109 protein-coding genes and 1 tRNA gene (1 of these 110 running past the window's edge) are annotated in these 115,343 nt (G+C 43.6%); 31 read left to right on the top strand and 79 right to left on the bottom strand.

Annotated elements, in window-relative coordinates; all coding sequences use genetic code 11:
- The 13 genes from OC538_RS00550 to OC538_RS00490 all read right to left on the bottom strand — a co-directional run.
- On the bottom strand, positions 1-1,348 hold the 5' portion of the coding sequence (locus OC538_RS00550) for a penicillin-binding protein (protein WP_251694890.1). The gene continues 863 nt to the left of window position 1, outside the view; only the first 1,348 of its 2,211 coding nucleotides appear in the window; the start codon lies at positions 1,346-1,348; the stop codon falls past the left edge of the window.
- 35 nt (positions 1,349-1,383) lie between these two features.
- On the bottom strand, positions 1,384-1,764 hold the full coding sequence (gene ftsL, locus OC538_RS00545; RefSeq protein ID WP_262172863.1) for a cell division protein FtsL: 381 nt from the start codon (positions 1,762-1,764) through the stop codon (positions 1,384-1,386).
- A 15-nt stretch (positions 1,765-1,779) separates the two neighbouring features.
- Complete coding sequence (rsmH, locus tag OC538_RS00540; protein ID WP_262172862.1) at positions 1,780-2,712, bottom strand: 16S rRNA (cytosine(1402)-N(4))-methyltransferase RsmH; 933 nt, start codon at positions 2,710-2,712, stop codon at positions 1,780-1,782.
- 35 nt (positions 2,713-2,747) lie between these two features.
- Positions 2,748-3,179, bottom strand: a complete 432-nt coding sequence (gene mraZ / locus OC538_RS00535; protein ID WP_251694893.1) for a division/cell wall cluster transcriptional repressor MraZ — start codon at positions 3,177-3,179, stop codon at positions 2,748-2,750.
- A 202-nt stretch (positions 3,180-3,381) separates the two neighbouring features.
- On the bottom strand, positions 3,382-4,989 hold the full coding sequence (bshC, locus tag OC538_RS00530; protein WP_262172861.1) for a bacillithiol biosynthesis cysteine-adding enzyme BshC: 1,608 nt from the start codon (positions 4,987-4,989) through the stop codon (positions 3,382-3,384).
- Between the two features lie 93 nt (positions 4,990-5,082).
- Entirely contained in the window at positions 5,083-5,475 is a 393-nt protein-coding gene (locus OC538_RS00525; RefSeq protein WP_251694895.1) for a DUF3397 family protein, read from the bottom strand.
- Between the two features lie 6 nt (positions 5,476-5,481).
- Positions 5,482-6,372, bottom strand: a complete 891-nt coding sequence (locus OC538_RS00520; protein ID WP_251694896.1) for a 2-dehydropantoate 2-reductase — start codon at positions 6,370-6,372, stop codon at positions 5,482-5,484.
- Positions 6,373-6,437: 65 nt separating this feature from the next.
- The gene (locus tag OC538_RS00515; protein ID WP_262175032.1) at positions 6,438-7,979 is read right to left on the bottom strand and encodes an acyl-CoA carboxylase subunit beta; all 1,542 of its coding nucleotides are present in this window, start codon (positions 7,977-7,979) and stop codon (positions 6,438-6,440) included.
- 70 nt (positions 7,980-8,049) lie between these two features.
- Positions 8,050-8,265 carry a biotin/lipoyl-binding carrier protein gene (locus OC538_RS00510; protein WP_251694897.1) on the bottom strand — a complete coding sequence of 72 codons (216 nt, stop codon included), beginning with the start codon at positions 8,263-8,265 and terminating at the stop codon, positions 8,050-8,052.
- Positions 8,262-9,623, bottom strand: a complete 1,362-nt coding sequence (locus tag OC538_RS00505) for an acetyl/propionyl/methylcrotonyl-CoA carboxylase subunit alpha (protein ID WP_251694898.1) — start codon at positions 9,621-9,623, stop codon at positions 8,262-8,264. The genes OC538_RS00510 and OC538_RS00505 overlap by 4 nt, the downstream gene beginning before the upstream one ends.
- Positions 9,624-9,777: 154 nt before the next feature.
- Positions 9,778-10,536, bottom strand: a complete 759-nt coding sequence (locus OC538_RS00500) for an enoyl-CoA hydratase/isomerase family protein (protein ID WP_262172855.1) — start codon at positions 10,534-10,536, stop codon at positions 9,778-9,780.
- Positions 10,537-10,761: 225 nt separating this feature from the next.
- On the bottom strand, positions 10,762-10,935 hold the full coding sequence (gene rpmF, locus OC538_RS00495) for a 50S ribosomal protein L32 (RefSeq protein ID WP_251694900.1): 174 nt from the start codon (positions 10,933-10,935) through the stop codon (positions 10,762-10,764).
- 23 nt (positions 10,936-10,958) lie between these two features.
- The gene (locus OC538_RS00490) at positions 10,959-11,489 is read right to left on the bottom strand and encodes a YceD family protein (RefSeq protein ID WP_251694901.1); all 531 of its coding nucleotides are present in this window, start codon (positions 11,487-11,489) and stop codon (positions 10,959-10,961) included.
- 127 nt (positions 11,490-11,616) lie between these two features.
- Between OC538_RS00490 and OC538_RS00485 the strand changes: the two genes are divergently transcribed.
- Positions 11,617-12,858 carry a nucleotidyltransferase gene (locus OC538_RS00485; protein WP_262172851.1) on the top strand — a complete coding sequence of 414 codons (1,242 nt, stop codon included), beginning with the start codon at positions 11,617-11,619 and terminating at the stop codon, positions 12,856-12,858.
- On the opposite strand, the gene OC538_RS00480 is transcribed toward OC538_RS00485, so the two are convergent.
- Positions 12,831-13,877, bottom strand: a complete 1,047-nt coding sequence (locus OC538_RS00480; RefSeq protein WP_262172850.1) for a SepM family pheromone-processing serine protease — start codon at positions 13,875-13,877, stop codon at positions 12,831-12,833. The genes OC538_RS00485 and OC538_RS00480 overlap by 28 nt on opposite strands.
- Positions 13,878-14,077: 200 nt before the next feature.
- On the opposite strand from OC538_RS00480, the gene OC538_RS00475 reads away from it, so the two are divergent.
- Positions 14,078-15,010: a hypothetical protein gene (locus OC538_RS00475; RefSeq protein ID WP_262172848.1), complete on the top strand. Its 933-nt coding sequence runs from the start codon at positions 14,078-14,080 to the stop codon at positions 15,008-15,010.
- A 47-nt stretch (positions 15,011-15,057) separates the two neighbouring features.
- On the opposite strand, the gene coaD is transcribed toward OC538_RS00475, so the two are convergent.
- The 3 genes from coaD to OC538_RS00460 are packed head-to-tail and all read right to left on the bottom strand — an operon-like array spanning position 15,058 to position 17,511.
- Positions 15,058-15,540, bottom strand: coding sequence for a pantetheine-phosphate adenylyltransferase (gene coaD / locus OC538_RS00470; protein ID WP_251694905.1), 483 nt, complete (start codon positions 15,538-15,540; stop codon positions 15,058-15,060).
- A 10-nt stretch (positions 15,541-15,550) separates the two neighbouring features.
- Positions 15,551-16,096: a 16S rRNA (guanine(966)-N(2))-methyltransferase RsmD gene (rsmD, locus tag OC538_RS00465; RefSeq protein ID WP_251694906.1), complete on the bottom strand. Its 546-nt coding sequence runs from the start codon at positions 16,094-16,096 to the stop codon at positions 15,551-15,553.
- Entirely contained in the window at positions 16,093-17,511 is a 1,419-nt protein-coding gene (locus tag OC538_RS00460; RefSeq protein ID WP_262172846.1) for a hypothetical protein, read from the bottom strand. The genes rsmD and OC538_RS00460 overlap by 4 nt, the downstream gene beginning before the upstream one ends.
- A gap of 89 nt (positions 17,512-17,600) precedes the next feature.
- Here OC538_RS00460 and OC538_RS00455 point away from each other — a divergent pair, with 89 nt between their 5' ends.
- The gene (locus OC538_RS00455) at positions 17,601-17,993 is read left to right on the top strand and encodes a methylthioribose kinase (protein ID WP_262172845.1); all 393 of its coding nucleotides are present in this window, start codon (positions 17,601-17,603) and stop codon (positions 17,991-17,993) included.
- Positions 17,994-18,008: 15 nt separating this feature from the next.
- Here OC538_RS00455 and OC538_RS00450 read toward each other — a convergent pair whose 3' ends face one another.
- Positions 18,009-18,281 (bottom strand): YlbG family protein, encoded by a 273-nt coding sequence (locus tag OC538_RS00450; RefSeq protein ID WP_251694909.1) that lies wholly within the window; start codon positions 18,279-18,281, stop codon positions 18,009-18,011.
- A 136-nt stretch (positions 18,282-18,417) separates the two neighbouring features.
- Here OC538_RS00450 and OC538_RS00445 point away from each other — a divergent pair, with 136 nt between their 5' ends.
- A complete protein-coding gene (locus tag OC538_RS00445) occupies positions 18,418-19,323 on the top strand; it encodes a glycerophosphodiester phosphodiesterase family protein (protein ID WP_262172843.1) in 906 nt (301 codons plus the stop codon).
- A gap of 61 nt (positions 19,324-19,384) precedes the next feature.
- On the opposite strand, the gene OC538_RS00440 is transcribed toward OC538_RS00445, so the two are convergent.
- Both OC538_RS00440 and OC538_RS00435 read right to left on the bottom strand, forming a co-directional pair.
- Positions 19,385-19,828: a YlbF family regulator gene (locus OC538_RS00440; RefSeq protein WP_251694911.1), complete on the bottom strand. Its 444-nt coding sequence runs from the start codon at positions 19,826-19,828 to the stop codon at positions 19,385-19,387.
- Between the two features lie 72 nt (positions 19,829-19,900).
- Positions 19,901-21,274, bottom strand: a complete 1,374-nt coding sequence (locus tag OC538_RS00435) for a Mur ligase family protein (protein WP_262172842.1) — start codon at positions 21,272-21,274, stop codon at positions 19,901-19,903.
- Positions 21,275-21,380: 106 nt separating this feature from the next.
- Here OC538_RS00435 and OC538_RS00430 point away from each other — a divergent pair, with 106 nt between their 5' ends.
- Complete coding sequence (locus OC538_RS00430; protein WP_316044258.1) at positions 21,381-22,157, top strand: aspartate kinase; 777 nt, start codon at positions 21,381-21,383, stop codon at positions 22,155-22,157.
- Position 22,158: 1 nt separating this feature from the next.
- On the opposite strand, the gene OC538_RS00425 is transcribed toward OC538_RS00430, so the two are convergent.
- Positions 22,159-23,244, bottom strand: a complete 1,086-nt coding sequence (locus OC538_RS00425) for a CAP domain-containing protein (protein WP_262172839.1) — start codon at positions 23,242-23,244, stop codon at positions 22,159-22,161.
- Between the two features lie 275 nt (positions 23,245-23,519).
- Here OC538_RS00425 and OC538_RS00420 point away from each other — a divergent pair, with 275 nt between their 5' ends.
- The gene (locus tag OC538_RS00420) at positions 23,520-23,885 is read left to right on the top strand and encodes a YugN family protein (RefSeq protein WP_251694915.1); all 366 of its coding nucleotides are present in this window, start codon (positions 23,520-23,522) and stop codon (positions 23,883-23,885) included.
- A gap of 111 nt (positions 23,886-23,996) precedes the next feature.
- The gene (gene ytvI / locus OC538_RS00415; RefSeq protein ID WP_251694916.1) at positions 23,997-25,055 is read left to right on the top strand and encodes a sporulation integral membrane protein YtvI; all 1,059 of its coding nucleotides are present in this window, start codon (positions 23,997-23,999) and stop codon (positions 25,053-25,055) included.
- A 46-nt stretch (positions 25,056-25,101) separates the two neighbouring features.
- Here ytvI and OC538_RS00410 read toward each other — a convergent pair whose 3' ends face one another.
- The 7 genes from OC538_RS00410 to cyoE form a co-directional block, all read right to left on the bottom strand.
- Positions 25,102-25,563, bottom strand: coding sequence for a DUF420 domain-containing protein (locus OC538_RS00410; RefSeq protein ID WP_262172835.1), 462 nt, complete (start codon positions 25,561-25,563; stop codon positions 25,102-25,104).
- A 31-nt stretch (positions 25,564-25,594) separates the two neighbouring features.
- Positions 25,595-26,509 (bottom strand): cytochrome c oxidase assembly factor CtaG, encoded by a 915-nt coding sequence (gene ctaG, locus OC538_RS00405; RefSeq protein WP_262175028.1) that lies wholly within the window; start codon positions 26,507-26,509, stop codon positions 25,595-25,597.
- Positions 26,510-26,684: 175 nt separating this feature from the next.
- Entirely contained in the window at positions 26,685-27,032 is a 348-nt protein-coding gene (locus OC538_RS00400) for a cytochrome C oxidase subunit IV family protein (RefSeq protein ID WP_251694918.1), read from the bottom strand.
- Position 27,033: 1 nt separating this feature from the next.
- Entirely contained in the window at positions 27,034-27,660 is a 627-nt protein-coding gene (locus tag OC538_RS00395) for a cytochrome (ubi)quinol oxidase subunit III (RefSeq protein WP_251694919.1), read from the bottom strand.
- Positions 27,660-29,534, bottom strand: a complete 1,875-nt coding sequence (locus tag OC538_RS00390; protein WP_251694920.1) for a cytochrome c oxidase subunit I — start codon at positions 29,532-29,534, stop codon at positions 27,660-27,662. Before OC538_RS00390 ends, OC538_RS00395 begins: the two co-directional genes overlap by 1 nt.
- Positions 29,535-29,566: 32 nt before the next feature.
- Positions 29,567-30,631 (bottom strand): cytochrome c oxidase subunit II, encoded by a 1,065-nt coding sequence (coxB, locus tag OC538_RS00385; RefSeq protein ID WP_251694921.1) that lies wholly within the window; start codon positions 30,629-30,631, stop codon positions 29,567-29,569.
- A 98-nt stretch (positions 30,632-30,729) separates the two neighbouring features.
- Complete coding sequence (gene cyoE, locus OC538_RS00380; protein WP_262172833.1) at positions 30,730-31,647, bottom strand: heme o synthase; 918 nt, start codon at positions 31,645-31,647, stop codon at positions 30,730-30,732.
- A 324-nt stretch (positions 31,648-31,971) separates the two neighbouring features.
- Between cyoE and OC538_RS00375 the strand changes: the two genes are divergently transcribed.
- The gene (locus OC538_RS00375) at positions 31,972-32,883 is read left to right on the top strand and encodes a COX15/CtaA family protein (protein ID WP_262172831.1); all 912 of its coding nucleotides are present in this window, start codon (positions 31,972-31,974) and stop codon (positions 32,881-32,883) included.
- Between the two features lie 237 nt (positions 32,884-33,120).
- Here OC538_RS00375 and pyc read toward each other — a convergent pair whose 3' ends face one another.
- From pyc to OC538_RS00360, 3 genes are all read right to left on the bottom strand, one after another.
- Positions 33,121-36,558, bottom strand: a complete 3,438-nt coding sequence (gene pyc / locus OC538_RS00370) for a pyruvate carboxylase (RefSeq protein ID WP_262175025.1) — start codon at positions 36,556-36,558, stop codon at positions 33,121-33,123.
- 25 nt (positions 36,559-36,583) lie between these two features.
- A complete protein-coding gene (locus tag OC538_RS00365; RefSeq protein WP_251694923.1) occupies positions 36,584-37,750 on the bottom strand; it encodes an FtsW/RodA/SpoVE family cell cycle protein in 1,167 nt (388 codons plus the stop codon).
- A gap of 245 nt (positions 37,751-37,995) precedes the next feature.
- Entirely contained in the window at positions 37,996-38,277 is a 282-nt protein-coding gene (locus OC538_RS00360) for a YlaN family protein (RefSeq protein ID WP_060205154.1), read from the bottom strand.
- 191 nt (positions 38,278-38,468) lie between these two features.
- Here OC538_RS00360 and OC538_RS00355 point away from each other — a divergent pair, with 191 nt between their 5' ends.
- Both OC538_RS00355 and OC538_RS00350 read left to right on the top strand, forming a co-directional pair.
- The gene (locus OC538_RS00355; RefSeq protein WP_251694924.1) at positions 38,469-38,969 is read left to right on the top strand and encodes a peptidyl-prolyl cis-trans isomerase; all 501 of its coding nucleotides are present in this window, start codon (positions 38,469-38,471) and stop codon (positions 38,967-38,969) included.
- 32 nt (positions 38,970-39,001) lie between these two features.
- Positions 39,002-39,205, top strand: coding sequence for a YlaI family protein (locus tag OC538_RS00350; protein WP_251694925.1), 204 nt, complete (start codon positions 39,002-39,004; stop codon positions 39,203-39,205).
- A gap of 346 nt (positions 39,206-39,551) precedes the next feature.
- On the opposite strand, the gene OC538_RS00345 is transcribed toward OC538_RS00350, so the two are convergent.
- The 3 genes from OC538_RS00345 to typA all read right to left on the bottom strand — a co-directional run bounded on the left by OC538_RS00345 (position 39,552) and on the right by typA (position 42,803).
- Entirely contained in the window at positions 39,552-40,184 is a 633-nt protein-coding gene (locus tag OC538_RS00345) for a CPBP family intramembrane glutamic endopeptidase (protein WP_262172828.1), read from the bottom strand.
- 377 nt (positions 40,185-40,561) lie between these two features.
- Entirely contained in the window at positions 40,562-40,894 is a 333-nt protein-coding gene (locus OC538_RS00340; protein WP_251694926.1) for a YlaH-like family protein, read from the bottom strand.
- A 67-nt stretch (positions 40,895-40,961) separates the two neighbouring features.
- The gene (gene typA, locus OC538_RS00335; protein ID WP_251694927.1) at positions 40,962-42,803 is read right to left on the bottom strand and encodes a translational GTPase TypA; all 1,842 of its coding nucleotides are present in this window, start codon (positions 42,801-42,803) and stop codon (positions 40,962-40,964) included.
- A 97-nt stretch (positions 42,804-42,900) separates the two neighbouring features.
- Between typA and OC538_RS00330 the strand changes: the two genes are divergently transcribed.
- Positions 42,901-43,086, top strand: a complete 186-nt coding sequence (locus tag OC538_RS00330) for a YlaF family protein (RefSeq protein WP_251695309.1) — start codon at positions 42,901-42,903, stop codon at positions 43,084-43,086.
- A 41-nt stretch (positions 43,087-43,127) separates the two neighbouring features.
- On the opposite strand, the gene OC538_RS00325 is transcribed toward OC538_RS00330, so the two are convergent.
- Together OC538_RS00325 and OC538_RS00320 are read right to left on the bottom strand one after the other, a co-directional pair.
- On the bottom strand, positions 43,128-43,919 hold the full coding sequence (locus OC538_RS00325; protein ID WP_262172825.1) for an inositol monophosphatase family protein: 792 nt from the start codon (positions 43,917-43,919) through the stop codon (positions 43,128-43,130).
- 138 nt (positions 43,920-44,057) lie between these two features.
- Positions 44,058-44,255 carry a hypothetical protein gene (locus tag OC538_RS00320; protein WP_060205169.1) on the bottom strand — a complete coding sequence of 66 codons (198 nt, stop codon included), beginning with the start codon at positions 44,253-44,255 and terminating at the stop codon, positions 44,058-44,060.
- Between the two features lie 159 nt (positions 44,256-44,414).
- Here OC538_RS00320 and OC538_RS00315 point away from each other — a divergent pair, with 159 nt between their 5' ends.
- Entirely contained in the window at positions 44,415-45,041 is a 627-nt protein-coding gene (locus OC538_RS00315) for a YktB family protein (protein ID WP_262172823.1), read from the top strand.
- Between the two features lie 36 nt (positions 45,042-45,077).
- On the opposite strand, the gene OC538_RS00310 is transcribed toward OC538_RS00315, so the two are convergent.
- The 8 genes from OC538_RS00310 to OC538_RS00275 all read right to left on the bottom strand — a co-directional run bounded on the left by OC538_RS00310 (position 45,078) and on the right by OC538_RS00275 (position 53,135).
- Positions 45,078-45,350: a UPF0223 family protein gene (locus tag OC538_RS00310; RefSeq protein WP_251694930.1), complete on the bottom strand. Its 273-nt coding sequence runs from the start codon at positions 45,348-45,350 to the stop codon at positions 45,078-45,080.
- Between the two features lie 18 nt (positions 45,351-45,368).
- Positions 45,369-46,325 (bottom strand): NAD(P)H-dependent flavin oxidoreductase, encoded by a 957-nt coding sequence (locus tag OC538_RS00305; RefSeq protein ID WP_262172819.1) that lies wholly within the window; start codon positions 46,323-46,325, stop codon positions 45,369-45,371.
- 16 nt (positions 46,326-46,341) lie between these two features.
- Complete coding sequence (locus tag OC538_RS00300; RefSeq protein WP_262172818.1) at positions 46,342-47,196, bottom strand: polysaccharide deacetylase family protein; 855 nt, start codon at positions 47,194-47,196, stop codon at positions 46,342-46,344.
- Between the two features lie 148 nt (positions 47,197-47,344).
- Entirely contained in the window at positions 47,345-48,757 is a 1,413-nt protein-coding gene (lpdA, locus tag OC538_RS00295; protein WP_262172817.1) for a dihydrolipoyl dehydrogenase, read from the bottom strand.
- A gap of 4 nt (positions 48,758-48,761) precedes the next feature.
- Positions 48,762-50,108: a dihydrolipoamide acetyltransferase family protein gene (locus OC538_RS00290; RefSeq protein WP_262172816.1), complete on the bottom strand. Its 1,347-nt coding sequence runs from the start codon at positions 50,106-50,108 to the stop codon at positions 48,762-48,764.
- A gap of 39 nt (positions 50,109-50,147) precedes the next feature.
- Positions 50,148-51,125, bottom strand: a complete 978-nt coding sequence (locus OC538_RS00285; protein ID WP_251694935.1) for an alpha-ketoacid dehydrogenase subunit beta — start codon at positions 51,123-51,125, stop codon at positions 50,148-50,150.
- A 3-nt stretch (positions 51,126-51,128) separates the two neighbouring features.
- Positions 51,129-52,244 carry a pyruvate dehydrogenase (acetyl-transferring) E1 component subunit alpha gene (pdhA, locus tag OC538_RS00280; RefSeq protein WP_251694936.1) on the bottom strand — a complete coding sequence of 372 codons (1,116 nt, stop codon included), beginning with the start codon at positions 52,242-52,244 and terminating at the stop codon, positions 51,129-51,131.
- A gap of 249 nt (positions 52,245-52,493) precedes the next feature.
- On the bottom strand, positions 52,494-53,135 hold the full coding sequence (locus OC538_RS00275; protein WP_262172812.1) for a YkyA family protein: 642 nt from the start codon (positions 53,133-53,135) through the stop codon (positions 52,494-52,496).
- A gap of 136 nt (positions 53,136-53,271) precedes the next feature.
- Here OC538_RS00275 and def point away from each other — a divergent pair, with 136 nt between their 5' ends.
- The 3 genes from def (at position 53,272) to rnjA (ending at position 56,005) form a co-directional block, all read left to right on the top strand.
- Positions 53,272-53,829: a peptide deformylase gene (gene def, locus OC538_RS00270; protein ID WP_262172811.1), complete on the top strand. Its 558-nt coding sequence runs from the start codon at positions 53,272-53,274 to the stop codon at positions 53,827-53,829.
- Positions 53,830-54,122: 293 nt separating this feature from the next.
- Positions 54,123-54,332, top strand: a complete 210-nt coding sequence (locus tag OC538_RS00265; RefSeq protein WP_251694939.1) for a DNA-dependent RNA polymerase subunit epsilon — start codon at positions 54,123-54,125, stop codon at positions 54,330-54,332.
- Positions 54,333-54,337: 5 nt separating this feature from the next.
- Positions 54,338-56,005, top strand: a complete 1,668-nt coding sequence (gene rnjA, locus OC538_RS00260; protein WP_251694940.1) for a ribonuclease J1 — start codon at positions 54,338-54,340, stop codon at positions 56,003-56,005.
- 221 nt (positions 56,006-56,226) lie between these two features.
- On the opposite strand, the gene OC538_RS00255 is transcribed toward rnjA, so the two are convergent.
- A complete protein-coding gene (locus OC538_RS00255) occupies positions 56,227-56,886 on the bottom strand; it encodes a potassium channel family protein (protein WP_251694941.1) in 660 nt (219 codons plus the stop codon).
- Between the two features lie 91 nt (positions 56,887-56,977).
- Complete coding sequence (locus tag OC538_RS00250) at positions 56,978-57,427, bottom strand: TlpA family protein disulfide reductase (RefSeq protein ID WP_262172809.1); 450 nt, start codon at positions 57,425-57,427, stop codon at positions 56,978-56,980.
- A gap of 147 nt (positions 57,428-57,574) precedes the next feature.
- On the opposite strand from OC538_RS00250, the gene OC538_RS00245 reads away from it, so the two are divergent.
- From OC538_RS00245 to OC538_RS00215, 7 genes are all read left to right on the top strand, one after another.
- On the top strand, positions 57,575-59,035 hold the full coding sequence (locus OC538_RS00245) for a hypothetical protein (RefSeq protein WP_262172808.1): 1,461 nt from the start codon (positions 57,575-57,577) through the stop codon (positions 59,033-59,035).
- Between the two features lie 154 nt (positions 59,036-59,189).
- Positions 59,190-59,732 carry a helix-turn-helix domain-containing protein gene (locus OC538_RS00240; RefSeq protein ID WP_262172806.1) on the top strand — a complete coding sequence of 181 codons (543 nt, stop codon included), beginning with the start codon at positions 59,190-59,192 and terminating at the stop codon, positions 59,730-59,732.
- Between the two features lie 16 nt (positions 59,733-59,748).
- Positions 59,749-60,852 (top strand): ABC transporter ATP-binding protein, encoded by a 1,104-nt coding sequence (locus OC538_RS00235; protein ID WP_262172805.1) that lies wholly within the window; start codon positions 59,749-59,751, stop codon positions 60,850-60,852.
- Positions 60,845-61,669, top strand: coding sequence for an ABC transporter permease (locus tag OC538_RS00230; RefSeq protein WP_262172804.1), 825 nt, complete (start codon positions 60,845-60,847; stop codon positions 61,667-61,669). The genes OC538_RS00235 and OC538_RS00230 overlap by 8 nt, the downstream gene beginning before the upstream one ends.
- Positions 61,653-62,453, top strand: coding sequence for an ABC transporter permease (locus OC538_RS00225; RefSeq protein WP_251694947.1), 801 nt, complete (start codon positions 61,653-61,655; stop codon positions 62,451-62,453). Before OC538_RS00230 ends, OC538_RS00225 begins: the two co-directional genes overlap by 17 nt.
- Positions 62,450-63,520: a PotD/PotF family extracellular solute-binding protein gene (locus tag OC538_RS00220; protein WP_251694948.1), complete on the top strand. Its 1,071-nt coding sequence runs from the start codon at positions 62,450-62,452 to the stop codon at positions 63,518-63,520. Before OC538_RS00225 ends, OC538_RS00220 begins: the two co-directional genes overlap by 4 nt.
- A gap of 180 nt (positions 63,521-63,700) precedes the next feature.
- Positions 63,701-64,858, top strand: a complete 1,158-nt coding sequence (locus OC538_RS00215; protein WP_251695310.1) for an MFS transporter — start codon at positions 63,701-63,703, stop codon at positions 64,856-64,858.
- A gap of 452 nt (positions 64,859-65,310) precedes the next feature.
- Here the strand turns inward: OC538_RS00215 and OC538_RS00210 are convergent, their stop codons facing one another.
- The 14 genes from OC538_RS00210 to OC538_RS00145 all read right to left on the bottom strand — a co-directional run bounded on the left by OC538_RS00210 (position 65,311) and on the right by OC538_RS00145 (position 83,959).
- Positions 65,311-67,908: a VWA domain-containing protein gene (locus OC538_RS00210; protein WP_262172801.1), complete on the bottom strand. Its 2,598-nt coding sequence runs from the start codon at positions 67,906-67,908 to the stop codon at positions 65,311-65,313.
- Positions 67,892-69,658, bottom strand: coding sequence for a vWA domain-containing protein (locus tag OC538_RS00205; RefSeq protein WP_262172800.1), 1,767 nt, complete (start codon positions 69,656-69,658; stop codon positions 67,892-67,894). Before OC538_RS00205 ends, OC538_RS00210 begins: the two co-directional genes overlap by 17 nt.
- A 14-nt stretch (positions 69,659-69,672) precedes the next feature.
- Complete coding sequence (locus OC538_RS00200; RefSeq protein WP_262172799.1) at positions 69,673-70,545, bottom strand: DUF58 domain-containing protein; 873 nt, start codon at positions 70,543-70,545, stop codon at positions 69,673-69,675.
- The gene (locus tag OC538_RS00195; protein ID WP_262172798.1) at positions 70,545-71,537 is read right to left on the bottom strand and encodes an AAA family ATPase; all 993 of its coding nucleotides are present in this window, start codon (positions 71,535-71,537) and stop codon (positions 70,545-70,547) included. Before OC538_RS00195 ends, OC538_RS00200 begins: the two co-directional genes overlap by 1 nt.
- 22 nt (positions 71,538-71,559) lie before the next feature.
- Positions 71,560-73,008, bottom strand: coding sequence for a hypothetical protein (locus OC538_RS00190; protein ID WP_262172796.1), 1,449 nt, complete (start codon positions 73,006-73,008; stop codon positions 71,560-71,562).
- Between the two features lie 13 nt (positions 73,009-73,021).
- Positions 73,022-73,873: an ABC transporter permease gene (locus OC538_RS00185; protein ID WP_251695311.1), complete on the bottom strand. Its 852-nt coding sequence runs from the start codon at positions 73,871-73,873 to the stop codon at positions 73,022-73,024.
- Positions 73,870-74,799, bottom strand: a complete 930-nt coding sequence (locus OC538_RS00180; RefSeq protein WP_262172794.1) for an ATP-binding cassette domain-containing protein — start codon at positions 74,797-74,799, stop codon at positions 73,870-73,872. Before OC538_RS00180 ends, OC538_RS00185 begins: the two co-directional genes overlap by 4 nt.
- Positions 74,796-77,213: a hypothetical protein gene (locus tag OC538_RS00175; RefSeq protein ID WP_251694955.1), complete on the bottom strand. Its 2,418-nt coding sequence runs from the start codon at positions 77,211-77,213 to the stop codon at positions 74,796-74,798. Before OC538_RS00175 ends, OC538_RS00180 begins: the two co-directional genes overlap by 4 nt.
- An 80-nt stretch (positions 77,214-77,293) precedes the next feature.
- A complete protein-coding gene (locus OC538_RS00170; RefSeq protein WP_251694956.1) occupies positions 77,294-78,184 on the bottom strand; it encodes a LysR family transcriptional regulator in 891 nt (296 codons plus the stop codon).
- Entirely contained in the window at positions 78,171-79,658 is a 1,488-nt protein-coding gene (locus OC538_RS00165) for an MDR family MFS transporter (protein ID WP_251694957.1), read from the bottom strand. The genes OC538_RS00170 and OC538_RS00165 overlap by 14 nt, the downstream gene beginning before the upstream one ends.
- 88 nt (positions 79,659-79,746) lie before the next feature.
- Positions 79,747-80,184: a cyclic-di-AMP-binding protein CbpB gene (gene cbpB / locus OC538_RS00160; RefSeq protein WP_251694958.1), complete on the bottom strand. Its 438-nt coding sequence runs from the start codon at positions 80,182-80,184 to the stop codon at positions 79,747-79,749.
- 117 nt (positions 80,185-80,301) lie between these two features.
- Entirely contained in the window at positions 80,302-80,538 is a 237-nt protein-coding gene (locus tag OC538_RS00155; protein ID WP_262172792.1) for a dolichyl-diphosphooligosaccharide--protein glycosyltransferase subunit 2, read from the bottom strand.
- Between the two features lie 821 nt (positions 80,539-81,359).
- A complete protein-coding gene (gene fadH / locus OC538_RS00150; RefSeq protein WP_251694960.1) occupies positions 81,360-82,118 on the bottom strand; it encodes a 2,4-dienoyl-CoA reductase in 759 nt (252 codons plus the stop codon).
- Positions 82,119-82,252: 134 nt separating this feature from the next.
- Entirely contained in the window at positions 82,253-83,959 is a 1,707-nt protein-coding gene (locus tag OC538_RS00145) for a putative bifunctional diguanylate cyclase/phosphodiesterase (protein WP_262172791.1), read from the bottom strand.
- 220 nt (positions 83,960-84,179) lie between these two features.
- Here OC538_RS00145 and OC538_RS00140 point away from each other — a divergent pair, with 220 nt between their 5' ends.
- On the top strand, positions 84,180-84,641 hold the full coding sequence (locus OC538_RS00140) for a YkyB family protein (protein WP_262172790.1): 462 nt from the start codon (positions 84,180-84,182) through the stop codon (positions 84,639-84,641).
- A gap of 82 nt (positions 84,642-84,723) precedes the next feature.
- On the opposite strand, the gene OC538_RS00135 is transcribed toward OC538_RS00140, so the two are convergent.
- The 5 genes from OC538_RS00135 to OC538_RS00115 form a co-directional block, all read right to left on the bottom strand.
- Positions 84,724-85,629, bottom strand: coding sequence for an NAD(P)-dependent oxidoreductase (locus tag OC538_RS00135; protein WP_262175021.1), 906 nt, complete (start codon positions 85,627-85,629; stop codon positions 84,724-84,726).
- 114 nt (positions 85,630-85,743) lie between these two features.
- Entirely contained in the window at positions 85,744-86,988 is a 1,245-nt protein-coding gene (locus tag OC538_RS00130) for a hypothetical protein (protein ID WP_262172789.1), read from the bottom strand.
- Positions 86,931-88,139, bottom strand: coding sequence for a DUF58 domain-containing protein (locus OC538_RS00125; protein ID WP_262172788.1), 1,209 nt, complete (start codon positions 88,137-88,139; stop codon positions 86,931-86,933). Before OC538_RS00125 ends, OC538_RS00130 begins: the two co-directional genes overlap by 58 nt.
- The gene (locus tag OC538_RS00120; protein ID WP_262172787.1) at positions 88,139-89,074 is read right to left on the bottom strand and encodes an AAA family ATPase; all 936 of its coding nucleotides are present in this window, start codon (positions 89,072-89,074) and stop codon (positions 88,139-88,141) included. The genes OC538_RS00125 and OC538_RS00120 overlap by 1 nt, the downstream gene beginning before the upstream one ends.
- A gap of 24 nt (positions 89,075-89,098) precedes the next feature.
- Entirely contained in the window at positions 89,099-89,269 is a 171-nt protein-coding gene (locus OC538_RS00115) for an aspartyl-phosphate phosphatase Spo0E family protein (protein WP_251694967.1), read from the bottom strand.
- A 237-nt stretch (positions 89,270-89,506) separates the two neighbouring features.
- Between OC538_RS00115 and OC538_RS00110 the strand changes: the two genes are divergently transcribed.
- The gene (locus OC538_RS00110; protein ID WP_251694968.1) at positions 89,507-89,695 is read left to right on the top strand and encodes a YkvS family protein; all 189 of its coding nucleotides are present in this window, start codon (positions 89,507-89,509) and stop codon (positions 89,693-89,695) included.
- 171 nt (positions 89,696-89,866) lie between these two features.
- Positions 89,867-90,505 carry a hypothetical protein gene (locus tag OC538_RS00105; protein ID WP_262172786.1) on the top strand — a complete coding sequence of 213 codons (639 nt, stop codon included), beginning with the start codon at positions 89,867-89,869 and terminating at the stop codon, positions 90,503-90,505.
- 64 nt (positions 90,506-90,569) lie between these two features.
- On the opposite strand, the gene OC538_RS00100 is transcribed toward OC538_RS00105, so the two are convergent.
- Positions 90,570-91,010 (bottom strand): MarR family winged helix-turn-helix transcriptional regulator, encoded by a 441-nt coding sequence (locus OC538_RS00100; RefSeq protein ID WP_251694970.1) that lies wholly within the window; start codon positions 91,008-91,010, stop codon positions 90,570-90,572.
- Between the two features lie 84 nt (positions 91,011-91,094).
- Complete coding sequence (locus tag OC538_RS00095; RefSeq protein WP_251694971.1) at positions 91,095-92,525, bottom strand: ATP-binding protein; 1,431 nt, start codon at positions 92,523-92,525, stop codon at positions 91,095-91,097.
- Between the two features lie 203 nt (positions 92,526-92,728).
- Between OC538_RS00095 and OC538_RS00090 the strand changes: the two genes are divergently transcribed.
- A complete protein-coding gene (locus OC538_RS00090) occupies positions 92,729-94,486 on the top strand; it encodes a B12-binding domain-containing radical SAM protein (protein WP_262172785.1) in 1,758 nt (585 codons plus the stop codon).
- Positions 94,487-94,535: 49 nt separating this feature from the next.
- On the opposite strand, the gene OC538_RS00085 is transcribed toward OC538_RS00090, so the two are convergent.
- From OC538_RS00085 to OC538_RS00060, 6 genes are all read right to left on the bottom strand, one after another.
- Entirely contained in the window at positions 94,536-95,885 is a 1,350-nt protein-coding gene (locus OC538_RS00085; RefSeq protein WP_251694973.1) for a TrkH family potassium uptake protein, read from the bottom strand.
- A gap of 127 nt (positions 95,886-96,012) precedes the next feature.
- Complete coding sequence (locus tag OC538_RS00080; RefSeq protein ID WP_251694974.1) at positions 96,013-96,765, bottom strand: TerC family protein; 753 nt, start codon at positions 96,763-96,765, stop codon at positions 96,013-96,015.
- Positions 96,766-97,063: 298 nt separating this feature from the next.
- Positions 97,064-100,129: an efflux RND transporter permease subunit gene (locus OC538_RS00075; RefSeq protein WP_262175017.1), complete on the bottom strand. Its 3,066-nt coding sequence runs from the start codon at positions 100,127-100,129 to the stop codon at positions 97,064-97,066.
- Between the two features lie 305 nt (positions 100,130-100,434).
- A complete protein-coding gene (locus tag OC538_RS00070) occupies positions 100,435-102,009 on the bottom strand; it encodes a peptide chain release factor 3 (protein ID WP_251694975.1) in 1,575 nt (524 codons plus the stop codon).
- A gap of 135 nt (positions 102,010-102,144) precedes the next feature.
- Positions 102,145-103,635, bottom strand: coding sequence for a UDP-N-acetylmuramoyl-L-alanyl-D-glutamate--2,6-diaminopimelate ligase (locus tag OC538_RS00065; protein ID WP_262172783.1), 1,491 nt, complete (start codon positions 103,633-103,635; stop codon positions 102,145-102,147).
- 205 nt (positions 103,636-103,840) lie between these two features.
- A complete protein-coding gene (locus tag OC538_RS00060; RefSeq protein WP_251694977.1) occupies positions 103,841-104,890 on the bottom strand; it encodes a M42 family metallopeptidase in 1,050 nt (349 codons plus the stop codon).
- Between the two features lie 96 nt (positions 104,891-104,986).
- Between OC538_RS00060 and OC538_RS00055 the strand changes: the two genes are divergently transcribed.
- Positions 104,987-106,597 carry a two-component system sensor histidine kinase NtrB gene (locus OC538_RS00055; RefSeq protein ID WP_251694978.1) on the top strand — a complete coding sequence of 537 codons (1,611 nt, stop codon included), beginning with the start codon at positions 104,987-104,989 and terminating at the stop codon, positions 106,595-106,597.
- Between the two features lie 80 nt (positions 106,598-106,677).
- Here OC538_RS00055 and OC538_RS00050 read toward each other — a convergent pair whose 3' ends face one another.
- The gene (locus OC538_RS00050) at positions 106,678-108,063 is read right to left on the bottom strand and encodes an aldehyde dehydrogenase (RefSeq protein ID WP_410055837.1); all 1,386 of its coding nucleotides are present in this window, start codon (positions 108,061-108,063) and stop codon (positions 106,678-106,680) included.
- Between the two features lie 318 nt (positions 108,064-108,381).
- Between OC538_RS00050 and OC538_RS00045 the strand changes: the two genes are divergently transcribed.
- Positions 108,382-108,540 carry a hypothetical protein gene (locus OC538_RS00045; RefSeq protein ID WP_251694979.1) on the top strand — a complete coding sequence of 53 codons (159 nt, stop codon included), beginning with the start codon at positions 108,382-108,384 and terminating at the stop codon, positions 108,538-108,540.
- A 65-nt stretch (positions 108,541-108,605) separates the two neighbouring features.
- Here the strand turns inward: OC538_RS00045 and OC538_RS00040 are convergent, their stop codons facing one another.
- A complete protein-coding gene (locus OC538_RS00040; RefSeq protein WP_251694980.1) occupies positions 108,606-109,457 on the bottom strand; it encodes a DNA-3-methyladenine glycosylase family protein in 852 nt (283 codons plus the stop codon).
- Between the two features lie 124 nt (positions 109,458-109,581).
- Between OC538_RS00040 and OC538_RS00035 the strand changes: the two genes are divergently transcribed.
- The 3 genes from OC538_RS00035 (at position 109,582) to OC538_RS00025 (ending at position 110,958) form a co-directional block, all read left to right on the top strand.
- Positions 109,582-109,654: transfer RNA gene (locus tag OC538_RS00035), tRNA-Val, on the top strand.
- Between the two features lie 119 nt (positions 109,655-109,773).
- On the top strand, positions 109,774-110,685 hold the full coding sequence (locus tag OC538_RS00030; protein ID WP_262172782.1) for a tyrosine-type recombinase/integrase: 912 nt from the start codon (positions 109,774-109,776) through the stop codon (positions 110,683-110,685).
- A gap of 12 nt (positions 110,686-110,697) precedes the next feature.
- Complete coding sequence (locus OC538_RS00025; RefSeq protein ID WP_262172781.1) at positions 110,698-110,958, top strand: hypothetical protein; 261 nt, start codon at positions 110,698-110,700, stop codon at positions 110,956-110,958.
- A gap of 806 nt (positions 110,959-111,764) precedes the next feature.
- On the opposite strand, the gene OC538_RS00020 is transcribed toward OC538_RS00025, so the two are convergent.
- The 4 genes from OC538_RS00020 to OC538_RS00005 all read right to left on the bottom strand — a co-directional run bounded on the left by OC538_RS00020 (position 111,765) and on the right by OC538_RS00005 (position 115,141).
- Positions 111,765-112,430, bottom strand: coding sequence for a zf-HC2 domain-containing protein (locus OC538_RS00020; RefSeq protein ID WP_251693419.1), 666 nt, complete (start codon positions 112,428-112,430; stop codon positions 111,765-111,767).
- A complete protein-coding gene (locus OC538_RS00015) occupies positions 112,417-112,908 on the bottom strand; it encodes an RNA polymerase sigma factor (protein WP_251693418.1) in 492 nt (163 codons plus the stop codon). The genes OC538_RS00020 and OC538_RS00015 overlap by 14 nt, the downstream gene beginning before the upstream one ends.
- A gap of 638 nt (positions 112,909-113,546) precedes the next feature.
- Positions 113,547-114,824, bottom strand: a complete 1,278-nt coding sequence (locus tag OC538_RS00010) for an IS110 family transposase (protein WP_251695186.1) — start codon at positions 114,822-114,824, stop codon at positions 113,547-113,549.
- 134 nt (positions 114,825-114,958) lie between these two features.
- On the bottom strand, positions 114,959-115,141 hold the full coding sequence (locus OC538_RS00005; RefSeq protein WP_262172779.1) for a hypothetical protein: 183 nt from the start codon (positions 115,139-115,141) through the stop codon (positions 114,959-114,961).
- Positions 115,142-115,343 lie beyond the last annotated feature (202 nt).

Below are 115,343 nucleotides of genomic sequence, written 5' to 3'. Positions count from 1 at the left end.
GTTTCATCATTTTACCGTCATTTGCAATGGCTGTCGCAGCCTGGATCATCTGGATTGGAGTGACTGTGGACCCTTGTCCATATGAAGTCGTCAGCCTTTCACTAGGATTTATGTCCAAAATGATGCCCGGAACTTCGTGCGGTAAATCGATTCCCACCTTTTCACCGAACCCGAATCCACGTAGGTATTCGATGAATGTCCGGTCGCCCATTCTTTCTAACAAATAAGCCATTGAAACGTTCGAGGATCTTTGGAATCCTTCCAAGAAAGTGATTCTCCCCCAGCCGGTCCGATTGACGTCTCGAATTGTTTTATCGTAGATCTTATATTGTCCAGACTGATACTCAGCGGAAGGGGCCCATTTATTTTCCTCAATCGCCGCGGCTAATGTAAAGATCTTCATCGTTGAGCCAGGTTCAATTGTGTTCTGGATGGCATCGTTCAGCCAGTTTTCCGTCAATCCCTCACGAGTGGATGGATGGAAGGATGGGCGCTGACTCATTGCATAAATTTCTCCAGTTTTCGGGTTTGTGACGATGACAAGCATTTTTTTAGGTGAATATTTCTCTTCAACTTTATTCATCGCATCTTCGACGAAGTTCTGAATTGTTTTATCAATTGTTAATTGAATGGTCAGTCCATCTTTAGCAGCGACGACCTTCTTCTCAGATTTCGGTAAGATGAATCCCCAAATATCAGTTTTATAATCCACTTTTCCGTCTATACCGGTAAGCTCCTTGTTATAGGTCTGTTCTAGTCCCATTTTACCGATCGTTGAAACTTTCTTGTTCTCATCTTCTTCTCTCATCGCAAATCCGATCAAATACGATGCGAAATTCCCGTTTGGATAAAAACGCTTCTTATCTTCGATGAACTGTAGACCTGTAACACCTTCTTTATCAGCAGCCTCTTTAATGGCCAGCATTGTTTCATGGCTAATATCCCGGCCCGCTTTTCCAAATTCGATTTGATACGTCTCGTACGTATCCGTATTCCTTTTCACTGCTGCATCCCTGATTTCAATCATCTTTTCTTTTTCCATCGGGATGAATCTGCTTAACAATTCGGCAGCCTTGTCAAAATCAGTGACATGCCTTTTCTTTTTCGCACCTTTTTCAGTCGCTTTTTCACTTAAAATTGCAATCAACCGGTAGCTCAGCGTATCGGAAGCGATCACTTCACCGTTCCGGTCGATGATTTTACCTCGTTCGGCTTTTAGAATCGACTCGCGCGCATATTTAGCTTCCGCCATTGCTGCCATTTGTCTTCCTTCGGCCTGTCCCGTAATTTGGATGCTTAACAATCTTCCAAACAAAAGAAAAAAGAGCCCTCCAAAAACCAGAAACATCAGGAAGGCTCCCCATTGAAATCGAAATTTCTTTTTCATCGTCCAGGCACGACCTTTACGTTTTTCTCATTCAGGTTCAAGCCGAGCTCCTTCGCTTTATTCCAAATAACTTCGTATGTAGATTTCTCGCTCACTTGTATGGACAATTCTGTATTTTGTTTTGCCGTTTCGTCGATTTCCTTGTTGATTAATTGCACTTCCTTGTTCGTATCATTGATTTTGGCTTGAGTATGCAAAATCATTGTAGAGAAAAGTACGAGAACTGCCGCGAACAGCACGAACAGAAATTTTTCTCCTGTAGAGAAAAGTTTTCGTGAACGCCTCGCCGGCTGTTGTGTTTCATTTGTCTTTGGTGATTGTGGTGCATGTACCTCATGGACCGTATTCATTTGAAAGCTTCTCTGTTCCAATGCCATTTACAAGTTCCCCCTTTATTTTTTCTCTATGATCCGCAGTTTTGCAGACCTGGATCTTTTATTCACTTCAATTTCATCTGTACTTGGAAGGATCGGTTTTCTCGTAACCAGTTTGAATTCGGGATCCATCCCTTCTGGAACAATCGGCAAATTCGGCGGTAGTTCCGGCATGGAAGACGCTTCTTTGAAGATTGTCTTGCAAAGTCTGTCTTCCAGTGAATGGAATGTGATGACACAAATGCGTCCACCGGGATTCAAGACAGTTAAAGCGTCGGTTAATGAATCCTCCGCTGCCCCTAGCTCATCATTCACCGCTATCCGTATTGCTTGGAAAACCCTTTTCGCCGGATGTCCACCGGTTCTGCGAGCGGCAGCTGGGATTCCTTCTTTGATTAACTCTGCAAGCTCGCCTGTCGTCTTGATCGGTGCATTATTCCGCGCTTCTTCGATCTTGCGGGCGACCCCTTTGGAAAACTTCTCTTCACCATACCTGAAAAAGATGCGCACCAGATCTTCATATCGCCATTCATTGACCACTTCATAAGCAGTCAATGCCGCCTCTGTATTCATGCGCATGTCAAGTAAGGCATCGTGATTGTAACTGAATCCACGTTCCGGCGTATCCAACTGCGGTGAGGAAACACCGAGGTCGTATAGAATTCCGTCCACTTTATGCACGTCTATCTTTGCCAGTTCGTCTTTCAAATACCGGAAGTTGGAGTGGATGAATGTGACTTGCTCCAAATAATCGTTTAACTTCAATTTGGCAGCATCAATTGCTGTCGTATCTTGATCAAAGCAGATGAGTCTGCCATTTGCCGACAACTTCTTCACGATTTCTAAACTGTGTCCCGCTCCGCCAAGTGTGCAATCGACATAAATGCCATCCGGTTTAATGTTGAGCCCATTGACGGCTTCATGAAGTAAAACTGTTATATGATCGAACATCGAAACCGCCTACTTTCCAATTGATAATTATCGTATTAAAAGTCAAAGTCGATGATGTTTTCCGCGATTTCATTGAATGATTGCTCTGACTCGTCGTAATAGGAATCCCAAGAAGATTTAGACCAGATTTCAATTCGGCTTGAAACGCCAATGACGACACAATCCTTTTCAACTTTCGCGTAGTCGAGTAATGAGGTTGGAATATTGACACGGCCCTGCTTGTCTATTTCAACTTCAGTGGCCCCTGAGAAGAAGAACCGGGCAAATGCGCGGGCATCTTTCTTCGTAACCGGCAGCGCCTTCAATTTTTCCTCCAGCCGTTTCCATTCCTCCATAGGGTAACCGAAGAGGCAGTTATCCAATCCACGAGTCAGCACAAAGCCATCCATCAGATATTCCCTGAATTTTGACGGGACTATCAAACGGCCTTTTGCATCTACAGTGTGCTGATATTCGCCCATGAACATACTCTTCACCCCACTATATGTTTTTAATGTACCACATCCCTCCACATTCCTCCACTCAAAAACTATTTTCATTGTAAAATATGTATATAGTACTTGTTTCATTGAGATATAGATTGCATTCAATCATAGTTTCCGAACGTCATAAACCCATAAAAAACGCCGATGCAGTCTGTAAATGCCTGCATCGGCGTTGTTTCATCATTTATAAATAGATGATCTGATGGGTTCCATCCATTTTGATCTGTTGGCGAAGCAAACCTTGAACCAAATCTGGGCCATATTGATTCATGAAGAGATAAGGCGTGAAAATCCGCTCTTGCAGTGATCCATCCGGCAACAGCTCATTCTCAAGGATGCTATATTTACGGAGAGCCGTTTGGTGTTGGATCAATAACTCCTCTTCTGCCTTCTTCCTTAGGTAATCCAATTGTTTTTCATGGAATTTCAAATTCTTCTCAAGCAACTGACGCATCGATGCACTTGAACCTTCTGTCAGTTCTTCATACTTTCCTTTCAGTTGCATCTCTGTTTCTGCAAGCAGTCTCTCAAACCGTTCATTTTGCAATGAATCGATGAACCGCTCCCGAACTTCGAAGACTTTTCCGGCAAGTACATCTTCCATCGTCAATGAAATTGACTCCATTGCCTGTTTCGCGCGCTTGGATACCAATGTCATTGAAACACGTGGAACAACGATCGGCATACGGATTCCGAAAAGCTGGAAAGCCTCTTTCAATAAAGCCCAGTAGGCAATTTCACCCGGCCCGCCAACGAAAGCGAGAACCGGGAAGACTAGGTCTTGCATGACAGGACGTGTTACGACATTGTTGCTCAACAGCCAGGGCTGTTCAACAGCGATCCTCATCATTTCCTCACTTGTGAACCGGATGCCTGTACTGTCATTTACAAAATGTCCATCCTTTTTCGATAAAAGGACTCGTCCAGTTTCATGCACATAAAACAGGTGCGCAGCATCCTCTTCAGCTTCAATCGGCTTACCGAGTCCCAGCTCTGCAAACTGCGCTTCTTTCTTAACGACCAATTTAGCGAGCTCATCGGATTCAGAAATGAATTGAGCGAAATAGCTTTTTTCGATTTCACGCAATGGTTTATACGCCGAGTCAATGAACAAAAGTCCTTGTTCATGGAAAAGTCCGTTCATCAGTCTGACGAAAAACCCGGTGAATGTCTCTTCCTTTTCGACCGCGGTCAAAACTTCCTCCATCAAAGTCCTCGTATGCTCCGTTTCACCGAACTGACGAAAAACATCTTCCACAAATGCCATCATTTCCTTTTGGGAATAAGTTGCGTCGGATGCCATCAATTTCAGGATGAATTTCTCGGGATACTTATGTTTCATAATCCCATAAGGATTTTCCGTATAGACGTGATTAATTTCATTCAGATCATGATCCTCGCCAGCAACCCAAAACACAGGTATGACCGGAACGGAAAGCTCTTTCCTTTTTTGCTCCGCGAGCAGGATGACCGTAATCGCTTTATGGACAGAGTAGAGAGGCCCTGTCAAAATGCCCGCTTGCTGGCCGCCGACGACAACAACTCCGTTTTCGGAAAGTTCATCTAGATATGTTGAAGCTTTCTTTGAAATTCCAAATGGTTCCATGAAGGAACGGATGACAGAAGAAAGTTCTTTCCTTAAGAATGGACGGCCGGATAGCTCCTTCAGCCTGTCAGGGTATGAACGGTTTTCATTTCTATAGTCAAAAAAATTATGTATGAATTGTTCGTCATGATTGTAAAACTGCATTACCTTGTTTTCATTATCCAATGCCATTGACTTGATTTCCATCATTGATGCCCCTTTTTACTGGTTTGAACAGAGTATATCATTCTCATTCATCGGAATGAAAAATATACGCTTGTCACCTGAATGAAATCCCTGTCATTTTACATATTCCAGTATGTTAAAGGTAATACCGATTACAAGAAGAATGATATAGGAAAGTGAGAGCAATAAAAAAAACAATCTCCATGTTTTCTGCATAACACGTCCTATTTTAAACTCTTTCTCCTTCACCCTTTCAACAACAGTAAGGATAATTGCGATGAGAATGGCGATCGAAGTAATATAAAAACCCATACCTTTACCAAAAATGGTCATTGATGTGATATATACTGACAAAAATAAAAAAGGGGTTGTAAAATCCGCAGCTTTCCCAATGACCGCAGCAGGAGCTTTCCCCATCCTCCTCATAAATATCAGGAATACGATTGTAATGACAAATGGAAATACAACAATGATCCCCGTAAGGATCGACAGGAGAACATTCACCATCGCCAATCAACTCCTATCTATCGCAAGCAGTAATTTCTCAAGCGTTGCCAATAGCGGCAAGCGGACGCCGCGGCGTTCACCCATTTGAAGGACAGATGATACCACTGTCTCTATCTCCATAGAATTCCTGTTCTCACGATCTGTCAACATGGAAGATCTGTTGTTCTCTGTTCTCCTACATATTCCTTCAACAGCGGTTTTCGGCAAATCATTTTTCATTTCCGGAAATGCAGCCATAAGTTCATCATATAACTGATCAAAAAGTAGTTTGGCATTAGGATTCCGGACTAATTCACCGTTCCTCACTTGCAAAATCGCTGTCAACGGATTGATCATGCAATTGATCAGCACTTTCCGGAAAATGATATGGTGGGCATCCTTCGTATATGCCACAGGAAATACAGCTGAGCTAACAGCTTGCATGAAATCAAAACTTGTCTCATCGCCCCGATAAGGAGCAATGTTTATCGTACCTACGCCGTTATGGGAAACAGTCCGGTCATCCAATCGGCCTGCGCCATGCTCGACAGTCGCAAAAAACACGTCCGACATTGAAGTTCCACGGATAAACTCGAAATGACCATACCCATTTTGAACGAACATTACCGGATTCATTATATTTCTATCGAGAATCACCTCAACGACTGGCGCTACCCCTTCATACTTCGTCGAGATTATCCAAGAGGCATTCTCCGGCAGTTTCCCGACATCTGTTTGTGCATCCACTTCTAATACTGTTTCTGACCGATCACCATTAATGCGACTGATTCCCTTTTGCCGAATGAGAGTTGCCTGCTCTTCCCTTCTTACAAAAAACACGACCTTCAAACCCGCTTCCGCCAAATAAGAGCCTATTAACAAACCGATAGAACCCGCTCCAGCGATCACAACATCCATGCAAATCCCCCTTTTTAAAAAGGGCGACCTTCGGAAAAGGCGCCCTTATTCTACCTTATATTCGATTATACAGGATACACGGGATGTTTTTTAGGTGGCAACGGAAGTTCTTTTGTCGAATAAAAACGGAATCGGTCGGCAAGCACACTCCGCAAGTCTGAAGGCGCGATGATTTCATCAATTATCAGCTCGGAAGCCATCTTGTAAATATCGATTTCCTCTTTATATTCTTTATGTTTCGCCTGCACAAAAGCAATTTTCTCTTTCGGATCCTCAATCGCTTCGATTTTATTCGAATATACCGCATTGACCGCAGCTTCCGGTCCCATCACTGCAATTTGCGCTGTCGGCAACGCAATACAAACATCTGGTTCAAATGCGGGACCCGCCATTGCATAAAGTCCAGCACCATAAGCTTTCCGGACAACAACGGATATTTTAGGGACCGTAGCCGAGCTCATTGCCATGATCAATTTAGCACCGTGACGGATAATGCCATCTCGTTCTACTTTGGTACCGATCATGAAGCCGGGGACATCCGCTAAAAACAGAAGCGGAATTGAGAATGCATCGCATAAAGTAATGAACTTGGCCGCCTTATCCGCCGAGTCGACGAACAGGACGCCCCCTTTCACTTTCGGTTGGTTTGCAATGATTCCAACAGGTTGACCCTCAATACGCGCAAGTCCGGTAATAAGTTCCGGAGCGAATAGTTTCTTAATATCAAAGAAACTGTCCTCATCGATCAACGCATTGATTGCTTCGTACATATCGAACGGCGCATTTTGGTTCTCGGGAATGATTTCTTCGAGTGATCTTCCCGTCTTGGCCGCGACTGCATCTATGACGGAAGGTTTCTCGGTGAAATTAGCCGGGAAAAAGCCTAGATAGCGACGTGCTTCACTGATTGCTTGCTCTTCGCTTTCAACAAGGACATCACCGCATCCACTGACGGAACAATGCATTCTCGCTCCGCCCATCTCCTCCAACGTCACTTTCTCGCCGATCACTTTTTCCGCCATCCGCGGGGATCCCAAATACATGGAAGCATTCCCCTCCACCATGATGACAATATCGCAAAATGCAGGGATGTACGCCCCCCCAGCCGCCGAAGGCCCGAACAATAGACAGATTTGAGGGATGAAGCCTGATAGCCTCACTTGGTTATGGAAGATCCTTCCCGCACCCCTACGATTCGGGAACATTTCAAGTTGATCCGTAATACGAGCCCCTGCAGAATCGACAAGATACAACATCGGCACTCTATTCTTTTCGGCAATCTCTTGGATGCGGATAATCTTCTCAACCGTTCTTGATCCCCATGAGCCGGCTTTCACTGTTGAATCATTCGCCATGACACAAACAGTTTGCCCATTCACTTGCCCCATGGCGGTAACGACGCCGTCCGCTGGCAAATCGTCAGCTTCACAGTTTGCGAAGCGGCCATCCTCCATATACTTACCTTCGTCGAAAAGGAGCTTGAGTCGATCACGCACGAACAGCTTATTCTGCTCCATCAATTTTTCGTGATATTTCGGATGACCTCCCGACAACACCTTCTCAAGTCTTTCATTCAGTTTTTCATTATAACCCGTCTGCTCTGTCATGTTCGTCATTGTTCTTCCCCTCCCGATCACATTCACCCTTCAGGCTGCCGATTTGTAGAACCAGCTGTCCTTATTCCCCGATAACCGCAAGTACATCTTCTTCATTCACGAAATCGCCGACTTGGACATTGATCGATGTCACTTTGCCTCCAATTTCTGTTTCTACTGGAATCTCCATTTTCATCGATTCAAGGACGATGATCACTTGGCCCGCCTGTACTTCATCACCTTCAGCAACGTTCACTGTAAATACTGTACCTGCCATTGCAGCTTTTACTTGTGTCATTTTTCCACTTCCTCCTTTTTGGTTTTCAACCATTCCGCTAAAACGTTTGTAGTATAATCGCCATGGTCGAATTCTTTTGATCCTATGAACTTCTGAAAGAGTGGAATATTTGTTTTAACTCCTTCAATCGTAAAGGAAGTGAAGAATTCTTCCGCTTTGTTTATTGCTTCTTGTCGACCTTCTGCATGGACGATCACTTTAGCAATCATCGGATCATAGAACGGCGTAACGCTTCCGCCCTCCTCGTAACCTGAATCGATGCGCACATTGGCTGAATCATTCCAGTCCATTTTGCGGATTATTCCTGGCGAGGGCATGAATGTTGCGGGATCTTCCGCATAAATACGGAATTCAATCGCATGGCCTGAACTTTTGATCTGTTGCTGATCCTTGACCGGCAATTCATTGCCGCTTGCCACTTCGATCTGCCATTCAACAAGGTCATAGCCGGTCACTTCTTCAGTAACTGGATGTTCCACTTGTAATCGGGTATTCATTTCAAGAAAATAAAAATCATCGTTTTCGGATAAAATAAATTCCACAGTTCCCGCGTTCCGATAGTTGACGGCTTTCCCAGCAGCAACAGCAGCTTCATACAGCCTCTCTGCCACTTCTTCTGACAATGATGGGGAAGGAGATTCTTCGATCACCTTCTGGTTGCGTCTTTGCACGGAACAATTCCGTTCAAACAGATGGACGATGTTCCCTTTATCATCACCGAATATCTGTACTTCGATATGACGAGCATTCTCGACGAACTTTTCGAGAAAAACAACATCATCTCCGAAATAGGATTTTGCACGGGTTTTGACGGATTGAAAATGTTGACTGAGCGCTTGCTCACTTTCACAACGCACCATTCCAATACCGCCACCGCCGGCACTCGCTTTCAACATGATTGGATAGCCGATCATATTTGCCGCATGTATCGCATCCTCCAAAGAGGCGACCCCTTCGTCGGTTCCCGGAACAACCGGTACACTAGCGGCTTTCATCTTCATTCGTGAAGCGATTTTATCACCCATCAATTCAATCGTTTCAGCGTCGGGGCCGATGAATGTCAAGCCTGCATCGCTTACTTTGCGGGCGAATGCAGCGTTTTCGGACATTAGCCCATAGCCTGGATGAATGGCATCCGCTCCCACCTTCAATGCGATTTCGATAATGTCATCCGCTTTCAAATAGGACTGGAGTACAGGACCAGGTCCGATAACATAGGCTTCGTCTGCGTATTTCACAAACGGCATATGTTCATCGGCTTCCGAATGCACAGCTACAGTCTTGATGCCGAGCCGCTTGCATGTCTTCATGATCCTCAATGCGATTTCCCCACGATTCGCAATAAGTATCTTATTCATATAGGCATCCCCCTTAGTTGCATTGTTTTAATTTCTCCCCATTACTAGTTTATACGATGAATGAAACCGTTTTCAACTATTTATCTGAATTCCTATCATTATCTGACCTTAAATGCCCGATATATTTGATTCCGGCTTCATTGCACTAGCTAAATCATTTTTTCTTCAGGAAGTTTGCGACGGCTTCGTGATGTGCATCGCTTTCCCATAGTTGAGCGCATTGGGCGGCTTCTTCGAGCATGCGTTCCTTGATTCCGGATTGATTCCAGTTTGCAATCGCTATCTTCTTATATGCTCTGTGTACGGATGGATGTATATTTTTCATATTGTAAATGAAATTGTCTAAACCATCTTGTGGATTTCCATCATAAACTTCCGTTGCCCATCCGATTGTTTGCAACTGTTGTGCTGTATGTACTTTCGCTTCAGACAATAATTTCAGCGTGGCAGCATGATTGTTCATTTTAGCAAACAGTTGCGACGCGCCTCCCCATCCGCTTGTTATAGCGAGTGTTCCTTGGATGAATCCTGCCTTTGCGTATGCAGAGACGAGTCTGTAATCGCATGCAGTCGCAATTTCACAACCTCCGCCAACAGCTGCTCCGTTGACGATTGCTATAACGGGAACCGGCAATGTCGACAGTCTATATAATAATCCTGCCATCCTGCTCAGCATCGGATAAGCTTCGTCTGCCGTGCGGAAACCGTGGAATTCCGACAGGTCGCCGCCTGAACAGAATGCTCGGTCGCCTTCTCCTGTTATGACTGCGTACGCTATGCTGTTATCAGTTTCTATTTTTGTTAAAAAGGTTTCGAGACCGTCCATGACTGCACCGTTAATTGCATTTCTCATTTCCGGACGATTGATAATGAAAGTGGCGATTCCATCAGTGATTTCAATTTTATAGGACATGCAAATCCCTCCTTTGGTAGTTGGATGAAAGATATCGATCACTTCCTGACGGATATCGGTCATTTCCCGAGAGTTTTCAATCAAGATCATCGAGTTATCGGTCACTTCTCAAAAGTTATCGTCCTTTCGGGACCTTTGACGCATCTGATTGCGGCCACCCTCCATTTTATAATATAAAAAGACCACCGGAGCCATGGCCTCACGGTGGTCTTTAAGCAGAGAATATTATTCCCCTACTACTTCTTTACCTTTGTAATGACCGCAAGATTTACAAATGCGGTGCGCAAGTTTCATATCGCCGCAATTGTCACAAGTTGTCATGCCTGGAACTTGTAGCTTAATATGCGTACGACGAAGTCTTTTAGATGTTTTTGAAGTTCTTCTTTTTGGTACTGCCATTTGAGGCACCTCCTTAGTATCGTCTATTCCTTGTCCGTGTTGAAAAAATCAGCTAAGCCCGCCAAACGCGGATCAACTTTCTTCTTCTCTTCACGGAGCCGCTCTTCATGTTCTTCATTGGTCGTGTAAGACCACCCTTTACCCTCAGCGCTTTTCATCTCATCAGCATTTTCGCTGAAAATCTGCAAAGGCACTTCCAGAAGTATCAACTCTTCAAAGATGGGGGTCGGATCAATAATTTCCCCGATTACCGGGTGTATATTATCATCCGTGGCAAGTGTGGCTTCGTCCCAACTGAACTGCTCGTCTGTTTCCACCGAAAATGGAAATTCGACATCTTCCCATGTTCGTGAACAGGGTAATGTCATTACACCTTCGAGGTGGAAATGGCAAGTCAGTTTTTTTGAACCGATTATACAGCTTCCCGTTACGTGGACAGGCTTAATATCCCGGATTTCCGGATTCCGTTTTTTGACGGAGTCAAGGTTGACCGCTTCGTCAAGCGGCAATGCTCCTTGTCTGTATTTCTGTAGTTGATGAATTGACCATTTCACGTCTATATCACCTCAAGACAACACTGTTGATTATATAATGGATAAAAAGGGATGTCAAGATATTTTCTTGTCACCTAAATCTCAACAACGTATAATTCAATTAGATTATATCGAAGGGGTGGACAAATTGAAAGCTACAGGCATCGTCGTTGAATATAATCCTTTGCATAATGGACATGTCTACCATGTTAAGGAGGCCAAATCAGAAACTGGCGTCGATGTCATCATCGCAGTTATGAGCGGCAATTTCCTGCAAAGGGGCGAACCGGCTTTTGTCGATAAATGGACACGTACGAAGATGGCGTTGGCTTCAGGCGTGGACATTGTATTCGAACTTCCTTACCGATTTGCAACAGGAAACGCGCAAGCATTTGCTCAAGGGGCCATCGAGTTGCTCGACGCGGCAGGATGCAGCGCTTTTTGTTTCGGAAGTGAAGACGGTACTATAGAGCCTTTTCAAAATAGCTTACAGTTGATTGAACGCCATACGGATGAATATGAAACAGCAGTAAAAGCTGCTGTTGTGGAAGGCGTAAGCTATCCAATGGCGTTGAATCAAGCGTACAAAACAATTCTCGCGGGACAATCTTCTATTCCCGTTGCCGACTTGACTATGCCGAATAACATTTTAGGGTTCCATTACATGGAAGCCGCGAAGTCGATCGGTTCATCAATGAAAGCCGTGACAATCAAACGGATGGGAGCCGGCTACCATGATGACTCATTGGATAGTCAAAAAATCGCAAGTGCGACAGGCATCCGGAAATCGTTCTTCGGCTCGGAAAGGCTAGATGAAGTTTCCAATTTCATTCCGCCTGTGACAAAACAATTGTTGCAAGAATGGCAATCGGAAAGAGCAGTATTCGGCAACTGGGAGAGCTTTTATCCATTCCTTCGTTTCATGATTTTACGGGATGGACCTGACCGGTTACGTACAATTGCAGATGTTTCGGAAGGAATTGAAAATCTCATCTTCCGTGCGGCGCAATCACAGGATTCCTTTCAATCATTCATGGATGCAGTGAAATCAAAGCGCTATACTTGGACTAGGATACAACGGATGCTAACACATATACTGACCGGCTTCACGAAAATTAGGCGGGCTGAAATGGAAAAGCCTACTTATTTGCGATTACTCGGGATGACCAATGAAGGACGTACCTACTTAAACGGCCGGAAAAAGGAATTATCTTTGCCCCTTATAAGCAAAGTCGCATCATTTTCCGATCCTTCATTGGCTATGGACATCACCGCATCCGATATTTATGCTTTAGCTCTAGGAAAAGGGACGAGTGCCTCCAAAATCGGCTTGGATTATCAAATATCGCCGATTATGGAAGATCACTTCTCTTTTAAGTCCTTCAAATAATCCAAGGCGTCATCTATCGTTGTTACAGGTACGATTTTCATTTTCGTACCTATTTTTTCTGCTGTTTTTACGGCTTCCTCATAGTTGGTCATAATGCCTGGATTCTTCTGCCGAACTTCATCCGGCAAATAATCGTTTGGGGCGAAAAAGATCTCCACTCCTTCACGATCAGCTGCCATGATTTTGAAATCTGCTCCGCCTATCCGGCCGACTGTTCCATCAGATAACATCTCACCGGTACCAGCGATGTTGTATCCTTTCGTTATGTCCTCGTCAAGCAGCTGATTCATAATTTCCAAAGTGAACATAAGCCCCGCAGACGGTCCGCCGATATCGGCTGTGTGGATATCCACTTTAGGATCAGTTGACAGCTCACGGTCCTCCTGGAATTCGATACCTAGACCGATACGACCTTCGGATTTGGGTATCGGGCGTAAAATGATTTCAACATCTATGAGCTTCTCATCCCGTTCTATGGTGACCATCACTTTATCGCCTTTGCTTTTTCCGGAAATCGACGATGCAAACTGTCCGGCCTCATTCAACTGCCTACCATCAACAAAGCGAATTTTATCTCCAGTTTGAAGCTTGCCATCAGACGCTCCGCCTTTCAGGACAGATACGACGAAGACACCATCATACGTAATATCGACTGGTATATTGGCTTTGCTGAATGCGATCGTAATTGCGTTGAATTGGGAATCTGACATGAGTTTTTTCTGACGTATGTTATATTCCTTGTCATTCTCCCCTTCCCTTCTCACTTTGTTGATGGGCAATACCTTCATCCGGTCGGAAAATTTAGAGGCAACGTAGGAAAATGGTGTTGCTTTCCCTATCGAAATTGTCATTAGGCTGAATGTGCCCACATCATCCTTGTCACCGCCCTCGACTTCTACAATTGGCTCCAAATCATAAGCTCCACCCGGTTTCGATATGTATGCATCGAGAGGATAAATGAATAAAAACAATAGAAAAAGCAATGCGACGGCATACAATCCAACCCTTTTCATCTTCATACCCACACACCTCCATTAATAGCCTGTACAGATGGGACATATATATAACAAGAAAAGCTGAGGGCGCTTCCCCAAACCCGAGTAGCTAGCATCCAAAGCTAGACATGAATAGCTGGCTGGTTACTAGTGTACCATCGAAAATATCCAGTATAAAGAAAAAAACGACAACGTTTTGCATCTAACATCGCTGAAGGAGGCACATGAATGAAGTACGTCTCAGATACACAGCAACAAATAAAGTTATGATCAGCATCGTGGTCATTTGGGGATTAATTATCCTCTTCATCTTGCAGCCCGGCACCGCACATGACGGTGCCGAAGCCGGTGCACAATTATTTGTTCACGCTTTGCTGCCTTATTTGCTTCCCTATATCATTTTGACGCAGTGGCTTTTGAAAGTACCTGTGGAAAATCCATCAAAGAATAATTGGAAACGATATATGAAGGCGTACGTCCTCGGTTCATTCGGAGGATTTCCAGTCGGAGCGGTCACTGTAACGGAAATGGTTAAAATCGGGGAGTTGAGCAGACGCGAAAGCGGCTACTTGCTAGCTGCCTGTCATGCGCCTGGTCCCATGTTCATACTCGGCTTTGTAGGGACTGAGCTATTTGGAGATACTACATCGGGATGGAAACTTTTGGCCGCTATTCATATTGCAAATATCCTTATTTTATTATTTACGCTCGTAGCCATGAAGAAGGGGCAGCAGGAATTGGATTCTTCACAACTTCCAGTGCCCAAAAAACGTGTAAGCTCTCCTTTTTTGGAGTCAATAAAGGAAAGCTCCACGGTCATCATACTCGTCGCCACTACCGTAATCTTTTTTTCCGCCCTTGGAAATGTATTGACGTCTGCCATATCGAAGGCCTTCACTATTGATTTGGGATTCACAAAAACATTCCTGCTGGCCATATTTGAGATGACTTCAGGTGTCCAATCGGCGACCGACCATTTTTTCACGAGTCCAGTATTCCCTTTTTTAATCGCTGCAATCATTTCACTGAACGGCTTAAGCATCCATATGCAAGTATTTGTCATTGCGAAAACCGCCGATATTCCCCTTCTTCCATATTTCCTTAGCAGAATATGGAGTGTCATCACTGTGCCAATCATTTTATATTTCTTATTATAAAAAATGGTTATGACAAAAATTCATGTCATAACCATTCCATTACCTTATTAACCTATGTACTTTTCACGCAATGCCTTTTCCACAACTGAAGGGACGAGGGCAGATATATCTCCTCCATACCGAGCAACCTCTTTAACGATGCTCGAACTGAGAAATGAATATTGATTTTTCGTCATGACGAAAAATGTCTCAATGCTTTCATCTAACATTCTATTCATAGATGTGATCTGCATTTCATATTCGAAATCGGATATCGCCCGCAAACCACGAACGATGACGGAAGCCCCTGCCTCACGGGCATAATCGATAAGAAGACCTGATGATGACTCAATGATGACATTCGGGAATTTCGATGTGACGACACTGATTAGCTCCATCCTCTCTTCCACTGTAAATAAAGGATTTTTGGATGAATTATTCATGACAGCCACTCTCACTTCAGGAAACACTTTGGCTGCACGTTCGATAATATCCAGATGACCATTCGTAATCGGATCGAAGCTGCCAGGCACAACTGCTATTTTTGTCATTGATGCTCCCTCATTTCATATAGATGGAAATTGCGCTGTTTCCATAGATCGGATTTTTCGTCTTTTGAAACTCCTGATAGGCATCCGGAAGTGTCAGTTGCTTATCATGTTCACAAATAATAATTGCCCCATCGGATAACATGCCGGCTTCCGCCATCAGATCCGCCAAATCATAGAATTTTATTTCGGCATACGGCGGGTCAATAAACAGCAAATCAATTTGAATATCGGCCGGCAATGCCCGAATAGCGTTTCTTGCATCATTTCTACTAATATGTACTTGGTCTGTGAATCTGCATTTTTCCACGTTATCACGGATGATGGAGCAGGCCTTTGGATTTTTTTCGAAAATGTAAGCTTGGTCTGCTCCTCTTGACAATGATTCGATCGATAGGGAACCACTTCCACCAAATAGCTCCACAGCGATTCCTCCGTCAAAATAAGGACCGATTATATTGAAAAGGGATTCTTTCACCTTATCAGAAGTCGGTCTCGTCAAATTGCCAGGCAATGATTTTAATGGTGTCCCTTTTCTGGATCCGGATACGACCCTCATTTCGATTCCCCTCCTGTCATAGACTTGACGATGATTGTCTCTTCGTTTTTTTGTATAGATAATTGGAACAGACGCCTTAACGCATCTTCCTCAAAATAATACTCAGTATCGATGAGGACAAACGGCTTCTCACGTAATTCATATCTTTTACCATTCAATACATAGAAAGGATCACGTAGTGAAAATCTGAAATTCTCGGTTTCACTTTCGATATAGATTGAATTTTCATTTGTCGATAGTGAATAGCCGAACCTTGTCAGAACCTTGTTTGCTGGATACAGTGTTTGCTTTTCCATAAGTACGGCCTGAATATCTTCTTGGGCTTCACCATTCATCGTAATCATCCGTGTATCCTCCAAAATGAACGGATAGTCTCCTATCGTGTTCTTTTGGACGAAAGAGGTTTTCCATCCGCAAACTTCGCCGATCAATTTATCCAACTCGACTGCATCCAATCGCTCACCTTGCTTCTCTGCCAAGCGGGACTTCAATCGATCATACTGATCTGCTGACAATGAACGCTTCAATACTTCAAATGCCTTTTTGGCCTCTTTTGTACCAGACGGCGAATCTATGGTTATCGAAGCGGCTAATCCGGCTACAAGTTGTTCCTTATCGGAAATGGCGAACTGCGAACGTACACCCCTGTCTAAAACCAAGTCGGATAGTTCCGTCTGCTCTAGCTGTGTAATTAAAAACCTTGACGTTTGAAGGGGTTTTCCTTTCGAATCCAACAAGATGACAATATGTCCGGCATTCAATTTCACTAAAGCGCTATTTAGTTGATCCGCTATAGCAGCATCAATCGAGTCGCCGAAAATAGAGAGCCGTCCTCCCTTATATGTTTGGGGCAATTCCTTTTCTTGCCAATAGAGGTCTGCTACCTTGCCTTTTCCCTTGAACAATGAATAATCGACCATATCCATTTTTTTAGATCCGATCAATTCCAGTCCGCTGACCCACATTCCACCGATTCCGCTTTCATCGGTGACATGTAGAATAGTAGAATCCGACCTCGCATTTCGTAAAGAGGCGAATGGTTCTCTGAAAAGCTTTCTACTGACCATTTTTTCGGCCTTTGGGATTTCGTAGGAGATGGATTGCCGGCTCTCCTTCCCTTCCAATATCGCAGTTGCATTTTCATTAATTCTCACACACGACGTTTCAATTTCCAAATAACAGGAAGCGTTTCGGCTTTCCATCGGCAAAAGGATTTCGTGACGTCCTCCGTCCAAGTTATGAAAGTGATGCCTGACGAAAAGAGCGTCCGTCCTGTTGATCACTTCGATTTCCTGGATGTACCGGGATTGCGTAGCCGGTGTCCCGCTTGCATCTGCCAATCGACTATAATGCATATAGAGTAAAACTGAATTTAGAACGACTAATAGACCGACTATGCGGAGTATGATCTTCAATTGCTGCACCTCAATCGCCAGGGATGTTTAAAGCGAGTAAAAAATGATAAGATGAACTATATTCAGATTGATGAAAGGTAGTGTCGTTCATGTTACAACAGTATTTTATTGAATTAGGTGAAGGGTATGGAGACGTCTACGAACTGATGGAACTAATCGAGACGAATCAACACCGGCTTCTAAGAACCTTCATTTTTTCTTCAAAAGCCAATGGCGGACAAGCGATTTCCCTGGCAGCCGCATTCCGCCCAGCCCGGAACAGTAATTTCATGCCGGTTTACATATGCAGGGAAGGTATTTCTCAAATAGGTGAATCCAAATCAAAGAGAAGGCTACTCTTCGAGGAAACTTCCTTGCAACAAGGACAGGAACCGATCTTCATCGGACTGAAGCATTCCTCTGAATTTGCCGACACCAAATTGTTCTATCAGTATATAACAGGAATACTGCGTCTTAATCATCTTGTCCCGCCTTTACAATAAGCGAATACATTGTGATTAAAGACCAATTTTATAATCGTATTCCTTCGCCTTGTCTGGTTTCACATTTTCATATTCCGTTTTAACGAATGGACGATAGGATGGCAACACCCTTTTAACGGACGGAAGGCGCTCAAGTTTACGGATTGTATCATCAACGTCCACTTGATCACAATATATGACAATGTATTTCATTTTTCTGGAAATGTAATGGACATGGCCATACTTGCGTAACGATTTGGCCTGTTTCAAATGATGGAGATATACAATTATCCCTTGTCGATCAATCATGGTTTTCCCCTCTTTTCCTACCCCATACAATACCATAGTAGAGAAATGGGCTGCAACCGAACATTGCTGACATCTTCCGTTTTTTCCATTATAATGAGGAAAGTATACGAATACGTAAGTAGAGGAGGATACGAAAATGGGAAGAAAAACGAAAGTGGCTCTCACAGTGGGAGCAGCCGGAGTAGCCGCTTGGGCTGCATCCAAAGTAGTTGCCAAGCCCCAACCACGCCCTCGGAAGGAAGCACTCGAATTCGAGGACCCTGTCGTCCTTTCGCATCGCGGTGGAATGTCAAGCACTCCTGAGCACACGATGGCAGCGTTTTCAAATTCAGCAGAGCTCGGAGTCCATGGATTCGCCGTCGACATCCGATTGACAAAAGACGAAGAAATCGTACTCTTCCATGATGAAACTGCAGATCGGACTACTGATTTTTCCGGCAGGATTTCCGATTATACAATAGACGAATTGAAAAAAGCCGATGCAGGTTATATGTTCGAAGATGACAATGGGCATTTTCCTTTTCGTGGCAAAGGCGAGAAAATCATTAGTTTACGTGAATTACTGACTGCCTACCCTCATATGCTGATTGCTATTAATCTCAAGGACTCGCCGGATACATACGAAGGCAGTCTAATGCCATCCAAGCTATGGCGCCTTTTAGAGGAAATGGAATCAGAGGAGCGCGTTATTGTCATGAGCGCATTTGACGAGCAAACGGACCGCTTCAATCTATATGCGCAAAATAGAGTGGTCATCGGAGCGGGTAATGACGAAGTGAAAAAGGCGTATGCATCCTTTTCAAGCAAATTCGGACATTTATACAACCCACGAGCCGACTTATTCTGCATTGCTGAAAAAATGGGTCCATTTCCAATGAACTCAGAAAACTTCATCAATTTTCTATCCAATTTGAATGTTGCAGTTTACTATACTCATATTAATGACAAGGATACATTTGAAAAGCTTTTAATCTCCGGAGCTGCGGGCTTCATCACGGACAAGCCGGCACTTGCAATGGAAGTCATCCAACAAAATTCATAATAAAAACGGTTGCCTGTTCAATGACAGACAACCGTTTTTTATCTTACTGGTACATAACTGCCTAAGCCGAGCAGGAACAGCTTCCGCCCGTACCACACCCGCCCCCGCAAGATGTATCCACAAAAAAACTATCCCCGGCGGGCACTTTGATGGAATCGGATACTGCTCCTGCAATGATTGCACTGACTTCATTCAACAGTCTTTGCACATCATTCTCCGCAAGACGCAAAGCCGCGACTTGCTCATTCATATCCAATTCCCTTTTTTGTATACGTATATCTTTCATGACTGTCTTATAGTCAGGATGGTATCTGCCGAAACGCTGCACTTCTTCGTAACGCTCCTTCATATTGGTAAAATCATAGATCGCTTTTGCCAACGTTTTGTCGGAATAAACGGCATGATTCGCTCTTCTGTATTCTTCAACGATTTCAGAAGAAAGCAACATGTCGGAGAGTGTTTCTGATTGCTCAATGATTGACATCCATTCATCCGTCATCATCATAGTGCTTTCCCTCCATTCCAACTAATCATACCAAATTAAGCGTCTCATGTGCATGCATTCCGACCTGTTTTACTAAATCTTCTTACGTAATGCCTCTTCCGCTACTTCATAATCTGAAAATGTGAGAAGTTCTTGCCCGATTTGCTGCGTTCTCTCATGCCCTTTCCCGGCGATCAAAACGATATCTCCGGCTTTGGCATATCGTATCGCTTTTTCGATTGCCGTTCTCCGATCCATCTCGACAATGACTTTTTCCTTTTCACAGTTAATTCCAGCCAGAATCTCCTCTATTATTGAAGACGGTTCTTCATTCCTCGGATTATCTGTTGTAATAATAACTTTCGTTGAATAGGTTGTTGCTACTTTTCCCATTTGCGGCCGCTTTCCTCGATCACGATTGCCTCCGCAGCCAAAAACGGTGATCAATTCGCCTGTAGACTCTTCGGTGAGAGAAGCCAATACCGTTTGAAGAGCATCTGGTGTGTGAGCATAATCGATATAGACATTCACTTCCTTTTCCCGCAAGCATTGCAAACGTCCTTCCGGCAATATGAGCTTATCACAAAGAGGCAATGTCACAGAAGGATCCCACTCTAGTATTTCCATGACAGTAACAGCGGCAAGGGCATTTAATCGATTATGCTTACCCGGTAAACAGGTTGGATACAAGTCGAAAGGAATCATCCTGCCCGCAACCATCAACTCATTGAAAAAATGGACCGGCCTATTTGCGTTTTCGACTAGCCTTATACATTGCCGATCATCGCCATTGACAACTAGATTCCTTGCCATCGTCGCAAGCCGCTTTTTTGCAGCTAAATAGGCTTCCTTGCTACCATGCTCTTCATAATGATCAACCCCGATGTTAAGGAAAACCCCGATATCAATCTTGCAGTGATCCAATCTGGATGTTGATAGCCCTAGGGAAGAAGCTTCCATCACTATATATTTCATGCCTGCTTCCAAGCATTTCTTCAACAGCGGATGAAGGAATTCCGCTTGCAATGTTGTCATTTCAGGAACATCAAAAATAACTTTCCTGCCATTCATGAAAATTCCCGTCGTTCCGATGACTGCCGCTTGCTCACCGAGCATCGTTAATAATTGGCCGATGAAATGCGTAACCGTCGTCTTGCCATTGGTCCCTGTCACCGCAATGATTTTCAGTGATTCGGACGGATTCCCGGCAAGCTTGGCACTGGCATGCGAAATGAACTTCCGCCCATCAGGCACTGTGATTAGCGTGATTTCCTGAATATCATCGAAAGCCGTGTTTTGATTGCGATCAAAGACGATTGCGACAGCACCGCGTTCAATCGCTTCTTGGACATGCAAAACCCCATCATCTCGAGCACCTTTCCTTGCGACGAAAATGAATCCTTCCTTCACATTTCCTGACCTCTCCGTAATGCCGCTAACCGGCACACCAACACTTCCCGAAACCATACAGGGCCAATCTTTCAGAATCTCAGATAGTAACAGAAGCCCCCTCCCCTTCCCGAACAATTTTCATGAATAGCGAATATATTGAGAGCGAACCATACTTTATCGTATGAAGGAAATGCAACGAACGACACGAAGAAAGTTGGGAGCTAGAATGATAGTTCAAAAATTTGGCGGAGTGGCCATGAAAGACAAACAAACACGAAAAAATTGCATCGGCCACATAAAATCCGGATTAGAAAACCATCAAAATGTCGTAGTGGTCGTTTCAGCAATTGGAAGAGGAGATGAACCATACTCCACAGATCGGTTATTACGCCTGACCGACGCATTCAACTATTCAAAAGCCGCAAGTGATCTTGCAGCTTCATGCGGAGAGCTCATCGCATCAGCAATTCTTTCAGCCGAATTGGAAGAAGCGGGCATCCCGAACAGAATCCTACATGGAATTCAAGCAGGCATTTGGACATCCGGTGATTTTGGGGATGGAACAATAAGTGATATCGATCCTACAATGATCGTTGACAGCTTACGGGAATCCGGTTGTGTCATCATCCCGGGTTTTCAAGGAATCAATGAATTTGGCCAGGTGATGACAATTGGCAGAGGGGGCAGCGATTTGACCGCCATTGCGTTAGGCGGTGCATTGCGTGCATCACATGTAGAATTTTTTAAAGATGTTCCCGGTGTCATGACAAGTGATCCGCGATTCGGGAAAAACGCCAAAAAATTAGATAGTATGAGCATCCATCAATTGTTACCGCTATTAGAAACAGATCATCCAGTCATTCAAAAACGTGCGGCCATTTACGCAATGAAAAAAGCGATACCTCTTTATGTAAGAGGCATCGCTACCGATGAAAAAGGGACTTGGATCTTACCGTGATTTACTTTTCCATACGACTCGGTTTCATGTTTTCTTTCTTGTCGGATTTTACGAGAACTTGCGTGTAGTATTTTCCGTACGCCCCAGTGCCGATATCAGTTGCCTCCGGATCCAACAATACACTACGGTGCGCGGGAGAATTCAGCCAACCATGGACAGCTTCGATAGCATCCACGTAATTGGCAGCGATATTCTCCCCGGCTTTTTTATGTTCGATTTCAAAACTTTTCAATCGCTCCGACAAGTTTCCCGCAGAAGGTGATTCATGAGAAAAGTAATTTTCAATTGCCATATCCTTACTATGGTTTTGGGCAAGTAAAGATAGCCAGTAATCATTATTCAACAAACTTACTCCATGACGCTCACGGTAACTATTCGTCAATTCGAATATTTGCCTTTCCATCGAACGGTCAACTTCCATTTGAACCGTCGATGATGGTCTGTTGGCTGTAACTAGTTCTCCCATGAATTCCATGTCATACGGCTGATGGATGACGAGTGTCTTCGGATCAATGAATCGGACGCCTTCAATAATCTCGTCTTCGGAATCTACATATACTTGCGCATACAAGTTCTCATATTTAAGCAGGATCCTATCCTTCAAGTCCTGACTATTCAATGTGAACGTATAAATATTTTCATTCAGTACCACATTAACTTCAGATTCAATAATTGAAAAGCGGAATACTTCATTAATATTCTGCCCAACCACGATTGGCGATAGATCTGAACCAGTATCTGCACTGAAAACCTGGTTGACAATACCCTCACCAACTCCCGCCATCATCCGGACATCGCTCGAATAGATCCACCAATCATAACCGTAAGCAGAAGGTTCAATCCTATCGGGTTCCCCCATTGCGTTCACTAACTTTTCCGAAGGTTTTCCGACAAATATGGACAACCCCGATTCGGGTCTCTTTGGACCAGCAGTCATTTCTACAATTTCCTTGTTGGGAGCCGGTATTGCAGTCCCATGTTTAACCGGAGACTCAAGAGGTTCATTTTCCTGGACCCTGCTTCCCATCAAATAAAACAGTGCGAGAAGGATAACTAGTAATAATGCAATCTTCCAAAATACCTTCAACTCTTCTCGCCACCCTCCAAAATAAATGAAATTCAAAAACTATCAATTCCTGAGTAATAGTATTAATTTGAGTATAAGTCAACTACAGCGGATTTCAAGTGCAAAAGGAATTCAACACTCCGGATTCAGCTTTCTTTTACCTAGATGAACAACTGCCAATGGGTTTAGGATGAAGCTTTTATGACACAATGTTGTCATTGCAACTAACTGTGATTTGTTCTATGATAAATAAGTATAGGCATTCGACTGGATGATCATGAAGGAGGACTTGAACGATGTATATTGAAAATACAGGTATTGAAGGCATTGTTGCCGAATTGTCACTACTAGACGAAATCATGCTGAAACACGATCTTGTACGTGCTGGACAATGGGACTATGAGCGTGTGACATATGATAAGAAATACGTGATCAAAGAAGGCACTTACTACTTGCGCGTATTCGGATTCACTCCCGACGGAGACGTTGACACCCGAGATGCCATCATGCATCTGAAAAAACCTGTTATCGGCAAGCACTATTATCCACATGGTGTAGAATATGGCGAGGGCGAGCATTTCCCCGCAGGACTTGTGAAAGATTGTGAAACAACTCTAAAAGCCGTCCTGGAAGATTTGAAACCATATATTATAACAAAATAAGCGATAATTATTAAAAGTCGGGGAACTAATTGTTCTGCGGCTTTTTTTACCTATTCATTCCTCAGAATTTTGGTTATAATGAGAGCAATGAACTATTTGGAGGAATGACCGTTGTCCCGTTGGCTTACAAAAAGAACTTTCATGTTAGTTACTTTACTGATCATTAGCATATTGCTTTTTATTTTTATTCTCCCTATTTCCATACCAATTATTTTAGCTCTTTTGACGGCTCTCCTCTTCGAGCCACTAGTAAAGCTTACCGAAACAAAGTTTAAATGGAAACGTAAAGTATCTGTCATATCCGTCTTCATTTTCATATTAGCGATTCTTGCAATCAGTATCTATTATACGGTCACTTCATTGATAGGTAGACTGATTCAATTTACGAAGGCTGCACCCGATTATTTAAACAAGCTTTCAGGAGTGTGGATTGATTTTCAAAGTAAATTACTTGTGTATACATCGGGCCTACCTGATGATGTCGTTAAATCAGCACAAGACGGGTTCAATGATATCTTGGAGTCCTTCCGCAAGTCGTTATTGGAACTATTCAATTCTGATAAGATCGTTGCACTTGCGTCTGAAATTCCGAATTTCTTAGTGAGTTTAATCGTTTATATGATTGCACTATTCCTTTTTATGCTAGAATTGCCTGATTTAAAAAAGATGGTGTTCAAACATTTCACAGATGAAACAGCAAAAAAAGTCCGCTATATGACAGTTAAATTGAACTCGGTCATTTTCGGCTTTATGAAAGCTCAATTGCTCGTCAGCTTTATCATCCTTGCTGTAGCATTCATAGGACTGCTGATTATTGCACCGAAATATGCATTGGTCATGGCCATCGTCATTTGGATCATTGATGTCATCCCGATTTTAGGTTCAATTATCATACTCGCTCCTTGGTCATTATATCAATTCGTCAGCGGAGATATCGGTATGGGAACAAAATTGGCCGTTTTGGCTGCGATTCTTCTGATCATCCGAAGAACTGTTGAACCAAAGGTGATGGGTAATCAGATAGGCTTATCCCCCCTACCGACGCTGATCGGCATGTTTATCGGGCTGAAACTTTTCGGGGTACTCGGTTTCTTTATCGGTCCGATGATTGTCATTCTATTCAACACAGCACGCGAAGCAGGAATCATCAAGCTGAATTTCAAATTATGAACGTAAAAACCGGCTAGGATAAATTTCCTTCGCCGGTTTTTATGTCTTAAATTCCTAATATGGCTTTGATCATCGATGTGGTTTCTCCGCCTTCGTAGAAGACATATAGTAATAAATAGACGGCTACGCCTGTAATTGCTGTAAAGAACCATACGATGCCAGTAATTGGACCGATCTTGCGATGTTTGTCCAACTTATCTTTCAAACCCCAATTAATAGTCATTATGCCCATCACAGCTCCGGTCGTAGAGAGTGCGATATGAAAAATAAGAAAGGCTGTATAATACACCTTGATATTTTCCGGTCCGCCGAATGCCGTGTTACCGACGAAAATCGTCCTGGACGCATAGATGATAAAAAACAGGACTGCCGCAACAGCGGCTGCTATCATCGTTTTCTTATGTGCGTCGATTTTTCGTAACAGAATCAGTTTCCATCCTATTGCAACAAGGATAGCGGATAGCACAATGAAAAAGGTACTCAAAGTCGGTAAAAAAGGAACATTCATCAGATAATACCCCTTTAGTAATCGGATAAGGTCAGCCGTGCATCGTCATGCTTTGTCTTTCCAATAGATCCTTCTTTGTAATCTCATCTGCGTTCAACTGTTCTTCACGGTACCATTTAATGAATATTTTACCGATAACAACAACGTAGATAATTTCCTGGATGACTTTCATAATAATGCCACCCAATTGTTGATCATACAATGTCGGCATATTTGTAAATAACTCAGGTCCTGAGATGGATAGACCTGCAAGTGTACCAGCAGGCACACAAAGAGCCATCGCTTGCAGCCAAGCTTCCCCGCTGCTGTACGTATTGTAGACGGGTACATCTACAAAAATGATCAACGAACAGGCTGGCGTAATGAGAATAGCGCTCAATATGACATAACCGATCTTCTTTAATCCATGAAGCTGAGGATGATCTTCCAACGTGTTCAGAAGTGGCCACCAAAGGAATATTGCCGATATGAATAAAGTAATCGAGAAAATGGCGTGTAAAAATACATCCAATTTAATAAAATCCAACACCATCGGATAGTGATTTAACGAGAACATGACCGTGAACACCATCAGACTGATCACCGGTTTCGTGAAGAGCCTTACGATTTTATCGATAATGTTAATGCTAAGGACTTTTTTCCAAATGAAGTGCGGTATGCCGATGATTAAAAACGGAGCTACCACCAATAATAGAAGCGCCATTTGCGTCATATGGACAGAGAACAGTATATGACCTAGAAGATCGACTGGCGAGCCCTTCAAGATATACAGCAAAATCATCGAAGCGAGAAAATAGCTGACTTCCCTTTTGGTGACGGGTTCGCTCCCCTCAAACCAATGTCTCCACTTTTTGGTCAACAGAAAATATACTACAATTAGTAATACGATCGATAAGAAAAAATAAGGACTCCATAATGCGCGAAATCCGAATATGCTTAAAGGCATCATTGCCATCGCTCCTTTAAATGTGTCTAATCCTATTATAAAACGAACATTGCCCGAACACAATGAACGAACTTTGACATTCCCCCATTTTTGGAGGGAATGTGGCGAATGGCTACAAAACCAACCCTATATATAAAAGAGCCTGTGGAATGAATCCACAGGCTCTTTTTAGTAATTACCACCAAACGATTGTAACGAATGTCAAAGGGATAAGGAAGCCTAAAAGAGCTCCTGTGTACATGAACATTTGAGGAATGCCATGTCCTTTTTCACTCATATGCATGAAGTAATACAGTTGCAAACCGACTTGGACTGCTGCAAACAGCATGACCATCGGAATGATTAAGTACTTCGAGAACCCTGCAACGCCAGCTTCATAAGCAACAACCATGGAGAATGATACAAGTGTCAGGAAGATCATAAGCGAAAACATCATAACCTGATCTCGCATGGCTTTTTTAGAACGACGCTGTGCGAGCTGTTGCTCTGCAGGTGTGCGTTTGTAAACTTGAACGTCTGCCATCTTAACCTATCACTCCCATCAAGTAGACTACAGTGAAGATGAATACCCAAACGACGTCGATGAAGTGCCAGTACAATGAGAACGTATAGTACTTCGTTGCGTTGTAAAGATTCAGACCGCGTTTCGCATTACGGAAAATCAACAATGTAATCCACACAAGGCCAACAGCCACGTGGAAACCGTGCGTTCCGACTAGCGTATAGAAAGCGGAACTGAAAGCACTGTTGTTGTATGTGAAGCCAAGCTTAACATAGTGCGTGAACTCATATACTTCAAGCATGAGGAACCCAAGTCCTAAAAATGCAGTAATAGCAAGCCATAGCTGCATTTTCTTGAAATTATAGTTACGCAGATGGTACATGGCGAACACACTCGTCAATGATGATGTCAATAATAGCATCGTCATGACAAAAACAAGTGGTAATTCATATAGCTCTTGAGTCGAGAAACCAAAACCGCTTGGCCCGGAGTTCTTCAACGCAATATATGTTGCGAACAACGTAGCGAAGAGGATTGTCTCTCCTCCAAGGAACAACCAGAAGCCGACAAATTTGTTTTTCGCTTCAAGTGTTGCTCTTTCCGGATGGTCGGGCCAAGTTTCTGGAGTGAATTTTTTATTCAAATCCATTATTTTTGACCCCCTTTGCGTTTTAGATCACGGAGAATTTCATCTTTTTTAACATAGTAGCCCGTGTCATCTTGCAACGAACGTGCCGCCATTGCAACAAACGTCCATAGTAGACCGAATATAAGGACAGGCAGCCCCCATGCTTCTTCAGTACGGTACATTGCTCCGAATCCGGCGATGAAAAGACCCAAGGACATAAGAAGCGGGATGATCGAACCGTTAGGCATATGAATGTCTTTAATAGGTTCAGCAGGTGTAAGACCTGTTTCGTTTCCTTCCATCTTCTCAATCCATACAGTATCCAGACCACGGACAAGCGGAGTTGCTGGGAAGTTATAATAGATCGGCGGAGATTCGATTGCCCATTCAAGCGTACGGCCGTCTCCCCAAGGATCGTTTGCAACTTTAACATTCTTAACTGATGTGATGATGACGTTGTATACAAGTACGATGATACCAATCGCCATTAAGAAAGCACCAATCGTACTGATAAAGTTCGCTGAGTTCCATCCTTGACCGTCCATAAATGTCCAAACACGGCGTGGCATTCCCCAGAAACCGAGCCAGTGCTGGATAAGGAATGTCGCATGGAAACCAATGAAGAAGAACCAGAATGTTACTTTACCAAGTGTTTCATTAAGCATTGTACCGAACATTTTTGGCCACCAATAATGTGTTGCAGCCAATATTCCAAGAACAACCCCACCTACGATTACGTAGTGGAAGTGAGCTACGATGAAATAGGTATCGTGCAATTGATAGTCAAGCGGAGCCGCACCTTGCATGACACCCGTTACCCCACCCATTACGAATGAAGGGATGAAACCGAGCGCGTATAGCATAGGTGTCGTAATCCTGATGCTTCCGCCCCACATTGTCAATAGCCAGTTAAAGATTTTAACCCCTGTCGGAACAGCGATTGCCATCGTTGCTACAGCAAAGATTGCGTTCGCAGTCGGTCCAAGACCAACTGTAAACATATGGTGGGCCCAAACCATGAATCCAAGGAATCCGATCAACACAGTCGCGAAGACCATTGATGGGTATCCGAAGAGTCGCTTCCGTGAGAATGTCGAGAAGATCTCAGAGAAAATACCGAAAGCAGGCAAAATAAGAATGTAAACTTCAGGGTGACCAAAAATCCAGAAAATATGCTCCCAGATGATTGTGTTACCACCCATTGTATGATCGAAGAAGTTCCCACCGAACATGCGGTCAAATGTCAGGAAGAATAGACCGACAGTCAATGGAGGGAATGCGAATAGGATCATTGCAGACGCCACGAATGTTGTCCATGTGAACAACGGCATACGCATGTAAGTCATTCCTGGCGCACGCATATTAATAATCGTGACTAGGAAGTTAATACCGGCCATTAGCGTACCGCCTCCGGCAATTTGCAGACCGATTGCATAGAAATCAACACCATGGCCTTCTGATGCAATGGACAGAGATGCATATGATGTCCATCCCGCATCAGGAACTTGCTGGAAGAACCAAGATAGATTCAGGAATAGCCCTCCGAAGAAGAACATCCAGAAACCTAAGGAGTTGATGAACGGGAACGCTACGTCACGTGCCCCGATCTGCAGGGGTACTATCGCGTTCATAAATCCGAATAAAATAGGCATGGCCGCTAGGAAAATCATCGTCGTTCCGTGCATCGTGATCAAATCATTGAACAGTCCCGCACTGACGAAATCGTTGTTCGGCTTATGAAGCTGCCAACGAATCAACATCGCTTCAATACCGCCGACTACGAAGAAGAATCCGCCACCAAGGAAGTAAAGGATTCCGATCTTCTTATGGTCGACTGTAGTCAGCCAGTCCCATAGCGTTGCGCCAAAACCCTTTTTTTGAGCAACTGAACTCACTTTGTTTACCTCCTCTTCAAAATCACAAAAGATTATTTTTCAACAGATAATCCCATTAAGTATTCTGCCAAGTCATCCAATTCCGAATCGGAAAGCTGACCGTCGAACCCTGGCATCTTATTGCCCGGTTTATGTTTCTGTGGATATTTGATCCAATCAATAAGATCTTCTTTTGTATGATCCATGAAACCAGCTACTCGGTTACGATCGCCAAATGTTGCCAAGTTCGGTCCAACTGCTCCCGTCTCACCAACACCGGAAGTCGCATGACATCCAATACAGCTTTGTTGGAATATTTCTTCACCAGCTGGATTGGCAACGACTTGATTTTCACCTGTCGCTTGCATAGCTGTTACCCATTGATCAAATTCTGCACGAGGCATCGTTTTCACTTTGAAATCCATCAGAGCATGGGAAGGACCGCATAGCTCAGCACATTTTCCATAGAATACGCCGTCTTTCAAATTCTTGGAGTCTTTTTCAAACACCAGATAGAATTTGTTGACGTTTTCTACGTTCGTATCAAGTTTCCCACCGACTGCCGGAATCCAGAAGGAGTGTTTCACATCTGCAGCAATCAAGTTGAAGTAAACTTTTTCATCCATCGGGACTACGAGCTCCTGTGCAGTTACGATACCAAGGTCAGGGTATTCAAACTCCCACCAGTAAAGTTTTGCCGTTACATCAACGACTAGGTTTTCAGCATTTCCATCCTCATCTACAGCGCCCATCGCCGCAACGTCCCCAAGTTTATACGTGTAGTACACTGTCGGGACAGCTAGTAGCAAGACCAATAGAATCGGGATGATCGTCCATACAAGCTCAAGCTTATGACTGCCTTCAACTTGTTCAGGAATATGGTCTTCACCTAATTTAGAACGTCTGAAACGCACTATCGCAATTAAGTAAATTACTACAACAACGAGAATGACGAACAACATGATTGCTGACGACAATAATAGCAAGTTGAACTGGTCTTGACCGACTTGTCCAGCAGGCAGTAGAGTTGAAAGTTCCTCTTGGCCACATCCTGCAAGGAAAACTGTCAGTACAGCCAAGAGAGAAAAGAGACGCCACTTTTTGAGTCCTTTCATCATCGCTAACTAATACCTCTCTTTCTAAAAAAATGTTTTCTTCAATGAGGACTGTTGACCTCTCTATAATGAATTCCTGTCAAAAGAAAGAATTCCAACGGTTAGATGAATATCGAAAAAATGATCATTGCGACAAATAGGATTGTCATGTAGTTCAAGGAGAAGATGAACATGGATGTCGCCCACTTCAAATCATCCTTCGCTTTGAATCCTTTAATCGAAAAATACAACCACCCGATATTCAAGGCTGTTGCCAGCACAATGAATCCGATTCCAAGTTCCATAAGAAGGAACGGCAATGGGAACAATAGGAGAATCCACCCTAAAATCGACTTCTTTGTTCGTTCAAAGCCTTTCACGACTGGAAGCATCGGAATGCCGGCTGCCCGGTATTCTTCCGTCCTGCGCATCGCCAACGCATAAAAATGCGGCGGTTGCCATGCAAACATGATTAAGAAAAGCGCCCATGCACCCATGCCTAATGTCGGTTCGACCGCTGCCCAACCGATCAATGGCGGTATGGCTCCAGAGATGCTTCCTACAACCGTATTGCTGACATACTTTCTTTTCGACCACATTGAATAGAGTACAACATAGCTGAACACACCTGCAAGTCCCCATAGTCCTGCCGCCGGTGATGCAGTGAATAACATCACTTCGCCCAACGCAATGAAAGTGAAAGCCAGTGCCAAGACAGCCGGTGCTTTAAATCTACCGGTGACCGTTGGACGTGACTTTGTTCTTGTCATTATGGGATCAATATCCCGATCAATGAGATTGTTCAAAGCCGCCGAGCCGGCGATAATCAATCCGGTACCGAAAAGCCCATACAGTAATAAATCAAGATTGCCGATAAAGCTTTTTCCAGTAAATTGGAACGCGAGAAACGAGCCAGTAAAAGCTGTAATCAAGTTTGAATTTACGATACCGATTTTAATAAGTGCTAAAAAATCCTTCAATATGGAAGTCGATTCGATATCCGGCTCAACGGATGAAGAAATCGCTCGACCGTTTGACATATGTACCCTCCTTTCAAAGATGTCGGCAAGGACCGCTATACTTAACTATATCGAATTCCGGTAATAATTTCTATACATAACCCGAAATTGCCCCGATATATGAAGTATACTGTCTTTATAAATTGTTTTGCCCTATCTATAGTAAATCATTTCCGTATGCCTTTTGTGAAGTTAAAGGGTCTATTTTATGAACAATTTGTGAAAAAGAGCTAGGACAAGCTCTATTTAGCCATTTTGCGTTGTTTTTTTACCTTTTTTTCGCTATCATCAACAAACGGGGCCTTGTTTCTCATGGGTCATCATTTCTTAAAGTAGGTGTCTTGTTTGCGATTTAATAGATATTTAAAATGGTTCGGAGTCGCGTCCACGGTCGGAATGCTTTTAATCCTGTTGGGCGGGGCTCTAGTTACGAAGACAGACAGCGGGATGGGATGTGGGAGGCATTGGCCAGGGTGTAACGGTCAATTGATTCCGGATGAAATCACGCCGGAAGTCCTAATTGAATTTTCGCATCGTGTCGTTACTGGTTCGGTTGGAATATTGATCGTTGTCCTGGCGATTTGGTCATGGAAGGCTATCGGACATAAAAGGGAAACAAAACTGCTTTCCTTTTTGGCAATATTCTTCCTGATTTTGCAGGCATTGATTGGAGCGGCGCAAGTTCTATGGGGACAAGGAGATTTTATCCTTGCACTGCATTTTGGCATCTCGCTCATTTCATTTGCTTCTGTTCTTCTTCTTACATTGCTAGTTTTTGAAGTTGATCAGAAATTCGACGCAGACAAGTTGACAATCGGAAAGACACTCAGATTCCACACGATAGGCGTCACCATCTATTCGTATTTCGTCGTTTACACAGGAGCGCTGGTACGCCATACCGAATCGGAATTGAGCTGTACGGATTGGCCGATGTGTAAAAATGGGGATTTCTCTTTACCGGCTAACTTCTGGGAATGGGTGCAGATGAGCCATCGGACAGCCGCCGCGTTGATTTTCATATGGCTCGGGATTATTGCCATCCATGCAATCCGCCACTATAAGAGTCAGCGAGTCATTTATTGGGGTTGGATGACTGCATTCATACTGGTATCACTGCAGGTGTTGGCGGGTGGAGCCGTCATTTTGACGCGTCTGAATCTTTATTTGGCTTTAGCCCACTCGTTGTTCGTGATTCTCCTGTTCGGCTTATTAACTTATATGGTGCTTCTTGTTTCGAGGAGCAGGCAGACAAAATAAAAGAAGCACCCGCGTGAGAATCCACGTCGGGTGCTTTTTTCATTTGTTAGTGTAAATAAAACTATTGACTTCCGCTTCAGGCGGACGCTTTCCGGGGGGCGGGCGGTAAGCCTCCTCAGTCGCTGCGCTCCCTGCGGGGTCTCACCTGTACCGCTAATCCCCCAGGAGTCGCCGCCTTTCGCTCCAATCAATGAATGCTACCTATTATCAAGAAAAAATTAATACATTACTAATTCCTTAATGTTCAAGTTCGAGAAGGAGGTCGCCTGTTGAGATGGCGTCGCCTGGGGAGACGAGGATCTCTTTGACAGTTCCATCAAATGGAGCTTGGATTGTCGTTTCCATCTTCATCGCTTCTGTAATGAGCAGATGCTCTCCTCTTCTTACTTTTGCTCCCTTGGAAACCGCCACTTTCAAGACAGTTCCCGGCATAGTGGCCGCAATGTGTGAGTCATTTGAAGGATCCGCTTTTTGCTTGCGGGCGACATCGGATTCCACATTAATATCTTGAATGATGACTTCCCTAGGCTGGCCGTTCAACTCGAAGTAAATGATTCGCGTGCCATCCGTCTGTGGTTCACCGATGGAAACAAGCTTGACAATAAGCGTCTTCCCTCTTTCGATTTCCACTTCAATTTCCTGGCCAAGCCTCATCCCGTATAGGAATTCCGGTGTGTTGATAACGGAAATGTTTCCAAATTCCTTTTTCATCACGGAATATTCTTCGAACACTTTCGGATAGAGTGCATATGCGAGAGCATCTTTCATCGTGGAAGGGTGACCTAGAAGCTCTTCAGTCTTCAACAGGAGCGCGTCAAAATCCACGTCTTCCAGAAGTTCCCCTGGACGAACAGTGATCGGCGTCCTCCCCTTCAGAACGACCTGTTGCAATTCTTTCGGAAATCCACCATACGGCTGGCCTATATAGCCTTCGAAAAATTCGATAACCGATTCCGGGAAGTCGATGGATTGCCCGCGTGAGATGACGGTTTCTTCATTCAAATCGTTTTGAACCATGAATAATGCCATATCTCCTACTACCTTGGAGGAAGGGGTCACTTTTACGACGTCTCCGAAAAGCATATTGACGCGCGAATACATCTCTTTGACTTCTTCCCATCTTTCTCCAAGACCGACAGCCTTGGCCTGCTGCTGCAAGTTAGAATATTGGCCTCCCGGCATTTCGTGAACATATACTTCGGAATGCGGACTCACCATGCCGCTTTCGAAGTTTTGGTAATACTTCCTGACATCTTCCCAGTAAAACGATAATGATTCTAGTGCACCGACATCTGCCTTCACTTCGCGCTTGCCGTTTTGCAATGCGTAGAATAATGAGCTTGCGGATGGCTGTGACGTCAAGCCAGCCATTGAGCCGAGCGCCGTATCGACGATGTCCACTCCGGCTTCAACCGCTTTAGCGTACATATAGATGCCATTACCGCTCGTATCATGGGTATGCAGATGAATAGGAATATCAACAGTCGCCTTCAATTCGGAAATAAGGCGATATGCAGCTTCAGGCTTCAAGAGGCCAGCCATATCCTTCAAGGCTAGAATATGAGCACCTGCCGCTTCAAGCTCCTTCGCCATTTCCTTGTAGTATGCGACAGAATATTTCGCTCTGGAATCATCCAGGATGTCCCCTGTATAGCAAAGCGCAGCCTCTGCCACTTTCCCTACCTGGCGGGTCTCGTCGATCGCCACTTCCATTCCTTTAATCCAGTTCAGGCTGTCGAATATCCGGAATACGTCAATGCCTGATTCAGCTGCTGTTTTGACAAATTCCCGAATGACATTATCGGGATAATTTGAATAACCGACCGCATTCGCTCCACGGAAAAGCATTTGGAATAATACGTTCGGAATTTGCTCCCGAAGCTTCATGAGACGTTCCCACGGATCTTCTTTCAGGAAGCGGTATGCAACGTCAAATGTCGCCCCTCCCCACATCTCGAACGAGAACAGATCCGGTAGCAATCTTGCTGATTCAGCCGCGATGTTTGTAATATCCGAAGTACGGACACGGGTTGCGAGCAATGATTGGTGAGCATCACGGAATGTCGTATCCGTAAGCAGGACGTCATCCTGCTCCTTTATCCATTGAATCAGTCCTTCAGGGCCTTTTTCATCCAGTATCTGCTTCGTGCCTGCAGCTGGCGGAACTAATAGGTCAACTTCAGGTTTCCTCGCTGAATGGAATAACGGTTTCGACTGCTTTTCAATTCCCGGAAATCCGTTGACGGTTACATTCCCTAAATAGTTCAAGATTTTTGTACCGCGGTCTTTTCTAACCGGAAACTCGAATAATTCAGGAGTCGTATCGATGAAGCTTGTATCATAATTTCCTGTCAGGAAGCTTTCATGACGGACGACGTTTTCAAGGAACGGAATATTTGTCTTAATTCCCCTGATCCGGAATTCCTGCAAGTTCCGATCCATTTTTGCAGCTGCATCTCTGAAAGAAGTTCCCCAAGTCGAAACTTTGACGAGCAGGGAATCATAGTAAGGCGTGATAACAGCCCCCTGGAAACCGTTGCCTGCATCAAGGCGGACACCGAAGCCCCCTCCCGACCGGTAGACCATAAGCTTGCCAGTATCAGGCATGAAGTCATTTAACGGATCTTCCGTCGTCACCCTGGATTGGATTGCGTAACCGAACAGTGGAATGTCTTCCTGCACCGGAATGGCTGCTTCCCCTTCATGGAGATTCCCGCCATTCGCGATATGGATCTGGGCATGGACGATATCGATTCCCGTCACCATTTCGGTAATCGTATGCTCCACTTGAATGCGCGGATTCACCTCGATAAAATAAAAGCTTCCATCCGCTACGAGGAATTCAACCGTCCCCGCATTAATATACGAAATGTTCTTCGCAAGTTTGACAGCTGCCTCGCATATTTCATGACGAAGTGCTTCTTCCAAGGAAATGGACGGTGCAATTTCCACCACTTTCTGATGACGGCGTTGAATCGAGCAATCGCGTTCATACAGATGCACGACATTGCCGTATGTATCGCCTAAGACTTGAACTTCAATATGTTTTGGCTTATTAATGTATTTTTCCACGTATACTTCATCCGATCCAAATGCCGATTTAGCTTCAGATCTCGCGCGTTCAAACGCCTCAAACACTTCGTCCGCGGAATTTACAATCCGCATTCCCCTGCCGCCGCCACCTAACGACGCTTTAATGATAATCGGATATCCGTATTCCTCACCGAATGAAGCGACTTCCGCTACAGAAGAAACAGGTCCGTCCGTGCCAGGGATGACCGGGATACCTGCCTTGATCGCTTGATCCCTTGCCTTCACCTTATCTCCGAACATATCAAGATGCTTAGAAGTAGGTCCGATGAAGATGATGCCCTCTTCTTCAAGCCTGCGGGCAAACTCCTCGTTTTCAGCTAGGAAGCCATATCCAGGATGGACAGCATTCGCTCCCGATGACTTTGCGATCTTAATGATTCCTTCGATATCCAAATAGGCATCGATCGGTTTTTTGCCCTCTCCTACTAGATAAGATTCATCTGCTTTGTAACGGTGGAAAGAACCCCGATCTTCTGCCGAATAAATCCCGACAGTCGGAATCTCCAATTCGGTACACGCACGAAAAATACGAATAGCGATCTCACCACGGTTCGCTACGAGGATTTTCTTAATCTGACCCATTTCCACCATGAAAGCACTTCCTTTTCTATTTGTTCTTTTGATATTTTGTGAACATTGACACATTCATCAATATTCCTAAAGACAAAGATAACAGAATCATTGAAGTTCCGCCATAACTAATAAAAGGCAATGGAACTCCGGTCAGTGGAATAAGTCCTGTTAAGCCGCCAATATTCACAAAAGTTTGAACACCGATGACACTACCAATTCCCGCTGCAAGCATACGTGCTTGAGGGTCTTTCGTCTGCATCGCGATGTATAGAGCGCGCAATACGATGAACCCTAACCCACCAATGACAATTATCGTACCGAAAATACCGGTTTCCTCCGAGATGACAGCCATGATGACATCCGTTTGCGGTTCCGGCAAATAGCCCATTTTTTGAATGGAGTTTCCTAGACCAAGACCTTTGATGCCACCTGCTCCAATTGCGATATATCCATTTGCAATTTGATAGCCAGAGCCTTGTGCATAATCAAACGGGTTCAAGAACGACAGAATTCGTCCTTTCCTACCATCCGTAATGATTGTGTTTCGAAACAAATATAGAATTCCTGCAACAGGAATCATAGCCAGAAATAAAACGCCGCTCAATTTCGAGAAAGCCCTAATTTTTATGCCGCTCGCTGCAATGACAGATAGAGCACCCATAATGATGATGAAAGATGTACCAATATCAGTTTCCATCATGATTAATCCGATTGCCAAAATAAGGATGCTGACAGGCGGACCGATTGATTTATTAATGGAGTCGAGGGTTCCCGCTTCATATTTCTTTGCAAATACGCTTGCGAAGTAAACGATGATGACTAGCTTCGCAACTTCTGAAGGTTGGATGCTGCCGAATCCGGGCAACTTAATCCAACTTTGTGCGCCGACATGATCACCGGAGCCAAGGAAATGGACGATCACAAGGAGTATAAACATGACAACAACCGAAGTGATCATCAATTTCTTTCGTTTATAGTTCTGAAAAGGAAAAAAGGATGCAAACAGGAAAGCTGGTATGGCAACTGCTAAATTGAATAATTGTCTCTTATAAAAATGATCAGGCTCATAATCATATACATTGACCGCCCATACCATACTAGAACTATAGATCATCACTAGCCCGAAAAGGCAGAGAACTAGATATACAGTGAATAGTGGATAATCAAAGCTCCGCAACATTTTTTTAAAGTATCTTCCCATCGTACTTCACTCAACTTTCCTATCAATTTCGCCTCGGCGAAATTGCGTCCAGATTTTGAATTGCGCTTGAGGGCGACAGGATGTAGGTCATGCAGTCGTTGCGACAGGACGTCGCGCACTTAGACTGCCTTCCATAACTCCCTTCAAAATCCGTGACATCCGCAGGAGGCTTTAACTTTCTTCAGCATAAGGCTGAAGAAAGTTAAATAAAAAACTCAAACCAGTAATGAGTTTGAGTCTTTCGTTTATTTTTTTGTATATAGCTCGTGCAAGACATTCATCTCTTTTTCAAGCAATGAAAGGATTTCCTTCCCTTTCTCACGCTCAATCAAGCCAAGTCTGACAGCGAAGTCAATCTCCTTGGATAGGCCGTACATTTGTGTGTCTAACACTTCCTCATAAAGTGGGCATTGAGGCATCGTCAAATGATCCATCTGTACTTTTATGAGTTGTGCAATTTTATCCGCATCAGCTTGTAGCTGTTTCAATGCTTTTTCCTGATAGGTTTCCTGTAATTCAATATCCATGAGGACGCCCCCATTCACCTATTATCCTTGCGTGGTGATTATGAATAAATTGTATCTTTCAAGAAGGTAAATTGCAAGTGTTTCCCTTAGGAACAGGATGCCTAAATTCAATGGCTTCCCACTTTCAATCGTAAGCGTTATACTATGAACTATATGAAAACGCTCAATTAGTGTTGTAGGAGGCTATTCAATTGGAATCGATCATTACGATAAAAGGCAATGTTAAGCACTCGATCACGCTCGATCCGACAGTTTGGATCTTCGATGATCGTAAAGTCGACTTAACTACTTATTTTACAGAAGAGTTCGTTGAAAGAGATGAAGAAGAAGAGTATAAGAGAAGCATGGGTAAACATTGGTCCCGTGAAATCATGGAAGGTGCTACTTTCCCGCCAACATTAAAAACAGAAAAGAAGTTCGACAGACAAAAGATGGTGACCGGTACATTCGGCATTTCACTCGACCACTTTGTTAAAAATGCGGTCCCTTCTGAAGACGCTAAAACAATCACTTTTTTTACATTGGATGGAACTGAAGAAACTTTTCCTGTTTCAGAAATTAGTAATTTCCTACTTAAATTCAGCCAGGACGGCAAGCCATTGACGGAAGACGGACCAGCCCATCTGCTGTTGAAGGATGGTTCGAATATCGAAAGGCCTTTACGAAAAGTCACTGACATCGTCATCGACTGACACATTGGACCTTATTTAAAGGAGTTGAGGTTATGCGAGTCAAATGTGTCCTTTGCGACGAAATTGGACAACTTATAGATGATGCCCCTCTCGCGAAGAAATTGAGGAATCATCCGATCAATACGTATATGTGTGAAAAGTGCAGCGAGCGGATTACAGAGCAAACAAACGTGAGACTTTCAACTGGAAGGTTCATTTTCCACCGCAGCTCACATTCTGCAGAAGAGAATTTCTAATTGGGAAGGGGTTGCCTTGAAAGTCATTTAAACCGACTTTGAAGCAGTCCCTTTTTAATTTGATTGTTAATATACGAAAATCGCCAGAACGGCTCCCTTTCCGCGGGCGTCGCCTCAGCCAATCGAACAGCGAAGGGTTCGATTTGCCGTATTTCTGCGTTCTTTGCAGAAATTAAGGCATCCTTTATCCAGTGCTCCCAACGCTTCGCTTATGCTCGCAAAAGCCGTTTTTCATAACGGCTTTCGCAGGAGTGTCGCCTTTTCTGGCGATTTTCTAACGATACTACAAAACATAGATTGTAAAAAACATTTGAGGAAGCTAAATTGAAACTAGAAAATCTCTTGATTATAAAAATAGAAACAGCTTGCCAGTATACAAGTTCCAGATGGAATGAGTAACCATTGATGGTATGACGGATTTAGTTCTTATAGCAATACTAGCAAGAACAATCCCTGCAACAAGTATAATGAACAGGTAAGCGGGATGGAATAGAGAAAAAATGACTGAAGTAATTAGTACAGCCCAGATTGGCTTTACTACTTTTAATAAAGCGAATAATAGCACCCCCCTAAAAAGAAGCTCCTCCCAAATTGGAGCGAAGATAACAGCTTCTATTAAAGGATAATGTTGTAAACCATCAAGCAAACCATTTTTGGATAAAATGATTAGTCTTCGATCTATTAAAACTTCGTAATGAATGCTTAGCTTTAAAATTAGATAGGGAATAAGAACTCCACCTAACATGTATAGGTAAGTCACAGGATTTTTAAAAGGCTTGAAATTAAGCAATGGTACAATCAACTTTCTAACCGGGCTAAAACACAAGGTAAGAAAAATAAAGATTATGAGCCAAATGAGTTTACCAAATCCGTGGAATAACTCGCTGTTATAATAACTCACCCCATAGCCTGTTAGCAGTAGTAATGCTGTATATAAGAAAATACTTAGTGCACTATTCTTTCTAATGCTAATCCTCATCTTTATCCCCCTTGTTTTCGCTTTAACCTTCCGTCTCACTAAAATATATTTCATCACACTCTTCAAATTCACTTTAACATATATATCCATTTAAGTTTAGACTAATTTATGCATTCTTTGTTGATAGATCTAAAGTAATATTGGACTAAACACCAGTAGATTGGAGTGGCAGCGACTCCAGCAAACGCCGTTACGAAGAACGGTATTTGCGAGCAGTGTTTTTTGCGCCCCTAAGGAAGCGAATTAGGATGCCCGCGGAAAGCGTCTGCCTGAAACGGAAATCCACGGCTTCCTAAATGCAAAAAGCGAGAATGGAAACGACTTATCGTTTCCATTCTCGCGATGATCCGACTAAGAGGACTTTTTCAGTGCCCTTGTCAAACGGTGGAGTTTTCTTTATGTTCATTCATTCTGCGAAGCCTATAGATGATCAAAATAAGCGCCGCAACGATAAGGCCTTCCACAATCGGAAGGAATATGGCAAAAAACGTCAAGATGATACATCCTACAAATAGGAAGCTATAGACGACTACGTTTTGCCAAAACTTTATTTTCCGTGCAAAACCTAACTTGTAAACAATGGCGGATAGGATGAATACAACTGCGAACAACAAAATCCCAGTTACTGAAGATGATGTCAGCTCATAAATCATTCGAACAGTTGGAGACATGGCTTCGATTGTATCTGCATCCCCGATAGTACCATTCATGTAGCACATTCCCTTCTAAACAAAGCGATTGTACGCATTCTTTTTTACTACCTTTAGTCAGTAAAAATTACTCACCGAGTTTTTTCTTCTTTTGTGCACGCTCACGTTCATTTTTATCAAGAATTTTCTTCCGTAGACGAATCGACTGCGGAGTCACTTCACAATACTCATCATCTCCAACATATTGCAAAGCCTCTTCCAATGAAAGAATCCGTGGCTTTTTCGATGTCACTGTTTGATCTTTCGTCGCAGACCGAACATTTGTCGCTTGTTTGGCTTTTGTCAGATTGATTGTCAAGTCCGTATCACGGTTGTTTTCACCGACTACCATACCTGCGTAAATTTCCGTACCTGCTTCGACAAACATGACACCGCGATCTTCCAACTGCATTATACTATAACCGGTCACTGTTCCCGTTTCCATCGATACAAGCACTCCATGTCGACGGCCGCCGACTCTGCCTTGCGCTACAGGCTTGTAGGAATCAAATGTATGGTTAATGATTCCGTACCCTCGTGTAAGTGAAAGGAATTCTGTCGAATAGCCGATCAAACCACGTGCAGGTACTAAGAAAATCAAACGGACTTGTCCATTTCCGTTATTGATCATATCTTGCATTTCGCCTTTACGCTCACCGATCGATTCGATTATTGAACCTGTATATTCTTCCGGCACATCAATCTGTACGCGTTCGACGGGCTCTGAACGTACACCATCAATCGTCCTGATAATAACTGCAGGTTTCGATACTTGCAGTTCGAATCCTTCACGACGCATATTTTCAATCAAGATTGAAAGATGAAGCTCCCCACGTCCCGATACGACCCACGCATCCGGTGAATCCGTCGGTTCAACACGTAATGAAACGTCAGTCTGCAATTGCTGTTCAAGTCGCTCTTCAACTTTTCTCGCTGTCACCCATTTGCCTTCTTTTCCGGCAAAAGGACTATTATTGACTAGGAATGTCATTTGCAGTGTCGGCTCATCGATATGAATTGCCGGCAACGCCTCAGGATGATCAATCGGGCAAACTGTTTCACCGACATCAATATCTTCCATCCCAGAAACAGCTATCAAATCTCCTGCATAGGCTTCTTGGATTTCAATTCTCTTCAACCCAAGGAATCCATACATCTTCGTCACACGGAAATTTTTTGTTGATCCGTCACGTTTTATGACCGTTACTTGCTGGCCTACTTTCATCGTACCTCTAAACACTCGTCCAATACCAATACGACCTACATAATCACTGTAATCGAGTAATGATACTTGGAACTGTAACGGTTCTTCACGGTTATCGACAGGGGCAGGAATTTGTTCAACAATCGCGTCATATAGCACGCGCAATGTATCTTCCTGTTCGGCAGGGTCCGGTGAAAGACTTGCTGTTCCATTAAAACCAGAAGCATAGACAACCGGGAATTCAAGTTGTTCATCATTTGCATCCAATTCTATAAATAATTCGAGCACTTCATCGACTACTTCTTCGGGACGCGCAAAATCACGGTCAATTTTATTAACAACAACAATTGGTTTCAAATTCGATTCCAATGCTTTTTTCAATACGAATCGGGTTTGCGGCATACATCCCTCATAGGAGTCGACGACTAACACGACACCATCAACCATCTTAAGGATCCGCTCAACTTCCCCTCCAAAATCAGCATGTCCAGGTGTATCAAGAATATTGATTTTCGTGTCTTTATATTCAATTGCTGTGTTTTTTGCCAGGATGGTAATACCACGTTCACGTTCAATGTCACCCGAGTCCATGGCACGCTCTTCTACATGTTCATTCGACCGGAAAATTCCGGATTGCTTCAAAAGTTGATCGACTAACGTTGTTTTTCCGTGGTCTACGTGGGCAATAATCGCTATATTACGTAAATCATTACGATGATTTGTCATGTTTTCACTCCGTTATCTATTATCAGATGATTAACTGTGTTATTATAGCACATAAGAACAATATTAAAAAACATTTTTATTCGGGAGATGTTTCATGTTGAAGGATATTAAATGGGTTTTCGTCTTTTATTCTCTTGCCGCGGTCGCAGCAATGAGCGGAATCGGCATTGCAGTCGGCATGCGTAGTATCCCGGTTGCCATTGCCGCTATCCTCGCTCTTATCTTCGTCATGGGTAATGGTTTCAAAACAAAGAAAAAAATGCGGGAACAAGGCATTCTTTAAGGAAATACCTGAGAGGGGCTGCAATTTGGCAGCCCCTTTTTTTATTTGAGTTTAATATAATTCCTTAGTATTTCGTCGTGCAAGCCCGGCCTAGCAACGATGAACGTGTCTTGTCCGAGCAAATGCGGTTGTTCACCTTTCAAATTCGTAGTGACCGCCCCCACTTCCTGAGCAATGATCATGCCTCCTGCAATATCCCATGGAGATAACCGCAAAGACAGATACGCATCGATCCTGCCTGATGAAACATATGCAAGCTCAATAGCTGCCGAGCCATACGACCTCGTCCCCCTACACTTCTGCACCATTTCCGCAATCGGTCCATTTTCAACTCTCCGGTTGGGCGCAACCCAGCTTGCATTCACACCGATGACCGCTTCCGCAAGCGGCGTGTTCTCTAGCACTGGAAGCCTTTCATCATTGAAGTACGCACCTTCATCTTTAACTGCGTGATAAAAATCATCATTCATCACATCATACACATAGCCGAGCATGCCGATTCCATCGGCATAAATACCAAGGGAAATCGCAAAATTCCTTTTCTGGTGGATGAAATTCGTTGTGCCGTCAATTGGATCAAGCATCCAGATGATCCCTTCCAACGATTCAATTTCGTCACCAAAGCCCTCTTCTCCTAAAATCCTGTGATTAGGGAAATCTTTGTTAATCCGATGTATGAAGAATTGTTCTATTTCACGGTCGATATTCGTCACAAGGTCATTCGCTTCTGCTTTCGAATCAACATCAATCGTACTAAAAAACGAAATCCTGATTTTATGCCCGGCTTCTTTTATTAACGATTTTGCATACCGGTCAATAGCTCCCCAATTCATGTCAACACCTCGTCATCTACATGCATGTTAATTTATTATAGCATACTGCCTATTCTCAAACAAAAAGGCACCTTAACACTGTCTCCCCAGGTTGAAGAGTCTCAGTGCAGGTGCCTAATTCGGTTCACTGACTTTCTGTTATGCAAAAGCATTGAAAGTCTCCAACTCACCATGTATTTCAGTGAGTCTGGTTTTACTTTTCTCGACTTGCTTGGAGTCATTCTCTTGCACAGCATCATATAATGTTGCTAGCTCATAGTCCAATTCAAGATGCAGAAGCTTAACATACTCCTTTTCGATTTCGGCTTTACGGATAATGTGAACGACTTGCTTCATTACTAACACCCCTTTTAATGTGATTTTCTTCAACGATGCATTTACTTACTTCTAACTTATGCTGTCCGAGTTGCTTTGGTTAGTTATAAGCCTTCTTGTATAAGATTGTTCCCCATTTTCTGTTACGATAAACGTGGTTATTGAAATGGAGGGATTAAATTGACGCAAGGTTTTTGGACAACGGAAGATTTTAATGTCTTTTCCATCGAGGGATTGGAACATAGAATGCATGCACTTCAAACTAAGATCCAGCCAAAGTTTGAAGTGATTGGCGCTCAAATTTCTACATACTTGTCTTCCCGCGGGACAGGGGAGTTTTACCCGCATGTTGCAAAGCATGCTAGGAGGACCGTCAATCCGCCGAATGACAGCTGGGTCGCATTTGCACCTGCGAAACGTGGATATAAGGCACTGCCCCATTTTCAGATTGGGTTATGGGGAACCCATCTTTTCATCATTTTAGCTGTCATTTACGAAAACCCCGATAAGAAGGGAATCGCGGAAAGGCTTAGCAAGAATGCTACCATGATTACTTCTTTGGCAAATGACTTTGTAATTTCAGGCGACCATATGAAGCCGGAAGCCTTTATAGTGGAGGAAATCGGGATGGAAGGCATTGAAAGCTTATTGGAAAGGCTGCAAACTGTAAAAAAAGCAGAATTCATCATAGGCAGGCATCTATCCCGCAACGCTGCGACAGAGCTTTCACAAAAGGAGTTCTTCGATTTTGCGGAAGAAACAATTGATCAGCTTTTTCCGATATACGATATTGTCATTGGTGCGTAAAAAAGGGTGGATGCATAGTTATGCATCCGCCCCCTTTCATTTACCGGTTAAGGAATCACCGTCACGGCCTTCTTTTGCCTTTTTGACAATACGGTAACTGTTAAAGCCGCTCGCTTCTTCGAACTCCTTAAAGATCGTCTTTTCTTCCGCCATGGAAGGGACGACTTTCTTGAACGCCTTATAGGCATCCATGAATTCTCCCCTCGCTATTTGCGTTTCGTGCGCTTTCTCCACTGCTTGAAAAAACGCGACTACGTCAATGATTTCTTCAGTCGTCCAATGGTGACTGAGAGGATAATTATAATCCATTTTATTCTTCACCTTTCCTTATGCCCATTTACTTCTAATACCTTGAGCCTGCTCTACCATGCGGTCGATCAATTCTCCTACAGCGGGAATATCAGCAATCATGCCAGCAACCTGCCCCGCCCATCCGAAACCGCTTTGTTCATCTCCGTTGTGAATGAATCGACGATTGGCGCCACCGCTAATATAATCCTTCAGTTTATCATAATCAGCATTTTCAGCTTCCATACGTAAAATATTTTCCGTCCAACTTCCTGCGAGCGCTCTTGCAGGAGCTCCAAGTGAACGTTTAATGACGACGGTACCCGTTTCCTCTGTTTGAAGTAGGGCTTGTTTATACTCGATTGAAGCATGGACACATTCTTTTGTCGCTATGAAACGTGTACCCATTTCAATCCCTTCCGCGCCTAATGCATGCGCGGCCATCCAGCCCCTTCCGTCTCCGATACCGCCAGAAGCGATGACTGGGATCTTCACTGCATGTACCACTTGGGGAACTAACACCATGGTCCCAATATCTTCACGGCCTAAATGGCCTCCTCCTTCATGTCCGACAACCATTACAGCGTCCGCACCTAGCGATTCAGCCTTAACCGCTTGTCTTTTGGCAGCGACCAATACAAGCTTCTTCACATCAGCACCGCCGACATAGTCAAAGAAAGGCGAAGGATTTCCGCCTGTTACCGAAAGAACCTTTACCTTCTCATCCAAAGCGACGTCCAGCATGTGCTCATATGGACGTCCATGCTGACCAATTGCAAAATTGACTCCGAATGGTTTAGCCGTCATCTCCCTGAGCTTCCTGATTTCTGCACGCAGCGCTTCCGGTGAATCCAAGCTCATTGCTGTTATTTGACCAAGTCCTCCCGCTTCAGAAACCGCTGCAGCCAACTCCGCATAGGCAAGATAGGCCAATCCCCCTTGAATGATCGGATATTTAATCCCCAGCAAATCTGTGACTCTCGTATTCCATTCCACAATGCTCTCCCCTTACTTATCCCCATTGTTCATCATCCAATCCCTTAATGAGTTTCGGATCTACAAATTCATATCCTTTGTCCCTTAAACCGTTTATGATTTCTTCCAATGCATCAGCAGTCCAATCCCTATCATGCATCAACAAGTTGGAGCCGTTACGGAGAAGTTCCGTATTCACCATAATATCCGCAATTTTTTCCTTCGTCATATACTCTTTCTCGAAATCGTAGCCATATGACCAGTTCATTACTTGCATCCCTTCACTTAAAGCAAGAGCCTTGCTGAAGTCAGTATTCGCGCCGAACGGAGCTCGGAAAAACCGCGGGCGTTCACCGGTAATTTCTTCTACTAGGTCATTGACAGAAATGATCTCTTCCCGTTGTTCTTCCTCAGACAACGTTTTCAAATTCGCATGTGTCTGCGTATGATTCCCAATCGTGAATCCCATATCATGAATTTCTTTTAGGATCGCTTTCTTTTCATCCGATGCAATAAAATGGCCATTGACAAAGAAGATGGCGGGAGCGTCTAGTTTTTTTAATGTTTTCGCCATGTCCAGCGCCCTTTTGTCAGGTGCATCATCGATTGTCAGGAGTACAACTTTCGGATTCGCATCTCCGATAGGCTGGATGGAGAATGTTTTCGGATTCAGTTCGTATTGTGGAATTTGCTCAATCGTTTCAGCTTGCTCTTGTGATTCGGCATCCACATCTATTTTCTGTTGTTCTTCATCTGATTTGAACTGTTCTGCATTCTCCTCCACTTGAGCTGATTGTTCATCCTTTTCCTTGTTTTCCTTTGTTGCTTCTTCGTTGCACGCTGCCAATAGCAACATGGAGAGAAGCGATATGTATAGCAAGCTTTTCTTCATCGTATCCTCTCCTTACCCTAATTATCCAAGTGATTGTTTTCATCCTATCACGATTTGGAAGACGCCTTCAAACGAAGTGATGTGGCAAGAATGGGAAAAGCGTCTGAAAGGCTTATCATACCTTCAGACGCTATCATTCTATCTATACTTATTTAGTGATCATATGAATCGGTTTTCCAAGTGCTACTTCCGCAGCTTCCATGGAAATCTCACCGAGTGTCGGGTGTGCGTGGATAGTCATTGCAATGTCTTCCAACGTCATTCCAGCCTCGATTGCAAGACCAAGCTCCGCGATCATGTCGGATGCATTTTCACCGACGATTTGCGCGCCTAGTAGAAGACCGTCTTCTTTGCGTGATACAAGTTTAACGAATCCATCAGTTGCGTTAAGCGCAAGCGCCCGGCCATTTGCAGCAAACGGGAATTTGCCCGCAACAACTTCATAACCTTCTTCTTTTGCTTGTTGTTCATTCAAACCGACTGTAGCAAGCTCAGGGTCTGTGAAGCAGACAGCAGGGATTGCCATATAGTCGATTTCGGATTTCTCGCCAGAAATCGCTTCCGCGGCAACTTTCGCTTCATAAGAAGCTTTATGCGCAAGTTGTGGTCCGGAGACGATATCACCGATTGCATAGATGTTTGGAATGCTAGTACGGCATTGTTTATCAACATCAATCAGTCCGCGTTCAAGGAATTTGACGCCCATTTCTTCAAGACCGATTTCATCAGTGTTTGGACGGCGACCGACAGTTACAAGAACATAGTCCGCTTCGACTTTTTTCTCTTCACCTTTTGCTTCGTACGTAACAACAACGCCTATGTCAGATTCTTCAACACCTTTAGCAGATGCCTTCACAACGATTTCTACGCCTTTTTTCTTTAGGCCTTTTTTAACGATTTGCGTCATTTGTTTTTCGAAGCCGGCAAGGATGTCATCGGCCCCTTCGATAATCGTCACTTTGGAACCGAGGTTTGCATAGGCTGAACCAAGTTCCGTACCGATATAACCGCCACCAATGACAACAAGATGCCCAGGAACTTCTTCCAGATTGAGTGCACCCGTGGAATTGATCACACGTTTCGAATACTTGAATGAAGGAATTTCAACCGGACGTGAACCAGTCGCGATAATTGCATTTTTAAACTTATACGTCTGTGATGATGTCTCATCCATCACTTTTGCCGTGTTCGCATCAACGAAGTACGCTTCGCCTTTGACGATATCCACTTTGTTCCCTTTTAGCAATCCTTCAACGCCGCCTGTCAATTTCTTGACGACGCCGTCTTTGAATGCTTGCGCTTTTGAGAAGTCAAGCTTTACATCGGTCGCTATAATTCCCATATCATCGGAATCTTTTGCGGATGCGTAACGATGCCCTACTGAAATAAGGGCTTTCGAAGGAATGCAACCTACGTTGAGACAAACTCCGCCGAGATTTCCTTTCTCGACGATTGTAACTTTCTGTCCTAACTGAGCTGCGCGGATTGCCGCAACATATCCTCCGGGGCCGGATCCTACAACAAGTGTATCCACTTCGATTGGAAAGTCTCCTACTACCATATGCTTACGCCTCCATTAATAAAAGTTCTGGATTACCGAGCAATTTCTTAATGTGGTTCAGAGCCTGCTGTCCTGTAACACCATCAATCACCCGATGATCGAATACCAAAGATAATGCTAACATAGGTGCGGCAACAATTTCACCATTTTTTACTATCGGCTTTTCAGAAATGCGCCCGATTCCGAGAATTGCAACTTCCGGATGGTTGATGATCGGCGTGAACCATTGTCCACCTGCCGAGCCGATGTTTGTGATCGAACATGATGCGCCCTTCATTTCAGCAGGACTCAATTTACCATCCCGCGCTTTTTCAGCGAGTTGGCTAATTTCCTCTGAAATCGCAAAAACTGATTTGCGATCTGCGTGCTTGATGACCGGAACAAGCAATCCACGGTCCGTATCTGCGGCAATACCGATATTATAGTAATGCTTTTGGACGATTTCCTCTTTTTCATCATCAAGAGATGTGTTCAATTGAGGGAATTCACGCAATGTAGATACGAGTGCCTTCACAACATACGGAAGGTATGTGAGCTTAATATCTTTTTCAGCAGCGATTTCCTTGAATTTCTTGCGATGCGCAACAAGCTCCGTCACATCGATCTCATCCAACAGCGTCACATGAGGTGCCGTATGCTTGGAATTGACCATCGCCTTGGCAATTGCCTTCCGGATTCCAGACATTTTTTCACGTGTTTCAGGGAAGTCGCCTTCCAATGCGATAGGAGCTACAGGTTTCGCTTCTTTTTCTTTCGTTTGCTCGACTACGGTTGATTGAGCCTCTTCGGCAACTTGAGAAGCCTTCTGTTGACCGCCGTTTAAGAATGCTTCAATGTCCTCTTTCAAGACACGGCCATTTTTACCTGTCCCTTGCACTTGATGGATATCAACTTCCTGTTCACGAGCGAACTTACGGACAGATGGCATGGCAATAACACGATGTGAGGGCACATCGCCTGTTTGCCCTTTTGCTGTAGGTGCAGCTTGTTTCAGTTCAGACTGATTCTTCTGCTGTTCTTCTTTGTCGATTTCTTGCCCTGCCTCAGCTGTTGCCTGGACTTGGGCTTCAGTCTCTTCTGTACCTTCTTCCACTGCGTTTTGGCTTTCATATCCAGGAGCGTCAAAACGGATTAAGACGTCACCAACGACAGCGACTTTACCTTCTCCGACAAGAATATCTTCTACTGTACCCGTTACAGGGGATGGTATTTCTACAACTGCTTTATCGTTCTGGATTTCAAGAAGCGTGTCATCTTCATTGATTTTATCGCCTTTCGCGACAAACCATTTTACGACTTCACCCTCGTGTATTCCTTCCCCGATATCAGGTAAACGGAATTCATATGCCACAAGATTCACCCTTTCTTAGTATCAGAGCCAAGCTCCGAATCAGAATGTCAATACTTTCTTAGCTGTTTCAATAATATCTTTCGCGTCCGGCAACCAAGCGTTCTCACCTTGAGCAAAAGGATAAACCGTATCAGGTGCTGTTACACGCAAAACTGGTGCTTCCAGGCTCAAGATTGCACGTTCCGTAATTTCAGAAACAACATTCGCTGCGATTCCTGCTTGTTTTTGTGCCTCTTGGACAACGATCGCGCGGTTTGTCTTTTCAACAGAAGCGATGATCGTTTCGATGTCCAATGGCTGAATCGTACGCAAGTCGACCACTTCTACGGAATAGCCTTCTTTTTCAAGCGCTTCCGCAGCTTTCAGGCTTTCATGGACCATTGCGCCGTACGTAATAATTGAAAGGTCCGTGCCTTCGCGCTTCACATCTGCTTTACCTAACGGAATCGTGTATTCTTCTTCAGGAACTTCCTGCCTGAATGAACGGTAAAGCTTCATATGCTCTAGGAACACGACCGGGTTCTCATCGCGGATTGCAGAGATCAAAAGACCTTTTGCATCATAGGGCGTTGATGGGATGACTACTGTCAGACCTGGTTGGGATGCAACGATCCCTTCAAGGCTATCAGCATGCATTTCAGGAGTGGCAACGCCGCCGCCAAATGGGGAACGGATCGTTACAGGCGCGTTGTATCTTCCGCCAGTACGGAAAGATTGACGAGCCAATTGGCCGCTGACAGAGTCAATCACTTCAAAGAGGAATCCGAAAAACTGGATTTCCATGACCGGACGGAAGCCAGTTAGTGTCAACCCAACCGCGAGTCCGCCAATCCCTGATTCAGCAAGCGGCGTGTCAAATACACGCTCCTCACCAAATTCTTTTTGCAAACCTTCAGTTGCGCGGAAAACACCGCCGTTCACCCCAACGTCTTCACCGAAGACGAGGACGTTTTCATCATTTTTAAGCTCCGAACGCATTGCATCGGTAATCGCTTGAATCATCGTCATTTGTGCCATCGGTTACTTCGACTCCTTCTCTGTATACAGTTCAAATTGCTCTTGCAAATTGGATGGCATATCGCCTTTGTACATTATTTTCATAAAATCGGTCACTTTTTGTTTTGGTGCAGCATCCGCCTTTTTAATGGCTTCTTTAATATCCTCTTTCGCACGCTCGATTACTTCGTTTTCCTTCTCTTCATTCCAAATGCCTTTACCTTCAAGGTATTTACGGAATCGGATGAGAGGATCACGTTTTTCCCATTCGGTATCAGTGTCAGATGTACGGTAACGGGTAGGATCATCTCCTGCCATTGTATGTGGACCGTAGCGGTAGCACATTGTTTCAATCAGTGTAGGGCCTTCTCCATTAACGGCACGTTCCCTTGCGTCGCGCGTTGCAGCGTATACAGCAAGCGCATCCATTCCATCAACAAGAATGCTCGGAATCCCAGCCGCAATACCTTTTTGAGCAAGCGTTTTCGCAGCTGTCTGCAGTTCACGGGGAGTGGAAATCGCATATTGGTTGTTTTGAATAACGAAAATCGCAGGCGAACGATATGCTCCTGCAAAGTTGATCCCTTCATAGAAATCACCTTGTGAAGTACCGCCGTCACCCGTATACGTCATTGCCACTGCTTTAATTCCACGTTTTTGGAAGCCGAGAGCGACACCTGCAGCTTGAATATATTGTGCGCCGATGATGATTTGCGGAAATAACACATTTAACCCTTCAGGAAACGCGCTTCCTAAATAATGTCCTCGGGACCATAAGAACGCCATATGTAATGGTAAACCGTGGAATATGAGTTGCGGGACATCGCGATAACCCGGCAAGATGAAATCTTCCTTTTCAAGCGCAAAGTGGGATGCGAGTTGTGATGCTTCCTGACCTGCTGTCGGTGCATAGAATCCAAGCCTTCCTTGGCGGTTCAATGAAATAGAACGCTGATCCAAAATTCTTGTATAAACCATTCGCGTCATCAATTCTGTCAATTGGTCATCAGACAAATTCGGATCCGCGTCTTTATTCACAATCTCGCCTTCTTCGTTCAAGATCTGGAACATTTCAAACTGTTCTTCAATCGAATGAAGCGTTTTCACCGGGTCGAACTGCTTTGCTTGTTTTGCAGCCATGCGGCACCTCTCCTTTATATCTGTATTATTTTTAAGTGTTTCTAATAATGATACAACCGTCTTCACTAATCAGTATACTTAAAGAGGACTAGTAGGTCAATCACTGTTGTTCTTAGCGTTACGGAAAGATTGCGTATTCCGAATTATAGCAATTACCAATACTGTACTACTACAATATATCATCTGTATTATAATAGATTAACGAAAAGAAAAAGTGGAGTCGCAATGCCTCCACTTTACCCATTTCCTTTATTCTTCTTGTTCTAAACTTGAAAACACATCTTCTTTTAGTGAATTAACTTCTTTCGTCGCTTCATTGAACTCAGCTATTGCGGTTTGAACGATACCATTTTGTCCGTTCACTTCTTCCACCTTCTGTTTCAAGTCTTCCAGTTTAACATCTTCAGAAGATAGCATTCCGTAAAATTCTCTTTGAATGGAAGCAAGCTTTCTATACTCTTCGATAAAAGTGGAATGAAGAGCATATCGCTTCAACGCTGCTTCTTTCAATTCCAAAATTTGACCCCTCTCGGAATCGGATGCATTCTCTGCAATTGTGTCAAGTTCACCGACAAATTCTTCTGCTTTTTTTATAGCAATTTCCTCTTTATCTAAATGGGTAAGTCTCTCATCTAACAGTTTTTCCAATTCATCGATTTTGGAACGCAGTTTGTCTACGTCTTCTTTCGTCAACTCCATCGTTTCGGTAAAAGTCTTCTGTTCAGTTTTTTCTAGTTCGGTTAATTTACTCTGCGTGTCACGATATTCAGTTTCGGACTCATTCATTTTCGTCAAAGCTTCAGAAAGTTGCTTTTCCGTCGACTGCCCGATACTGCAGCCGGATAATGCTAATATGCCCATAGCAACTAAGCTTACAAGTTTTTTATTCATTGAATTTCCTCCAATCTGAGTTTCACTATAACTGTATCCATAAAGCTTTTCAAGCTTGCACAAAAACCTTTACCCTATTTTCCCCGTTGGCTTATAATAGGTGTACAGCATGGTTTATTGAAAGGAAGAATACGTAATGATTTTAATGGAAGATATTATTCGCGAAGGCCATCCGGCACTCCGTAAAGTAGCCGAGGAAGTGACATTTCCTTTGGCGGCGGATGAAAAAAAGCTTTGTAATGATTTACTCGAATATGTCATAAATAGTCAAGATGATGAAATTTGTGAACGATATGGCCTGCGTCCAGGCATTGGCCTTGCAGCTCCGCAAGTGAATGCCTCAAAAAGAATCTTCGCTTTGCATATTGAAGAGGATGGAAAGAAACCGCTCAGTATAGTCGCTGTCAATCCTAAAATCGTCAGCCATTCAGTAGAAAGAACTTATTTGACATCTGGTGAAGGCTGTCTTTCTGTGGACCGTGATGTAGCCGGTTTCGTTCCTAGGTATGCGAGGATAACTGTGAAAGCATTCGATCCGGAAGGCAAGGAATTCAAAATGAGGCTTAAAGGACTTCCCTCCATTGCTTTCCAACACGAGCTGGATCATTTGAATGGCGTCATGTTCTACGATCATATCGATCCTTCGGCCCCATTCAAAGTAATCCCGGACGCCACTCCTTTTGAAAGGGAATAATTCAAAACTTGACAGAAATTTCGAACTCCTGTATAATGACCTTAAGGAGTGATATGCCCATGTACAAGCGCCTCAAACGTAAATGGTTAAAACGGCTCAATGGCATACTCGGCAAAAAGACGATCGCATAGACATACGCCCGCCAACCCAATTGGCGGGCTTTTCTTTACATATGATTTGCTGTTACATATTAGATGAAGAAGGTCGAAGAAGGTCATCATAGTTTATTTTAAACAACTGACATGCTAAGATGAAGAGAAAGATTCAAACGAACGTAAAAAGGAGAGTTTATCATGATTTACAAAGTCTATTATCAAGAAAAAGCAACACAAGTACCAATTCGTGAAAACACAAAACAACTGTATATTGAAGCCGATTCTGAAAGATCCGTCCGCGAAAAGTTAAAGAACCGGGATTACAATATTGAACTGATTCAGCTACTGGAAGGCCAACATCTCAAATATGAGCAATCATCCCCTCATTTTGAGCTAGAGCAGGTCTGAGAATTATGAAACTAATAAAGAATAATGAAACTGCCGTTTTCGCCCTTGGCGGACTTGGAGAAATCGGCAAAAACACATATTGTGTGCAATTTCAGGACGAACTCATCCTCATCGATGCAGGCATCAAATTTCCTGAGGACGATTTACTTGGAATCGACTACGTAATTCCGGACTATACTTATTTGGAACGGAATATCGAAAAAATTAAAGGTCTTTTCATTACGCACGGTCACGAAGACCATATCGGTGGGATTCCCTATTTGCTGCGCAAAATCAACATTCCCGTCTACGGCAGTAAATTGGCTCTAGGACTACTCCGTAACAAGCTTGAGGAACACGGCCTTCTCAGAACGACGAAGATGATTGAGTTCAAGGAAGATGACGTATTCAAATTCAGGAAAACATCCGTCTCCTTCTTCCGGACAACCCATAGTATTCCGGACGCATTCGGAGTCGTCGTCAAAACACCTTCAGGCAACATCGTCCATACAGGTGATTTTAAATTCGACTTCACACCTGTCGGGGAACCTGCAAACCTGGCAAAAATGGCGAAGTTCGGAAGCGATGGTGTTCTCTGTCTTCTATCCGACAGTACGAATGCCGAAGTGCCAAACTTCACGATGTCAGAAAGGAAAGTCGGCGATAGTTTGAATGAAATCTTCCGGAAAGTTGACGGAAGAATCATCTTTGCAACTTTCGCCTCCAATATTCACCGACTGCAGCAAGTAATTGAAGCAGCTGAACGTTATGGCAGGAAAATCGCCGTATTCGGTCGAAGCATGGACAATGCAATCACAATCGGTAGGGAACTCGGGTATATCAATGCACCAAAAGAATTATTCGTTGACACCCAGTCGCTTAATCGACTTCCTGCCAGCGAAGTGATGATCCTTTGTACAGGGAGCCAAGGAGAACCGATGGCTGCACTATCCCGTATTGCAAACGGAACACACCGTCAAGTGCAGATCCAACCAGGCGATACGGTCATCTTTTCGTCCTCGCCGATTCCTGGTAATACGTTGAGTGTCAATAAAACGATTAATGCTTTGTTCCGTGCGGGCGCAGAAGTCATTCACGGCGCACTGAATAACATCCATACATCTGGCCACGGCTCACAAGAAGAGCAGAAACTGATGCTCCGCTTGATCAAACCAAAATATTTCATGCCGATCCACGGCGAATACCGCATGTTGAAGATGCATAAAGAACTTGCCGTCGGTTGCGACGTCGAACCGGACAACGTCTTCATCATGAGCAACGGTGATGTGCTCGCATTGACGGAAGATACAGCACGAATTGCCGGGAAAGTCCCTTCAGGAGACGTGTACATCGACGGCAGCGGCATCGGTGATATCGGAAGCGTCGTATTGCGAGACCGTAAAATCCTGTCGGAAGACGGCTTGGTTATCGTTGTAGCGACTGTCGACAAAAAGCGAAACAAAGTCGTTTCGGGACCTGATATCATTTCACGCGGATTTGTGTATATGAGAGAATCCGGAATGATGATCAGCGAAGCGCAACATCTCCTTTCAAAGGAATTGAACAAGAAACTCGCAAACTCTTCTGCAGAGTCAGGTTCATTGAAAAGCGATATCATTGATATACTATCACCTTACTTATATGATCAGACAAAACGCAGACCGATGGTTCTCCCGGTTGTCATGGAAGTGTGATAATGTAATTAAATGCCCTTATGTCTCAACACGACATAAGGGCATTTATTATTTGTGTTTATACTTTATTAGGATTGAAGCGGATGGTGGCGACTCCTGGGGGATTAGCGGGACAGGTGAGACCCCGCAGGCGTTTGCGCCGAGGAGGCTCACCGCCCGCCCCCCGGAAAGCGTCCACCTGGAGCGTAAATCCAGTTTAATTTCGCAAAAAAGACCCTTCATCAATGAAGGGCCTTCTTCTCAAATCTATGAATATCCAAATCAGATCCGATAACAATCAAAATGTCATTCAATTGGATTTCTTCAATCGCTTGCGGCGATACTAATATTTGCGCATCGCGCTTAATCGCAACAATGTTAACGCCGTATTTTGCACGGATATCGAGGTCGATCAGCGTAAAACCAGCTAGTTTCTCATTCGCGCGAATTTCCGCAATCGAATATTCATCGGACAGCTCCAAGTAATCCAAAATATTATTGGAAACCAGATTGTTCGCAATCCGCTTCCCCATGTCCCGTTCCGGGTGTACGACTTGATCCGCGCCGATTTTCCGAAGAACTTTTGCGTGGTAATCATTCTGCGCTTTTACGGTAATCCTTTTGACACCAATCTCTTTCAGGATCAGCGTCGTCAAAATGCTCGCTTGAATATTTTCTCCGATCGCTACGACGACATGCTCAAAATTCCGGATCCCGAGTGACCGAAGTGCAGATTCATCAGTCGTATCGGCCGCCACTGCAGTTGTCGCAATCTGGGCAAATTCATCGACCCGATCAGGCGAAATATCGATCGCCATAACGTCTGCATCCAATTCCACTAACTCATTAACGATGCTTCCCCCAAATCGTCCTAGTCCAATGACGACAAATTCCTTTTTCATAAGTTTCCGCTCCAATCCGATTCATGGATGAAATTAGTGTATCACATAATTTTCACAGGAAAAAGAAAAGACGACCCTACTGTCGGCCGCCTCATCTCCACATTTCATTCAATAACCGATTGATACGTTTTTTGAGCATGTTCATACCACTTCTATCTGTTTGGAAATGGCGCAGACGACCTTCTTTATCAAAAACATAATATGCAGGGACAAATTGATTGCTGAACGCTTCGGTCAATTTTAAGTTATCATCCACAAAAATTGATTGAGTCATACCGTGCTGCGCTGCAACTTTTTTGATTTGCTGTAAGTTCCTATCCTCTTCCGATCGAGGCATATGCACAGCGATGATATTCAATCGATCTTTATATTGGTTTCGGAAATTATTCAGGTATGGCATCTCGTCCTTGCATACACGGCAGCTGATAGACCAAAAATGGATGAGTGTCGGTTTTTGGCCAATAAGGTCCTCTTTTTCAACTCTCCCATTCAGCCAAGTTGTTGCACCATACAATTCAGGCATCTGCTCACGCAATTTCATAATGTATCTCCTCCAGATAAATAATCTCAATGCTTATTCTATGCCGAAAGAGTCGAAATCGGAATGAAATGTTTAGTCGTGCATTGACTAAGGAAAAGGTATAGTAGGTGACTTATCAATATAAAATGAACAAAGGTAGGCAATGTGATGCCAATACAACAGAATGCGGAAAAACTGAATATGATTCGCTCCCATATGACATTCCTTCTACCATTTGGATTTGATCAGATGAAAAGACAGGAAACAATCGATAGCTTGAAATCGAATGGATATAATTATTTTCATATAAATGAGGAAGCCATCAATAAAACCGCCATGTACGGTTATGGAATTGATGTTACAGGCAAAGAGCTCGAACAATACTTCTATCCGTATATTGAACATAAACTCTTCCCAGGATCGCATGAAAAAAAAGGGTTCCATCGGTACACTGCAATTATCCAAAAAGACCATGTCATGCAGATAAGAGATGAACGCCATGATTTTCACATAAGGAGCATCGATATCATTCTCGGGCCTTTTGGAATCGCGTTCCTTTCGTTGCGTATTAACATGCAGGATATACCCGCGGACTTAAGTGATGTTCTTGATTTCATCCAACATTTCCGAGCAGTTGAACAGAACTTAAAGGAAAGCAAGGGTGCAATGATCATTATCCCTGAAACAGGCCAATCTTTTTCCATCCGCGATTACATATTCGGATATTTATGTCCTTTCATGGAAAAAGCCGTATTGCACGAAAAGAAATTGAAAGGCCATTTTGGATCACTTCCTTATTTTGAGGATGAAAGGATGTTTGTTTCATCTTTCCTCATCGCGGAAACAGGAGTATCCATCTCAGAGGAGCAACTGTACCGAATAGGCAACTTGAATGGCAGGACCCCAGAAGGAGCCCCTTTCATTTCATCAACGAATCCCGACTATATCAGACGCTCCTTGTCGCTTTCGTTGCATGACCGTTGGGCGCCGCATTTGTATATGATTGCGACTGAGCATGGCTACTCCGTCGTATCCAATCGCCCAGCAGACGAATTGACAAATGAACTATCTCAATATATGGGGACACATTATTATAATTTGCTACTTCATTATTTCTATAAAATCATGTTATTGCGTGTCTCATTTGAGTACAGTGAAATCGATTGGAAGAAGGACGAGTATTACGTCAGGTCACTCATCCAACTGATCAGCGTTTTTTCATCGTCATATTATTTCAAAGAAATCAGCACCCGTTCAGAAGGCAAGGAATTGGCGGAGCTGTTCAGGTCAACCTTTCTCATTGATCCGCTTTTTAATGAAGTGAACAAAACTTTGCAAGAATTATATAAGAGCCAGGAAAATAGCCAAGCCGGCCGATTAAATATGCTTCTATTCGTGTTGACGATATTTACAGTCATATCTGGAATTTATGGCATGAACCTTGTCATTCCTGACTGGGAGGCACCGTCTGGCTGGAAAGAGTATCCCTCCTACACAGTCTTCGAATGGATATCTTTGATCACGGCCGTCACGGGTATCGGATTGTCGGCCTATTTAATCATATCCACTTTCGGCAGAATGTATTTGCGAAGGCGACGCCGGAATAAGCTTGACATGCTTGACCAATAGATACAGCTCCATGCCGGAATCCTAAAAATGGATTCCGGCATTTTTACTAAACATCTTGATTTCCAACTAGTATTTTGTATAATGAAGTAGGTTTCTAGTAAACAGAAAGTACAGTAATACTAAACTCCATGATTCTAGGAAGGAATTGACGACCATGCATATCGGGAGTAAAATCAAAAGTCTTCGTTTAAAAAAAGGGCTGACCCAGGAGGAACTCGGAGAGAGAACCGACCTAACGAAAGGATACATCTCTCAATTAGAGCGTGAACTCACTTCCCCTTCCATCGAAACGCTATTTTCCCTTTTAGAAGTGCTAGGCACAACACCGAAGGAATTTTTTGATGAACCGAAGAAAAACATGAAAGTCGTCTTCTCGCCAGCCGATCAAACCACTTACGTCAATGATGAATTAAAGTATAGCATCCGCTGGCTCGTTCCACGTTCAAATGAAAATGAAATGGAACCGATCTATATTACGTTCTCAAGGAATGGAAAATTCAAACGATTTGAGCCCTCACTTGCCGAAACATTCATCCATGTCCTTTCGGGTAAAGTGGAAATCGAGCTCGGAAGTAGGACTTTCACAGCTTTAAAGGGGGATTCGGTCTATTATGAGGCGACTGAATATCATCGAATCTCGAATGCCAACGATGGCCCGAGCGAATTGCTCCTAGTAGCGACAGAATCTTATTTATGAAGGGGGAAACACCAAAATGACAAATCAGCCGATTATCCGTTTTGAGAATGTCGTGAAGAAATACGGCGACGGAACGACCGTATTGGATAATGTCTCATTTGAATTGGAACGCGGAAAATTTTATACGCTATTAGGTCCTTCCGGTTGCGGAAAGACGACAATCCTTCGATTGATAGCAGGATTTATCGAGCCGACAGAAGGCTCAATTCACTTTAATGGAAAAAAGATCAACAATGTCCCAGCAAATGAACGTCAAGTTAATACAGTATTCCAAGATTATGCCCTATTCCCCCACTTGAATGTGTATGAGAATATTGCATTCGGTTTACGCATCAAAAAAGTGAAAAAGGACGAGATCGATACGAGGGTCAAAGAAGCATTGAAATTCGTCAACTTGGCAGGCTACGAAAACCGGGAAATTACTGAAATGTCCGGTGGGCAACGGCAGAGGGTTGCGATTGCACGCGCCATCGTCAATGATCCTGAAGTGATTTTGCTCGATGAACCATTATCCGCTCTGGATTTGAAGCTGCGATCTGAAATGCAATACGAACTAAGGGAGTTGCAGCAGCGCCTTGGCAAGACATTCGTCTTCGTCACGCACGATCAAGAGGAAGCGCTCGCCATGTCCGACGAAATTTTCGTCATGAATATGGGAGCTATTCAACAATCCGGCACCCCTCTCGACATCTATGATGAACCGATTAACCGCTTCGTCGCAGACTTCATTGGTGAATCGAATATTGTTTCGGGGATGATGATTGAGGATTACATCGTCGAATTTACAGGAAAACGATTCAACTGTGCGGATGCTGGGCTTCAGCCAAATGAAAAAGTCGACATCGTCCTCCGCCCGGAAGATTTGGAAATCACGACTGTCGATAAAGGGAAATTGAATGTGACAGTAGATACACAATTGTTCCGAGGAGTGCATTATGAACTTTCGACATACGATCAAGACGGCAATGAATGGCTAGTTCATTCCACGAAGAAAGCGGAAGTCGGGGAGAAAATCGGTCTTGATTTCGACCCCGAAGACATCCACGTCATGCGATTGAATGAATCAGAGGAAGATTACGATGCCCGTCTTGAATCCTACGGAGCGAATGCCGATGAATAAGTCCCGCCTACGTCCAATCTACTCGATCCCTTATACAGCGTGGATCTTGTTGTTCGTCCTGGCTCCGATTGCATTGATCGTCTATTATTCATTCTTCGACTTGGCAGGCAACTTCACGCTGACGAATTACCGTAACTTTTTCACGTCCGTCTATCTAAAACTTACAATCAGCTCATTTTGGTATGCATTCCTTATTACACTCTTTTCATTGCTGATCGCCTATCCGACGGCGTATTTGATAACAAAAACGAAGCATAAGCAGCTCTGGCTTTTGCTCATCATCATCCCTTCGTGGATCAACCTGTTGTTGAAGACATATGCCTTCATCGGGTTGATGGGTCTATACGGACCGTTAAATGCATTATTGGAAGCTGTCGGCATCGGCAAGCAGCAAATTCTGTTCACCGACTTCAGTTTCGTATTCGTCTCGGTCTATATATTTATTCCGTTCATGATTTTACCGATATTCAATGCTCTCGATAAATTGAATCCGGCATTGATAGATGCATCACGCGATCTGGGCGCTAACTCTTGGACGACTTTCAGAAGAGTCATATGGCCATTAACGACGAACGGAGTGAAATCAGGCATCCAAGTCGTCTTCATTCCTGCCTTGTCACTATTCATGATCACAAGACTCATCGCTGGAAATAAAATCATCACGCTAGGAACAGCCATTGAACAGCAATTTCTAGTGACGCAGAACTGGGGAATGGGCTCGACAATCGCCGTCTTCCTAATCGTCTTCATGTTCATCATCATGCTTGTCACGAAAGGCAAAGAAAAGGGGGCATCAGACCATGGAAAGGCTAGGTAAGCTTCCTAAACTGTATTTAGCGATTGTATTCATTATCCTGTATGCCCCGATCTTTTATCTGATTTTCTATTCATTCAACTCGGGCGGTGGCATGTCCAATTTCGAAGAATTCACATGGGAGCATTATGCAGCAGTATTTGAGGATAAACGGTTGATTATCATCGTCCTCAATACAATCATCATTGCCCTGCTTTCCGCGTTATTATCGACGACAATCGGCGTGATCGGAGCATTGGCAATTTATTTCATGCGCAATAAAAAAATGAGGAATGCAGTGCTGTCTTTGAATAATATTTTAATGGTCAGCCCTGATGTCATTATCGGCGCATCATTCTTGATTCTATTTACGATGATAGGTGTTAAGCTTGGATTTGCTTCTGTATTGATTTCCCATATCGCCTTCAGCATTCCGATTGTTGTCATAATGGTATTGCCGAAGTTATCAGAGATGAACACTTCATTGATAGACGCAGCACTCGATCTTGGCGCTTCTAGGAAAGATGTTATGACACGGGTCATCCTGCCATTCATAAAACCGGGGATCTTTGCTGGATTCTTCCTCGCTTTGACGTACTCGCTTGATGACTTTGCTGTAACGTTCTTTGTAACTGGAAATGGGTTCTCAACATTGTCGGTTGAAATTTACTCAATGGCAAGAACAGGCATCAGTTTGACGATTAATGCCCTATCAGGACTCATCTTTATCGTTACAGTCGCATTAGTGATCGGTTACTATGCAATTAGCCGCAAAACGAAGATGCCTCTCGCGGGGGTGAAGAAATGAAGTCCATTATCCAATCTGCCATCCTGATTCTCCTCGTGGCCGGCATATTGCTATTCATCAATGCCGAGTTGAACAAAGGGAGCAAATCGGGCACAGGCACCATAACTGTTTATAATTGGGGAGAATATATCGACCCGGATCTTATCAAGCAATTCGAAGAAGAAACAGGCATAAAAGTCATTTATGAAACATTTGATTCGAATGAAGGGATGATGAGCAAAATTGAACAGGGCGGTACGGCATACGATATTTCCGTTCCATCTGAATATATGATTGAGATGATGAAGGAAAAGAATCTTCTGCTGCCGGTCGACTACAGTAAAATCCCGAATATTAAACATATCGATCCATATTTCCTGGATCTCCCTTTCGATCCGGGCAATCAGTTCTCGGTCCCCTACTTCTGGGGGACAGTAGGAATTGCTTACAATCCAACGTTACTCGAGGGGCAAACGTTCGAAAGTTGGGATGACCTATGGGACCCTTCCTTGAAGCAACGCGTTATCCTTGTCGATAGTGCAAGAGAAACAATCGGCATGGGACTGAACTCATTGGGCTATTCCCTAAACTCGACCGACCTTGGAGAGCTTCGCGAAGCCACTGATAAATTGAAGACATTAAGTCCGAATGTAAAAGCGGTCATCGGCGATGAAGTCACTCAGCTAATGATTAATAATGAAGCTGCCGTCTCATTAACATGGTCGGGACAGGCAGCTGATATGATGTATGAGAACGAGGATATCGATTATGTTGTTCCAGAGGAAGGATCGAATTTATGGTTCGACAATATCGTCATTCCGAAAACCGCAAAAAACATTGACGGAGCGCATGCGTTCATCAACTTCATGTTAGATCCTGAAGTTGCAGCACAAAATGCCGATTATGTCGGCTACTCGACCCCCAATTTATCTGCGCTTGACTTGATGGATCCAGAAGTTGTCGAGGATGAACGTTTTTATCCTGACATAGAAACGAGAACCCACTTGGAAGTGTATAAAAATTTAGGACTTGAATTATTAGGCGTTTATAATGAGCTTTTCTTGGAATTCAAAATGGATATGAAGTGATTCGTTTTTCGCCCTTAAACTGCAATATTGTTTAAGGGCGTTTTTCGTCTACGTGAGGAGGCCTTTCCATTAAGTGTTATTGTGTTTTTATGGTAAGATGTTTCAATAACACGAAATAGATAGAGGGGCTGGTTGCCTTTGGTTGAGAAGCAAACAAATAATTTGGCGTTATACATTTTGATGTTTAATATGTTCATAGCTATGGCGGGCATCGGTCTTATTATCCCGATCATGCCTGAGTTTTTAGGCACATTCGGCGTTGCCGGAAAAGTGCTCGGATTCCTGATTGCAATCTTTTCATTCGCGCAATTCATCTTTTCACCGATATCAGGAGATTTATCAGACCGGCATGGAAGAAAGAAAATCATCATACTTGGTTTGTTCATTTATGGTTCAGCTCAATTTGCTTTCAGTTTATCGACTGAATTATGGATGCTATTTGCAGCCCGATTCTTTTCTGGTATGGGAGCAGCGTTCATCATCCCACCGATGATGGCGTTTGTTGCGGATATCACTACATTGGAAGGGCGAGGCAGGGGTATGGGATTGCTAGGAGCTTCCATGTCACTCGGCTTCATGATTGGACCAGGGATCGGTGGCTTCCTATCGAAGATCAGTCTGTTTTTCCCGTTTTATTTTGCAGCGGGGGCTGCAATATTTGCAGCCATTCTTTCGATTTTCATTTTACCTAATCCCGCGCCAGTCGTTTCAGCCGAAAAGGTAGTAGTGAAGCAGGAAAACCTCTTTAAACAATTGAAAAAGTCGACAACAACCCCTTATTTCGTCATGTTGATTGTCATGTTCGTCTTTTCCTTCGGACTCGCGAATTTCCAATCGACGATTTCCTTGTATGTCGACCATAAGTATGGTTATACCCCTTCGCAAATTGCAGTATTGATTACGGTCGGAGGTTTTGTAGGTGTTATTGTGCAGACTTTCGTCATCAATCCGCTGTTTAAAAGATTCGGGGAAATGCGTGTGATTCTTTTCAATTTGGTCGTAGCAGCTATTTCAATGATGGCCATTCTATTCGTCGATTTATTTTGGACAATCCTCTTCGTCGCAACGATCTTCTCAACGGCGACTTCCCTGCTCCGGCCAGCGGTTAATACGCTCGTTTCGAAGCTTGCAGGTGAAGAGCAAGGTTATGCAGCCGGGATGATGAATGCATATATGAGCCTGGGAAATATGATTGGCCCAGCGCTTGCCGGATCCATTTTCGATATCAATATTACATTCCCATATTTCCTGGGCACAGCTATCCTCCTTATCTGCTTCGGAATTGCGACTGTCTGGTCCAGAAAGAACACACTTCTCCTCGCTTCGACGAGAACATAAACGAAAAGGGGCTGTCCAGAAAGTCGGTGAAAACTGACTTTCTGTGATAGCCCCTTTTCTGTAGATGAATAATTGGAGATCTCTCTTGAAACGTTGCTTTCCGTTCCAGGCGCACGCTTTCCGGGGGGCGGGCGGTGAGCCAATCGAACAGCGAAGGGTTCGATTTGCCTTAATTTCTGCGCTTTTTGCAGAAATTAAGGCATCCTTGGACCTTCTGGCGCAACGCTGCGCTTGTGAGTAAAAGCGTAGCGTTACGAGCAATGTTTTATGCGACCCTAAGGGAGCAGGAATGATAGTACTAAAGCCGCCCGGAACGGAAATCAACGTCGCGTCAGTCTACCGTTTTTGCATCAATGCATCTAAAAAGACAAAAGGGATGGGAATCAATTCGATTTCCATCCCTTTTGTCTACTGTCTGAACCCTTGCTCCCAAATGGGAGACAAGGGTTTTTTTAACGCTTCTTTTTCGCTTTTAATAATTCCGTCACGTGGTCTTCTTGGTTAACCGGAGGAGCCTCATTCACTTCAAACTTCTCTTTCCGGTCAAGCAAACCGGAAAACATTCCGAAACGGCGCAGTGTAATGTCGATGAAAAACAAAATCATTGCCATTAGAATGAGCCAATCTGCAATCGGTTTCCGATCTCCGCTCTTAAACGGATGTGGGCGGAACACTTGCGCGGGATCTTCGTAGTGCTCCCCGCCTGTCCGGTCGGCGATTTTCTCGAGCAATGCAATATTTGGTTCTGATGGTTTGTATTCCGCACTGTACGGGACTGAAACTCCCGCTTGGAATAAGCCACCCTTATCATCAGAAATGCCGAAGAAGACAAGGCCGGGTTCAGCGTCCAACGTAACCTTCACTTTCCCAGGTGCCAGAGGTTCCGACTGGAAAGGCACTTCTTCCCCTTGCTCATCCACAATCACGACGTCCAAAAACGCTGACTTCCGTGAACTGTCGGTGATCGTGTACGTACCGCCTCGGTTATGGGTGATCAGATAGGGAACTTCTTCATAGGAGGGCATTAATCGAGCAACAGCGGTGTTCCAGAAGCCCGAATAGCCTTCCCATCTTGCCAAGTCACCTGACCACTTCCCTGTGGAATCGGACGTGAACGCAACCGTCCGACCCAATCCGTACATCCATTCCGCAATGACAGGATCCTCCTTCGGGCTTTCCGCAACAATTGTCGCAGTTCCCTTAGGAGTCGTCGCAATATAGGCGTTCATCTGCGGGACGCCTTCCGCGAAAATCGATGTCCATTCCGGAACATTGCTTAGCGAAACATAGAATGGATCATCCTCGATATACGTCCTCGTCAGCATGGATGTTTCCCGTGTCAATATTGCTGGAACCGTTGACTCATCCACTGCGTTGTAAAATCGGCCTCCACCGAGTTCAGCCAATTCTTCGAGCAGCACACTGTCAGCGTCGGTTCCGATCGCCACGGTCGATAATGTGACATTCGTTTTCTTGCCTTCCGCAATAATGTCCTCATAATCAGGGGGCATAGATGATTGGCCATCCGTCAACAGGATGATATGCTTCCGTTGAAGTTTCAGATCGGACAAATCTTCATAGGCTTTTGCAACTGAAGGAAAAATATCTGTACCACCGGCCGCAGGAATGGACAAGATCTGGTCCATCGCTTCTTGCTTATCTAGTAATGGACCAACCGGGATGACTTCCCAGAGCTCATGGTCAAACGCCGTGAATCCAAACGTATCATCATTACGAAGCAGCTCCACCGCCCTCGCAGCCGCTTCTCTTGCAATGACGATTTTCGATCCTGACATACTGCCGGAACGGTCCATCGCAATGACAAGCCCAAGTGACGGAAGCTGTTCCTTCCCTTTCACTTCCATTTCCACTGGCAGTAAACGTTCGATCGGCGACTTGAAATAGCCGCCCAACCCATAGCTTTCATCGCCTCCGACCATCATGAATCCCGTCCCGAAGCTTTTAACGGCCTGCTCGATGACAGTCATCTTATGTTCCCCGACTAGATGACCAGGGACATTATCAAAAATGATTGCACTGTATCCTAAATAACCGGATAATGATTCCGGTAATCTTTCGGCATCCATTACGTCAATGTCCATCGCGTTTCGGTCAAGAAGCGACGGTATGACGGAAGGACTCCTCTCGGTATCCACGACGAGCACTCTTGGAGATTGCTCAAGCATCGTGACCGAAAGCATCCGATTATTTTCAAGAAGTCCATCCTCAGGTACAATCAGCTTTGCCTCATACTTAAGCAGACCTGTCCCCCTCGCTTCATGATGAAATGCAAATTGGTTCGCTCCCTCATCAAGGGCTACCGTTTCACTAATGATCTCTTCGTCATTTAAATAGACCAACAACTGGCCAACCGTCTCGGTGGATGACTCAACCTCTACGCGCAACAATTGCCTTTCGCCCTTAAAGGCAGTTCGGGGAGTCTCGAATAATGAGATGGAGGCATCCGCGTCATTCGATCGCCTTAACACGACCGTGTCGATTTGAACATGGCTATTCTTATATTTCGGCAACAGTTCCTCGATTGCCCCTTCCGTTTCCAACCCATCGGACAATAGAACGATTCTCGTCGCTAAGCCCGCTTTAGCCACTGCAGCGGATAAGTCAACTGCGTTTGCAATATTCGTTGCACCATTCGAATCAATCGGATCCAACTTCGGCATTTCCAATTCAGCAGCTGTTAACCGGCTGTCCGTCCGAAATGTTCCTGCAAATGAATAAATACCGACGGATTGATTCGCTTTTCTCTCCTTCAAACTTTCCGAAATCCATTGTTCGGCAGCTTGACCTGCCTCTTCCACCGAAACGGATCGATCGACAACGAATATGATCTGCTCCTCGTCATCTGGCAACAGTACGTAAGGAACAGTGAGGGCGAATACGATACAGAGGATTACTAGGCTTCTTAAAGCATATAGGATTGTCCCCTTCCGAGCGAAACGCATATTTGAAGACTTCCAAGCATACGCCATGTAAATAGTTATCGGTACAAGCAGCAAAAGCCATAATGGCTCCTCAATTCGGATATCCACGACGTCTCTGCACCTCCCACTCTATTACTAAAAGAAGGAGGACTGGTATAAGGAATAGCCACCCGATCATTTGTTTACCTTCTTCTCTATCTCCACCACCTGCAGGACCGGCACCAAGTTTATAACTGGACCCGAAGGCAACCGATTTCTCATCCGGCTCTAACTGTACGGATAAATACTGCTCAGCCCCACTTTCCATCAGTTTATAAATTCCCGGTTTTGCTGGGGCGACAAAGTTTTCACCTTCCGGATATGTTGCAACATACTTATCATTGATTGTGAAAACCTCTATCCCTTCCGATCCACTTCCGGTCAATAATGCTTTTCTTTCATTCGGGCTGAACGTTCCGGCAATATCACTTCCAGACCGGAGCATTTCCATCGAACTCCAAAAGAACAACGGAAATGATGGGTGCAGCGGCCAATCAGTCAAACCGATATCCGTCAAGATAATAATATCGCCTCTTGGTGATCGCTGAATGAACGGTTTGCCATCGATGGCAGCTAACGTCGAAAACCCATCGAATGGAGGGTAAAGCGCACTTACATACACATCATCAATCGGAGCGATTGAGAACAACGCATCATTGGACGACTCCATCGAACCTGAAACCGGTTCTGTCATTGCATCATTCCTGCCAATCAACAAGATCGGCTCTGACCCTTCCTCCAAAAAAGAAGTCTCGTTCGTAACAATCATGGAATGGTCTCTTGCCGATGTCATTTCATTGAAGGACCCTGAACTGACGGTGAGCCCAATCGCTTCAAACGCTTTTTTGACCAATTCATGCAATTGATTGTCAACAATCACTTCCGAGGATTCACTGCCGATGACGATAAATGCATCATTATCAACGGCATAGTCGTCTTCCACTTCCATATGGACATGGAATGCCTGCAACATTGGCAACTCTTTGAATGATAGAAGTGTGTCCGCCTTTTCTTCAACGGAAAAATCCTGTTCAGCCAATCTAGCTCCCGTCAACCCATCGTTGACAAACACCTTGCCGGTCTGTTTAGACTCTGTTTGATTTGACAGCTTGACAATGGCCTCCGTCCCATCTGATGTATGTATGGCACCGAATTTTTCAATGGCAATATTGTCTATTGGATTTTCGTTATTATGAATTGTCCACGCGATGCCACTTTCGCTCTCCATGAATTGTGAACGGTCAAGATAATCGGTGAAAATATGGACATCCGCTTCAGCTTGTTGGGCGATGGATCTGACAAATTCAAGGGATCGTCCCAGCTGCTCATATTCATAAGCCACCTCGATCTCGTCAATCACTTCCAAGACATGACGTTGATCAGTCTCTTCCCGCAGCAATAGGGAAGGTTCCTTTCCCGTAATAATAATGGAGAATGATTCACCTTTACGCTCTTCGGCAATGGCACGCATCTTCACTTTACTATTTTCCAATAAAGATCGGTCGCCGTCTACGGCAGCCATGGATGCGGAAGCGTCAACGACAAACACCGTATGGCCATCTGCGACAGTCTCCTTCGGCAAAAAGGGACGGAGCAGGATGAACAACAATAGCAATAATGCTGCCATCTGCAAATAAAATAGGGCATTCCGTTGTAAATTCTTCAGGTATGGAGAAACCTTTGTCTCCCGCATCGATCTTTCCCAAAACAATGTGGAAGAAATGGTCGTCGTTACGTACTTTTTTCGGAAAAAATAATATAGCAGGACGGCCAACGGGAAAATTGCCGTCCATAAATTACCGATTTGATCGAACCCCACTTAGCCGCCCCCTCTCAGCGCAACCATCCGGCATGTCTCATCTTTTTTGTAAAACTATCCATCACGCCTTCCGAAACTTCCGTGCGCAAAATCTGGATACCATATTTTCTCGCCAATGCCGTCAGCTCTGCTTCATGTTTCATTTTCTTCTCTTTATACTCTTTGACAATCCTCTGATTCATTGACACTTCAATGACGGATCCGTTTTCCACATCAACAAAGCGTACATCCCCTTCATAAGCGGGAAGCTCCTCCACCGGTGAATGGACTGTAAGTATCCGGATGTCCTTGCAAACCCCGGGCAGTCTTCTGAACAGGCGCTCCCATTTATCCAACTGCTCCAATCCATCAGTAATTATGAAGAGGACAGTCATCGCCTTCGGGACGTGCTTCACCACTTGGTCGGCAAACTCTCCTTCGGCTACAGGTTCTTGTAATTGCGATACGTACTTTGAGAATGAAGCCCGATGCAATGCACCTTTTTTCCGGAAGAAATAATTCCGGCTGGTAGACCATGTGGAAAATGAAACAGTGTCTCCGCTCTTTAGCGCGATATGCCCTAATCCGATTGCCAATTGACGTGCAAAATCCCACTTTCCATCCGTGCCCATCGATTTTGTGGAATCGAGTAATATATGTACCCGCATTTCTTGTTCATCCAAAAATTGCTTGATGAACGGTTTATCCGTACGAGCGAACACATTCCAGTCAATATGACGCAAATCGTCTCCCGGATGATATTCTCTGAAATCCGAAAAATCCAATGATGTTCCCGTCTTACTGGAACGATGTGTCCCTTTATGATGTCCCAACCGTCTTGATCTGGAGATTATGGATAACGCACCTAATCGTTTGGACAATCGGTCGGGGAAGAGGTCCTCTCTCATCAGACTTGCGCTCCTTGACGAATGTCCTCCAGAAAACGATCGATAAGCTTATCAACATCGATCCCTTCCGCTTCCCCTTCATAATTGATGAGGATACGGTGTCTCAACGCCGGTTTGGCAACTGTTTTTATATCCGCAATCGATACATGGAAACGTCCTGCCACCAGTGCCCTTGCCTTTGCCAGACGGATAATGGATTGCAGCCCACGTGGACCGCTTCCATATTGGACATATTGATTCCAATCATCTTCGGAATCCGTTCGATGATGTGTCGCCGATACTAGATCAACCGCATAATCCATCATTTCGTCAGCGATGACAACCGATTTCGCCATTTCTTGTGCTAAAATAATTGTCTCTGTATCCATCACTTTTTTGATAGCAACTGTTTTCGGCCCGGTTGTCCTCAGCATGATTTCCTTCAATTCTTCCTTTGCGGGATAAGGAAGAAGAATCTTGCATAAAAATCGGTCCATTTGCGCTTCAGGCAGTGGATATGTTCCTTCCATCTCAATCGGATTCTGCGTGGCAAGGACGAAGAATGGCCTGGACATCTTCCGGGTTTCGCCAAGTACAGTAACTGTTTTTTCACCCATCGCCTCAAGTAAAGCACTTTGGGTCTTCGGCGTGGCACGGTTGATCTCATCCGCCAATACCATTTGGCTGAAAATCGGTCCTTCTCTGAAAACAAAACGTTGAACCCCTTCCGGATTCCGTTCCAAAATGCTCGTCCCTGTAATATCGGCCGGCATGAGATCCGGTGTAAATTGAATACGGGAAAAAGACAGATCCAAAACTTCAGATATCGTCCGGATCAGCATCGTCTTTCCTAAGCCGGGCAGACCCTCCAACAAGGCATGCCCATCCGCTAAAATAGAATATATGGAGAATTCGACTGCTTCCTGTTGTCCAACAATGAATTTCCCAATTTCTTCCCGTACTTCTGCAAGCCGTGTACTCATTTCTTCAAATTGCTCTGGTGAAAACGACATTTGTACAACTCCCATCCATTAGTCATTCGATTGATGAAAAGTAATCGGAAAGGATCCGCTGTAAATCGGCAGGAAGATTCATTTTATCCGACCCTTTTAAATAGGCGTCTTTATAGCTTCCGACCACTTCTTGATATGGCCGTAATGTTCCTCTTTCAACAAGGCCTTCGCGTTCATTTTCTTCGATGAATTCTCCTTCTCCGAGCTTACCGCCTACAATAGATGGATCATTGGAATCGCCCATTCTATCGGACGGAATTGAAAGTAGGTCGCGTCCCCCTTTGCCAGTTCCTGCTCCTGACCCTTGGCCTTGACCTTGACCTTGGCCTTGGCCTTGGCCTTGGCCTTGACCCTGACCTTGGCCTTGACCTTGGCCTTGACCTTGGCCCTGACCTTGACCTTGACCTTCTCCTTCGCCTTCGCCCTGACCTTCGCCTTGGCCTTGACCTTCGACTTGGCCTTCGCCTTCGCCCTGACCTTCGCCTTGGCCTTGACCTTCGCCCTGACCTTGACCCTGGCCTTGACCTTGGCTGCCTCCGCCGCCTTGGGACTGTCCAGTACCGGGCTTGGCGTTAGAACCAACTTGACCATTGCTTGTTGCAGGAGTATTTCCGGCACTAGCCAAAGCCGGCAACGAAGGGGCTTTACCGATTTTATTCAATGCACTTTGCGCTTTTCCTGCTTGCTGTGCGAGTTGGTCAACAAGCGATTTAAGTTCTTCGAGCTCCATTTCCTCGGACTCACTTAAACCGTCTTTTGAAGCATTCTTCTTTTCGGTCAATCTATGTTCTTTCAACTTGAATTCCTTTTGCTTCTTAACCAATTCTCTTAATGTTTCTTCGCTCGTTTTTGTCTCTTTCAGTTTCTCCGCAAGTTCCGCTAACTCTTTTTTCTGCTCAGGATCTTTTTCCTTCTTCATCAAATCCGTTACTTCCTTCTTCAGTTCCTCGATTATTTCCTTTTCCTTGGCAACAGCTTTCGCTTCTTGTTGTGCTTCGGAAGGAAAAACGATTAAGAAGACGGAACATGTGAGCAAAATTAGAAAACCTGTCAGCATTTTTCCATTCACATATTTTTTATCTCGTTTCTTGAATTGCGGATAAGCACTCGCCATCGCGCTTTCCGCCCGCTTCACAATCACTTGCGCAAAGTCTGAATGCTGAACGCGATCATCTAAAGCGGTGACGAGTAAATTATCCGGTACATAATGGTCAAGCTTCCAAACAGCCTCGTCTCGGCGGACGTTCTTTAGGAAGAGTACGACGAGCGATGCAATTAGAGCAATGACGGCGATCCAAAAGGCAATCCATTCATAATGAGGCAATATGAACAATCGGGAAGCGGTCAGGAACAATGTGAATAACAAAGTAGTCATGAACAGCCCTGTTTGCAGCATATGGACAGATCGCTCAATACGCAATGATGCGAGAGCTTTTCCGACATATCGATGTAATGCTGATTTCTTTTCCATATGCCTCACCCCATCATTTTAATCGTTTCATATTAACACGTAGTTTTTTCACAGCAATGAAAAGAGCCATTACAGTAATGATTCCGTAGAAAATCAAATAGCCCGCCCAGATTGGAAAATCGATTTTCGTCATTTCGCTGATCGACCGGTTCAGCTCGGGCGATAGAAATGTCGCGAATAACACCGCTGGATTAATGGAAGCCAATATTTGTCCCAGATATGATGGCGATGTCACCGGGGTCCCCATCTGATTAAATGCTTTCATTTGTATGACGATAATGAATAGAAACCCGGTCACTACCGACAAGAATAGCATTGTACCGTATGTTGCAATCATTGAGACAACTGTCCTTCGGATCAAAGTTGAAAACATGACGCCAATGCTGCCAATAGCAAGTAATGTAACAAAGAGGAACAGGAAGATCTTCACGAAATCTCCTGGTGATATTCCACCAAATAAGAAGACCAAACTGTAAACCGGAAGTCCTGCTACGATGAGCAACAGTAGAAAAGCCACCGAAGAAAGCATCTTACCGGAAATGATCTGAAAAGAGCTTTGCGATGTCGTCAATAAAATCGGCAATGTCTGTTTCTCCCTTTCCGAACTGATTGAACCAGCCGTCAATCCTGGAGCTGTAAACAATACAAGTCCTAGCTGGATGTAAGAGAGGAAGGCGAATAAGACAAAGCTTTGACTTGGCCTGAAATAGGAAGTCCCCGTCAAATTGACCGTCAGAAAAATATAACCGAAGACAAAAATGCACATTGCCAACAGAAAGAAGAGGATCCCATTGAAACCTTTGAATGAGCGGAATCTGAGCTTCAACTCTTTAAAAAGAACCGGATTAGTAAAATTCATCTTCAGTCGGCCCCTTTCGTTATTTCCATAAAGACATCTTCCAAGTTCGTGACATGCTCCTTGAAGGAAAGGATCGGCAAATCACTAAGTATTGCTTGTTTCAGCATATCAATCTGCTCCGCTTCCTCACCTCTATAGATGAAGGAAACCCCTTCATCTCCTTCGATCTTTTCAATCGAAGTGACAAAAGGCTGTTCTTCGAAAAACGAGATAGCTTCCGCGGATTGCGACGCTAAACGGACGGTTATCGTTTTTTCGCCTTGCAGTTTTTTCTGGATGTCTGCAACAGAACCATGGGCTATCAGTTTGCCATTGTCAATGACACCGATTTCATCACACATCTCCGCCAATTCAGGCAAAATATGTGAAGATATCAAAATCGTCTTTCCCATGCCTTTAAGCGTTTTTAAAATGTCGCGCATTTCAATTCGTGCCCTAGGATCCAACCCAGATGCCGGTTCATCCAAAATGAGCACTTTCGGATCGTGGATGAGGCATCTGGCCAAACATAATCTTTGCTTCATCCCCCGGGATAGTAGGTCGACATATGAATCTCTTTTATGCGATAGATTCACTAATTCCAATAACTGCGGAATGAATTTCTTCCTTTCTTCTTCCGGAATTCCGTAGCTTGCGCCATAAAAATCGAGGTATTCATCAGCCTTCAACTGATCATACACTCCAAAAAAGTCCGGCATATAGCCGATCAGTTTACGAATGTCAGCAGGTTTTTCCCGCACGCTTACCCCGTTAATCATCACATCGCCTGAAGTCGGCTGCAACAACGTAGAAACGATGAGGAAAGTCGTGGATTTACCGGCACCATTGGCACCGACAAATCCGAAGACAGTTCCTTCATCTAATGTTAAATTCAAATCATCAAGGGCGGTGAATTGACCATATTTCTTCGTCAAACCTTTAATCTCAATCATTTCTTCACCTCGCCATGCAACTGGATAGTAGGCGGTTGCCCTTCATTGCCGTGTTGCTTATTAATAAACTCCATCTTGAATGTTACTTTTCCATCCGCCGTTATATAGTCATCAATTGAATCCAATGTCAATTTCCTTTCGGATTCAAGCGCATCATACGTTTGTGTTTTGACATTCCAAACTTGCAGTGTGTATAACTGCTTTTGTATTTTCGAAATGTCAATTGATTTCCAAACGGATACCTTTTGCACTAGATCCTCGGGAACTTGCCACGTTTGGATATACGTATCTTCGTCAAAATAATACGTATTCGCCGCATACCCGACAGGATGAGCCTGTATGTTATTTGCCTCGGAAATGAGATTCATCGTCATCATTTCAGGGTCTACTGTAAAGCTTCCGCTAAACTCGACTTTCGGTGTGAACGCCTGCGAAAGCAATGTTAACGAATCTGTAGCCGCCTTTGTTTTTGCGAGTTCGATCGGCACGAGTTTTGTATCCGTATAGCCAATAAGTCCGGGCTTCGGATCGTTGCTCATGAACTCACCTGAGAACGTAATAAGACTGTCTTTTCTCATTTTTGTCAGATCATCGGTCGTTGCAGGCATTTGCCCCATATGCATCGAGTTGGAAGAACGTTTTCGAACCAATGTCGAGGTCTTCAACGTTTCATTAACCTTCATTGTTTCGCCAGGACCCAGATCACCGATTTTTATTCTGCTCGTTCCGGACCAGATAGCAATGTCGTTCACTGGAAACGGAAAATTGTTTGTAATTTCACCTGTCAGCTGTTTGTCTTTCACTGTCAAATCAATATCGAATTTTCCGACTTCCTCTAATGTTGTTTGTCCGTAAACTGTCGCAACATCCCAATAGCCGATATCACGAAGATGCAAATTCGTACCGGAAGCATTTCTCTCAAGAATTGCCCGCTTATGCGAATTGGCTCCCATTGAAGAAGGTCCGAATAGCCCCATGGAGTAAGGAGTGTAGGTCGACATTGTCGTTTCTTTCGGTGCTGAAAAAATAAAATCGTCCGCTTTGTTCGTCAAGATCGACTCAACGAAATAGCCGGTCAATCTTCCGTCCTGCTCAACATCGAATATTGATGTTTGTTGGAGTTGTGCCTGCCCAATCCGATCACGCGCCCCATAGGCGAAAATGAAAACGGAGACTCCAACGGATATCGCCGGAATAATCCACCAGGCATGTTCTCGCTTGTCTTTCCTCTTTAAAACGATATATAAGACCGGAATGATGATAATAATATAGAAGATGATCACACCAAATAGGAATGGTGCAGAAACTTTAAATGATGGAAATAGTTCATTCGAATTCCCTATAGTCCACCGCAATGATTCCATCGGATCGTTATAATACGGCATCATGCTGCCGGCAATCACTGCTTGACTTGACGTATCAAGTAAATTTTTCCACACTGCTGCAGCTCCATGCATTTTTGAGAAAGGCTCATCCCCAATAGAAAATGCCGTTTGCATAACAAGCCCTTTGCCTAGCGGTTTGGAAGCGGCTAGAATGTCCGACCCCTTAGAATATACGGCTTTCGAATCGGGATTCAAAGCAGCTGAAGCTATCGTGATTTCTTTATCAAAATCCTCTCTTGACGTCCACTCATTGAAAGCTTCCGGGCTAATTGTCTTCGTTCCATTTAGCGTCAATGGCAAATGCTCTGCAAAGATACCAGACTCCGCCGCAAGATGATCTGAACCTCCGAAAATGATGATGCCGCCCGAGCGGACCCAGTTCAGAATCGCTTCCTGCTCAACTGCTGACATGTCTGCTATGGGATATTCGTCCACGATAATTATATCTGTCGGTCCCCATCCTGCCGCTTCTTCCGGTAGCTTCAACGCTGCGATTTTAGAAGCATCAATCATTTGTGTGCTAGGAAAGTTAGTTAGGCGCATCCCCTTCAAAGCGGACAAACGATCGATGTTGTCAGTGAAAGCAGTCATGATTTTTGTATCGTCGTGATACATCGCAACTGTAATCTGCTGGGTTCCTTTATGGTCGATCTCCTTGCCTTTTCTCCATCCACCTTCATAAAAAAAGATAGATTTCGCATTCATTCCATACATATTGAAATCGAACATTTTTTGATTGATAAATGTAACGGTTTTTGTTTCTCCCGCCTGGATATCCACTGGAAAAACTTCCCCTACTCCAGATTCATATGACTGCTGTGTATCTATGACCATATCGCCGGTGAATGCGGTCGTACCGTTATTTTCGACTTCGACCGTAATCGGCGCTCCTTTGCCGTATTTCGCTTTTCCATCAAATCCCGCAGTCACCTTCACTTTAAGTTCAGGTGCAGCGGATGCATGGATTTCCGGCACGAATAAGCAAAAAGCTACTATGGCGAGTATGATTCCCCACTGTTTCTTCCACATATTGCAACCCCCAATTGGACACCGCCAATATTCTGTATACCTTCTCTAATTAGTACGTAGCAAAATTAGGAAAGTTCCTTTTACTTCAATTCTTTTCTTAATTTTTCGGCATGTGCATCAAGTACTTCCATAAAGGCACTCACTTGTTTCAGTTCAAAAGTGGAATCATAGCCGATCAACCAAGTATCTCTCGTCAATTCGAATTCTTCCTCGCTATTCAGTAAAGGAATTTTATTCACTTTTTCGTCTCCCGTCAGTGTAATGGAAGGCAAAATTGCATAGCCTATTCCATTTAACGCCAACTGTTTGCATGTTTCAATCTGATCGACGGTAATTTGTCTTCTCGGATACTGTGAAAAATGACGCTGCCACCATCGTTGGATTTCCATATAATAGTTGGAGTCACTTTTAAACTGAATGAACGGCCGCTTTGTTTCCACCAATTCATTAATTGATGTAATCTCTTGATCGACCAAGTAGAGGCGGTCCCTGAACAAATAGGTCTTCCTACTCTTCCAGTCCACCTGCCCTCTCACAATCCCGACATGAGCTTCCCCTTCATAGAGTGCTTTCACAATTTCCGAGCTCCAGCCCGTCATCAGGGAAATTTTCGCATCTGGATACTTACTGACAAATTCTTTTAACACTTGTGGCAGCCATGTTTGCCCGACGATGGAAGCGCAGGCAATTTTAAGGGTACCGTGCACTTTATCCGCCAGAGAAGCGATCATCTCCGCGGTTTCCTCTCTCTTTTGGATCGTCTCTCTTGCGAAAGCGATCACAAGCTCACCCGCCGGAGTCGGCTCCAACCCTTTTTGAGAACGTACAAACAGCATCGTTCCCCAATCTTTCTCTATCGTCTGCAGGCGTTGGGACAAGGCTGGCTGAGATAGAAAAAGACGTTCAGCCGCTTTACGCATATTGCCTTCTTCCGCCAAGGCTTTAATGATTTCCAACTCAGTTGTCGTCATGAAGAACCACCTTTCCCCTCGGTATCCGCAATATGAGCAGCAGGCTAATAACTGCAAAAATCAGCACAGCCACATACACCCATTGTAGAGACCCATCCAGCGCTTGCTGTAAAATATTCATCTTTGAATTGGGTACTGTCGACCTTGACTCTTCCGTCAATAAAAGATTAATATCATTCACTTCATAATCTAGATTTTTCCCTCGGAACGTCGACATCAATGATCCATTCAAAACTGCTCCAAAAATGGCCGCTCCAACCGTATTTCCGAAATTGCGCATGAACATGTTCGCCGCTGTTGCAGATCCCCTTTGTTCACGGCTGACAGCCCCTTGGATTGTTACGATGAAGGATGTGCTCGTCAAGCCCATTCCGACACCTACGAAAAAGCTTGAAAATGCTGCCCATAAAGGACCTGATTCGCCAGTCATCCAAACAAACATGAGTGAACCTATCACAAGGGAGATGCCACCCGCAAACGAAACCGTGAAAGTGCCGAACCTGATCAACAAATGTCCAGCGACGGAAGATGCGATCGGCCACCCGATCGACATGGCGGTCAATGTGAACCCTGCAATCATTGCAGACTGTTCCATGACGCCAGTTACATAGGTGGGCAGGTACGAGGACACACCAATCAGAATTACACCCGTAGTCAATGAAACAAGATTGGCATACAGAATAACCGGGTTCTTCCAAATGGAGAAGGGCATCATCGGATCTTCCGCCTTCCTTTCGGTCCATATGAAGAATGTAAAGAGCCCAGCACCTAAAATAATAAGGAGAAGGCTTGTTGACGATGACCTTCCAAAGGATTGTCCGCCTTCAACAAGCCAAAATAGGATGATCGATAGCGAAGTCGTCAATAATGCGGCTCCCTTAATATCAATTGCCACTTTTCTTTCCGTAGCCGGTTCTTGAAGGAAGAAGTAAATTCCCACCATTGCCAATAAACCTAACGGTACATTGACCCAAAACACATATTTCCAATCCCAATATTGGACAATCAAACCTCCAATTACCGGGCCTGACACTGCTGATATGCCCCACACACTCGATAAATACCCTTGGATTTTGGCGCGTTCCTCAGTGGAGTAAATATCCCCGACAATGGTTGTCGCTATCGGCATAACAGCACCCGCTCCCAAGCCTTGGATCAATCTGAAAACAATGAGCATTTCCATCGATGTAGCGAATCCGCATAGTATTGAACCGAATAAGAAGATAGATAAGCCTACGAAGAATATCGGTTTTCTGCCAAACAGGTCAGCTAACTTTCCATAAATAAGAACGGTAACAGTACTCATAAGCAAATAGGCGGAAAAAATCCAACTATATCTCGAAAAGCCTCCAAGCTCTCCTGCAATGGCAGGCATTGCCGTTGAAACAATTGTTGCCTCAACAGCACCGACGAACATCGCCAACATTACGGATATGAGGACGAGCGGACGGTTGGTCTTTTTATGTACTTTCATTTACATTCCCCTTTCCACCAAAAAAGCTGATAAATAGGAAAAGGCCCCCTATTGGAGCCTTCTATTCAAGGATAAATCCTTGGAAAAATTACTTCATGTAGAGATATTTTTTGAATTCTTTCAACATAACTCTTCTCGTAAGTATACCCGCAAATGTGCCGTCTTCTTCAGTGACACATAGGAATGTGTGATTAATGAGTAAATCCAACCCTTTTTGGAATTTATCAGTTGTTTTAATAGCTGGGATGTCAGTTTGCATAATTTGATCTACTTTCAGATCTGCCAGCTTTTCATATTCGATTCGTTCTAATCCCAATATGGAATCTGTGATCATCCCAATCCCTAGAAGTCCCCTTAGATGGTTCTTTACATCAATGACAGGTATTGCAGAATAACCGGTTTTCGTCAGGACGAGAAGGGCGTGTTCCGCGTTGTTGCCGACCTGCACACATGCCACTTTTTCAGCAGGAATCAAATAATCGGCAATCGGCACCTGAAGAAAATCCCTGTTATTTACAGAAATCATTAAAAATCGCTCCTTCTGATCATAAGCTGTCATAACAATTCTACAACCCTATCATACCATAAGAGTCAGTGAACATCCCATCGAATTATGAAAAATGTTCCATTAGAAAACCTCTTCCTATATGGAAGAGGCCCAGTAATAGAAAATGACAAACAGTATAAAAATCGCCGCCACTCCGATGACCCAGATAATCGGGTTTAATGAGAACGGATGGTCTTCCACCGCTTCCTCTATTCTATGGTCCTGCGGATCAAACGACGTTGCAGCTATTGCATCCCATTTACTGACGGCTTTCCATCCGATGACGCCGATAATAACAAAGACAATCCCTATCGGAATAATCCATATAGCCATATGGATAAAACCCTCCCTATGCATGAATTGGGATTAGGATGTACAGGTTAGAGAGAATGATACTGAAGAATATTTATTTCCGTTTCATGCGAACTTTTCCACCTGTCGTCAAGTATTTTACTTTTTTTGCTTTTTTAATGAATTAGAGGTGCAGATCTACCGATATTCTGTTGCTTTCCGTTCCGGCGCTCGCTTTCCGCGGGCACGGCTTGAGCCAATCGAACAGCGAAGGGTTCGCTTTGCCGTATTTCCATGATCTTTGCGGAAATTAAGGCATCCGCCCTAGAGAAGGCCCATGCTCCCAACGCTTTGCTTTTGGTCGCAGATGCCGTTCTCCGTAACGGCATGTGCTATTCCCGCAGGAGTCGAGCGCCTGCACTCCAAGCAACAGGTGCGGCTAAGTAATTAGAAATGAATATGAAAAGCAGTCATATTTTATTATCGGTTTTTTTATTGAAAACCATTAGTTCAATAAGAAATATTATTTTTGATTATAAAAAGAGAAACAACTTTCCGGGATGTTTTTCGATTGGAGCGGAAGGCGGCGACTCCTGGGGGATCAGCGAAAGCCGTTACGAAGAACGGTTTTTGCGAGTAAAAGTGTAGCGTTACGAGCAGGAAGGCCAAAACGGATGCCTTAATTTCTGCAAAAAAACGCAGAAATTAAGGCAAATCGAACCCTTCGCTGTTCGATTGGCTCACCGCCCGCCCCCCGGAAAGCGTCCGCCTGAAGCGGAAATCGATGGTTGCAATATGCTTGAAGATCCGATCAAGTCATTCAACACACAAAAAGCCTGACAATAGTGCCAGGCTTTTTGCAATTAGAACGGATACTGATTCAACCACTGTCCGCCGTCTAGTGTGACGATTTCACCGTTCATGTAGGAGGCTTTGTCGGACATGATGAACGCGGCTAGTTCGGCGATTTCTTCCGGTTTGCCTACACGTCCTAGTGGAACTGAATTAATAGTTCTTTTCACCGCATCTTCAGATTGGAATAAGCGTTCCGCTCCACCTGTACGCTCGATAGGACCAGGTGCAATTCCATTCACCCTGAAACCGAATTTCCGTCCCCATTCCACTGCAAGCGTGCGAGTCAACGACATGACGCCCGCCTTTGCAGCAGCCGAATGGACAACTCCCGGACCCGCATCCCATGCATATGTTGCAAGCATGTTCAAAATAGCCCCTTTTTGCCCTTTTTTAATCCAGTAATTGCCGACTGCACTTGTACAATAGAAGGTTCCGTTCAGTACGATGTCAATGACTGATTTCCATCCATTCGGAGAGAGTTCTTCCGCATGGACTAGAAAGTTTCCGGCGGCATTGTTTACAAGTCCATCGATTCTCCCGAATTTTCCTTCCGCAAACTCCACCATGCCTTGTACGTTTTCAATGTTGCGAACGTCCATTTGATAAGTATGTGCACGGTCCCCAATTTCTTTCCGCGCATCTTCCAATCTGTCTTCGTCCCGTCCTGTGATGATGACTTGTGCGCCTTCATCGGCAAATCTCTTTGCCATATATTTCCCCATTCCGCTTGATCCACCCGTTACAATAATCACTTTGTCCGTAAACATATAATCCCCCATTTCTTATGAATGAATATTCACTCATAATTGTAACATAGCATTCTATCGGACGACTACTCAATATAAAAAAGACTTTCTTCTAACAGGCAAATGCCTGCGTTAAAAGAAAGTCTTCTCACACCTTACGCAAAATACTTTTCCACGATTTCCGAGGCCGGAACTGCTTTGCTAAATAAAAAACCTTGTGCTTTATGACAATCAGCCTCTTTTAAAATTTTCGCCTGCAAATCCTTTTCAACGCCTTCAGCAATGACTTGCATGCCTAGGTTGTGGGCTAGATTAATGATTGTTTTGGCAATCGCTTCATTCTTTTCATCCAATTCTATGTCTTTGATAAACGAGCGATCAATTTTAATGATATCAATTGGATATTGCTTTAAATAACTGAGTGAAGAATAACCAGTTCCGAAGTCATCGACTGAAATCGTTACACCGATCTGCTTCAATTTTTGCAAGGTTGAAAGCGTATCCTTCATATTCATCAAGGCAGACTCAGTAATCTCCACTTCGAATGAGGATGGATGGATCCCATGCTTCTCAATGATTTGTTTTGCTTTCTCAGCAAATTCTCCGACTTGAAATTGCTTAGGAGATATATTCACTGCAATTCGGACAGGTCGGAACTGCTTATCTTGCCATTCCTTTAACTGTGCACATACAACTTCCAACACCCAATCACCGATTGAATGGATCAGACCCGATTCTTCTGCCAGCGGAATGAACTGGGCTGGTGAAACGAAACCGAATTTCCGATTATTCCATCGTAACAGCGCTTCGAAGCTGTCGATTTCACCCGTTTTCAAATTCACTTGCGGCTGATAGTGGAGTTCCAGCTCATTAAATTCGATAGCTCGGCGCAAATGGGCTTCCATTAATGCCGTATCAGTGAAAGCCGTATTCATCTCTTCCCGGTAAAAACGATAATGGGAACGACCACGCTCTTTTACGAACCTAACGGCTTGCTCGGCTTTTTGAAGCAGTTCCTCCAATTCCGTTCCGTCCTCAGGATAGACCGATATGCCGATTGAAGACGAAAGGAAATATTCCTGATGATTAAAATAGAATGGCTTCGTGAAATCACTCATGATCTTCTGTGTGAGCTTCTCTGTTTTTTCGATTGAGTGGTTTTGCAGCAGGATGATATATTCATCTCCGCCATTTCTATATAGTTTTCCCCCTTTAGGAGTAACTAGTTTAATGCGATCTGCAATCATTTTCAGAATTTCGTCAGCGCCGTTTCTACCGATTGAATCGTTGATTGTATTGAAACGATCCAAATCCAAATGGATTAATGAAAGTTGTTCATCACTTCGAAAGGCATATTCAGCGTCAGCATCAAAATGCTCTTTCAATGCACGTCTGTTCCATAAACCCGTCAATTGATCATGATAGGAAAGGAATAATAATCTCTCATTGTTTTTGTGGTGAAAGGAAGTATCTCTCAAAATCAAATGGATTTCCTTTATATCTCCACGTATAGCAACAGGGATTGTCTTGACATATGTTGATAAATATTTGCCCCTCTTATGAAAGAACTTGATTCCTTCCATTTCAATAGACTCGCCGGAAAACGCTCGTGTTAGAAAGTCATTAAACTCTTTGTTTTTATCTTCGCCGATCAAATCGATAATGGCACGACCCGTCAATTCTTTTAATCGGTAACCGAACGCTTTATGGACAGCGATATTCGCATATAAAATACGTCCACTCAAATTAATTGTAATAATCGGGTCCAAGTTATGATCGATGACAGACTTGTACTTATGTTCAAATTCCAATCTTTTGTTGCGTTCCATCATCAATTCATCCCGCAGTCTGTTATTGTCCATGAATGCCTCCATGCATGTCGCTGCTCCTATGTACAATAATTTTGTTTATAGACGCCGAAACAGATTTTTCTACTTTATTTTACAAGTATACCTTTATATTCGACAAAAAAATAGCCGTTCGCAAAAATTTCGGTTTTCTTATTCAAATTGCTTTTAAAATTTTTTAAGAAGCAGTATGATAGGGTTGAATGGAATTTATATCGTAAAGAGGGGGAATCAATTGAAAAAAGAAGAAACGGTGCGTCAACTTGCCATTGCAATTTATACTGTAAACAGGCATGCGAAAACAGCAACGAATAATCGTGAACTTTATACATTAAAAAACAAAGCGATCCAAAGGCTGTTGCATTCGGGCGACGCAAATAAAATCGGCTTGCATTTTGTCGACAATCCTCAGCTTAGCCAACAAAGCTCCACTGTGCTCGTAAAGTGCAGCGATTTCCTCTTTCATACCTTACCGGAAAAAGACGACTTCACGTCCCTTCCCCATTTAGGCGCACAAGACCAAACTTTCCGTAATCCACAAGAGCGAATGAATTTAAAAACTGCTAAGGAATTATTGATCGATTTTCTCGGGGAGCAAATTGCACCAAAGAGTGCCAAGAAAAAAACGTTCATCCCGAAACGTCCTAAAGTATCAAACACACAATCGTTCAGATCATCCTACTTGGATGGAAAATAATTAGCGGGCTGTTCCGGCAATCAGATCGATTGATTTGCTGAACAGCCCCTTTTTACTCGCTACTCACGCAGAAGGAGATGCTTTACGTTCGTCTATATTGTTTGTATAAAACCTGCGTTCCTTTTTCACCGTATCCTTCTTCAACAAGCTCGCTGTACATTTCCTTCGCCAATTGCAGTCCAGGTAAAGGCAAGCTCATTTGCTCCGCTTCCGCCAAAGCGATATTCATATCCTTCAGGAAATGCTTAACGTAAAAACCTGGTTCGAAATCCCCTTTGATCATCCGTGGCGCCAAGTTTGAAAGTGACCATGATCCTGCAGCGCCCGAAGAAATGGATTGAAGGACCGTCTCTGCATCGAGTCCAGCTTCCTTCCCATACGCAATCGCTTCGCATACCCCGATCATGTTGGTCGCAATGGCGATCTGGTTGCACATTTTCGTATGTTGACCAGCACCAGCTTCCCCTTGATAGACAATCTGCTTTCCGAATACTTGCAAGAGAGGAAGAACTTCTTTGAACGTCTGTTCATTCCCTCCGCACATAATGGAGAGTGTTCCGTTTTGTGCGCCTACATCTCCGCCAGAAACTGGTGCGTCAATTGAAGATATCCCTTTCTTTTCAGCTTCAACAGCAATCCGTTTTGCTAATGCAGGACTGGATGTCGTCATGTCTATAAGAACCATCCCTTCTCTGGCATTCTCTATAATCCCATCAGCAGAATAATAGACCTCCTCCACATCGGATGGATATCCGACCATCGTCAAAACGACATCCGCGGTTGCAGTCGCTTGTCCCGCAGTTTCAGCCCATTCTGCGCCATGCGTAATCAGCGCTTCCGCTTTTCCCTTAGTGCGGGTGAATACTGTCACATCGTACTCTGCATTCAATAAATGCTTGACGATGCTACTGCCCATGACCCCTGTTCCGATAAATGCAATCTTCTTTTTCCCCATATTAATCCCTCCATTTTTGTTCGCAATATTCATTATAAGCGTTTTGGACAAAAAAAGGAGGACAGATCCTGTAAAGGGTCTGTCCTCAAAAGGGGGAAATGAGAATGTTGCTGTGTTCAATTATAATGTCCCCCGTTTCAAAACTTCTTAAACCTCTTTTTCAAAAAAAGTTTTTTTAATGTGTTCAATCTCTTGGATGAATGTTGAATGCTCCTTTTCTGAAGGAGTGCGAGATCCATAACGAACGTCATTATAAATCGATAAAATTAAATCATTCTGCTTCCAACCCATACGCGAAAACCATTCTTTCACAGTTTCACCATGCATGCGGCTGAAATTGTGTTTTTGCGCTTCTTTCTCGAATTGGAGGAAGGTTTCCCGCACTTCATCCCGTGCAGATGAGTAGTCATACAACAACTGACGTTGTTCTTCAGGTTTTGCTTTTCTACCTTTAAATGAAAAGGAGTAGTTTTCTAATCTTTCCACATCACGTTTCTTCCCTTTTCGCATTATGAGAAGAATAGCGATACTAATCAGTATGACAAATGCTACTGCCAATGAAGTGTATTCAAATATGGAAGATGAGGCACCATAAGTCTCCAATTCCCCCTGCAATTCAAAGTCAACGAATCCGTTTTCGGGTTCCACTAAATTTTCTTCGATGAACTTTTCTGCGCCTGATTTGAAATACTCAATGATAGGCTCCATCGTTTTTCCGAAAAGGGTCAGCACTCCTCCGAAGAGAAAGCCTGCTACACTAATCATACCTCTTCTCACAGGGTCTAAAGCAAATAAGACGACAACATATACAAGTGACCCCAATCCGATAATATAACCGAAAACCCTGCCCGCTTCCCTCACCTTGAAATTGCCTAATTGCCTGCTGTTCACGGTAACTGAAATCATCCGTATGAAAAAATAAAGGAAGGAGGTAACGAGGAACAGGATAATCTGTTGTCTCATCAGAACTTCAGGACTATAATAGGCGAAAAGCAATCGTGCCAGGAAAAACAGAAAGACAAAAACAAGTGTGTTTACAGTCAAAAATGGCCACCCTTGAATTCTGGATCCATTGAAATTCGCTTGGATTCTCCACAATACATAAACAAAGAAAATTAGCATATTCATCAGCGGCGCATTGAAAAGAAGAATCGGGGCCGTAACAACCAGTGCCAAACCTGCGCCGTATCCAAGCGAATAGTCCCGATTATAAAACAGGAAAAAGGAAATGATTCCTCCGATGATTGATATGAACAGCCATACATAAGGCATGATGGAACCGGTTTCCCCTAAAAAGAAAATGAATAGATAGGATAGGAGGAACATTTCGACAATTAGGCGTTCAGATAAGTTGAATCGGTTCCGGTCTTTTTCATATGTTGATTGTCCCAAATCCTTTCATTCCTTTCATGAGAATTGTCCAAGATGACTTCATAGCGTTTAATCCATTGTTTTGCAAGAGCTTTGACACGGTCATTTTCATGAGTGATCAAAACGACGGTCTGCGGAAGCTGCCCATGACTTTCCATATGCCGAAGCATTTCCTCGAAAGGCAATTTTGCATGCTTATCCGATATTTTCGCAAGCATGACCATCACTTTTTGAAATTGCACTTTACCCGATCCGCTCGGCAGTAATAAATAAGGTTTCGCTCCAAAACTTCGAATATTAATCGCTACTGAATAAGGAATATCATTCTTCATGCAGTAATCCGCATACGAAACGAGGCGCTCCACCTTTTTTTCAAAGTCCAAAAAGCCTCTGTCCTTTTCAATCGCGTTCATCATTAAAACGACACTTTGCGAGCTGACAGGCAGAAATTCCTTTGTTTGCAGCTTCTGCATCCGGGCACTTGCTGTCCAATGGATATGATCAAAACGATCTGTCGGAATGTAATCCCTTGTGCCGATCGGTTGGAATTCATCCTGGAATAGTGATTGCTTCTGTTCGGTTTCGCCCGGTTTATAAGGGGATGATTTTAATTCCCTGCCAAGCGATGTCACCCTAGGGTACACTAAACTTTGATAATATATCGGTTCATTTAGCTCCATATGGACAAATCCGTCTCCGAACAAATGCGGGATTTCCAACATAACCCTTGTCACTCTAGACAAGCCCCTCTTTTTTCCTTCCAGGGGGATACTGATTTCCACTTTTTTATTCCCGCCTATTGCAAAAGGGACTGTTAAATCATATATTCCGCTGTAGTGTCTCTTGTTATCCGAACTTGGCGCAACTGCGTCTTCCAAGGAAATAGTCAACGTCCCATTCCATATTGGTACTGTTCCATTTTCGAACTCTAAGACGAGCTCTTCCCTTTCGCCAATCAGAATCCGTTTCTGCTTTGCTCTAAATGTAACTGAGAGGTGCTGTCCAACCTTCGAAAAATAAATATTCTGGAAGGCGAGCATTGCAAATACTGCTGCAAAACATGCGGCAAGCCAAACTTGTAAATAAATGAAGGCAAAAATGAAGAAAACTCCAGTGATCGCCATCCCTTGGTGAATCGATCTGAACCCATGTTCATAGCGTATCCACTTCATTAGACTGTCGCCTCAAGTGGTGCTGTAATGGAATTCATGATTTCTTGAAGCACTTCTTCGATCGTCTTTGTCAATACCCCTTCCGTCGAAAGTTCCATCCGGTGTAATGCGGCTGGTGGAAGGATGTATTTGACATCATCCGGAGTAACGTAATCCCTGCCTTCTATATATGCTTTCGTCCTGGCAGCCTGAAGAATTGCAAGAGCCGCACGGGAACTTAAGCCAAGCTCCAGGAAAGGATGCTCTCTCGTTGCACGTACGATTTTCAATATATACTTTTCGACATCTGTATGGACTGTCACTTCTGCGGCATCAGCAGACCATGTTCTGACCGTCCCCGCATCGATGATAGCATTCGTCCTGATCTGTCCAGGGTTCTTGCCGTATTGCCGCAGTATATCATGCTCCTCTTCAAACGATGGATAATCGATGTTCAACTTAAACAAAAATCGATCCAGCTGGGCCGCCGGCAAAGGAAATGTCCCTTGCTGCGATTCAATTGGATTCTGTGTCGCAATGACCATGAACGGCGTCGGCAAGGAAAGCGTTTCACCGTCGATTGTCACTTGCCTTTCTTCCATCGACTCCAAAAGGCTTGATTGTGTCCGGGGGGTCGCCCTATTTATTTCATCCGCCAATAATATGTTTGTCGAGACCGGGCCGGCCTTCAGGATAAATTCCTGCGACTGGGGATTAAAATAGCGGATGCCAGTCACATCCGATGGCAATACATCCGGAGTAAATTGCACACGCTTAAAATCCCCTTTAAAAGCGTTAGCAAAGCTCTTGGCCATCATTGTTTTACCGGAACCTGGAACACTCTCCAGTAAAACATGTCCCTGCTGTAAAAGTGCGATAAGCATTAAATCGAATTCTTTCTCTCTGCCAATTACCGCTTGGTTCAATTCTTTTCGGAAGTCCTTAATCGTTACCATTACTACCCCACCCTTTCTATTTCTCTATCCATTCCTTAGTCCAGGCATTTCTTCCAGGGAATTATATTCATTGATCAATCTATCGAGCATTTCGCTTATAAGTAATGTATCAATTGAAGATAAGCCTTTTATGCCCGCTACGGTAATCAATTCCTTGCGCGTCGTCTCAATTTGAGCTTCCAGTAAATGTTTCACACGCAATACCTCCCGAGTGTAGATATACCTGAATAATAATTATACACGACTTTAGAGAAAACAAGTATCTCAATTTAAGATATTTTACAATAGAATGAAACTTCAATTAACAACAGGTTCTACTACCCTCAGTTTATGCAGAATAAATGAAAATACTTTTTTAGAATGAAACACTTTACGTCACGGACTTTTTAAGGCAAACTATAAAAGATAATCTGTTTAAGGAGCTGTTTGATTATGAAAATCGCAGAAGTGGGAAATATTATAGAGTTTAAAGATGGCTTGCAAGGTATTGTGGAGAAAGTGAATGAGAACTCTGTAATCGTCGATTTGACATATATGGAAAATTTCGATGAACTGCAAATGGAGGAAAAAACTGTCATTAACCATAAACGCTATACAATCATCCACGGCACTGATGAATGAAACATTTTACGTTGTACTTCGTCCAATAAAGTGAAACTCGCTCAGGGGGATTCTATCCCCCACTGAGTGTTAGGTAAACCAATCGGGCATTTACTGGCAGTTGATCTCCCGCCTTAGCGGGAGAGAATTACTGCCAGTTAGCGCGGGATAAATGAATAGGAGGGATTTTCAATGAAATTCAATTGGAAAATAGTTTGCACAGGTTTTGCGGCTGCGATTCTCCTTACAGCTTGTGGCACCGATAATGCGGTTCAACAGGAATCCAAAACGGATGAACCAGAACAAGTTGTCGATGGAGCAAACGGCAGCTCGACGGATGGAACGTCAACCAATGCAGGATCCGATTCTACAAATGATGGCGCTGAGGAGTCCGCTGCTGATATGGCCGATGCTGTGCTAACTGATAGCGATGCCCAATCATATGCAATTGAAGTATTGCCCGGCTATACGTTAACTAGTGAAGAGCCTGGACGGGATAGTTTGTTTGCAGACGAGAATCCAGAGGCTTTTATGCGAATCGAAACACAACCTGCCGAAGATGGAGCATATGACTATTTCGCGGATAATATGCTTGAGGTATTGAAAGCTGCAAGCAATGGCGCAGAACCTGAAGAATTGACGGATGTTTATTCGGATGTCGAGGATGAGGGCATCAAGAATGCAAAAGCATTCAAGGTGGATACGGAAACAGGACCTGTCACGGGAGTCGTTTTTGAAAAGGATGGTATGGTCGTTAGACTTACTCTTTTCGATAATCCAGATGAAGAATTCAAATCTGATTTCTTGAATATGGGACAGACAGTACAATAATTTAGATAGTAGAATGACAAACGCCGAACAGGTTATGCCTGTTCGGCGTATTCTATGCATGAAATCATGAAAGGTTCTTAATGGATAATCCTAACTTTCTCAGGAGTTCAATTGCCGTGTCCTGTTCCGTCTTCGAAAGGGCGGACATCAATTCATTGATTTTCTCTTCATGGGACGGAAAAATATCTTCAATCAATCCCTTGCCCGCAGCTGTAATAGACATATACGTGATCCGTTTATCTTCGGTGCAATACACTCGTTCAATAAGCCCTTTCTTTTCAAGCTTATCTACGACATACGTCATGGATCCGCTGCTAAGCAGGATTTTTTGACCGATTTTTTGAATTGGCTGCCTTCCTTTGTGGTATAGAAGTTCCAGGACAGCAAACTCCGTAGGATTCAGCTTATAGGTTTCTATCAGTTTATTCGCCTCTTCCAAGACAACCTTGCTTGCCCTTGAAAGGACGATGAATAATTTCAATGCACGTTCTGTATCATTTGACATAGTTCGGATCCACCTTTTGTTTTCCTGTCAGCGTCTCGACACTATTATAGCGACAAATAGACGAATGTGTCAAAACGGATCGATTCAAGAGACGATGGACTGTTTGCTACTCAAAGGATACGAAGCACCTTCTTTTGCCTTAGGGAAGGTCAATATGAATTTTGTACCTACGTCGACTTGACTATCGACGGCAATCGTCCCGCCGTGATCTTCCACTGTTTTCAGAACAAATGGCAGTCCTAAGCCTGTTCCTCCCGGCTTTGAACTGAAAAAAGGCATGAACACTTGGCTCACTTGATGGCGAGTCATCCCTTTTCCCGTATCTGTTATGGAAAGGATAAGTTTTCCGTCGGATTCCGAGAGGTGAACGGCTAGCTTTCCACCGACCTGCATCGACTCCAATGCATTTTTAAATAAATTTAAAAGAACCTGCTTCATCTTATCCGGATCACCGAAAATGTGTGGGTTGCTGTTCAGTTCCACCGACTGGGCGACTTCGATGCCATCCATGACCGCTTTAGGCAATAGTATTGAAACCATATCTCCGACCAATACTTCCAAAGAGAACACGGATTTCTTCTTTTCAGAGGGCTTTGACAAAACGAGCATCTCCCCAAGAATAGTTTCCATTCTCTCTATTTCGTCTTCAATTACGGAAATATAGCGGATTGAATCATCGGTAGCCGATACTTTTAGCAGTTGTGTAAATCCTTTCAAAGTTGTAATCGGATTTCTTATCTCATGAGCAATGCTAGCAGCAATTTGTCCGACGGCGGATAATGATCCGGAATGGGCCAACTGTACTTGCAAATTCTCTATTTCAGTGGAATCTGACATTTGGAAAATGAACATATTTGTTTCTTTATCATAGTAGGTTGTAATATGATAGTATCTTGTATCTTCTGTTGACCTTTGGTACGTTTTAATTGACTCGACAAAGCCTTGGTCTTTCACCTTTTCAAGAAGACCATGAACAGACTCATCATTTTCAGGATCTATTATGGAAAGGACATTGCCAATACTTTGACCAATCAACTCCTTCCGTGTTTGATTGATAAACACGCTGTGCACTTCATTTACATCACGGATTTTTCCGTCTTGATCGACCAAAAGCAGAAAATCGGATGATTGCCTGAACGCATTGAAATACGTTTTTAAAGACGGAATTTTGCAAGGTTCCTGTAAATCAAACTTTGCAATGATCTTTTTTATGTCGGGAATGTAGAATAATTGCAATTGACTCGGGCCATTTTCATCAAAACATAATGTAACCGACAATTTTTCCATCAGTATCTGTTCAGATGTCCTTGCCCGTTCGGAAAATCCTGTCCATTCACACAGAGAAGTCGAATCTATGATTTCACTGATATTCTTTTTGTCTGTTATGTCGAAGTGCATTTTAAATGGCTCATTTTCATAATAAATGTCCCCATTTACTTGTAAAACCAACATAGGTCGAAAACTGTCATCCAACAGGAATGACATGCTCTTTAAAGTACTATCGAAATCACTCATTTGATACCTCCTGTGCCTATTACCAAACAATATGTGAAACGACAAGATTTCATGCGAAAAAAATCATTTTTTAGAACTTCAATTAAATAAAGTGTCTTCAATTCTGATTATTTCATATTATCTGTCGCAATAAAATAGTAGTTAATGACTAAAATAGGTATCTAATTTATCAGTAATTAGTATTATATCAAAGGAGCAAGCATATGAACATAGTTCTCACTACATTAAACGCAAAATATATTCACACAAACCTCGCTATCCGGTATTTGAAATCATACGCAATGCCGGAATACGAGCCTATATTGACGGAATATACAATAAAAGATCCAGTTTTAAATATTGTATCAGATATTTATCAAAAAAAACCAAGTATTGTCGGATTCAGTTTGTACATATGGAATATTGAGGAATCGATTAAGGTAATCCGGGTACTCAAAAAAACAAATCCCGAACTTGTCATTGTAGCCGGAGGACCTGAAGTGACGTATGACTTCGACAAATGGTTGGAAGAAGTCCCTGAGATCGATTTTATCGTTCTCGGCGAAGGAGAAAGGACTTTTAAACTATTGCTCGATTACCATGCAGGGAAAATCAGTCTCAAAGAAGTGCAAGGAGTCGCCTACTTAGAGGACGGAAGATTGAAATCTACTGCTCCCGGACCGAAACTAGACTTACGAGAGCTGCCCTCCCCTTTCAGATTCCCTGAAGATATTCCTCATCTAGGCAACCGGGTGACATATATTGAGACGAGCAGGGGCTGTCCGTTCTCTTGTCAATTCTGTTTATCATCCATCGAAGTCGGCGTCCGTTATTTTAATAGGGATTCAGTGAAGGACGACATCCGATATTTGATGAAAAATGGCGCCAAGACGATCAAATTCGTAGACCGCACGTTTAATATAAGTCGGAGCTACGCCATGGAAATGTTTCAATTTCTTATTGATGAACATATGCCGGGGACGGTTTTCCAGTTTGAAATAACCGGTGACATCATGCGTCCGGAAGTCATCAACTTTTTAAACGAGAATGCTCCTGCCGGACTCTTCCGCTTTGAAATCGGAGTGCAGTCGACAAATGATTTGACGAATGAACTAGTACAACGAAGACAAAACTTTGAAAAGCTGTCCAGAACTGTCACTATGGTGAAAGATGGCGGAAAGATTGCGCAGCATCTAGATTTGATCGCCGGGTTGCCGGAAGAGGATTATGCTTCATTCAGAGATACATTCAACGATGTCTTTGCCATGCGTCCTGAAGAGCTTCAATTAGGCTTCCTCAAGCTATTAAGAGGGACTGGCTTGCGTATTCAGGCTGAACAATTCGGTTATACGTATATCGACGAAGCTCCTTATGAAATCTTATCCAATAACGTCTTGACATTTGATGATATCTTACGGATCAAACAGACCGAGGATGTACTAGAAAAGTATTGGAATGACAATCGTATGCCGCGTACAGTTGAGTATCTCGTATCAGAAGTGTTTGAAACGCCGTTCGACTTCTTCCAGCAATTCGGTACGTTTTGGGAAACGAAGGGCTGGTCGAGAATTGGCCATCAGCTTCAGGATTTGTACACAAGACTGGAGAAATTCCTCCTTGACTATGGACAAGCGGATATGAGTATCGTTACTAGTTTAATGAAAATCGATTATTTGGCGCATCACACTTTCCAACCTCGACATATTTGGTGGCGTGAAGACATGGAGCCTGAAACACTGGCAGCAATCGAAAGGTCGGTGTTGGATGACAAAGTCCTTCTGAGCAATATTTCAACGCCTACACGGCTTACCGAAAGGAATATCCGGAAGCATACATTCATCACTCCGGTCTCCATCCGGCCGTCAGAGGCATATGAAGAAGGTTCTGTGAAAGAAGAAGGCTATCTTGTCACGTTTTTCTGCAAAGGACAAAATCCACAATTTCATTTTATTGAAAAAACAACGGAGAAAACAGTTCACTAAACATCAAAAGCATCTTTCCTCTTCTATACAGCGAGGAAAGATGCTTTTTTCATCCGATGATGACGCGTTCTTTAGGATATGTGTAAGGTTTTTTATTCGTCTTTCCACCTAATGTGTACAGGAATGAAATGAGACCTACTCGTCCAATAAACATGAGAACCATGATGATTAATTTACCAATTACCGACAGGTCAGATGTAATTCCGAGCGACATGCCGCACGTACCAAATGCAGAAGTGATTTCAAAGAGGAGTGCGACGACCGGAACATCCTTTTCGGTAATCAGCAAAATAAGCAACGCCGTCATAACCATCATTGCCGCAAGCAGGATAACTGCATAAGAGCGGTAGACGTCTATAAGCTTGATTTCCCGTCGGAAAATGTTAATGACGTTATTGCCGCGTGCAAAATTGATCAGAAACAGGAGCGCGATAGCGAATGTCGTCGTTCGGATTCCGCCACCTACCGAACTCGGTGAAGCCCCAATGAACATTAATGATGAAATGAAAATATCCGTCGCTTCACTGAACTGTGTAATGTCATAGGTCGTCAATCCTGCTGACCGTGAAGACACAGAGTGAAACAATGAGGCAAAAATCTTTTCATGCCATGCCAACCCCTTAAAGGAGTGGAATGACTCTAAAATGTAAATGAATAACGCCCCCCATACGAGCAATAATCCGAATGTGACGGTTGTAATTTTCGTAAAGAGGGAAAAACGGAAATTCGGCACTTTTTTCGAGAAATAGCTTTTCACTTCTATCAGCACAGGGAAACCGATTGCACCTAGGATGATGAGAATCATCGTGACTGTTTGTACGAAGTAATCACCGAAATAAGGATGCAACGATGATCCCGTAATATCGAAACCGGCATTCGTGGTCGCTGATACCGACATGAACATACCATTCAGCAAAGCTTCACTGAAAGTGTCGTAATACCGCTTAATATACAATGTCAAAATGATGCCACCTGTAATCTCAATCAAAAAGATGATCCGGACAATTTGATTAATGAGTCCGACGACTCCGGCTAGCGAATATTGGTTGTGGTCCACCATGATGAGTTGACGTTCACGCAGGCCGATTCGCTTTTTGACCAAAAGCCAGAAGAATGTACCGATCGACATAATTCCGATTCCGCCTAATTGCAGGACGAGCATAAGCATGCATAACCCGAAGACGGAATAGGTGCCCCCTATACTAATCGGAGTTAACCCTGTCACACTGACCGCACTAACCGCAGTGAATAAACTATCTATGAAGCTGACCTCGACGCCTGGCAAATAAACGCCTGGCAAATTCAACAATAGGAAGGAAAATCCGATCGCCAAGAAATAATAAAAGACGATAACTTGAGCGGGCGTGAATCTATGCAGACTTTCCCTTGTGAGTTTCATGCCATCAGAACCTTTCTAAAAAGAGGGAATCGTCTTTTCATTTTAGTGAACTTCTGCTTAAAAGGAAAGAAAATCGCTATAAAAAAACATTCGGCCGGTACATTTCGCCATGTACCGGCCGCTTCAATCACACTTTTTTTCGATTTCTTGCCATTGCAGTCAAATAACCACCAATAGCAATTGCTAAAAGGACACCCCAGAAGATTGATTTCCAGATCGTCGAATGCGGGAATGCCTCATCAATGATTTGCAGCTTCGGATGTGACAATGTCATTACGACCAATTTGACTCCAACCCAGCCGACAATAAGGAATGCGGCTGTTTCAAGGGAAGGAAATTTCTCCAATAGCACGACGAATTGTCTGGCGGCAAAACGGATAATAACCAAACCGATGATTCCACCTAGAAGCATTACGACGAATTGGCCTCCGTTAATTCCGCCGACATGAAAATCACCAAGCTCCGGCAAAGTGACCGCCAATGCGACTGCGGCAAGCATCGAGTCAAGGGCAAATGCAATATCTGCTAGCTCTACCTTGAAAACCGTCATCCAAAAACCGGATTGCTTACGCTGTTTCTTCACATCATCGTGATCATCTTTCCCTCTATCTACTAAGCTTTTAATCGCTATAAATAAGAGATATGCAGCACCCAATGCTTGTATTTGCCATATGTTCACCAAAAACGTAATCATGAACAATGCAGCAAAACGGAAGACAAATGCCCCAAGCAAGCCGTAGAACAATGCCTTCTTCTGTTGAACTTTCGGAAGATGCTTCACCATGACAGCCATTACGACAGCGTTATCCGCAGCCAGTAACCCTTCTAGTGCAATCAATACAACAAGTACCCATGCGTATTCCAATAATATTGCTTCCATTTAATTTCCTCCTTATTTCTCCAAATAAAAAAACCCTCACCTAATAAAAGGCAAAGGTCTCGCTAAGTCAGAAATTTTCAAGTGAATATCTGCTATCATAACCGATGGCGCTTGCCATGTACTGACGACTATGAAATAGGTTGCCCTATAGCTACTCCCCTTTGACAACTGTCAAAAGAAATATTTGGTTGTTGAGTGCTTACTAAGAAATTATACCATCAAAGATATCTGGACACAATTTATTCGCGACGAAAAACTAGTAAAAAATCCGGAGAGTTGCACCTCCGGATTTTTGCTTCTATTCAACTTCAACCGCACGTCTTCTCGTTTGCCGGTCGAACAAACTGTAAATGATTGGAACGATATACAACGTTAGGAATGTAGAGCTGATCAACCCACCGATGACAGCAATCCCCATCGGCTGATTCATTTCAGTCCCTTCACCGATTCCGAGCGCCAATGGCAACAGCCCTAGTATTGTCGTCAAGGCGGTCATCAGTATTGGTCGCACGCGATCCCTCACAGAGGCGATAATGGCATCATATGAAGACATGCCAGCATCTTTCCGTTGGTTGATATAGTCAACGAGAACAATTCCGTTGTTGACGACTATGCCGACGAGGACCAGAATGCCGATGACAGCAGTCACACTGATAGGCGTATTCGTAGAGAATAGCCCTAACGCTACCCCAATCACCATCAGAGGTACAGAGAACATGATGACAAACGGGTACTTGAAGGACTCGAATTGGGCAGCCATGACGATATAGACAAGGACGACGGCAAGAACAATGGCCATTAGCATATCATCGATGGCACTCTCGAAAAGTTCCCGATCGCCCCCATAAGACATTTCCGTCTCTTCTGGCAGTTCGATTTTCTTCACGATTCCATTCACTTTATCAGTCACATCCCCTAGTGACAATGACGACTCATACTTTACATTGAAGGAGACGGAGTGGGCTTGGTCAACCCGTTGGATCGATACCGGGCCTTCTGCAATGGAAATCGATGCGACATCCTTCAATGGGATGAAAGCTCCTGATGCAACCCTCAACTTGATTTGCTTCAACTTATCAATGCTATTGCGATACTTTTCATCGTACTGGACGATGACCGAGACAACATTCTCTTTTTTATCAATAAATTGCGAAGCAGCTTGACCGCGTGTAATTGAATTCACGGTTTGCGCTATTTGATAAGGCACCAATCCAAGATCCGATGCCTTTTCACGGTCTACTTCAATATGGATTTCCTCGACCGTATCTTGAAGATTATTTGATACTTCAAGTATCGAATCCATCTTCCGCAGCTCTTCATCAAGTTTAGCTACCGATTCGTTCAATCTCGCTTCATTCGTATCTTTCAACGTAAAGGATAATGTATTCGGACTCGATCCTGCTGCAGTCTGCATTTCAAAGCTTACGTTTGCTTCTTCACCTACGAGATCAAGTACATCGGGTTGAACATCATCGACGAACTCGAATACCGAACGATCCCTCTCTTCTAGAGGTGCGAGTTTGACGTACATTTCCGCCCGATCCGATTCTGAACCTCCTTGCGCCATGCTTTGCTGCGTTCCTCCGATAAGACTTACATAAACGTCAATTTCTCTTTCCTCTTTCAGCCTAGTCTCGATCTTTTTCACGATTGTCTTTGTAGATGACAACGATGCCCCATTCGGCATCTTAATCGAGATGCTAAAGAACCCCTCATCCGTTGGTGGCAGGAATTCCGTACCGACCTTGAATAAGCCGAAACCGCTAACTACAAGAAGGGCAAGTGTCATAACTAACACGAGTGCACGATGGCGGAGTGACCATTTGACCGATCGTTCAAACCTATTCAACGTCTTCGAACGTCGCCTTCTCGCTTCGATATTCTTCGTGGGTTTAGTAAGCATCCGGCTCGCCATCATCGGTACGACCGTCAATGCGACGACAAGGGAAGCAAACAGGCTGAATGAAATCGTCAACGCGAATTCCGTGAAGATCTGCCCGATCAAGCCACTGATGAAAATGACGGGCACAAAGACGGCGAGTGTCGTCAATGTTGAAGCCGTAATCGCTCCGCTGATTTCTTTCGCACCGTCCCTTGCAGCTTCAGTACGATCTTTCCCCATTGCAATATGCCGTTCGATATTCTCGATGACAACAATTGCATTATCGACTAACATCCCGATCCCTAGCGCCAACGCGCCTAGCGTCATGATGTTGAGCGAGAAATCAGCGAAAAACATGAGCACGAATGTGACGATAACAGAATAAGGGATCGCAATGCCGATAATGATCGGGCTTTTGATCCCCCGGAGGAATAAAAACAAAACAATCATCGCAAATAGTCCGCCAAGCAATAATGATTGGCCGATATTTCCGACGGCAAGTTTCACATAGTCACCTTGGTCGAACAGAATATCCGCCTCGACACCGTCGTATTCCTCTTGGGTAAGCAATCGATCCAACGCATCCTTGAAAGCTGTAGACACCGTTGCCGTATTTGCACCGGATTCCTGCAGCACAGACATGAGGACGGCCTGTTGATCATTCGCCCTCGTTTCGGAAGTTGCCTTCGCTTCTAACATTGCAACATCCGCAATGTCTTTCACTTTCACTTTTCCTCCGGTCATCGGATTGATGCCTACCGTGACTTCTCTAAAATCGCTGATGGTCGTTAATGAACTGATGATTCTTGTCGTCAGTTGCTTGCCGTCATTCGTTTCAATCGGCTCCCCTGGCATCGATACATTGTTCGCTTGGATTGCCTTTACAATATCCGATTGGACAAGTCCGAAATCCTCGAGCTTTTTCTGATCCAGAATGACCTGGACCTCTTCCACCAACTTTCCTGTAACGGTAACGCTGGCGACTCCTTTCGTCCTCCGCAGCTCCGTTTCCAGACGCTCCGCGATATCCCGTATATCCGCTTCTTCTGAGTTCGTTCGAAGCGATAATTGGATTACCGGAAATTGTGCAGGGTCAAATTTCATGAACCTAGGAGCATTGGCGCCTTCCGGTACTGGTACTTGGTCGATTCGTTGCATGATGTCCAGTTGCACATCGTCGATTTTTGTAGCCCAGTCAAACATGAGCAGAATGAAGTTGGCACCTTCCTGTGATGACGACTGCATTGATTTCAAGCCGGGGGCAGTAGACAAACTTGCCTCAAGGGGCTTTGTCAGTTTCTCACTCACTTCCGTGGAAGAGGCACCCGGATAGTTGGTGACGACGACTGCTACCGGAGGGTTCAACTCGGGTATAAGTGTCACCGGAATTTTTAAAAAGGAAACTGCCCCTAGGATGATGACTAAAAACATTGTCACAATCGTAAAGACAGGCCGTTTTATGGAAAAGTTACTGATTTTCATTTGCACATCCCTTTCGTCTGTAAAGCGCTTACTACTATCATATTGAAAGATGACAGTAACATCAAACATGAACATTATCTTCTGCCGGTAAACACGATTGGAAATATTATCGATCATTTCCATAGATATATCGATCATTTCCAGGGAGTTATCGATCAATTTGGAGGAGATATCGGCCATTTCCCGGAAGTTATCGATCATTTCCCAAGTTTTATCGTCATCTCATGACCTTTGACCCACTTGAAAAAAGTATATCGGAAAACAGAAAAACCGGAGAGCCCAAGCCCCCCGGTTAAAATGCTGAATTATAGCAAGCTGTACAGTCTGATGTCCGGGAATTTATCACCGAACCAACGAAGTGCAAAGTCATTTTCAAATAAGAAGACCAAATTATCATAACGATCCTTTACGAGCATGGAACGTTGCCCCGTCATCGACTCTTTCACATCGCTTTCATTTTCAATCCAGCGGGCGACTTTGGAGCCGATATGCTCCATGTGGACATCAACATTGTATTCGTTTTTCATACGGTGCTCGAATACTTCGAATTGAAGTTGACCGACGGCACCCAATAAAACTTCTTCTGTATGCAATGTTTTGTAATATTGGATTGCTCCTTCTTGAACCAATTGAAGGATCCCTTTATGGAAATGCTTCGACTTCATGACGTTTTTCGCTGTGACACGAACAAACAGCTCAGGCGTGAACTGCGGCAACGCTTCGAACAGGAAATTCGACTTCCCTCCGACAACAGTGTCGCCGATTTGGTAGTTCCCCGTATCATACAAGCCGATGATGTCGCCAGCAACCGCCTCATTTACCGTTTCGCGGTCATCAGCCAAGAATTGTGTCGTCTGTGACAATTTAATCGTTTTCGAAATTCGTGGTACCGTGACCGACATTCCCCTTTCGAATCCGCCCGATACAATCCGGACAAAAGCGATGCGGTCACGGTGAGCCGGATTCATATTCGCCTGGATTTTGAAAATGAATCCTGAGAATTCCTCTGAATTCGGACCGATAAGTTGGTCGTCCTTCGTTTTCCTAGGCTGAGGAGGTGGTGCAAACTGAAGAAATGTTTCCAAGAATGTCTGCACTCCAAAATTCGTCAAGGCACTGCCGAAAAACACAGGGGTTAACTCTCCCTTGGCAACCCTTTCTACATCGAATTCATTCCCGGCTTCATTTAAAAGCAGAACGTCTTCAAGCGCCTGCTTGTAATAAGAAGTTTCCGTCATCGGATGCTCGACCGCAAGCTCCCCTTCTTCATTCAACGGAAGGAAATGACTGTCCCCTTCGACACGTGCTTGCTCGATGCGATTGTTATAACGGTCATAAACACCGATAAACTCTTTGCCCATGCCGATTGGGTAATTCATCGCATATGATTCGATCTCAAGAACTTCTTCCAATTCTTCCATCAGTTCGAGAGGCTCTTTCCCTTGGCGGTCCATTTTGTTCATGAACGTGAAAATAGGAATGCCTCTCATCCGGCACACTTTAAATAGCTTGATTGTCTGAGGTTCGATGCCTTTTGCCGAATCGACCATCATGACAGCGGCATCAACCGCCATTAATGTACGGTATGTGTCTTCACTGAAGTCTTCGTGTCCAGGTGTATCTAGAATATTGACGCGCTTGCCATCGTAATCGAATTGCAGCACGGAAGACGTGACTGAAATTCCACGTTGCTTTTCAATTTCCATCCAGTCGGATGTTGCATATTTACCTGTCTTCTTTCCTTTTACGGTACCTGCGTCACGGATGGCGCCGCCAAAATAGAGCAGTTTTTCCGTCATCGTCGTTTTCCCGGCGTCCGGGTGGGAAATGATTGCAAACGTTCGTCGAGATGCAATCTCTTCATGTATAGGTTTTTCCATTTTGTCCAAACTCCTTCTTTTCCACTTTTCTAAGCATAGACAGATTACAAGTCATTTTCAACAATTTTTTCTCCATGACGCAAAGTCTTTTACTAAAAGGAAAAGAGCCATCTCTATTGACAGCTCTTCATCTTCCTATTTCTCTATATAACCCCTACCAAACTTCTTTTCCGCCTCATCCAATGCGATCTCCGCGTCGGAATGAGGCAATTTTTCTCTACCGACAATTTGATAGTCCTCGTGCCCTTTTCCGGCAAAGATTATGATATCACCTTCATCAGCGACCGAGACGGCATGGCGGACGGCTTCCTCACGATCACCGATGCATGCATATTGACCGTGTTTCATACCCGCTTCAAGTTCGGACAAAATCGTTTCGTACGCCTCATCTCTCGGGTCATCCGTCGTCAGCACGACATAATCGGCAATCGATGCCTTCTCTGCCATGATTGGACGCTTCACCCGATCCCTGTTGCCACCTGTCCCGATGACGAATATCAATTTACTCTCGGCATCTTTATAAGGTAACACTGCTTGAATAGCCTTCTCAATTGCATCGGGTGAATGTGCGTAATCGACATAGATACTCAACGGCAACTCCGTATCGACTTTCTCCATCCTGCCTTTTGCAGAAGGAATAACCGCTAGCCCTTCGAGGATTACATCCATCTCAAGCCCCTTTGCATATAAGGCTGCAATGACCGCCAAAGCGTTATAAACATTGAATTCTCCAATGAGCGACATCGTGACGTCGAATCCTCCAGCCGGCGAATCCAAGCGGAATGAAGTACTGTCGACTGTCATCTTGACGTCCGTTGCCCGGAAATCCGCGTCATTGTGAACTCCGTACGTAAATACCGGGAACGAGGTCATTTCCTTCATTCGCTCTCCCCAAAGGTCATCCACATTGACGACGCCATACTTCGGCTGCGCAAGATCTTGTCCAAGTTGCGCAAATAAAAGCCCTTTAGCATGCCCGTAATGCTCCATCGTTCCATGGAAATCCAAATGGTCATGTGATAAATTCGTGAAGATCGCAATGTCAAATTCGGTGCCCGCGAGTCTTCCTTCGACAAGCCCATGAGACGAAACTTCCATCGTCATCGTGGAACATCCGGCATCAGCCGCTTGCTTGATCATTTGCTGTGTCGTCAGCACATCAGCTGTCGTATTTTCAGTTTCAAATAAAACACCATCCAAGTTGAAACCGATCGTACCCGTTACTGCAGACTTTTCTCCTGTATGGAGCAACACGGAATGAAGCATATTGCTGACACTCGTTTTTCCGTTCGTTCCCGTCACGCCGATCATCGTCATCCGTTTTGAAGGATAGTTCATAAAACGGGGTGCAAGCAAAGAGACCGCTCTTGACGTGTCTTCTACATAGACGATCGCCACCTTGTCCAAATCGGCTTCGACGGGACTGGCCGCCACGATCACTCTTGCTCCATTGGCAATCGCTTTCGAAACGAATGCATGTCCATCCACAGTAAATCCTTTGATACAGACGAACACGCCCCCCGCATTGACAGAACGTGAATCGACTGCAATATCCGTAACAATGTCGGGCAAAACCCCTTCCACTCTCTTTATTGGTAAACTTGAAAATAAATATTCGGTCTCCATACTGAGGCCACCTTCCAACTATTCTTAGTCTAGCTTCAGGCGCTAGATGCTCGGGACATAAGTCAATGTTGCTTTGTGGCAAAAGACGCCACGACGCAACCTCTCCTTATGCCTGAGGCCGGCAGGATGCCGGTCATGCAGTCGATGCCGCAGGACGCGGCGTACTTAGACTGCGAACCTCTACTGATCAAGCGCCTTCCGCTTTTCAATTCATCATTTCGGATACTACATAAGCATGCAATAATTGTGCTGTCGCTTTCAAGGAGTCGACATGAGTCCTCTCCAGTGCATGGGAAGATTCAATTCCCGGACCGAACAGTGCATGTCTAACATCGAAGCCCGCTCGGATTGCAGCAGATGCATCCGATCCATAATAAGGGTAAATATCAAGCTTATACGGGACACTCCCTTTTTCACAAAGAGCCGTCAAGTGCCTCGTCAGCGCATAATGGTATGGCCCACTTGAATCTTTCGCACATATCGAAACAGTGTACTCATCGGAAGTTTGTCCATCTCCGATCGCTCCCATATCGACAGCTATATACTCCACGGTTTCGTTCGGGATATTTGAGTTCCCGCCATAACCGATTTCTTCATTGTTCGAGATATAGAAGTGAGTCGTATTCGGTAGTTCCGTTCCGTTTTCCTTCAATGAACGTATCAATTCCAACAAAAGTGCCGTACTTGCTTTATCATCGAGATGCCTTGATTTGACAAAACCGGTTGGCGTCACTTCAAATCTCGGATCAAATGAGACAAAATCCCCCACTTCAATGCCAAGCGCCCTCGTTTCGGCGGCATTCGTCACTTTCTCATCAATCCGCACTTCGATATTGTCGGCATTTCTTTCTGCGCTTCCTGAATTACGATAGACATGGACTGTAGTCTGATGCATCAAAATCGTCCCGCGGACTTCCTTGCCTGAGGCAGTATGTATATGGCAATACTCACCTTCCACCGCATTCCAGTTAAACCCGCCAATCATAGTCAATTTCAGCCTGCCGTTGCTTTTGATTTCCTTCACCATCGCTCCTAGCGTATCCGTATGGGCGGTCAACAGCCGGTGGCGTGAATCGTCCTTCCCTTTCAAAGTTGCGATAACAGCCCCTTTATTCGTCCGTGTAAACGGGACTTCAATCTCCCCAAGTTCGTCAGCGATGACTTGCATGACTTTTTCAGTGAAGCCCGATGGACTCGGTGTTTCCACTAGTCTTTTCAATAGCTCAATCGTTCTTGACTCATTAAATTGATGCATCTCTCATTCCCCTTTTCTTTTTCTGAAACTTCTGTTTCCAATATAAAACAAATGTTGTATGATACTTATAATACTACTACTTTCCGAGGTGCATCAATGGAAAACGGTCACTACCTTCACTCTAAAAATAAATATCTTATCAGTTCTTTTTGTTTTATCGTTCTCCTTCAACTACTTGCTTCACCTTTCTATAACCAACCGTTATATGTACTGCCAATTGCAGCTGGTGCTCTTTTCAACCTCAGCCTCTTTGGTCTTCTGCATTTTGGAAAACCGAACCAAAAATTAATTAGTTGGCTAATCATCGTCGGAAGCAATTTTTACATTGTATCCTTGCTGTTTGTCGACGCAGACTTTCCCTATCTTTTCTTTTTGTTTTTCCCTATAATCATGTCTCTCGTCTTTAGTGACAAATACTTGCACATTACCATGCTCGTCTTAACGGCTATCGAATTGACCGTATTATTGCAGGTCATAGGCCCATATTTCCATCCAACTAGAGATGCAAAATTAGTAATCCATTTCAGCTTCTTATTTCTTATCGTTGTGCTGCTACTTTTCATCATCACAGTGAAAATCGGTCCGCAAATGAAAAAGCTGATCATTGAAAAAGAAGTTATGAGTATAACTCTTTCCTCGAAGGACGGTTATTTGGATCTGTTTTTCGAACATGCGCAAGATGCGATTGCAGTGTTCAGTCTTGACCAAAAGCTGCTTGCCGTCAATCCCGCATTTGAAGAGATGTACGGTTGGAAAAAAGAGGAATGCATCGGCAAATCAATTCAGTTGACACCTCCATCAGAATACGAAGGAAAGGCAGAGCGTCAAGACTACCTATTGCAAGGTAGGAGCTTTACAAACATCCGGTCAAAAGAGCTCCGGAAGAACGGCACTATATTTGAAGCAGAAACGACCATGGCACCAATCTATGATAAAAATAAGGAAATCGTAGCATTGTCCCTGATTACTCGTGATATAACGGAAAAACTTCAAGCAGAACGTATGAAGATTGAAGCGATTAAACTGAATGCAATTGGTGAAATTGCTGCGACTGTCGCCCATGAAGTGCGGAACCCGATGACTTCAGTAAATGGATTTGTCCAATTGATGAATGAAGATCCCGACAATCCTTACCGTACTTATACGGAAATTATGGAAAATGAAATTGAAAGGATCAATTTAATCGCGAATGAATTCCTGATTTTATCGAAACCGAATATTAAACAACGGAAGGAAATCGACGTAGAAAATACGATCATCGGAGTGATCGACCTTTTTGATAAGGAGCTGAAAATGCGGCAAATTAATTGCTCACTATTTTTAGCGGAGTATCCGTCAACTGTTTTCGGGAATGAAGAAAGTTTGAAACAGGTGTTCATCAACCTCATGAAAAACTCTTTGGAGGCTGTACAGGACGGCGGTACCATCTCGTTTTACAATTCCATTGTCAATAATACTATTTCCATTACGTTGACTGATAATGGCCACGGTATGGATCCAGAGACTTTCGAACAATTGTTCATACCATTTTTCACGACAAAGGACGGAGCTACAGGACTTGGACTCGTCATTGCGAAAAAAATAGTATTGGATCACGGAGGGAGTATCAATTTTAATGCACTCCGAAAAAACGGAGCTGAATTGAACGTGAGTTTTCCTATCTATTCACTTAATAAAAGTATTGGGCTTGCTACTCTCGCGGATTGATAGGCTATATTCGTTCAACCCTACTAGTAACGTGCGAAGGAAAAGCCTATGCATCCCTTCGCACATTGCTTTGTATAGTCCTAACGCAGTAGAGACCTTACAATCGCCAGTTTATTTCCATACGGCGGATAACCAAGACGGACAGGCAGCTTTGTACTTCTCTTCAAGATCGATTTCGCATGAGTAAAGAGGTCAAAGCTTGCCTTTCCATGATAGGCATTCATGCCGGATGCTCCTACTCCACCGAAAGGCAGATGGATATTGCCAACGTGGGAAATGGTATCGTTAATGCAGCCTCCGCCAAATGAAAGATGTTCCAAGAAATAATCCTGCGCTTGCTCATTTTCAGAGAAAAGATAGGCTGCTAAAGGTTTGGGTAGTTGGCGGATACGTTGAATAGCCTCCCCTAAATTCCCGTAGGACAAGATTGGAAGAACAGGACCGAATATTTCATCCACCATCGCGGGCCCGTCCCATGAAACGCCATCCAAGAGGGTCGGACTCATGTATAGATTGTCACGGTCCATTATGCCTCCGTAGACGACATGGCTCTTTTCCTTATTAATAATTTCAGCCAGTCGATCAAAGTGTTTTGCGTTGACGATTCTTCCATAATCGGGACTTTCCACGCTGTCCTCTCCATAGAAGTCGTGTATGCAGTTGATGAGTTCCTTTAGAAGTTGCTTCTTCACTGTTTCATGGACGAGAACGAAGTCAGGGGCGACACAAGTTTGCCCGTTATTCACGTATTTGCCCCACACAATCCGTTCCGCAGCCCTCTTCAAGTTAGCAGTCTGATCGACGATGACAGGACTTTTCCCACCAAGCTCCAACGTGACCGGCGTTAAACGTTCCGCTGCTGCCTTCATGACAATCTTCCCGACAGCAGCACTGCCCGTAAAAAATATATAATCAAAAGGTGCATGGATCAATGCGGAAGTTTCCTCAATCCCGCCTTCCACGACCTGTACATAATCTTGCGGAAAAATTTCCGTCAATAGATCTTTTATGATTTTAGCTGTATGGATAGTTGCTTCAGACGGTTTGACGGTTACACAGTTTCCCGCAGCAATAGCGCCAACTAATGGATCCATAATTAACTGAAAAGGGTAATTGAAAGGTCCAATGATCAAAACAGCACCATATGGTTCCCGTACGATGAAACTTTTCGCCGGTTGCAGATGTACTGGCGTCTTCACAGATTCAGGCTCCATCCATCCCCTTAAATGCTTCACCATGAATGAAATGCTAGATAATACGAAACCGACTTCCGTCACGTACGATTCAAACTGGCTTTTCCCTAAATCTTTCTGCAACGCTTCAAAAATCTCTTCTTCCTTTTGAACGATCGCTTTTTGTAAACGCCTCAACATGTCTAACCTGAATTCCACAGTTTTTGTCACTCCGGAATCATAAAAGTTTCGTTGAAATGCGATTTTCGATTCGATTTCTCGAGAAATTTCCACAATTAGCCCACTCCTTCAACAAATTAAATTGTCAATATAGCAAAAGAACCGAATTCACTTCGTCAAATTCCGACCAATTACGCAGTTTGGGGAATTGAATGTCAACATATACTATGAGTACATAATTCATTTAATTTGCACCTTGAATTTAAGTGTAACAACCTATATAGCCAATGAAGAAAGGCTTGTTTATCCGGTGGGCAAGCAATAGGTCTAATGATTCTTTTTCGGTAGTAAGCGTTTCAGTCCCTCTCATTCACGGGTAAAGACATAACACATAGCCACAAACCAATAATGAATGAAATGGAGGAAATGAACATGACAACAACAGAAACTTGGTGGGAAACAATTTTTGAGGGGAATCTTTCCTTAGGTCTCAACAAGGAGCGCGTTACGGACCTAGATAATGAAACTTTCCTCTACTTTGACCCAAAACATGAAATGGATCATGATACTAACCAAAACCATACACACTAATAGACAGGCTTCCCGATCGAAGGGAAGCTTTTTTACGTCCTGCTTCGGGTGGCTTTTATTACTTGTTATTCTATGCTTCTCCACAAATATAACGCAGCATAACTTAAATAAGGTGACCATGAAGGAAAATGAACAATCATTTCATCAGCGGTCGGTTTACGGTCGAGATTCCATAAGCGTTTCAAAGCATTTTGAAGACCGATATCGGCTAATGGAAATAAATTCGGCCGCCCTAGCCCGAACATGAGGAAGTTTTGCGCAGTCCAAGGCCCAACTCCCCGATGGACAATCATCTCTTTCATCACTTCCGCATCATCCATCTGAGTAAACCTTGCCAACTCCAACTTGCCATCCACTATCGAGCGGGACAATCCGATTACATATTCCGCTTTCCTGCCACTGAATTGAAGCTTCCGTAAATCCTCCACTTCGAGTGCAGCAATCGTTTCTGGATTCGGGTATCTCCAAACACCCTCCTGATTTGAACCAAAAGCTTCAACAAACCGCATTGTCAAGACGTGTGAAAACGCCAAATTCAACTGTTGGTGAATGATGTTTTTCATTAATGTACCATAGAGTGAAAAACTTTTGATGAGAGGCGTACCAGAATGTACCTTAAAGAGCTGTTCAAGATCCGTACCTATAAAATGATCTGCAATTTCATCCAATGGACGGTTAAAATGAAATACGGACTTAAGTTGATCAACCTGCTTTGTATTCATCGCATTTTTCAATAGGAAGGATGGAGATTCTTTCGATCCTAAGCCATATAGGCTGATGATATTCCCTTCCTCCATTGGTATGCGGATTTCACGTTTTGCGAGGTCCACAGAATTCACAGGGTCCCCCGCTAGTCGTTCCAGTGCTTTATCAAAGTCATATGCGAACGGAATCGAAAATTGTGTATCGATACTCATCACCTCTTTTCTTCATATTCTACCTTTTATTCGTGCTTATAAAAAACTTTTAGAAATAGTGTTGACTTCTATGGAAAACAAGCTATAATAATAAATGTGCAGTAAGCAAGCAACACTTTCTCCCGATTCCGTAGCTCAGCTGGGAGAGCGCTACCTTGACAGGGTAGAGGTCGCTGGTTCGAGCCCAGTCGGAATCATAAAGCTAACCGTATCAACGGTTCACAGCATTTACGACAGTCGAATTATGTTGTGGTCTATTCCAGAACTATTTGACAAACCCAGAACCACTTCACATGAAAATTGTGAGGTGGTTTTTTTGTTGCTTAAATTCGCTATACAGGATTTTTTGGATGATAGGGAATTTAAAAATCTTACTCCTAAAACGATAGAAAGTTACAGGGGTATCCTTAAGCAGTTCGAATATTTCTGTACTAAACATGAGGTGCTGAATGTTGAAGATATTACAGTGCAGCTTATGAAGAAGTATATTTTATACTTTCAAAGAAAAGGCAATAACCCCACTACAACAAACTCAAAGTTGCAAAGGATTCGGGCTTTCCTTAACTACATGATTGAATGTGAAGTAATTAATGAGAACCCCGCAAGAAAAATTGCGAAGGCTAAAGAGGACATTAAAATTGAGGTTTTCACGGACTATCACATTAAGCAGATGCTGAATTATTACAGGAGAATTAAACAAAGAGATAAAGCATTTTACGCTTATAGGGACTATTCCATTATTGTAGTCTTACTTGGTACAGGATTAAGGCTATCAGAATTATGTTCGCTAAAGTGGAATGATATTGATTTTAAACATGAGACATTATCAGTACTTGGAAAAAACCGAAAAAGAGAAACCATTCCCCTGACAGATAAAGTTGTCAAGGAACTATCCGCTTATCGTCTCTATTGCGAACTAATCTTTGGCGATGTTTCCGATTACGTTTTTACCAATAGAGAAAATAAGAAATTAACAGCGAACGCCGTTCAAAACGTATTTAAAAGATTGGCTAAGGTAATGAATTTTCGTGATGTCCGGCTTTCAAGTCATACCTTTCGCCATACCTTCTGTCATCGATGTATACAGTCGGGAATGAGTACATTTGCGGTTCAGCGACTTATGAGACACTCCTCTATCGCAGTTACCGAAAGATATGCTGCTATGTGGGGCAATGACTTGAAGGAACAAAACGACAAGTACAATCCATTAAATAATTTAGATATATAGGGGGTTACTGAAGTGGAAAATCGTTACCGAGTATTCGATTCAAAGGATAATAAGTTATACGTTGGTGTGTGTAGTAATTACTTTAAGATAGCAGATGCAAAGAATACTTATAGAAATTCAACAACTAATGCTGATCTAAAGGATGATTCCATTTTAATAGAGATTGCCAAAAGTGGTGCAAATGAAGTTGATGCCGTTGTTTCCTTTGGTGTAAATGAAGGAGAACAATTTGCATTAGCCTTATTAAATTTATGTAATTCCATTAAAAATTAAAGCAAAGAAAATAGAAAAAAGCCACCTATTGGAGTAGGTGACTAAGCAAAAATATACAATTAAACTGAATACTGGATAACCAATGTACTCACACCTTCATTTTATCGAAAAAAACCCGATAATGCAAGGCTTCTTCCCTATTGCCTTTTTTAGGGCGTAGTATGGTTATTCGCTTGCTGGATTTGCCAACTAACAGCAAGTAAATATAAACTTGACAGGTAATGACCCAGCCGATGCAGATAAATGGGGATAGGTAACAAAGACATTACCCTGTTTTTGTCTGTTACCGAATGGTGAAAGCTACCAAAGAGTGCTGTCGTTAGGAAGGTCAGGGGTAGATACACCCGTAGGATAAGCCATAAGTATCGAAAGAGAACCTGTTCAGGGCTGATTGAAAACAGTAGGCTTATTTGGAATAATAGTCCACGACTAAACAGGGTCATGCACACGGATACCTTAACATGATACACCATGTTGCAGAAAATAAGTCGCTATCTTTGATTGCTTATTTTTTTATTTGCAATCTTAGGTAGCAACCTTCATCAGCCGTTGTCCTTCCATTCAACCCATGTTGGCAAAGTTCTAAACACATTACAAATAGGTTAATGATTTATTTAGGGTTAAATACAATGCGTCCTTTATACTTCTCAAAGAAAGACATTGGAATTGACCTTTGACATTTGAACCTTTTAACTAACATACGCAAAGTGTTCACCTAAACGGTCTCCAGGACCTATCCTTATTGAACTAAAGCACCCGTTACTTTAAGTACAATACTTCACAATCTTTTTTAATTTACTTCCTATTTACCTCTCCCAAATCAACGTCATTTGTTGTAAAAGTTCTTCCCATGTTTGCCCTTCTTTGGTTACTTTATCAAGATCAAAGTCAAGATCAAAGTACCCATAGTAAACTGCATCAACAGCTTCACTATCTACTAACTCTAATCGATCAGGTCCAATTCTTTTATCCTCTCGTAAAAAGTTACTAGTAGGCGAATGGGCGATTGTTTTAACATAATAAATTAAGCTAATGTTTTTTACTTCCCCATCTATTTCAACTTCTAAAGGGTGTGTCGTATACGTTCCTGCATGACTTTCTCCAAAATAATTTAAAACAAGCGTTCCATCTGCCGTTTCTTCAAGCTCAAACAATTCTGCTGTATAAGGAATTGGCTTTGAGTAATGAAATATGAATGAAAATAGTGCAAACCCTATTAATGTGGTCGTTAAAACTGATCCAAAAATAAGAAGCCATTTTTTGCGATTCCATCGTTTCTTAAGCTGACTGAACAAAGTGTCTTTATTTTCAATTGGTACATAAAGCGTTCCTTTCATTTGCTCATATTCATTTCTACAATTCTCACATGTAAGTAAATGCTCATTAACTAACGATTTCGTATCATCACTTACTACCTCATCTACATAAAGTGGCAGCAAATCTTGAATGACTGTACATTTAATATCCCTCATCTTGTTTCGCCTCCATATACGCTGTTATTTTCTTTTTTGCACGGTAATACGTTACTCTAGCCCAGCCATCACTTTTTCCAAATAAATGCCCTATTGCCTCAAAAGAAAGCTCACCAAATGTTCGAAGGGAGAAAACTTCTTTATACGGCTCTTTCATTGCGTGTAAAAATCGATGAATCATCAACGCTCGCTCTTCATTCACTAAATAATCTACAAGTTGGACATCCTTTCGCACTGAATTTTCTTCAATATTTATCTCGCGTTGCTGCTTTTTGTATTGTGTAAAATATGTATTTTTAGCGATTGTGAAAAGCCATGCCCTTACATCTTTTTTGCCATCAAATTGATGAAATGATTTCAGTGCCTTAAAAAATGTCTCTTGTGTAATTTCTTCTGCTATATTCTTGTCAGCTACCAAAGACTTTGTATATAAGTAAACATCATGAAAATACGCTTGATAAATTTCCTCAAAGTTCACTTTCTCCCCTCCTTCACTTAAATAACTAACGAACTATGAAAACGTTACAAGATTTCCAAAAAAATAAATAGACATATTCATTTTATCTGAATATGCCTAAAATTTATGGTTTTAGGATTTAAGCCATCAACAACTGCTTTTGTCCAGTAATCCTATACATTTTTCAGGGTTTGTAAAAGTATTTTGTTTTTCATTCATATATAATTTGCCCCATTAAAAATCGGTATAACCCATAATAATTACTACTTCCTTATTCAACTAACCTCCCTCTATAAACATTGAAGTATCAACGGTTTACATCACTTCGTGATGTGAGGAAAATTATTTTTATGCTGATTAATAAACATAGATTTGAAATTATTGTTTTTATTACCAAGATGAGAGTACGCTTCGCTAAAACTAATGGAAAACATTAGCTTTTCTTATCCATTATTTGATGCACAATGGATCTCTGCGATGCTTATGACGACGTACCCTCCCATGTCTCTTGGCGTCTGAGCGCTGACATTCCTTCGTTCGGTCTATTCATAAGGCAGAGGCCTGCTAAGCTGCTTCAGGGACTCTTGGTCTTAGTGTTAGTACTGTGCCGGCTTCTCCGTGTCATCCTTATTGTTATAGATTAATTGATTTGAAATGTATTACGCTGCCACTGCGAGACAATGGAGATCATTCATCATATGCCGTTCATCGAAATGAACTTTCTTTTTACAAATTCCATGTAACACTTTCAGTAATTTACCGCATAGCACGACCATCGATTGTTTTCCCCGTAGGGGATTTTGTTGGCGCGTCGTGTAGTATTCATGAAGCCGTTTAAACGCTTCGTTGTGCCTGATTAGTGGAACGATGACTTTAAATAGTACGCTCCTTAACCTCTTCCGGCCTCGTTTAGAGATCTGTTTCCGCCCCTGATGTTGGCCGGATGAATTTTCACGTAATGTTAATCCCGCTAGTTTGATGAGTTGGCGTGGATCCTCATAATGTGAAAAGCTACCGACTTCAGAGAGTAGATCAACGATTGTAGCATCCCCTAAGCCGGGTACAGTGGAGAGGTATATATACTCTCCTGTAGACTTAGCCAACTCGGCTAATTGGCTATTTACCTCTTCTATTTCTCCCTCTAACAATCGGTACTGACGGATGAGCGTGGCGATTTCGAATCGTGCCATCTGTGATCCTTCCGTCAACCCGATAGATTGGTTGGCTACATCAACCAGAAGTCTTGCCTTTGGTAATTGCGGCGCTCTCATCCCCTCTACCTGCCGGTAGAGAAAGACTAACTCTTCAGCCGTCTTCCCTATGATGTCCTGTGGCAACGGTGTTTTCTCGAGTGTAGCGAACGCCATCTTCCCGAAGGTCGGATAGACCTGTGTAAACTCCGGGAAGTACCGATCAAGCCAGCGAATGATCCGGTTCTTGAGACTCGACAAGTCCTCTGTCAGCTTTGAACGAAGTGTAGAGCCAATTCGCAACTCTGCCTCAATATCCTTTAGGATGCGGGGATAGCTGAAACGCCCGTCCTTCATGAGCCGAGCAATGACGACTGCATCTTTCTTATCGTTCTTCGTCTGTAAGTTATCATCCAGTTCCTTTGACCGCTTGACGTGTAATGGGTTGACCATTACAAGCGGGATTCCATAGGAATCAAAGAAATAAGCAAGGTTCATCCAATAGTGGCCGGTAGGCTCAATCCCAACGATAACATCAGTTTTCTCATGTGCTTTCATAGCACGAAGCACATTTTGATATAATGCTTCAAATCCTTCTCTGGATTGATGTACGGCAAAAGCTTTCTCAAGTACACGTCCGCGTTCATCTACAAAGCATGCGTAATGAGTACTCTTAGCGATATCCATGCCGACAATTAATGTGTTTTCAGTTACTTGATTTAGCTTTTCATTCCACTTAGAATACATAAAGTAGTCCTCCTGTTAGATGATGGGTCAATTCCACGTTGACACTCAGCATCATACAAGAGGGCTCTTTTTCTTTCAAGATGGCGCAAATCCTTCAAACAGGAATGCTGCTTCGTTAGTGCAATAAGCTATTCTCATTGTTCCTTTTCTTTCTTTTTTATAGTTATTAGTTTTGACATAACGAAGTGAACCACCGCAATAGTAAACAACACATCCCTATATGCTTCATCTGTCTTTAGCCACGATGCAATAATAAAGAAAAATCCGAATGAAATTATGAGTAAGGCTATAACATAATGTTCAAGTTTTAATTCCACATTAATTTCCCCCTCCCTCTGTTTGCTTAGGATATTCTTAAACTAACCTGCCCCGTTAGTCAAATAAGAAAAAAAGCTGCACCCGTTAGTTAAATAATATTTTTAATCCAAGTCAGCATTCGAAGAACTTGGAATGGTTCAAACCAAGTAACTAAAAATAATATTACGAAAAAAGTAGTAAGTGATATATATTTTACACTTC

The sequence above is a fragment of the Saccharococcus sp. Marseille-Q5394 genome (genome assembly GCF_946901335.1).
GTDB lineage: Bacteria > Bacillota > Bacilli > Bacillales_A > Planococcaceae > Sporosarcina > Sporosarcina luteola_C.
Note: the sequence above shows the minus strand (reverse complement) of the source record. Positions and strands in the feature narration are given on the sequence as shown.

Coding starts and splice junctions, on each gene's coding strand:
- ftsL (WP_262172863.1), bottom strand. CDS start 1,764: ATGGCATTGGAACAGAGAAGCTTTCAAATGAATACGGTCCATGAGGTA.
- rsmH (WP_262172862.1), bottom strand. CDS start 2,712: ATGTTCGATCATATAACAGTTTTACTTCATGAAGCCGTCAATGGGCTC.
- mraZ (WP_251694893.1), bottom strand. CDS start 3,179: ATGTTCATGGGCGAATATCAGCACACTGTAGATGCAAAAGGCCGTTTG.
- bshC (WP_262172861.1), bottom strand. CDS start 4,989: ATGGAAATCAAGTCAATGGCATTGGATAATGAAAACAAGGTAATGCAG.
- OC538_RS00525 (WP_251694895.1), bottom strand. CDS start 5,475: ATGGTGAATGTTCTCCTGTCGATCCTTACGGGGATCATTGTTGTATTT.
- OC538_RS00520 (WP_251694896.1), bottom strand. CDS start 6,372: ATGGATGTTGTGATCGCTGGAGCGGGTTCTATCGGTTTGTTAATAGGC.
- OC538_RS00515 (WP_262175032.1), bottom strand. CDS start 7,979: ATGACAGAGCAGACGGGTTATAATGAAAAACTGAATGAAAGACTTGAG.
- OC538_RS00510 (WP_251694897.1), bottom strand. CDS start 8,265: ATGACACAAGTAAAAGCTGCAATGGCAGGTACAGTATTTACAGTGAAC.
- OC538_RS00505 (WP_251694898.1), bottom strand. CDS start 9,623: ATGAATAAGATACTTATTGCGAATCGTGGGGAAATCGCATTGAGGATC.
- OC538_RS00500 (WP_262172855.1), bottom strand. CDS start 10,536: ATGTCCTATAAAATTGAAATCACTGATGGAATCGCCACTTTCATTATC.
- rpmF (WP_251694900.1), bottom strand. CDS start 10,935: ATGGCAGTACCAAAAAGAAGAACTTCAAAAACATCTAAAAGACTTCGT.
- OC538_RS00480 (WP_262172850.1), bottom strand. CDS start 13,877: ATGAAGATGAAAAGGGTTGGATTGTATGCCGTCGCATTGCTTTTTCTA.
- OC538_RS00475 (WP_262172848.1), top strand. CDS start 14,078: ATGAATGAAGTACGTCTCAGATACACAGCAACAAATAAAGTTATGATC.
- coaD (WP_251694905.1), bottom strand. CDS start 15,540: ATGACAAAAATAGCAGTTGTGCCTGGCAGCTTCGATCCGATTACGAAT.
- rsmD (WP_251694906.1), bottom strand. CDS start 16,096: ATGAGGGTCGTATCCGGATCCAGAAAAGGGACACCATTAAAATCATTG.
- OC538_RS00455 (WP_262172845.1), top strand. CDS start 17,601: ATGTTACAACAGTATTTTATTGAATTAGGTGAAGGGTATGGAGACGTC.
- OC538_RS00450 (WP_251694909.1), bottom strand. CDS start 18,281: ATGATTGATCGACAAGGGATAATTGTATATCTCCATCATTTGAAACAG.
- OC538_RS00445 (WP_262172843.1), top strand. CDS start 18,418: ATGGGAAGAAAAACGAAAGTGGCTCTCACAGTGGGAGCAGCCGGAGTA.
- OC538_RS00440 (WP_251694911.1), bottom strand. CDS start 19,828: ATGATGATGACGGATGAATGGATGTCAATCATTGAGCAATCAGAAACA.
- OC538_RS00435 (WP_262172842.1), bottom strand. CDS start 21,274: ATGGTTTCGGGAAGTGTTGGTGTGCCGGTTAGCGGCATTACGGAGAGG.
- OC538_RS00430 (WP_316044258.1), top strand. CDS start 21,381: ATGAAGGAAATGCAACGAACGACACGAAGAAAGTTGGGAGCTAGAATG.
- OC538_RS00420 (WP_251694915.1), top strand. CDS start 23,520: ATGTATATTGAAAATACAGGTATTGAAGGCATTGTTGCCGAATTGTCA.
- OC538_RS00410 (WP_262172835.1), bottom strand. CDS start 25,563: ATGAATGTTCCTTTTTTACCGACTTTGAGTACCTTTTTCATTGTGCTA.
- ctaG (WP_262175028.1), bottom strand. CDS start 26,509: ATGCCTTTAAGCATATTCGGATTTCGCGCATTATGGAGTCCTTATTTT.
- OC538_RS00400 (WP_251694918.1), bottom strand. CDS start 27,032: ATGGCAGACGTTCAAGTTTACAAACGCACACCTGCAGAGCAACAGCTC.
- OC538_RS00395 (WP_251694919.1), bottom strand. CDS start 27,660: ATGGATTTGAATAAAAAATTCACTCCAGAAACTTGGCCCGACCATCCG.
- coxB (WP_251694921.1), bottom strand. CDS start 30,631: ATGATGAAAGGACTCAAAAAGTGGCGTCTCTTTTCTCTCTTGGCTGTA.
- cyoE (WP_262172833.1), bottom strand. CDS start 31,647: ATGTCAAACGGTCGAGCGATTTCTTCATCCGTTGAGCCGGATATCGAA.
- pyc (WP_262175025.1), bottom strand. CDS start 36,558: ATGGGTCAGATTAAGAAAATCCTCGTAGCGAACCGTGGTGAGATCGCT.
- OC538_RS00365 (WP_251694923.1), bottom strand. CDS start 37,750: ATGGGAAGATACTTTAAAAAAATGTTGCGGAGCTTTGATTATCCACTA.
- OC538_RS00360 (WP_060205154.1), bottom strand. CDS start 38,277: ATGGATATTGAATTACAGGAAACCTATCAGGAAAAAGCATTGAAACAG.
- OC538_RS00350 (WP_251694925.1), top strand. CDS start 39,002: ATGCGAGTCAAATGTGTCCTTTGCGACGAAATTGGACAACTTATAGAT.
- OC538_RS00345 (WP_262172828.1), bottom strand. CDS start 40,184: ATGAGGATTAGCATTAGAAAGAATAGTGCACTAAGTATTTTCTTATAT.
- OC538_RS00340 (WP_251694926.1), bottom strand. CDS start 40,894: ATGAATGGTACTATCGGGGATGCAGATACAATCGAAGCCATGTCTCCA.
- typA (WP_251694927.1), bottom strand. CDS start 42,803: ATGACAAATCATCGTAATGATTTACGTAATATAGCGATTATTGCCCAC.
- OC538_RS00325 (WP_262172825.1), bottom strand. CDS start 43,919: ATGAATTGGGGAGCTATTGACCGGTATGCAAAATCGTTAATAAAAGAA.
- OC538_RS00320 (WP_060205169.1), bottom strand. CDS start 44,255: ATGAAGCAAGTCGTTCACATTATCCGTAAAGCCGAAATCGAAAAGGAG.
- OC538_RS00310 (WP_251694930.1), bottom strand. CDS start 45,350: ATGGATTATAATTATCCTCTCAGTCACCATTGGACGACTGAAGAAATC.
- OC538_RS00300 (WP_262172818.1), bottom strand. CDS start 47,196: ATGAAGAAAAGCTTGCTATACATATCGCTTCTCTCCATGTTGCTATTG.
- lpdA (WP_262172817.1), bottom strand. CDS start 48,757: ATGGTAGTAGGAGACTTTCCAATCGAAGTGGATACACTTGTTGTAGGA.
- OC538_RS00285 (WP_251694935.1), bottom strand. CDS start 51,125: ATGGCACAAATGACGATGATTCAAGCGATTACCGATGCAATGCGTTCG.
- pdhA (WP_251694936.1), bottom strand. CDS start 52,244: ATGGCTGCAAAACAAGCAAAGCAGTTCGACCCGGTGAAAACGCTTCAT.
- OC538_RS00275 (WP_262172812.1), bottom strand. CDS start 53,135: ATGAATAAAAAACTTGTAAGCTTAGTTGCTATGGGCATATTAGCATTA.
- def (WP_262172811.1), top strand. CDS start 53,272: ATGATTTTAATGGAAGATATTATTCGCGAAGGCCATCCGGCACTCCGT.
- OC538_RS00265 (WP_251694939.1), top strand. CDS start 54,123: ATGATTTACAAAGTCTATTATCAAGAAAAAGCAACACAAGTACCAATT.
- rnjA (WP_251694940.1), top strand. CDS start 54,338: ATGAAACTAATAAAGAATAATGAAACTGCCGTTTTCGCCCTTGGCGGA.
- OC538_RS00255 (WP_251694941.1), bottom strand. CDS start 56,886: ATGAAAAAGGAATTTGTCGTCATTGGACTAGGACGATTTGGGGGAAGC.
- OC538_RS00250 (WP_262172809.1), bottom strand. CDS start 57,427: ATGAAATTGCGTGAGCAGATGCCTGAATTGTATGGTGCAACAACTTGG.
- OC538_RS00245 (WP_262172808.1), top strand. CDS start 57,575: ATGCCAATACAACAGAATGCGGAAAAACTGAATATGATTCGCTCCCAT.
- OC538_RS00240 (WP_262172806.1), top strand. CDS start 59,190: ATGCATATCGGGAGTAAAATCAAAAGTCTTCGTTTAAAAAAAGGGCTG.
- OC538_RS00235 (WP_262172805.1), top strand. CDS start 59,749: ATGACAAATCAGCCGATTATCCGTTTTGAGAATGTCGTGAAGAAATAC.
- OC538_RS00230 (WP_262172804.1), top strand. CDS start 60,845: ATGAATAAGTCCCGCCTACGTCCAATCTACTCGATCCCTTATACAGCG.
- OC538_RS00225 (WP_251694947.1), top strand. CDS start 61,653: ATGGAAAGGCTAGGTAAGCTTCCTAAACTGTATTTAGCGATTGTATTC.
- OC538_RS00220 (WP_251694948.1), top strand. CDS start 62,450: ATGAAGTCCATTATCCAATCTGCCATCCTGATTCTCCTCGTGGCCGGC.
- OC538_RS00215 (WP_251695310.1), top strand. CDS start 63,701: ATGTTTAATATGTTCATAGCTATGGCGGGCATCGGTCTTATTATCCCG.
- OC538_RS00200 (WP_262172799.1), bottom strand. CDS start 70,545: ATGAGAGAGGACCTCTTCCCCGACCGATTGTCCAAACGATTAGGTGCG.
- OC538_RS00195 (WP_262172798.1), bottom strand. CDS start 71,537: ATGTCGTTTTCACCAGAGCAATTTGAAGAAATGAGTACACGGCTTGCA.
- OC538_RS00190 (WP_262172796.1), bottom strand. CDS start 73,008: ATGGAAAAGAAATCAGCATTACATCGATATGTCGGAAAAGCTCTCGCA.
- OC538_RS00180 (WP_262172794.1), bottom strand. CDS start 74,799: ATGATTGAGATTAAAGGTTTGACGAAGAAATATGGTCAATTCACCGCC.
- OC538_RS00175 (WP_251694955.1), bottom strand. CDS start 77,213: ATGTGGAAGAAACAGTGGGGAATCATACTCGCCATAGTAGCTTTTTGC.
- OC538_RS00170 (WP_251694956.1), bottom strand. CDS start 78,184: ATGACGACAACTGAGTTGGAAATCATTAAAGCCTTGGCGGAAGAAGGC.
- OC538_RS00165 (WP_251694957.1), bottom strand. CDS start 79,658: ATGAAAGTACATAAAAAGACCAACCGTCCGCTCGTCCTCATATCCGTA.
- cbpB (WP_251694958.1), bottom strand. CDS start 80,184: ATGATTTCTGTAAATAACAGGGATTTTCTTCAGGTGCCGATTGCCGAT.
- OC538_RS00155 (WP_262172792.1), bottom strand. CDS start 80,538: ATGGCTATATGGATTATTCCGATAGGGATTGTCTTTGTTATTATCGGC.
- fadH (WP_251694960.1), bottom strand. CDS start 82,118: ATGTTTACGGACAAAGTGATTATTGTAACGGGTGGATCAAGCGGAATG.
- OC538_RS00145 (WP_262172791.1), bottom strand. CDS start 83,959: ATGGACAATAACAGACTGCGGGATGAATTGATGATGGAACGCAACAAA.
- OC538_RS00135 (WP_262175021.1), bottom strand. CDS start 85,629: ATGAATATTGCGAACAAAAATGGAGGGATTAATATGGGGAAAAAGAAG.
- OC538_RS00125 (WP_262172788.1), bottom strand. CDS start 88,139: ATGAAGTGGATACGCTATGAACATGGGTTCAGATCGATTCACCAAGGG.
- OC538_RS00120 (WP_262172787.1), bottom strand. CDS start 89,074: ATGGTAACGATTAAGGACTTCCGAAAAGAATTGAACCAAGCGGTAATT.
- OC538_RS00110 (WP_251694968.1), top strand. CDS start 89,507: ATGAAAATCGCAGAAGTGGGAAATATTATAGAGTTTAAAGATGGCTTG.
- OC538_RS00105 (WP_262172786.1), top strand. CDS start 89,867: ATGAAATTCAATTGGAAAATAGTTTGCACAGGTTTTGCGGCTGCGATT.
- OC538_RS00100 (WP_251694970.1), bottom strand. CDS start 91,010: ATGTCAAATGATACAGAACGTGCATTGAAATTATTCATCGTCCTTTCA.
- OC538_RS00095 (WP_251694971.1), bottom strand. CDS start 92,525: ATGAGTGATTTCGATAGTACTTTAAAGAGCATGTCATTCCTGTTGGAT.
- OC538_RS00090 (WP_262172785.1), top strand. CDS start 92,729: ATGAACATAGTTCTCACTACATTAAACGCAAAATATATTCACACAAAC.
- OC538_RS00085 (WP_251694973.1), bottom strand. CDS start 95,885: ATGAAACTCACAAGGGAAAGTCTGCATAGATTCACGCCCGCTCAAGTT.
- OC538_RS00080 (WP_251694974.1), bottom strand. CDS start 96,765: ATGGAAGCAATATTATTGGAATACGCATGGGTACTTGTTGTATTGATT.
- OC538_RS00075 (WP_262175017.1), bottom strand. CDS start 100,129: ATGAAAATCAGTAACTTTTCCATAAAACGGCCTGTCTTTACGATTGTG.
- OC538_RS00070 (WP_251694975.1), bottom strand. CDS start 102,009: ATGGAAAAACCTATACATGAAGAGATTGCATCTCGACGAACGTTTGCA.
- OC538_RS00065 (WP_262172783.1), bottom strand. CDS start 103,635: ATGGAGACCGAATATTTATTTTCAAGTTTACCAATAAAGAGAGTGGAA.
- OC538_RS00060 (WP_251694977.1), bottom strand. CDS start 104,890: ATGCATCAATTTAATGAGTCAAGAACGATTGAGCTATTGAAAAGACTA.
- OC538_RS00055 (WP_251694978.1), top strand. CDS start 104,987: ATGGAAAACGGTCACTACCTTCACTCTAAAAATAAATATCTTATCAGT.
- OC538_RS00045 (WP_251694979.1), top strand. CDS start 108,382: ATGACAACAACAGAAACTTGGTGGGAAACAATTTTTGAGGGGAATCTT.
- OC538_RS00040 (WP_251694980.1), bottom strand. CDS start 109,457: ATGAGTATCGATACACAATTTTCGATTCCGTTCGCATATGACTTTGAT.
- OC538_RS00020 (WP_251693419.1), bottom strand. CDS start 112,430: ATGAGGGATATTAAATGTACAGTCATTCAAGATTTGCTGCCACTTTAT.
- OC538_RS00010 (WP_251695186.1), bottom strand. CDS start 114,824: ATGTATTCTAAGTGGAATGAAAAGCTAAATCAAGTAACTGAAAACACA.